Raw genomic sequence first — 115,343 nt, forward strand, 5'->3', positions numbered from 1 at the left:
GAACTCTTTTAAGCGCTTCTTCATCGTACTTAGGATTATCACGGATACCTTGCTCAAACATTGAATCAGTCAGTAATGCATTACTTTTTTCGACGTTCATTACTAACTTATTGTAAGGATAAGGCTCATCCAAATCTTTGTCAAAATCGAATATTTCAGGTTCGGAATTATTGGTTTTTATTACTTTACCGTTTTTATTTAATACCTCATTTTTTACACGGAATGAGTTCTCATAATGGCTAACTCTATTAGTTTTAATGCCTTCATTATCAAAGAACTCATCTATTGAGTAAATATCCTCTTGATGCACGATAGTTTCAATAGAAGACTGTTTTGTTTCTATATTTTTTCTGATCGCTTTTACCATCTTTCCTTTTTCATCAAAGAATACCTCAGAATTATAAATAACTTTTTTATTGTTATCATACATTTCTAATTTAAGATATTTTAAGCTGTTATTAGACCAATAATCATATTTATAATGGGTAATAGAAGTTAAAGATCTTTTTTGAATACTCACCACAATACCGTGTTTTTTTTCAATCCGTAAGTAACTCGGTAATAAGTAAACATCATTGAATGAGTTTTTCTTTTGTAATTGTTTATGTTCATCTAAGGTATAAAAATAGACGCCATCGTCTAATGACTGAAATGAATCAGTGGGATAGATAACTTCAATAATATTTCGATCTAGTTGTATTATCTGGCTATATTGGAAGTTTTTATTTAACTGTACTTGTGCAATGCTCTGAGTCGCCATTATGTACATATTTGGATTGGTTTCTAATTCATTTACTGATAAATATAAACTTTTTTCAGGGAAACTGTCTTGATTATCCAAAGCGGGTAAATAATCAAATTGGTAATAAGTTGTATTAGGCAAAATTCCTTGTTTTTTTAATTGCTTGACGATTTGTACTTGTTGCTCATTCATTTTTACCTTTGCAATCACATATTGAGTTGAGACAATCCCAAATAAAAAAGGAATTAAGCAGATTTTAACTAAAGTCTTCATTTACTCTCCAGTTTTTCTGTCAATGATACTAATTGAGTAATACTCTTTTCGAGGTTCACTACTAGCTTATTGTAAGGGTAAGGCTCATCCAAATCTTTTTCAAAATCAAATAATAGTGGATTTATATTATTTATTTTTATTACTTTACCGCTCTTATTTAATATCTCATTTTTTACACGGAACGAGTTCTCATAGTGAATTACACGGTTGGTTTTGGTATTTTTATTATTAAAATACTCTTCAATAGAATAAACATCCCCATGATGCTGGATGGATTCAATAGCCAGATTCCCCGTTATAGTATTTTTCCTAATATTTTTCTCTATTCTTCCATAATCATTAAAAAATGTTTCAGAGATATAGATAATCTTGTCATTATTATCAGTCATTTCTATTTTAAGATATTTTAGACTGTTATTCGGCCAATAATCGTACTTATAATGAGAAATGGCCGCTAAAGGCCTTTTTTGAATACTTACCACAATGCCGTGTTTCTTTTCGACTCTTAAATAACAGGGTAATTTGTAAACCTCATTAAATGAATCTTTTTTTTGCAACTGTTTATTTTTATCTAAGGTATAAAAATAAACGCCATCGTTTAATGATTGAAATGAATCAGTAGGGTAGATAACTTCAATAATATTTCGATTGCGTTGTAATACTTCATTATATTGATAATTTTTATTTAATTTTACTTCTGCAATGCTTTGAATGGCTAATTCATACATGTCTGGGTGAGTTTCTAAACCTGATAATGATGAAAATAAATGTTCCATTGGAACGCTATCTTCATTTTCAAAAGCTGTCATAAAATCATATTGATAATAAATTTTATTAGGTAAAATTGATTGTTTTTTTAACTGTTCTATGATTTTTATTTGATGTTCGTTCATTTTTACCTCTGCATAAACATAATCAACCGTTATTATCCATAGCATAAAAGGCAGTAAGTATATCTTTATTAAGCTTTTCATATTGTCTCCTAACAAGCTTTCTTAATGTAATTATATAATTACTAATAATTTTGTTTTGCTTTTTTGGATAGTATTGCTAGATTCTCACCAATACATTCAGGATCAACTAAACTACATTAACTAATATAATGAATAAAAGGACATGACAATTTGTTTCTTTATAACTGTCATTACCCCAACTCCAATAATTGAAGTTTTCACTAAATTTAAATGAATAAAGTGTAAACTGCATTTGAATCGGGTCTGTAAAAGGGAATGATTGTGCGCCATAGGTTATTTTGCTCGGAACGTATAGTTCAATATTATCCTTCGCGCTGATTTTGGTGAGTTGCTGAGCGATATGAGGTGTTTGAAAAATAAGATTATCAGATCGGTGAAAAATAGCATCAACAGCGATTTGTTTATCGGTGTAGGTAAAGTTGATTTCATAACGCCATGGTTGGTTTAAATCTTCCCGCCCAGAGAGTGATAGAACGGATAAAGTGGTGATAGTAGGTTGGCCGTCAATCGTTAAATGATAATGATTAAAGGGATGACTAGCTACCAATGTATTAACTGCATTTTCCATTTGCTTCATTATAGTCGTCAGTATTTCTTACTATATTATAATTTTTCCATTAGTTTTGGTTAATTAGTAACAATAACCAATTTGCTGTAAAATAAGCTATTTTTTTCAACAATTCAATTATCTTTACAAATAATAGACATGCGTTTTTAAGCAAGATAACGTAAATAAAAGTGATATGCATATAAATCGTTTCTTAATAGAAAATTAACATATAGTTTATGAATTTAATCAGTCAAAATGATCAAATGTTATTGAATTGTTTACAGTCTAACTTAAATAAATCTAAATCTATGACACGGGTAAATAGAATTTAAAATGTGTATTTATTTATCAAAATGGAGATTAATAACGCTATGTTGTTTAGAAAACCAATTAACCCGATAAAAAGAAATAATACATCACAAAAATCAAAATAATCTCACCATTAAATTGATTAACCAATTAGAGTAATCACTACATTGTTACGGACATACGCTTACTCCTATTATTTGATACTGCAATTTAAATCATCCAACAATTGGATTAATTCAATCTAGCATCAAATATTTAGGCAATAAAATAATCAATAAGCATATTTATATAATCATAAATTATATAACGTAGGATTAATAACCAACTTTGCGAAAAAAATTACTTACCTAATCTTTTATAAAGCCTTTCAGGGCGACCTATTTTGCCATGGTTAAGCTCAACCGTTAATAATTTAGTTTGCACACAATATTCTAAATATCGTCTAGCGGTGGTTTTACTAATATTAGCTTTTTCGACAATTTGATCTACTGTTTGCGGTTCATTGGTTTGCATAAATAGATCTTTAACTTTTTGTAAGGTAATTTCTTCAATACCTTTGGAGTGGCGATTAATATCAACAAAGTCTTTAGTTTGTAGATTAAAAAGTTCATCAATACGTCTTTGATTCACATGTTTTTGCAAACTTTGACGATATAAAAACAGTTCAAAACGTTCAAGTGAATGTTTTAAGCGCTGATAAGATACCGGCTTGATTAAATAATCAAAAGCGCCAAAACGTATCGCTTTACTACAGGTATCCATATCACTCGCAGCAGTGATAAAAATAACATAACAATCTAAATTATTATTAATAATATATTCAAATAATTCAATTCCTTTTCCATCAGGGAGGTAATTATCTAATAAAATTAATGTTGGTTTTAATTTTTCAACCATCACTTTCGCTTCTTCCAAAGTTGCAGCGATACCAATAACTTCTACTTTGGTGTCTCGTTGAATAAATTCAGCATTTAATTCAGCTAAAATGGGTTCATCTTCAACAATAAGAACTTTAATTGTATCTTCTTTTATTTCATACATACTTTATTCACCTCTGTTAACTACTTAGGTATAAAAACAGAAAAAATCGTTCCATAAGGTTCATTATCTTCAAATGTGATGTAGCCGTTAGCTTTTTTCACATATGTTGAAACTAAATGTAAACCTATACCATGTTCGTTCGAATTTTGTGAGGTTACCCCCGGTTGGAAAATTGAATTGCGGATTTTATCATCTATACCACAACCCTGATCACTGACTTCTAAAACAATTTCATCGGTTCTATCACTTAAATATAAATAGATAGATTTATCACCTTGATTATTTTTTAAACAGGCATTAAAGGCATTATCCAGCAGATTACCTAATATCGACATAAACTCGGCTTCAGTTATCTTGGAAGGCAATGCCTCCAAATGGCAGGCAGGATCAAAGAACAATTTTAAGCCAATTTCATGTGACTTAGAATATTTACCGATTAATAAACCGCAAATAGCTGGAACCTGAAAATGACTGGTAATGAAATCTAGATTTTGTTGATTATCAGCAGAATGTAACGCAATAAATGATTCCGCTTCTTCATATCGTTTCATATAAATTAAACCGGATAACGTTGCCATCCAATTAAGATGTTCATGTCTTAGCGCACGCAAATTATCCACATATTGCGTAACTTGGGTTAATTGCATACTTAATAAATTAATATCATCATAATTTCGGAAGGTTATCACCCATCCATGAATTTCATCATCAACAATCACGCGAATACGATTAGCAATAACAATAATATTATTGAAATAGCAAATATGGTCATGCACATCTTTGGTCTGATTGGTACTACCATAAAGAAAATCAGTTGATTTAATAAAGTTAGATAAATCATGATTAAGTAAACTATTATCATCAATATCAATATTTAGCATGCGCCTTGCTGATTGGTTGATATTAATAATTTTGTAATCAAGATCAATCGCAATAATACCTTCAAAGATTGATTCCATTATTGATTTCTGGCTTTTTACCAATAGTGCAATTGCTTGAGGTTCTAAATTAAACATCTGTTTTTTGATAGCTCTAGCAAAGCATAAAGAAAATATAAACAGAGCAAAGAATAAAAATGAACAAAAAATAATGAATGGAATAAATTGTTTTATATGTGACGCATAAATATCATCTACCATATAACCAACCGAAACAATACCAATTACTTTGCCATTGCTAATAATCGGCGCTTTACCTCTTAGGGCTAAACCTAAAGATCCTTGACTTATTGTGGTGCTACTAATACCACTTAACACCTCCTGATTGTCATCACCAACCATGGGTAAATATATTGAATTATTAGCCGTATGAAATAACCGATAAGCTTTAGCATCACCTATAACAATATAACTCGCATCGCTTTGTTCAAAAATATCTGAAACAAGTTTTGCGATTTGTTCAGTATCTTTATCTTCTACATATTTGATTAAGCTAGGAATCACAGCTAACTCTTTCGCCTGAATTTGAGCTTTTTCGCCTAAACTACGATATAAGGCATTTTCTGTCACATTCCATATGTAGCTTTGCAGCAATGCTAAAACCACCAATGAAAAGATTAAAAGAGATAAAAATAATTTTGTCGTAAATGACAGATGTATTCGTTTTCGCATTTTTATACTTAATAAATAATTGCTGTATCTGCTGAGGAGTGTAACACAGCATAAAAAAACTTAGAGCCTTTAAAACCATAAAAACCACACTTAATTTATGATTTATATCACAAAATTGATATTAATATTTTGTCACCATATGCGCCATTAAAACAAAGCAAATTTATTTTGGAGATAAAAAAAATATGGTGGATTTCAATTCAGTTGAAAAAACGCACAATACCGTCGAAAAACATGAGATAAAACACGAAGATCAGACTAAAAAGTTTTGGCCATACGGATGGTGGAAACTTATGGATGATTATAAAATCGGTGTAATTCCTTTACCATTATTTATTATCGCAGGTATTCTTATCTTTGCTGAAGTATTAGTAACAGGTAAATTACCAAGCGAAATAGTTGTTATGGTAGTAACATGTGCTTTCTTTGGTTTCCTGTGTGGTGAAATAGGTAAACGTTTACCGATTGTTGGAAAAATGGGGGCAGCAGCAATTTGTGCAACCTTTATTCCATCAGCTCTAGTCTATTATGGCATTCTGCCTACTCCTGTGGTACAAGCAACAACCAAATTCTATAAAGATACTCACATTTTATATCTTTATATCTGCTGTATCATCGTTGGTAGTATTATGAATATGGATAAGAAAACGCTTATTCAAGGTTTCTTAAAAATCTTCGGACCAATGGTATGTGGTGAAATTGTTGGTATGCTAGTTGGTGTTGGTGTGGGTTATTTATTAGGCTTATCACCATTTGAAACATTCTTCTTCTTAGTATTACCGATCATGGCTGGCGGTGTTGGTGAAGGCGCAATTCCATTATCAATCGGCTATGCCTCTATTTTAGGTATGGAACAAGGTGAAGCACTAGGTCGAGTATTACCAATTGTTATGTTAGGTGGTTTAACCGGTATTATTTGTGGTGGTATCCTTAACCGTATTGGTAAAGCTTATCCTCATTTAACTGGTAACGGTCGCTTGTTACCAGCATCAGAAGATGACCAAATTATCAATAAAACGGCTAAAACAGAATCGGTTATTGATGTGACTACTTTTGCATCTGGTGTATTGTTAGCCGCTATCCTTTATATGGTCGGTATGATTGGTCACAAAGTAACAGGTATTCCAGCGCCAGTAGGGATGCTATTTGCTGCAGTATTTGTTAAACTAGTATCAGGTGTTTCACCAAAAGTACTAAGTGGTTCGCAAGTAGTTTACAAGTTCTTCCAAACATCTGTAACCTATCCTATTTTATTCGCAGTGGGCGTAGCTATCACACCTTGGGATAAAATCGTTGCAGCTTTCACCGTAATCAACCTAATAGTTATTGTTTGTACAGTAGTAAGTTTAGTCACAACTGGTTTCTTTGTTGCTAAAAAACTAGGTATGTACCCAGTTGATGCGGCGGTTATTTCTTGCTGTCAAAGTGGGCAAGGTGGAACAGGTGATGTTGCAATCCTAACTGCAGCAGAACGTATGGAGTTAATGCCGTTTGCCCAAATTGCTACTCGTATTGGTGGTGCAATTAACGTATCCGTATCCTTACTCATTCTAGGTAATTTCTTAGTATAGTTTTTTTCAAGAGCAACCTTAGTTATTACTAGGGTTGTTCTATTTTATTTTGTAGTTTCAATAAACAGCTTTTAAGGAGTATTCATGAAGCTTGTCAGTTACCTTGTTTCTGGTCGACCAAGTTTTGGTTTATATACTGATCATGGCATCGTAGATTTGGGCCAAAAACTAGGCGATAAATATCAAGATCTAAAATCCCTTCTTTCTGATAAAGATGGATTAGCTAACGCAAAAAATTTTTTAGACTCACCTAGTGATATCGATGAACAAGCAATAACTTATTTACCGGTAATTCCAAATCCAAACAAAATTTTGTGTGTAGGAATGAATTATGCGGAAAAACGAGCAGAATTTAATGAAACTAGTTCTGCCCCAACTTTATTTGTTCGTTTTCCTGATTCTCAAACAGGACATAAAACAAATATCATTAAACCAACTATCAGCGATGAACTGGATTATGAAGGCGAATTAGCAATTGTTATTGGTAAAGAGGCCTTCCGCATAAAATCAGAAGAAGCCTTATCTTATGTCGCCGGCTATAGCTGTTATATGGATGGTTCGATTCGTGACTGGCAATATACTTGGTACACAGCTGGTAAAAATTGGCCAAATACTGGGGCTTTTGGACCATGTTTAACAACTACAGATGAAATACCCGATCCTAAAGCGCTATCAATAGCAACTTATCTGAATGGAAAAGAGATGCAACATGATAGCATCAAGAATTTAGTACATACTGTACCAGATTTAATCTCGTATATTAGTACATTTACTAAATTATCACCGGGTGACGTTATTCTTACTGGCTCACCAGGCGGGGTTGGAAAAAAACGAAATCCACCAATATTTATGCATGATGGTGATACCATTGAAGTTGAAATTACCAATATTGGTCGTCTAACTAACTTTATCGTTGAAGAAAAAAGGTAGTTATATGTACGATTTAGTTGATTACAGTGTTGTTGATATATCTAAATCTGAACAAGATTATCAAGCAATTAAGCAATTACTATTGCAATCTGACCTCGATTTAGATCCACAAGTCACAACTTTCATTGTTGCAAAACTGAATAATAATTGTATCGCTTGTGCCGGTCTTGATCACAATATTATCAAGTGTGTAGCCATTGCTCCTGATTATCGCGGTAACCAACTAAATCTAACTTTAATCGACTATACGATGAAATATGCCAATGACAACGGCTATTTTCATCTATTTTTATATACCAAACCTGAAAATATCGCTTTTTTCAAAGCATGCGGTTTTTATCCTATTGTTGAAATTTCTGATTTAGTCGTATTGATGGAAAACACACCGGTTGGGATTAAACAATATTGTAAACAATTATCGCAATACCAAAAGGCTGGTAACAAAATTGGCAGTATAGTGATGAATGCCAATCCTTTTACTAAAGGTCATCAATATCTTATTGAATTTGCAGCCAATCAATGTGATTGGGTACATGTATTTGTGGTTAATGAAGATGTATCTATGTTCCCGTTTCAGGTACGTTTACAGTTAGTAAAAGATGGCACAAAAGATATTAAAAATGTTACGGTTCATGCCAGTTCGTCATACATTATTTCTAAAGCGACCTTCCCTACTTATTTTTTAAAAGATAAAAGCAAAATTGACTATGCTTATATGGGAATCGATCTGTTAATCTTCCGTAACTATATTGCTCCAGCATTAAATATAACTCACCGTTTTGTTGGTACTGAGCCACATAGTGAAGTAACTAATGCTTATAACCAAGCGATGAAATATTGGTTAGAAGATGACAAAGTTAGTTTGGCATCCAAGATTACTGTCATTGAGGTTGCTCGAAAACTCGAAGAATCAAACATAATATCAGCATCATTAGTGCGAAACTCACTGGCATTAAAAAATTATGAACAGATTAAGAAATTAGTTCCTTCAACAACTTGGAATTATATTTCAGCTAATTTGGATAAATTAAATATTTAATTCTTTTCAAAAGGTAAAAACATGAAAATACAAAAAGAAGCCATGGCAGGAACTCTCGAATCCAGCGATTTGTTAGTTAAAGTCATGCCAAATACTGGCATCGAAATTGTTATTAATAGTGATGTAAATAAACAATTTGGCGATCAAATTCGCGCAGTGGTTAATAACACGTTAAATGAACTTAACTTAACTGATGGTTTAATCATTATTGACGATAAAGGAGCTTTAGATTGTGCAATAAAAGCACGGGTACAATGTGCTGTGTTACGTGGTGCAGAAGAAACTGAATTAGATTGGAGTAAATTACTATGAAAAAATTACGTCGAAGTATGCTGTTTCTTCCAGGTGCAAATGCAGCAATGTTATCTACATCTTTTGTATATAAACCAGACTCAATTATGTTTGATCTTGAAGATGCTGTATCTATCAAAGAAAAAGATTCAGCTCGTCTACTAGTCGCGCAAACATTAAAATTACCTGTTTATAAAGAACATGGTATTGAAACTGTAGTTCGAATTAATGCATTAAATACACCATTTGGTCTTAAAGACTTAGAAGCCGTTGTGCGAGCTGGTGTTGATGTTGTTCGCTTACCAATGACCAATAGTGCTGAAGATATTCATGAACTTGAAGCGCATGTTGAACGAATTGAAAAAGAGTGTGGCCGAGAAGTGGGTAGCACTAAATTAATGGCTGCTATTGAATCAGCTCAAGCAGTAGTTAATGCCGTATCCATTGCCAAATCATCGCCTCGTTTAATTGGTATCGCTCTTGCGGCATTTGATTATCTAGTCGATATGCAAACAGAACGCGGGGATGGTACTGAACTATTTTATGCACGCTGTGCTGTTTTACATGCTGCTCGCGTAGCCGGTATTGATGCATTTGATGTTGTTTATTCGAATGTTAATGATGATGAAGGCTTTTTAAAAGAAGTCAGCCTAATTAAAAAATTAGGATACAACGGTAAATCATTGATTAATCCACGACAAATTGAGCTATTACATAATGCTTATGCACCTACTGCTAGTGAAGTAGAAAATGCTAAAAAAGTCGTTGAAGCCGCTGAAGAAGGTGAAAGAAAAGGGCTTGGAGTTGTTTCTTTGAATGGCAAAATGATTGATGCACCAATTATTGCTCGTGCGCAAAAAATCATTGAACTAGCTAAATACTCCGGTGTACGTAAAGAAATTTGATAGGATTGAAACATGACAACTTCTATAAACCAAAAAATTGCTGATTTATTAAAACAGCATCCTGATCTTAAAAATATCACACCATTTATTGATGCTAATGCAACCACACCTTATCTAAAAGATGAGTCTAAGTATACCCGTAAATTGTGTGAGTCAATAGAGCAAGCAATAGAGAAGTGTGAACTTCGTGATGGAATGACTATCTCTTTTCACCACGCATTTCGTGAAGGCGATAAAGTTATCAACAAAGTTGTTGAAACCATTAGTAAATTAGGTATTAAGAACCTTACATTAGCTTCAAGCTCATTATTAAGCTGTAACGCAGCATTGATTCCTCACATTGAGTCTGGTGTAATTACTAAAATCTATACCTCAGGATTACGAGGAAAATTAGCTGATGCGATTTCACACGGCCTGATGGAAAATCCGGTACATATCCATTCTCACGGTGGTCGAGTCAAATTAATCCAAAGCGGAGAAATCAATATTGATATCGCATTCTTAGCTGTATCAACTGCTGACGAACAAGGTAATGCTAATGGCGTATCAGGTAAATCACAATGTGGCGCCCTTGGTTATGCTATGGTTGATGCTCAATTTGCTAAGAAAGTGGTTTTACTTACTGAAGATATTGTTGGTTATCCTAACCATCCAGCAAGTATCCGCCAAGATCAAGTTGACTATATTGTTAAAGTTGACGAAGTTGGTGACCCAACTAAAATTAGCGTTGGTGCAGCACGTATCACCAGTAACCCTAGAGAATTAATGATTGCCCGCTATGCCGCTGATGTTATCGAAAATTCAGGTTATTTTAAAGATGGATTCTCAATTCAGACTGGTTCTGGCGCATCATCAACTGCAGCGACACGCTTTCTAGAAAATCGAATGCGAGCGAAAAATATCACAGCATCATTTGCTCTAGGTGGTATTACAGCAAGTATCGTCGATCTTCATGAGAAAGGCTTAGTAAAACGTTTACTTGATACACAAAGTTTTGATGGAGCTGCGGGACAATCTTTAGGTAAGAATAAAGATCATATTGAAGTTTCAACCAACGTTTACGCTAATCCAGCCTCAAAAGGTGCGAGTGTTGATGAATTAGATATTGTCATTCTCAGTGCACTCGAAGTAGATTTAGATTTCAACGTTAATGTACTAACAGGATCTGATGGTGTTATGCGTGGTGCATCCGGTGGTCACTGTGATACAGCCGCTGGAGCAAATCTAACTATTATCGTTGCGCCACTAATTCGTAGCCGAATTCCAACGGTAATTAGAAAAGTAACCACTATTGTTACACCAGGTGAAAGTGTAGATGTGTTAGTCACTGACCATGGTATAGCGGTAAATCCTGCTCGTCCTGAAATCGCCGAACGATTAAAAGCGGCTAATTTACCAGTAATGACTATTGAAGAACTTTATCAACGTGCTATTGCATTAACAGGTGAACCAAAACCAATTGAATTTAACGATAAAATTGTTGGGATTGTTCACTTCCGTGACGGCTCAATTATTGATGTTGTTCGTCAAGTCAAAGACTAATTAACTTTGTAATAGTAATAGCATAACCAAATTCTTAGTTATGCTATTACTCAACATCATTATGAATAATCCAACATTAAGATTCGACGATGGTATTAACATAACGCTTGAGCAAATGTTAATAGCCAAAGAAAACCGTGTAAACAATCAGCAACAAGTTTTTGAGCAATACCCTTATCCACTAATATCATTAAGTTTAGTAATACCTGGACCAATCAAGAAAAGTAGTGGCACTGTATTTTTATTTAATGAAGCTGTACAAGCTATCCATCAGATGTTAAACCAACATAATATTTCTATTATCCATGAAAAACTTTATGAAAGCATAACTGGTGATGAAGCATTATTATCAATTGATTATAACGTTGATATGCTTAAACAACTGTGTATAAAAATTGAGGAGAGGCATTTTTTAGGACGATTATGGGATATTGATGTCATTGACCCTATTACACAAAAAAGTATTTCTCGGTCTAAATTCGAGCGTCATTTTCGACAATGTTTAGTTTGCCATGATAATGCTAAAATTTGTGGTCGAAGTAAACGGCATTCAATTAACGAGATCCTCAGCGCCATTGCCAATAAAGTCAATGATTATCGAAATAATGAAACGAGCTTAAATATATAGCTATCTATATTAATAGAGTCGAAAAATAAGCTATTTTCCAACTCTATTGATAAATTGATAACGGTTAAATAGTTGCTAACGCTTGCTCTAAATCACCAATCAGATCATCGATATCCTCGAGACCCACAGAAATACGTAATAATTGATCGGATATACCCGCCGTTTTACGTGCTTCAGCACTAATTCCTGAATGGGTCATTGTAGCAGGATGACATATCAAACTTTCTACGCCACCAAGTGATTGCGCTAAGGTAAAAATATTCAACGCATGTAAGAATTTAGGCATATCAGCGGCAGCACAAGCTAATTCAAAACTCAATAGTGAACCGAAGCCTTTTTGTTGTTTTTTGGCAATGTCATGACCTAAATTTGTTGGTAACGAAGGATGAAAAACTTTAGCAATTTTAGGATGATTAACTAAAAATTCGACGACTTTTTTTGCATTTTCTTGTTGTAATCTAACTCTTGCAGTAAGGGTTCTTAAACCGCGCAATAATAAATAACTATCAAATGATGAAGTTGATGTTCCGATATTATTTGCCCACCACAATACATCTGTAGCTAATTGTTGATCTTTAAATACTAATATTCCGGCTAATAGATCTGAGTGGCCATTTAAAAATTTAGTACAAGAGTGACTAACAATATCAGCCCCTAATTCCAGTGGTTTTTGTAAAATTGGTGTCATAAAGGTATTATCAACCAGAACTAACGCTCCAACTTCATGCGCCTGACGTGCAATATCAGTAATATCAACAACTCTTAATAATGGATTACTTGGCGATTCAATCAATACTAATTTAGGTTTTAAATTCAGCGCTTCTTTTAAAGCAACAGGATCGGATTGGTCTACAAATTTGGTTTTAAAATACCCTTTTTGGCTCAAACTATTAAATAATCGATAACTACCACCATAACAATCATGAGGTGCAACCACGACATCATTTGGGCCAAGTAAGGCTACACTGACTAGATGTATTGCTGACATACCGCAATTGGTTAAAATGGCATCTGCACCGCCTTCTAATTCTGCTACCGTTTCCTCAACTAATCGTCTACTTGGATTAGATTTGCGACCATAATCAAACTTTCTTGGGGTGGCAAATTCTTCATATCGATAACATGTTGATGGCGTAATAACAGGAACTACGCTACCAAATTGGTCATCTGTATTTAATCCACCACGAACAGCAATAGTATCTTGGCTAAGATTTTTAGATTTACGAGCCATAATAACCTTCCTACAAACCACTTTATTTATTTTTAGATTTAGTTGTATAAGAATAACACAATAACAAAAGACGTCAACATGTCTAGACGTCTAACTATCTTGGTGTATAGATTGCAGCTAAGCAAAAAAAACGCTAAAATTATCCACATTATTTGTGATGTAATTGATTTGGTGAATAAATGATGGAATGGAACGGCGATTATATTAGCCCTTATGCTGAGCATGGTAAAAAAAGCGAACAAGTAAAAAAAATTACAGTCTCAATTCCGTTAAAAGTATTAAAAATATTAACTGATGAGCGAACTAGACGACAAGTCAATAATTTACGTCATGCAACGAATAGTGAACTTTTATGTGAAGCTTTTCTACACGCTTATACTGGTCAGCCATTGCCTTGTGATGAAGATTTACAGAAAGATCATGATGATGGCATTCCATTACAAGCACAGAAAATGATGCGAGCTTTAGGTATAGATCCTGATTTAATTGATGAATGATTAAATCATGGATACAAAAAAGGCGCTTAAAGCGCCTTTTTTACAACGTAAAAATTAGTAAAACTATTTTTTACCACCAACCATTGCAAAACGTTGTTTAAATTTATCAACACGTCCGCCAGTTGCTACATCACGTTGTTTACCTGTATAGAACGGGTGACATTCACCACATACGTCAAGATGAATGTCATGACCAATAGTTGAATGAGTTTCAATTTTGTTACCACAAGAACAAGTTGCTGTAATTGCAGTGTATTCTGGATGGATACCTTCTTTCATAATAAACCTCTAAAGTTTGTTCGTATCGCTATATAAATGGCTTAACCGCAAAATCTATACACCATACGAGTGTTAAATAACATGATAAGGGTGCGAATTATACGTCCTATATCAAAGATAATCAAGCAATAAAAGGACAATCTAAACCGGCAATTGACCAATAGTAATTTGCAGTTGAATCTTTTCTCCATTGCGTAAGACAATTATGGGGACGATTGTTCCCGGTTTCAACTCTGCAATTTGGTCCATTGTTTCAACAATCGATCTTACTGGTTTATTATCAACCATTATTAAAATATCATTAGCTTGTACACCTGCCTGCAAAGAAGGACCTTCAGCATTAGTGACTAAAATACCTAACACTTTTGGGAGATCACTAGTATTTTGTGTTGGGGCAAATTCTAAACCATCAATGCCAATATAGCCTCGTATAACTTTGCCATCTTGAATTAATTTATTCATTATTTTAACGGCTAATGCTGTTGGAATAGCAAAACCAATACCTTCAGGAACATCATTACCTAGATTTTTGGCAAATGTCAGAGTATTAATACCCATTAATTCACCTTTAGTGTTAACTAAAGCACCACCAGAATTACCATGATTAATTGAAGCATCAGTTTGGATAAAATTTTGTCGACGATATGGACTGAGTCCATCACGGCCAGTAGCACTAATAATACCTTGGGTGATAGTTTGCCCAATATTATATGGATTGCCAATGGCTAAAACGACATCACCAATTTTCGGATCGCGGGAAGGATTAATCGGTATTATCGGAAGATTAGATGCTTCAATTTTAAGTACAGCAATATCAACTAATTTATCTGAACCGACAGGTAATGCGGCGAAAATTCTGCCATCTTGCAAAGCAACGATAATTTGTTCTGCACCATCAACAACGTGATAATTGGTAACGATATAACCAAGCTCACTCATAATGACACCAGAGCCTAATGGTGTTATTGGACTATCTTGTGATTGTTCAGGTACTGAATTAATTGAGCGGCTATAAATATTAACCACTGCAGGTGCAGCTATCTTTACTGCACTAGAATAACTCATAGGTTCATCATTAAAAATGGATCTTGAAAAATCAGATTGAGATCCATTTCTCAAAGAAGGAAAAATAATAAGTAACACTATCGCTAAAACAGCACCGATTAATATCGGCCATAGAATTTTTTTAAGCATAATTGTCACAAGCAGGATAAGAATGATTAATAAGATTCTATCATATATAACTGAGGGTTAAAAAGGCGTTTTCGTCGATGCGAAGCACCGACGATATCTGGCTAAATAATTAACGTAAAATTAGATAAAGACGACTATCGCCTCTAACAATGTTTAAGGCAATAGCAGAAGGATTGCTATCAATAATTTTACGTAGATCGGAAATACTTTCGACTCTGGTCTTATTAACTCCTGTAATAAGATCGCCTTCTTGTAAGCTTAAACGAGAAGCAGGTGAATTTTTAGCAATACTTTCAATCAATACACCTTTTTGACCTTTTACATCACCATTAGTCAATGTTGCTCCATCAAGCGCTGGATGAAGAGATTTAGCCTCGGTACTTAATTGGTCACTGTTCTTCAATTTAACTTCAACAGAAATCTCTTTACCATCACGAATTAAACCTAATTTAACGGTACGACCAGCTCCTGTTGTGGCAATTTTAGCTCGTAATTCAGCAAAGCTATCAACAGGTTTACCATCCATAGAAACAATGACATCGCCGGATTTTATGCCCGCCTCTTGGGCTGCTGAATCAGCAATAACTTCACTAACAAAGGCACCTTTCTGTACTTCAAGATCAAAGGCTTTAGCGATATCTGAAGTTAATTCATTACCTTTTATACCTAAAACACCTCGTTTAACTTCACCATATTCAATAAGCTGAGAAGTTAAACTTTTAACCATATTGCTTGGTATAGCAAAACCAATACCGACATTACCACCACTTGGTGCAATAATAGCGGTGTTAATGCCAACTAGTTCACCATTTAAATTAACTAACGCACCACCAGAATTACCTTGGTTAATAGATGCGTCAGTTTGAATAAAGTTTTCAAATCCATTCATATTTAGCCCACTACGAGCTAAGGCGGAAATAATACCTGATGTTACCGTTTGACCAATCCCGAATGGATTACCAATCGCAACAACATAATCACCAACTCTTGTTTTATCTGAATCAGCAATTTTAATAGCAGTTAATTTACTAGCATCATCAACTTTTAACAAAGCAATATCACTTTGTGGATCTTTACCAATTAATTTCGCTTGATATTCATGACCATCATTTAACGAAACAGTAATTTTATCTGCATTATCAATAACATGATTATTAGTAACAATATATCCTTTTTCAGCATCAATAATTACACCAGAACCTAATCCAGAAAATGATCTAGACTGACTATCAGGATAACCAAAAAATCGTCTAAACTCTTCTGGCATATTACTTTGCATTTTTGCTGTACCTTCAACGTTAATACTTACAACTGAAGGGAGTACTTTTTCTAACATTGGTGCCAATGAAGGTTGTTGCTGTTGTAAATTATTATCCGTTGGAATAAACGGAAAAGCAGCATAAGCATTTGGTAATGTAGCTAAACTTAAACCTAAACTTAAGGCAATTATGCTTAATAAATTTTTTGGTTTACGTAAAGAATGACTCATTATAAAACTCTCTTGTTTGAATGATTTAATATTGACAATATAAATCTGATTAATATTATCTTATCAAAAAATATTTAAAAATTGATTATGGTTTAATATCTTCACTTTTGAATAATCCAGATGGGTTATCTGAATAATCTTTAGGCTGTTTTTCAAGCGTTAACTCTTGTTTAATACTGATGTCATTATTTGACTCTAGATCAACAATAGGCATATTTTCATTATTTACAAATTGTCCTGAACTTTCAGCGATGTGTTGGTATAAACGACGGAATTCTTTGGCCATATTATCTAAAATTTCAGCACTATGTGAAAAATGCTTAACCATCATTTGTTTTTGTGAGGCTAACTCTTCTTGAGTTTGTTCTAATTCACGTTGTGCTTTGATATATTTGCGCCCTTTTGGCGAAATAAAATTCATGAAAATCATGCCTAAAATAAATCCAATTACTAGGCCAATGACGATATAAGTCATCATATTATTATCCATATTTCACTCCTTATAGCTCTTAATTATATAACTTGAACATATTGTTTAGTTTATTTTGCATGGTTCGCAAGTTTAATCAATTGTTTTTTTAATTTATCTGGTGCTTGCTCTGCAATTGCATTTAAATATATTGCTGTTTGCTTACTAATAACATTACTAATTTTAACATTCTTATCAGACAAAATAACTGATTGCGAATAATTAGTTGCTATAGTTGGATTAATTTTATATTGAATGGAAGATAAAGATGGTAAAATTTTTTGGCGTATCCCTGATAATAAGTTACCTTGTTCATATTTTAATCTTGTTAACCAGCTGGCCGAACTGACCTCAAGAATAAGCACACCTTGACGATAATTAGCAACTCGATATTGCTGAATTAATGGTGGTGGAAGTAATTCATCAATAATTTTGGTCAATTGACTTAAAGCAATGGTTCTATCTTTTATTTTTGATAATAAGGCCCCTTGTGACAACAAAGAGGTCAACACTTTTGGCTCATTACCACGCATAATTCAGGCTTATCCTTTCTTCCTGCTAAAATTAATAGCAACTAACTCAACCATAAAATTTTTATGCCGAATAATTTACCTTATCTAATTAAAAATGTCCTGTAAAAAAATAATATTTACAGTTTATTTGTATTATCCACAATTAATTGGAAAATAACGTCAAATTAACTGCATATTTGCAAAATAATTGCTATAGGTAAAGTTTGTTAATAAAAACACGTTAAGTGAAATCAAATCAATTTGATATAGATCTCTCAATCCAATTAATATTGAATTGAGAGAATAAAGAATTATTTGATAGATTTTAAAGAAACTTTATTTATTGAATGACCATTAATGAATAATGAACGTAATTCACCTTTTGGTAATGAAATATTAATTTCATCCCAAGCAGGTTGATATTCACCTCTTGCTTGTATATGAAGATCAATACGTTGATTATCCGAGGTTAAATCCCAATCAATCCATAAGCCTTTCCCTTTTTGATAATCGTAACTTTCGCCATCATCTTCAAAGAAACTGCCTTTTGTTGAATAAACACCTTTAGCAGGAAAAACTTTAAATTCTCGGTAATCATCTAATTGATGATTAACGTAAGCCATGCGCTTAGACATAGGAATTATAGCACCAGCCCTAACTAATAAAGGGAATGATTCAAGTGGGGCTGGTAAAGTTATTGATTGTTTACCACTAAACCATTGATGTGCATGGTAACAATACCAACCGGTATTATTTTCTGGTAAATAAACTTCACGCTCTCTTTGACCTTGCTCAACAATGCTAGCAACTAACAAATCTTTACCAATCATAAAATCGTCAGTTTCGGTAAACGTATTTGCATCATGTTCATGATCCAAAAAAGTAGGCCTCAACATCGGTTCATCATCGTAATGAGCTTGCCATAATAAATTATAGAAATAAGGTAGTAATTGATAACGAAAACAGATAGTATCTCGAATTATCGGCGTAACTTCCGGGTACATCCAAGGTTCATTAACAGTATGATCATCATTCCAAGAGTGAATGGTAAAACGAGGATGCATAATACCATTTTGCACCCAACGTACAAAAAGTTCGGGTTCAGGTTTATCACCAGAAAAACCACCTACATCATGACCAACATTGTACAGTCCTGATAGACTCATTCCTAATCCCATACGGATATTATATCGCAGCGTTTGCCAACTTGTTCGATTGTCTCCTGACCATGTTTGCACATAACGTTGAATACCTGCACAACCAGAACGAGATATTAAATAAGGGCGAATATCTGGTTTATAACTTTGTTGCGCTTCCATTGATGCTCTACACATTAGCAATGGCATTACTGGTCTGATATGTTTAATGGCTATTTCCTTACCAAAACCATTACAACGAGCTTCTGCATCCCAAACTTCGAATTCATTATTATCATTCCAAGTAGAATCAATGCCCATTTCAAGAAGTTGCTTGGTTACATTGTTTTTCCACCAATTAAATGTTGCTGGATTAGTAAGATCTAAATTAGAACCTTCATCATCCCAAAACATTGAACGTTCAGGATTATCACTTTCTGAATCTTTGATAAAAAGTCCCTTCTCCGCTGCTTCCTTATATTTAGGATGATCTTGTAACAAACATGGTTTTATATTAGCAGCGATTCTTAAACCTGCCTCATGATAAGATTTTGTGAAAGCTTTCGGATCAGGGAATTTATCATAATTCCAATTAAAGACATATCGTTTACCATTAATCGAGGTATAGCCTGATGACAATTGAAATGAATCACATGGAATACCGTGCTCTTGACACAGATCAATAAAATTTTGCATCTGCTCTTGAGCATTAGGCGCATCGGTATAAAACATTGTTGAACCGCTGTAACCTAAACTCCACTTAGGGCCAAAAAACGTTTTACCGGTTAACTTAATGAAAGATTTAGTAACATCAATAATTTTCGGCCCTAAGAAGAAATAGAAATCAATATCCCCGGCTTCAGCTTGGTAACGACGATATGAAAGGTGATAATTATCATGTTCCGTTCCCAAATCTATCCAACAACTGCTTAAATTATCATAAAATAGACCGAAACTAACCTCATTACGATGGGTAATGGTAAACGGTATATGCTTATATAGAGGATCAGTATCTTTCGCATTATAACCCATTGAATCAAGATTACGCATTTCAAAACGGCGACCAGCACGATTAAGGTCGCCTGCTTTCTCGCCCAAACCATAATAGTGTTCATCTTTATATCTTCGTTGATAATGAGCAATACCATCACCATGAGGATTAATTAAATAAGCACTAGTACTTCTATCCTCAACCAGCAATTGCCACTCACCAAATTCATTTTTAAATTCCCATTTTAGTGATAATGGTTGATCAATGGTTACTCTTAACTGTTTTGTGCTTATAATAAGTTTATTATCTTGTTGCAATAATTCATATTTTGGTAAAGAAAAACCTTCTGTGCTTAATCGATCTCGACCTTCTAATGGAGTATCTTGATTAGGAGCAATACTCCATGTTCTATCAAGTGATAAACTATTATTTCGTTTAATTAAAACACGAAACATCTTTTCTTCAAGAACATATAGGCAAAAGTTAAATCGATTATCTACCAATAGTTCAATGCAATTATTCTGGTCTTGCTTAAAAATCCATGTTTTTAATGTTTTCATATAACTATCCTAAAAAATTAATAACTATTTTCCAATACGAATCGTCTAATTCTAATATTTCTATTTTTTAGACAAAAATAAACTTAATTAATGAGAACCAAAATAACGATTTGCATTGTTAAAACAAATATTTCTAATCATATTGCCAACTAAATCAAAATCAGTAGGAATTTCGCCATTTGCCATCCAATGTCCCACCATATTGCAAAGGATTCGCCTAAAATACTCATGTCTGGTAAAGGATAAGAAACTGCGAGAATCAGTTAACATACCAACAAATTGACTTAATAATCCCATTTGAGAAAGTTGCATAATTTGGCGTTCCATGCCATCTTTCTGGTCATTGAACCACCAACCAGATCCAAATTGAATTTTTCCTGCAATGCCTGAACCTTGAAAGTTGCCAGCCATAGTAGCTAACACTTCATTATCACGAGGGTTTAAGCAATATAAAATAGTTTTCGGTAATTCGTCAGTTAAGTCTAAAATACCTAATAATGAAGAGAGTGGTTCGGCAATTGGTCTATCGCCAATTGAATCAAATCCAGCATCAGGGCCAAGTAATTTAAACATTCTTTGATTATTATTACGTAGCGCACCTAAGTGTAATTGCATTACCCAATTGCGTTTATGATATTGTTTACCTAACCAAACCAGTACCGCGGTACTAAATTGAGCAATTTCTAATTCAGAAAGGGATTGATTAGCAAGGCGTTTAGTTATTATTTGATCAAGCTGTTTTTCGCTAGGAATGTCGGCATAACGTAAAATTTCAATACCATGATCTGATGCTTCACAGCCATGCTGTTGAAAATGATCTAGGCGTTTAGTTAATGCACAAAGTAGTTTGTCAAAATTATCAATTTCGATATCCGTAACTTTGCCTAATTCAGCAATATAATCAGCAAAACCAGCTAATTCTATTTTGAAGACTTTATCTGGTCGCCAACTAGGCCTTACTTTAGTCAGAAATGAGGTATCTAATGCAATTTGCTTATGATATTCAAGTGAATCGATAGGATCATCGGTTGTACCAACGGCTTTAACATTCATTTGAGTTAAAATACCACGAGTAGAAAACTCAGCTGTTGCTAATTTAGCATTAGCTTCAGTCCATATTTGATCAGCCGTTTTTTCATTAAGAATAATATTTTTTATACCAAATGGTCTCTTTAACTCTAAATGAGTCCAATGATAAATAGGGTTTCCTAATGTTAAAGGAACAACTTTTGCCCATGTAAGATATTTTTCATAATCAGATGCGGTTCCGGTTATAAATTTTTCATCTACACCAGCAGTTCGCAATACTCGCCATTTATAATGGTCACCGGCTAACCAAATTTCAGTTAAATTACCAAAATTTTTATTCTCAGCGATATCTTTTGGTGGTAAATGGCAATGATAATCATATATAGGTTGATCTTTAGCATAATCAAAATAAAGCTTTTGCGCTACATCAGTTTGTAACAAAAAGTTATCATCCAAAAATTTTTTCATACTCTAAAGTCCAATTTAAAAAAATAAATCCTGAATAGTTTGTTTTGCACCTTTCTCCATTAAACAAAGATAATGTTGAGTTACTTTATCTTTAAATAATGAATTATTTGGTAAATCAGATCCAAAAACAGCGTCTAAAGTTAATAAAGCATTGACTCGCTCAATACCATCATCACTAGCGGTTACTATTTTTTTTAACTCATCTACCATTGGGTCACGAAGATCGATTATTTGTTTATGATCATCAATACCACCAACATAACGCATCCAGCCAGCCACTCCTAAAGCAAGTAAAGAAAAATCAGAATTATGTTTGATATGCCAACAAATTGAATCAAGCATGCGTTGTGGTAATTTTTGCGTTCCATCCATGGCTATTTGCCATGTTCGATGTTTTAGTGATGGATTACTAAATCTTTCAATGAGTTTTTCTGCATATTGTTGTAAATTAACCTGCGGCGAAACATTTAAAGTTGGAGCTTGTTGTTGTAGCATTAATGATAAAGTGGCCTGTTTATAACTCTCATCATTCATACAATCATTAATATGCTCATAACCAGCTAAATAGCCTAAATACGCTAAAAATGAATGGCTACCATTTAACATTCGAAGTTTCATCTCTTCATATGGGACAACATTATCAACAAATTCAGCACCAACTTCATTCCAATTAGGTCGAGCAGTAACAAAATTATCTTCAATAACCCATTGAATAAATGGTTCACAAGCTATACCACAAGGATCAAACATACCACCTAGTACATCTTGAATTTCTGTTAATGTTTCGGCTGTGGCAGCGGGTACAATACGATCGACCATGGTACAAGGGAAAGTGGTGTTAGTTTCAATCCATTTAGCTAACTCTGGATCACGTGCATTTGCTAAATCTAAAATCGCTTTTTTTAATACCAAACCATTTTCAGGCATATTATCACATGATAAAGCAGTAAATGATTTTAAACCTCGTAGCATCCTTCTATATAAGGCCTCAACAATCACGCCAGGAGCTGACATAGGTTTATTTGGCGAACTCAGATCGGATATAATTAATTGATTATTTAAATCCAAGCCAGCACCACCTGATAACATACAATAACCTTTTTCGGTTACTGTCAATGAAACTATCTCGACTACCGGATCAGCCATTTTTTCTAAAATAGTTTCAATACCATCTATTGGCGCTAATAATGATTCTTTCACACTGCCAATAATATAGGCTTGTTTAGATGTCGCACCTTTTTCTAAAACCGTATAGAGGTGATCTTGTTTTCGAATATCATTAATAAGCTCTTCACCTCCAACAATATTTACCTCACAAATGGCCCAATCACTATTACCTTTATTTAACAGACGATCAGTAAATAATGCTTGATGAGCTCGATGAAAAGCCCCAAAACCTATATGTATAATCCGCGCGACCATTTTTTCTCGGTCATATAAAGGTTTGTGTTCAATTGATTGGGGAGTATTCAATAAACTTAACATGTGACACACCATTATTAACTAGTTAACAGTATTTATTGGTTAGACATATTTTCATTTGTTGATAAAATTTTCACCTTTATTTTTTGATTTTTGTGATCCATGTCACACTTTTTGGTTTATACTATAAGGATTCTTGCAAAAAACACTATAATACCGAACAATATTGGTAAACCAATATAAAAACTGAAACAACTTTCTGTTATTATAGGCTTAGAGGAGTTGTAATAATTAGCGTATAATTATTTACATTAAACTTAAAAGTATTCTAAGGACTATAGATTATGCCAAGGGTCAATCGACTTTATCAAGAAATTGGTAATGAATTGAAATCATTATTAAAAAGTGGAACCTTCAAAATTGGTGATCGGCTTCCACCAGAAAGAGACATTGCTGAAACTTTTAATGTCAGTAGGACAGTAGTTCGTGAAGCATTGATTATGTTAGAGCTTGAAAATTTAGTTGCAGTAAAAAAAGGCTCCGGCGTTTATGTAATTGGTTTACCTGATGAAGTCTTATCTGAAAAAGATAGGAAAATTGAAGAAGAAGATTTAGGTCCATTTGAATTATTACAAGCTAGACAATTAATTGAAAGCAATATTGCCGCTTTTGCAGCCTCACAAATTGTCAAAGCAGATATTGTTGAATTAAGAACAATATTGGAACAAGAACGGCAAATATTAGAACAAGAAGTTCTTGATGATTATAGTGCTGATGAAATGTTTCACATAGCTATAGCACGAGCTACCAAAAATTCAGTACTTGAACGTTTATTGGCAGATCTATGGTCTAAACGATCTACAAGTAAAATGTGGGACCAGCTACAAAGTAGAATCACCGATCATAGTTACCGTAAAAAGTGGCTATATGATCACGAAAGAATTCTACAAGCATTGCAGTTAAAAGATGCTATGGCTGCACGCCATGCTATGTGGCAACACTTAGAAAATGTTAAACAAACATTAATGACTGTTTCTGACAGTGAAGATCCAAATTTTGATGGTTATTTATTTGACTCTATACCGGTCACTATTGTTAACCAATAGCTGAAAATATGCATTGTTAATGGATCTTCCTTTAGGAATGACTTATTAAATAAAGAATCATTGAGGAGATTTTAGATGGAACAAACAATGCGTTGGTTTGGCCCTAGTGACCCAGTATCATTGGATGATATCAGACAATCCGGAGCAACCGGAATTGTTACAGCATTGCACCATATACCTAATGGTGAAATATGGACTATTGATGAAATTCAAAAACGAAAAAAAATAATCGAAGATAAAGGCCTCACTTGGTCTGTTGTCGAAAGTATTCCTGTTCATGAAGAGATAAAAACCCATTCAGGTAACGTTGAACAATATATTGCTAATTATCAACAATCTATTCGTAATTTAGCCACTTGTGGTATTGATACTGTTTGTTACAATTTTATGCCGGTATTAGACTGGACTCGCACCGATCTTGGTTATCAATTACCGGATGGTTCAAGAGCACTACGTTTTGATCAAATTGCCTTTGCAGCATTTGATATCCATATTTTACAACGACCTAATGCCGAAAAAGATTATAGTCAAAAAGATATCCTTTCAGCAAAAACTTACTTCGAACAAATGACACAAGCCGATAAAGATAAACTGGTCGCAAACATTATTGCTGGTTTACCTGGTGCTGAAGAAGGTTACTCACTTGATCAGTTTCGAGCACATCTTGCAACTTATGATGGTATTGATAAAGCTAAATTACGCGAAAACTATGCTTATTTCTTAAAAGCTATTGTACCTGTTGCAGAAGAAGTTGGAGTTGTGTTAACTGTTCATCCAGATGATCCTCCTAGACCGATTTTAGGTTTACCTCGCATTGTTTCAACGATTGAAGATATGCAATGGATAAAAGAGACTGTTGATAGTATCCATAATGGTTTTTGCTTTTGTACTGGCTCTTATGGTGTTCGTAGCGATAATGATTTAGTTACTATGGCTGAAAAATTTGCCGATCGAGTTTATTTTATTCACCTACGCGCAACAGTACGTGAAGACAATCCATTATCTTTCCACGAAGGCGATCACCTAGCTGGAGACGTTGATATGTATGGCGTAATAAAAGTACTTATTGCCGAAGAAGAACGTCGCAAAAAGGCTGGCATAAACCGTTTAATACCCGTTCGTCCTGATCATGGTCACCAGATGCTTGATGATCTTAAAAAGAAAACTAATCCAGGTTATTCGGCAATAGGACGCTTAAGAGGTTTAGCTGAAATCCGAGGTGTTGAATACGCAATTAAACGTGCATTTTTCAAATAAAAAATAATTTATCTGTATTGAAAGCCCATGATCATGGGCTTTTTTATTTTCCATAATTTACATATAAAAGTAGCGTGATATACACGCTATTCTTCTTTTTATATTTATAGTTAGGATGTGTGTCTATAAATAATTTGCAAATTACTTGTTATTTTTTTGGCTACGTTGATATAACAAAGAACACATTATGATAGCGCCAATGATATCTAAAAAGCCCATGGTAATAAAGAATGGTTTAAAACCAATAGTTTCAACAAACTGTCCAACAACTATAGTAAATAAGAAACTCGCTATCCACGCAGAACTACCTCTTAATCCATTCACCGTTGAGACTTCTTTACCAGAAAAGTTTTCAATAACTTGAATAGTTAACATCGCCGATAACATTTGATGCCCCCATGCGCCAATTGCAATTAATGCAATAGCCGTATAAGGGCTTTCAGTTAAACTAGCAAAAGCCATTGATAACATGAAGAACGCTGCACCTAAATAAGTTGTACATGCAGCATTTATTCGAGAAAGACCAAAATGTTTATTTAACATTCTAGAAAAATATCCAGATGATAATCCACCAAAATCGGCAGCAAGAAATGGAATCCAGACAAACATTGCCATCTCTTTCAATTGCATGCCTCGTTCGGTTAATAAATAATATGGTACCCAGAAGTTAACTGCTGCCCACGCAGGTTCAGCTAAAAATGCAGGAATAGCAATACCATAAAATTTCTTTTTACTAACCACTTGTTTAAGAGCAACCCAAATGTTTTTATTTTGCTGGCTTTCGCTATCATCCTGTTCAGAAAGAATATATTTCTTTTCAGCTTCAGAAATAAAACGACTTTTGGACGGTTCGCTAAAGAAGAAAAGCCAAATTCCAGCCCATATTATTCCTAAAGAACCAGGAATTAAAAATGCTAGTTGCCATCCGCCAAATTGATGAATTGTATAAATCAAAGGAGGAGCAATCATTGCACCTAAAGAAAAACCGACCATACTCCAGCCATTAGCTATAGCTCGCTCTTTTTTCGGAAACCATAAACTAATTACTTTTGCATTAGCAGGAGCAACGACTGATTCAGCACCACCCATAACAAAACGTAAAATAGCCAAATGGATCCATGCGCCAGCACCAGCATGTAGTACACACATAACAGACCATATTACAACCATAATTGCAAATCCAATACGTAGGCCTATTACATCAACAAACCATCCAACGATAGGTTGAAATATGGTATAAGCTAATTGGAAAGCCCCTGTAATATAAGAGTATTCTTTAGGTGTAATATTTAGATCTCGAATAATTTCCTGAGCCATAATGCCTAAAGCATTTCTATCAACATAATTGAGGATAACACCCGTCGCAAATAAAATAATCATAAGCCAACGGACATATCCTCCTGACTTCAATATGGCACTCATAATAACCTCTAGTTTTAATGTAAATTTCTAAAATATAATTAGTGTTACCAAAATTGGTAAACCAAATATTACCGTTATTTTTCATTGTAGTATTCCAAAATTAGTTAAAATCGTGATTTGGATCACATAATGACAAAATTGGTACAACATCTTGATGTGTTTTAATGACATGAATCAAGACTAAAGACTATTAATTTATGCACGCCCATTGAGTAAAAAAACAATTAATCGAAAATGGTAGATAAGATAGTTATGGTTACAATGAAGCAGAAAATACTAATATTACAAAAAATGCTATTAAATGATTGTGGTTTTGACATAATTTATACTTAACCGCTATACTTAAGGGGATATTTTCTACATCTATATCGTTAAGCAGTTTTTTAATAAGCAGTTTAAACATAAGGGGTGTAATATGGGTATCTTAAATAATATTTTTTCAAAAATATTTCCAAACGCACAAGCCGCTGTAGGTCATGCTAAAGATGCAGTGAAAGAGCAAGTTGATAAAATCACTGACACAGTAAAAGACAAAACTTCAGATAATACTTCAAGTAATAACACAAATAATAGTAATTCCGATCAAAATCAACAAAACACATCGGACAACAAAGCGCCGATATCTGAGATCGATGTCATGTCAATTTTGGATAATTTAGCTAAAAAATTCCCAGAAAAACTTAATTGGAAAACATCTATTGTTGATTTATTGAAATTATTAGGTATCGATAGTAGTTTAGATGCACGTAAAAAACTCGCCACCGAACTTAATTATACCGGCAGTACTGACGATACCGCATCGATGAATACATGGTTAATAAAAGAAGTAATGAAGAAAATAGCTGAAAAAGGTGGTAATGTTTCTCATTTATTTTCTTAATCAGAATTAATACGTGATTTGTTATCCACCTGTTTATCAGGTGGATTTTTTTATAGTCAATTAATTAAAACACGCTATTGTTGACAACTTTAAGCTTTGAATGCATGCAGACGATTCATCGCACTTTCTATTCCATTTGTTAATAAAATATTAGTACAATAAACTGATTCATCGATAGCTTTATCAATTAATTCTTGTTCTGGTTTAGAGGGTTTATTTAAGACATAACCAACTACTTTATTTTTATCTCCTGGATGGCCAATTCCAATTCTCAACCGATAAAAATTCAGATTATTACCAAGTTTACTGGCAATATCTTTTAAGCCGTTGTGACCACCATGGCTACCGCCAAATTTTAATTTGGCAATCCCCGGATTAAGATCTAACTCATCATGAGCAACTAATATCTCATCGGGCTTAATTTGATAAAAAGAAGCCATTGCTTGCACTGCTTTACCACTTAAATTCATAAAGGTAGTTGGTACTAGCAAACGAACATCATGCCCATTGATATTAATTCGAGAACTATATCCAAAAAATTTAGGATCATTTTTTAATGGTTGATTATAACGTTCAGCAAGGAGATCAACATACCAAGCTCCCGCATTATGGCGAGTTGCGGCATATTCATTACCCGGATTGGCTAACCCTACAATTAGTTTGATTGTTGACATAATAGTTTAATCGTTAATTATCCTGTTATTACAAAAAAGCCCCTAATAGGGGCATTTATCTAATTCAGAAGAAAAGATTATTGATGGAACATTGCTGAAATCGATTCTTCGTTACTAATACGTCGAATTGCTTCAGCAAGCATACCTGATAATGTAAGTTGACGCACATTTTTCAATGCTTTAACTTCCGCAGTTAATGGAATTGTGTCACAAACTACAATTTCATCAATAGCAGAATCTTTAATGTTACTTACAGCTTTTCCTGAGAAAATTGGGTGGGTCGCATAAGCAAAGACACGTTTTGCGCCACGAGCTTTTAATGCATCAGCCGCTTTACAAAGTGTTCCTGCCGTATCGATCATGTCATCAACTAAAATACAATCTCTATCAGCAACATCACCGATAATATTCATCACTTCTGCTTCGTTAGCACGTTGACGACGTTTATCAATAATCGCCATATCAGTGTCATTTAAAAGTTTAGCAATAGCACGAGCACGAACCACACCACCAATATCTGGAGATACCACGATTGGGCGTTCAAAATCACGTTGCAACATATCTTCTAAAATAACAGGGCTACCAAATACATTATCAACTGGTACATCAAAGAAGCCTTGAATCTGTTCAGCATGAAGATCAACAGTTAAAACCCTATCAACACCAACAGTTGATAAAAAGTCTGCAACAACTTTGGCAGTAATAGGAACACGAGCTGAACGCACTCGGCGATCTTGCCTTGCATATCCAAAATAAGGAATAACAGCAGTAATACGACCGGCAGATGCTCGACGCATTGCATCAATCATTACTAATAATTCCATTAAATTGTCATTTGTAGGCGCACAAGTTGATTGGATAATAAAAACATCTTCACCACGGACATTTTCATTAATTTGGACATTGACTTCACCGTCACTAAAACGGCTAACAATAATATCACCAAGGGAAGTATAAAGACGATTAGCTATACGTTTTGCTAGTTCGGGTGTGGCATTACCAGCAAAAAGCTTCATATCAGGCACGAGAAATCCTCAAGCATGTAATCATGATTACATAAAACGTAATCGGTTAAATCGGGAACACAATTATATAATCATTTACAGATTATGCTCAACCACATTATAAAAATTTATTAAAAATATTTTACATTCATCACATTAATCTATAAAAAACTAAGTTAATAAGATGTTTTTTTGAAGTGAATAAAAAATCAGGTAAACTACTATATAGCTAAGATGATCTATTACCTTAATAATCTATTTAACCTTACAGCAGATACGCAATGAGTGAACAATTAAACATAAATAACCAAGTAACAGAATCTAAACGAACAATACGAAGTTTTGTACTAAGACAAGGCCGTTTAACTAAAGGACAACAACAAGCTTTAACGCATTTATGGCCTATCTATGGTATTGAGTACAATGCTACCTTGCCAATTGTTTTTGAAGAAAACAAACCGGTGGTGTTTGAAATCGGTTTTGGTATGGGCGCTTCATTAATTGAAATGGCAAAAAATGCCCCCACCAAGAATTTTTTAGGTATTGAAGTCCATAAACCCGGCGTTGGTGCTTGTTTAATGGCAATTGAGGAAAATCAATTATCTAATTTAAAAGTTATATGCCATGATGCCGTTGAAGTGTTAGAAAACATGATACCTGATAACTCATTAGATAAGGTGCAAATTTTCTTCCCCGATCCATGGCATAAAGCAAGACACAATAAACGTCGAATCATTCAACCTAATTTTGTTGCTTTAATTCATAGAAAATTGAAGACTGATGGTATTTTACATTTAGCTACTGACTGGCAACACTATGCTGAGCATATGCTTGAAGTATTAAGTCAAGCAGAAGGATTCAAAAATTTATCTGCAACTAACGACTATATTCCAAGACCCGAAGATCGACCTATTACCAAATTCGAAAAACGCGGTCAAAATCTAGGGCATGGTGTTTGGGATTTACAATTTATAAAAAAATAGTGATATCAAGGAGCCGTTATGCAAAATGAGACAATTGATTTAATTTGCCAACGTCGTTCAATTCGGTCTTATAAATTAACGCCATTAACGACTGAACAGATTGATGCAATTATTCAAGCAGCACAATCGGCTCCTAGTTCTAATTTTCTACAATCCGCAACCATTATTAGAATCACTGATTGTGAGAAAAGGTCAGAATTAGCTCATTATGCAGGCGATCAGAGTTATATCGTTCAAGCACCAGAGTTTTGGGTGTTTTGTGCCGACTTTAACCGTCATTTTCAAATTGATTCTACCATTCCACTTGAGAAAGCCGAGCAACTTCTAGTTGGTTGTATTGATACAACGCTTATGGCACAAAACGCGGTTATTGCAGCACAGTCATTAGGTTTAGGCTCGGTATACATTGGCGGTTTACGCAATAATATTGCTAAAGTGACCGAATTACTTGCGCTACCTAAATATGTTCTTCCTTTATTTGGACTTTGTATCGGTTATCCTGACCAAAATCCAGATCTAAAACCAAGATTACCGAAAGAATTAGTTTTTTTTGAAAATCACTATCAACCAATCAATCACCAATTATTAGCTCAATATGATACTCAGATGCGTCAATACTATGAGCATCGACTGACTAATCAAAAAACCAATGGTTGGAGTGATAAAATTGCAGAAACAATTAGCAAAGGGCAACGAGATTTCGTTTTAAATTATTTGCATAAACAAGGATGGATAACTAAATGAAAAAAGATCAATACCAATTAGATAAAGTTGTAATACTAAGTCGTCATGGAATACGCACTCCATTAGCAAACACCATAGAGTTTTTGGAAAAAGCCAGCCCATTAAAATGGCCAAGCTGGGATCATGCTTATGGTTATTTAACTACCCGCGGTGGCGTTTTAGAATCTTATTTTGGACATTATCTATCACAATGGCTTGAACAACAAAATATTAAGCTTTCACCAGAAAATCCTGATATATATGTTTATGCTAATAGTCTTCAAAGAACAGTTGCCACCGCGCAATTCTTAGTTACAGGGGCTTTTGCGGGTTATGATATCCCGGTTAACCACAAATATACCATTGAAAAAATGGACCCTATATTTGATCCAAGTGTACAAGATGATTCACCAGAATCTAAACAAGCATTATTAAAAGATATTGATGATGCAGATAAAGCTGAATCAATTTTCAAAAATTTAGCGCCAGCTTATGCGATGCTATCGGATATTTTGGACTATAAAAATTCACAATTATATGCTGAATATCAATGTGATTTTGCTGATATTCCTTATGATCTTCATTTTGTAAAAGATGAAGAGCCAGAATTATTAGGGCCTCTAGCAATTGGTATTTGTGCTGTTGATGCTTTCTTATTACAGTACTATTCAGCTTTTCCTAAAGAACAAATTGCATGGGGAAAAATAACCAGCCACGAACAATGGCAACAACTTATACAAATTCGTAACCACTATATTAATTTAGTTTTTCATTCCAGATCTATAGCTCGAAAAAATAGTGCGTTATTAATTAATATGATAGATGATCTGTTACACCAAAAGAACAACAAGGTAAATTTACTCGTCGGCCATGATAGTACCATTGCTGCGCTACTTGGTGCTTTGGATTTTGCCGAATATCAACTTCCTAACCAATGTGAAAATACACCAATTGGTGGCATGGTTATATTACAACGCTATCGTAATAAAGCATCGGAAGAATACTTGTTTAAAGCTGAATACGTTTATCAAAGTTTTGAACAACTTTACACCGCGCAACCACTTGATATCAATCATCCACCACAACATTACCAACTTCAGCTAAAAAATGCCGTAGCAAATAGTGATGGTTTTTATCAGTGGCAAGATTTTGAAACTCGCTTAAAAGAATTTAAAAAATAAATAAATTAGATTGTCTATAAATGTTTAAAGTTTAAATGATTAGACAATCTAAATATCTCCATTACGTTCAACCAGTATTAAAAAATTCATGGTCGTGATGAAATACTAGCAGAAACACAACAAGATCTAAACTCAGAACAAACTGCCGAAATATTGCGCAACATTAGTGATGTATACGACAAAGATAAAACTAATAAATAACGAGTATTTTATAGTTAAAATTAGTTATAAATTGGATATAAAACAACTAACACTTCTGTTCACCTCAATATTTTTATAATTATAAAAAATATTGAGGAAAAGGGTTTTTAAGGATAAAAATCGAAGATTTTACATAGTTAACCTAACAATCTAGGTTAAAATTAGGTATGATATTCCCCTATTCACTAATGGATAATAAGATAGATGAAAAGCAAAGCGCTCACAGCGATTTTTCCGGGAACATTTGATCCAATTACTAATGGTCATATCGACCTAATTACCCGTGCATCGCAATTGTTTCCCCGTTTAATTGTAGCTATAGCGCAAAATCCAAATAAAAAAACGCTGTTTACTTTAGAAGAACGAGTAAACTTAGCCTCAACATCCGTTGAACACTTATTGAATGTGGAAGTGATTGGCTTTGATAATCTTATGGCTGACTTCGCCCAAAAGCATGCGGCGACAGTGATAGTCAGAGGAGTGAGAACAACTCACGATTTTGAATACGAAAGACAATTAGCTGAAATGAACCGAGCATTAAAACCTGATTTAGATACTATCTTCTTAATGCCGTCTATTGCGATGGGATTTATTTCATCAACTATTGTTAAAGATGTTGCTTTCCATGGTGGAGACATCTCTAATTTAGTACCTTTACATGTTAAAACAGAGTTACTAAAACGGCTAACATAATTTCAATTTATTAATATGGTTAATTTTTACACCCCTACAAAAAAGAAGCTTACTACACAAAAATTGACAGTTACTGTCACTAATTTAGATGCGTTTGGTCAAGGTGTGGCAAATCATAAAGGTAAAACAATTTTTGTAAAATCAGCTTTACCTGATGAAACAGTTGATATCCAATTAACTGATGATAAAAAAAATTATGCTAAAGCAAAAGTTATAAAATATCACAATCACAGCCAACAGCGAGTTACACCAAAATGTAAATACTATACAAAATGTGGAGGCTGTGAATTACAACATATTTCATCAAATTTACAGCAACAAGCTAAATATGAAGCCTTGGTCAAACTTTTACAGAAAGAAGCTGGAGCGGAGTTGGACTATAAAGACAATTCACCTAATATCATTGCCGACCAACCATATCATTATCGTAGGAGAGCTAGATTATCAATTAATTTAGTTAAAGGTGAATTATTAATCGGCTTTAGGCAGGCAGAATCAAACCAAATTATAAATATAGAACACTGTCCGGTATTAGTTGAACAATTAGATAAATTATTAATGCCATTACAATCTTGTTTAAGACAAATTAAACAAAAAAAATCGCTTGGACATATTGAATTAATTGCCGTCGATAGTGGCATTATCCTTGTGTTAAGACACACCATGCCACTAACAGAGCAAGATAGCATTTTATTAAAACAATTCGCTAAAATTCACAATATTTCACTCTATTTTCATGGTCATGACCTGATTCATATTAGTGGCGCCACTGAACATTATTATCTGATTAATCATCTTAAATTAACTTTCAGTCCACTCGACTTTATACAAGTTAATAGTCAAATTAATCAAAAGATGATTGATAAAGCCTTAGAATGGTTAGATATAACTTCGGATGATAAAATACTCGACCTATTTTGTGGTATGGGTAATTTCTCATTACCTATGGCAATAAAAAGCCAATCAGTCACAGGTATTGAAGGTGTTGATGCGCTGGTTGAAAAAGCCAAGATCAATGCTAAACTTAATAAAGCTAAAATTGGTGCTAAAACTCAGTTTTTCACCTGTAATTTAGAAGATAAACAGCAATTTTCAATATGGAATCAGTCAAAATTTGATAAAGTATTATTAGATCCTGCTAGAGCCGGTGCTTATAATGCTACAGCAGAAATTGTTAAGATATCACCTACAAAAATAGTTTATATTTCATGCAATCCTGCTACATTAGCTAGGGACTGCAAGCTATTTATTGAGGAAGGATACAACATTGCAAAAGTTGCTATTTTGGATATGTTTCCACAAACTAAGCACATTGAATCAATGTTGATGTTAACTAAATCAGGATAATAATTATGGTATCAATTAGAGGCGCCCATCAACAAAATGACGAGCATTATACTCTCGCACAGTTTGATGTTGAACAATGGGCAAAACAAGAACTGTTATTAACCAATATTGAATCTTATCAAAAGTTTAAAGATATTTGGGATTTTTGTTTTGAGCATAGCGCTGGTGCACCAGAGCAAGTCAATTGCTTCCAAAATGCAATTGAAATGGTTGAAATTTTATCAACCTTAAATATGGATATTAATAGTTTAGCAACCGCCCTTTTACTACCTTTCTTTGATACTAAAATTATCTGCCGTGAAGATCTACCTGAAAATTTTGACCGTGAAATTATTCATATTCTCTCTAGTGTTGTCAAAATGAAGGACATTAGGCAACTCCGTGCTATCCGTAATGGTTATGCAACAAACGAACAAATTGATAGTATTCGTCGTATGTTACTTGCGATGGTTAATGACTTCCGTAGTGTAGTCATTAAACTAGCGGAGCGTATCACTTATTTACGTAATTTGATGCATGCACCTAAAGAAGATCAAGTGCTAGCTGCTAAAGAGTGTTTTAATATCTATGCCCCCTTAGCGAATCGACTCGGTATTGGTCAATTAAAATGGGAGCTTGAAGATTTCTGTTTCCGTTATTTACATCCTGACCAATATCGTTTTATTGCCCATAAATTACATGAGAAACGTCTAGATCGCGAATCATATATCAATCAATTTGTTAACAATTTACAGGATATGATGAATAAAGATCATATTCGAGCCGAAGTTTACGGTCGCCCTAAACATATCTATAGCATATGGCGAAAAATGGAACGTAAACATCTACAATTTGAAGATTTATATGATATTCGAGCGGTACGCATCATCTGTGAGCGAATCGAAGACTGTTACAATGCTTTAGGTATCGTACATAGCCATTATAAACATATTGCAAAAGAATTTGATGACTATGTTGCCAATCCAAAACCCAATGGATATCAATCAATTCATACCGTGGTTTATGGTCCAAATGATAAAACTATTGAAATTCAAATACGTACCGAACAAATGCACAATGATGCTGAATTAGGTGTAGCAGCGCATTGGAAATACAAAGAAGGTAGTACAGATAAAATGACTGCCTACGATCAGCGCATTTCTTGGCTACGTAAATTATTAACTTGGCAACAAGAGATGTCAGAAAGTGGTGAAATTCAGGAAACTGTGCGTAGTCAAATTTTTGATGATCGCGTTTATGTATTTACACCAAAAGGTGATGTTGTTGACTTGCCTGCCGGTTCAACACCGTTAGATTTTGCTTATCACATTCATAGTGATGTTGGTCACCGTTGTATCGGCGCTAAAGTTGCGGGTCGCATAGTACCGTTTACCTATATATTAAAAACGGGCGATCAAGTTGAAATTATCACCCAAAAACAACCTAATCCAAGCCGCGATTGGCTAAATCCAAATACTGGATTTGTAAATAGCAGCCGTGCACGAGCAAAAATACAAGCTTGGTTTAAAAAACAAGATCGAGATAAAAATATAGCTGCTGGTCAACAAATTTTAGAAAATGAATTAGAACCGTTAAATATTAGCCTAAAAAGTGTCGAAAAGATTCTGATTAGTAAATATAACGCCCATTCGTTTGACGAAGTATTAGCTGGGATAGGTAGTGGAGATGTTAGAATTAACCAACTGGTTAATTTTATTAATGCCCAATTTAATAAGCCAACAGCTGAAGAGGAAGATGAAGCTGTTCTTAAACAGATCACCCAAAAATCAACCTCTCAAGCCAAAAATACCAATAAAACATCATCGATAAAAGGTGGTGAAATTATTATTGAAGGAGTAGATAATTTACTCTATACCATTGCTAATTGTTGTCGCCCTATCCCCGGTGATCCAATTGTCGGTTTTGTTACCCAAGGACGAGGTATTTCAATCCATCGTTCAGACTGTGAACAGTTGCAAGAGCTAAAAAATCATGCTCCAGAACGAATCACCAGTGCGGTATGGGGTGGTAATCATAACGCAAGTTATACGATGGTCATTCGCATCATAGCTAGTGATAGAAGTGGTTTATTGCGAGACATAACAACAATTTTAGCTAATGAAAAAGTAAATGTCTTAGGTGTTTCGAGTCGCATAGATATGAAACAACAAATTGCAACGATTGATATGGATATGCAAATTTTTGATCAGGACTCTCTTGAAAGAGTTATGAATAAAATTAAACAACTTTCTGACGTGCTGGAAGCAAAACGCTTACAAGCATAATAATTCGGTTGCCGCTAGTATGTGAGTGGCAACCTTATCTATTGATTAACTTCGCTGTAAAATCTCAAATTGGTAATCATAACAATTTTTATCATCCGCTTTATGATTTTCTGAATAAATTTGTTGCCATGATGTTTGTGAATAATCAGGAAAATAAGTATCGCCCGTCAATTTGGCATCAATATGAGTTAAATAAAGTCGATTAACTAAAGGTAATACCTGTTGGTAAATATTACCACCGCCTATAATAAAGGCTTCTTCTACTTGTTGTTGATTAATAATTGATATTGCCTCATAAATCGATTTAACCCAACTAACATTAGGATTAATTGACGTATTACTCTCAGCCTGTCGACTGATGACAATATTGTGGCGATTAGGCAATGGTCGACCAATAGATTCAAACGTTTTACGCCCCATAATCACCGGTTTATTTAATGTATTTTTTTTAAACCACGCTAAATCTGCAGGCATGTGCCATGGCATTTGATTGTTCATACCAATCACACGATTATCAGCCATTGCAACAATTATACTTAATATCATTGTAGTTCCTTTATACATAACCTAAAGATTTAATGCGTTCACTAACATTACTCGGAAATTTAGTCTGCGACCACAGTCTTTGGCTTAAAGAAAGTAATGTCTCTTTTTGACCTGAAACAATCCAATTCGCTAATTCAGTCGCTACATCAGGATAAATAATAGCTTTAGGTGACGGTAGACCAAGCCAGTATTTCAACTTCATATTATTTAAATGTTCCATAACGGTTGCCATGTCTAAAGACTGCAAACATTGGGCATTGTAAACTTGTTCAAATTGACCTGCTACTGGTTTAGTTAAAATCTTTTTACCCAAAGATAATGCTTCTGAAATTAGAGCAAATCCAGTATTTGAAATAATACCAGAACAACTTAATAGAGCTTGAGTAAAATTATCTCGACTTAACGGTTGCAATAAAATATTACCATGCGCAGAAGATTGTTTTATCTCAGGGTGAAAACAACTAAATTGATATTGCGAAAATTGACTTAATAATCCGGTAATTTCAGTTAAATCTTCAAAAGGCAAATAAACGATAATTTTACCATCTTCAGTTGGTGGTGTAGCAAATGAATCAATCATTGGTGGAATCAATTTATGACCAAAATGGAACCAATGTAAACCAATAGGTTGTGTAACTGGAGCATAGTATTTCATAATCACATTTGCTATCGTGCCATATTCTTTAGGCTTGAGATATTGGCAAACAGACTGATTACTGATACCTAAACATTCTCGATTTTGATGATGTGCAGCCCAGGCACTAACCGGTTCAAAATCACTAATAATACAGTCATATGCAGATAAATCTAAATCACGAACATCTTTAATTAATCTAAAAGCCCGAATTCTTTGGATGGTTTTACGAAAATTGATTTTGCCATTAAGCGTAGCAAATGAAAGACCAGCAAATGTTCGGTAGTTGCCAAAAGCTTGCATATCAAAATAATCTTTAGGATCACGACCACTTAGAATATAGTCAACATCCGCTCCAGCCTTTTTTAAAGCTTTGGCTAATGTTCGACAACGACTGATATGGCCATTTCCTGTTCCTTGTACTCCAAAAAGAATTTTCATATCGTTATTATTCATAATGTTTTTTATGCGAATATGATACCAGAACCAATTATATTTGGCTTATATATTTTTATGATTATCTTGTACTAAATAACCATTAATATACCAATTATTGTTGATGTTACAGATTAAAAGATTAGCGATTATTATCAATTGAAGTTGAATAAAACTTCCACTTGTCAAAATAGTATAAATTTAGTGTTTTCTCTAGTAAAATAACTTCAAGGTTTGTTAGATTAATTGCGCGATAAACAATGTCATTAGCCATAAACAAAAAGCGAGTAAATATTTTAATTATATCGACAATCTTTTTGTTTTTTTTATTCTATTTGGCATGTTCCACTCATTATTTCCAAACCTTGTATAATTCATCATTCACCTAGCTTACAATCTTTAAGGGTGAACGCAAATCATCACTCTCCAGTAATTGATTTGCCGACTTCTAAATCGACAAAACCTTTTACTAGTGAATCAGTTAATCATTGTTTTGCTTGTGGCATGGCTATTGCTAATTATAGCGTTAATATTGATTATCCGATTTACCGTGAACAATATCTACCAACAAATTTTATTCCTGAATATAAAGAATTTATTCCTGAGTTAAAACCACCAAAAATTAGCTAATTTACGCTCTGTTAAATATTAGTAATAAATACTGGAAATCAATAACACGTTAGCTTGCTGAACGACTAGACGAGTTGGGAGAGCTAACTACTAGTTATTATTTAACTAAATAAATGATTATAGGAATACTATGAAACGCCGAAATTTTATAATGAATATTACCGCTGCCGTTGGTGGTTTAATTGCGACTAAAGCCATTGCCAAATTGGATCATTCATCAATGTCTGACATGGTTTGTGATGTTAAATCTGATAATTGTGATAAGGGGGACAACATGCACGATCATATGAATATGAATATGAATATGAACAACAAACAACCACAAAAACTATTATCTACTTCAGCACTACCAAAAGGTCATGATTTACCCAAATTCCAGCTGTTAAAAAATAGTAGTCATCAATCAGGTATATTTGAAGCTACTATTGAAGCCAAACCTGTAAAAATTGTATTAACGCCTGATATCACTACAGAATTTTGGGCTTACAATGATTCAATACCTGGGCCACTTATTGAAGTTTATGAAGGTGATAAAGTCAAATTGACAGTAAAAAATAGACTGTCACAATCAACAACGGTGCACTGGCATGGTTTACTTGTGCCATCAAATCAAGATGGTAATCCACAAGATGAAATACCTGCAGGCAGTGAACGTATTTACGAATTTACCATTCCCGAAGGCAGTGCAGGTACCTATTGGTATCATCCTCATGGTCATAACACCGTTGCTGAACAAGTCGCTAGAGGATTAGCGGGAGTATTTATAGTTCGTAGTAAAAAAGACCCTTTAGAATCTTTACCGGAACTAAATTGGTTTTTCTCAGATCTGAAACTGACAGACAAAGGAGAAATTGCCGATAACTCAATGACTGATTGGATGAATGGTCGAGAAGGACAATTTGTATTAATTAATGGTGGTTATCGTCCAAAAATGAAAGTTAATACTGCAACACGTGTTCGTGTTTGGAATGCCTGTTCTGGACGTTATCTTAACCTTTCAATTCCAGGTTGTGATGTCTTTTTAGTGGGTAGTGATGGTGGATTAATGCCTGAACCAATTTCCCTTGAAAAGCCACTATTATTATCACCTGCCGAACGCGCAGAATTGGTAATTTTACCCAAACAAACCGGTACGGTTTACTTACAATCAATTGGTTATGATCGCGGTAAGATGGGAAATGTACCACCAGAACAAGATATAATACTTGCTGAATTAGAGTTACAACAAGCAAATTCGATTGTTTTACCTTCGCCATTACGAACTCTACCTAAAATTGGTGAAGCAAAAGCGCATAAAACGCTTGAATATATAGAGGTCATGGACAAGAACGAACCAAGAGGTGGCATGCTGTTTTTAATTAATGGCAAACGCCATGATATGAAACGAATTGATCTAGAAAGTAAAATCCATGATGTTGAGGAGTGGACCATATTCAATAATTCACATATGGATCATAATTTCCATATTCATGGTACACAATTCACGGTTGTATCGCATGAATTTGATGGTAAAAAATATCCACCAGAATATGTTGCATTAAAAGATACCATCAATTTACGTCCTCACGAAAAAATCACCATAAAAATTCAACAAAATATGCCAGGATTACGCATGTATCATTGTCATATTGTTGAACATGAAACACTCGGTATGATGGGACAATTAATGGTTAAGGATTAGTTAATCTATATACCCACTATAAAACATGGTGGGTATTTTTAATTACTATTACCATAAAAATTCGAATATTCAGACAGTTTATTAATCAATAATAGTTTTTCATTTTGGCAAAAAATGCTAAGATACTGCGGTTATGACTATGATTAATTACTGGCAACATATAAGTAAACGCCTTATTATTAAAACCGCATTATCGCACTTATTATTAGGTGTAATTGCTACTGGGTTCGGTTTTTACCAACAAAATGCGTTACCAGTTCAATCATTTACAACTCAAGTTGGTATTATTGCGATTACTGAAATAGTTCAAGATCAGCAAACTCCAACTAAAAAAACCTCGCAAATCTTATCTTTGTCACCAAAGCAGCATTACGATAAGCAAATTATCGCGCGAAATTATGACGAAGTTAGTCCAAATACTGTTATTCGATTATCTCCCTATAATGGAATAAGAGCCGGTCCAAACGCTACCGCTTAATAGATTTTACATAATCAAATTAATTAATTTATTCAATAAGGTTTAATCCTTATATCTCCCATTATAAAAAAACAATAAGAGAAAAGTTATGTTATTAAAATTATTAACTAAAGTATTCGGTAGCCGTAATGAACGCGTATTAAAATCTATGCGTAAGCGTGTTGAAACGATCAATGCCCTTGAGCCAGCAATGGAAGCATTAAGCGATGAAGAACTTAAGGCAAAAACTAACGAATTTAAACAAAAAATTGCCGACGGTACAAAATTAGACGATATATTAGAAGAAGCTTTTGCCGTAGTCCGTGAAGCAAGTAAGCGTGTATTTGGTATGCGTCATTTTGATGTGCAATTAATAGGTGGTATGGTTCTAAATGAACGTTGCATAGCTGAAATGCGTACTGGTGAAGGTAAAACATTAACCGCAACGTTGCCTGCTTATTTAAATGCGTTAACCGGTAAAGGGGTACATGTTGTCACCGTTAATGATTATTTAGCGCAACGTGATGCTGAAAATAATCGTCCTTTATTTGAATTTTTAGGCTTAACAGTGGGCATTAACTTACCTAATATGCCACCGCATTTAAAACGTGATGCTTACAATGCTGATATCACTTATGGTACTAACAACGAATATGGGTTTGACTATTTGCGTGACAATATGGTCTTTAGTAAAGAGGCCCGAGTACAACGCCCACTTCATTATGCTTTAGTGGATGAGGTCGATTCAATTTTAATTGATGAAGCAAGAACACCACTAATTATTTCTGGTCAAGCTGAAGACAGCTCAGATAGATATGTTAGTATCGATAAAATCATTCCACACTTAACCCGTCAGGAAAAAGAAGATTCGGATCAGTTCCAAGGCGATGGTGACTTTTCGATTGATGAAAAATCACGTCAAGTTAACTTAACCGAACGAGGTTTAATTAAGGTTGAAGAACTACTAATAAAACAAGGCATTATGAAAGGTGATGAATCCCTTTATGCACCTAGTAATATTGTACTAATGCACCATGTTAATGCTGCACTTCGTGCTCATCACTTATTCCATCGTGACGTTGATTATATTGTTAGAGACAATGAAATCGTTATTGTTGATGAACATACAGGCCGTACGATGGATGGTCGTCGTTGGTCTGACGGTTTACACCAAGCGGTGGAAGCTAAAGAACATGTTAAAATTCAAAATGAGAATCAAACATTAGCCTCTATTACTTTCCAAAACTATTTCCGTCTCTATGAAAAATTAGCCGGTATGACAGGTACTGCTGATACCGAAGCTTTCGAATTTAACCAAATTTATGGTTTGGATACCATTGTTATTCCAACCAACCGACCGATGGTAAGAAAAGATCAGCCTGATCTTGTCTATATGACTGAAAAAGAAAAAATTGATGCTATCGTGGCTGATGTACAAGCTTGTGTTAAACGAGGACAACCGGTATTAGTCGGTACTGCATCTATCGAGAAATCAGAGCTTGTCTCACATGCCTTTAAAAAAGCAGGTATCAAACATAATGTTCTTAACGCCAAATTCCATGCGCAAGAAGCCGAAATTATCGCTGATGCGGGTAGTAAAGGAGCCGTGACAATCGCAACTAATATGGCTGGTCGTGGTACAGATATTATGCTTGGTGGTAACTGGCAAAGTGAAGTTGCAAAATTAGAAAATCCAACTGAAGCAGATATCGAAAAAGCGAAACAAGCATGGCAAGCTAAACATGAAGAAGTGATTGCACTTGGTGGATTATATATTCTTGGTACTGAACGTCATGAATCACGTCGAATTGATAATCAATTACGTGGTCGTGCTGGTCGTCAGGGGGATCCTGGTGCTTCTCGCTTTTATCTATCATTAGAAGATCCATTAATGCGTATTTTCGCATCAGATCGTGTCGGTAATATGATGCGTAAATTTGGTATGAAAGAAGGTGAAGCAATTGAACATCCATGGATTACTAAAGCTATCGCTAATGCTCAGAAAAAAGTTGAAAGTCGCAATTTTGATATTCGTAAACAATTACTCGAATATGATGATGTCGCCAATGATCAACGTAAAGCTATTTATAGCCAACGTAATGATTTATTAGATAACGTAGATATCAAAGAGACAATTGATTCAATACGTGGGGATGTATTTACAACGGTTATTGATCAATATATTCCACCACAATCGATTGAAGAAATGTGGGATGTTGCTGGATTAGAAGCCGCCTTAAAAAATGATTTTGATTTAGATTTACCTATCGCTAAATGGCTTGATGAAGAGCAAAATCTTCATGAAGAAAATTTACGTGAACGTATCTTACAACTTGCACAAGATAAATATCTTGAAAAAGAAAATGCAGCTGGTGCTGATGCCTTTAGACAATTCGAAAAAAGCGTTATGTTACAAACACTTGATACATTATGGAAAGAGCATTTAGCCGCTATGGATTATTTACGTCAAGGCATTCATTTACGCGGCTATGCACAAAAAGATCCTAAACAAGAATACAAACGTGAATCATTCAATATGTTTGCCAATATGTTAGAATCGTTGAAATATGATGTAATTGGTATATTAAGCCGCGTACAAATTCGTTCGCAAGAAGAAGTTGATGAAGCTGAACGTCAACGCCAAGCTGAAATCGAAAGATTAATGGCGAAACAACAGGCTAACCATGAATCAATGGTGGGTATTGATGGTGACAATGATGGACAAGCATCAAATTCATCACAACCGATTGTCCGCACGCAAGCAAAAGTAGGACGTAATGATCCTTGTCCATGTGGATCAGGCAAAAAGTATAAACATTGTCATGGAGCTGTTAATTAAGCCAAAAATTTAGTATGATTAAACAATATTGATGTTTAAATCAACGAATTTTGTTAGTTAAAAATCAAAAGGGAAGGCATAAGCTTTCCCTAACTTTAATCATAAACAGACAGGATCATGAAAAAACATACTGAAATTGCTGTAGGTATAATTCGTTCACAAGATTGTCAAATTTTTATCACCCAACGCGGTGAAGATTCTCATCTTGCTGGTTTTTGGGAGTTTCCTGGCGGAAAAATCGAAACTGGTGAAACACCTTATCAAACATTAGAACGCGAAATAGCCGAAGAAGTTGATATTCACATTCATCAAGCTCAATTTTTAAAAACCTTTGAACATAGTTATGAAGATCGCGATATTACAATTCATGCCTACTTAGTAGAAGAATGGGATGGCGTACCTTTTGCGAAAGAGGGACAACCCAGCCGTTGGATTGATCAAGAAGATCTAAATGCGGATGAATTTCCTGATGCTAATAGACTAATTATTGAAATGCTTAAAAATTTAGATAAGCAAATTTAATTTATCGCTAATATTAGTTAAGAATTTGGCTTGTGAGCTATTTTTAGCTAAGGCCTCACTAAAAATTTCATTGTTATTTTATTTGCTATACTTCGACCAAAATTGATTAAAATTCAATCATTCATTTCACTGCCACTGGATTAATATCCCAAATATGCGTATTATTAACGCGATTTTCTCTTAATTTTGACAATTATTAGAGATTATCTTGTTTATTTTAAGAAGGTATGAAAACAATGAAAGAATATAAAGTAGTAATTTATCAAGAAGGCGCTTTGTCTTCAATGCTCTTGGGAGCAGCTAATGCAAATCCTGAAAAATTTGGTGCTTTTTTAAATGATAATGCACAGCAAGGTTGGCGCGTTATAACAATGCAAAAAGATTTGCGCCGTTTATTTTTATTCTGGCGACGAGAAGCTTATCTAGTTGTGATGGAGCGAGATCGTGGCTAATTAAAATAGAATAAAACCTTTTCTATTTTACTATTGGGGATCAATGTAAATTAACTATATTGGTTCCTATTAAAAAGGTGATTATCTCAATTCTGTTTATTTTACTGATTTACGATGTAACCTCTGCTCAGCCAAAGCAAGAAAAACAATCCCAACAATAATAGACAATGCCCCTAGTAGGCGCGTAAATGTAATTTGTTCATTAAATGCAACAACCGACACTAACATCACAGTAACAAGTTGCGAATGCGATGCAGCAAAAGCTGGGCCAACTGGCGCTTTTTTTAATAATACCATCCAGGTGATAAATGCTCCTGCATACCCAATCATAACTAAATATGCCCACCCATGACTAAAAATCCTTAACAACCAACTCATATTTGCTTCAAATGGCAAAGCTGAGATAGCCGTAAGTTTAAAAAAAGTTTGCCCAAAAGTATCAAAAAAGAGCAACAAGACAAAACCGATGATATAAAATTTTTTCATTAAGTTAATCCTACTAATATCACACCGGTAGTTATAAAAAATATCCCTAGCAACCGAAAGGGGGTTAGATGTTCTTTAAATAAGATACGTCCAGCAAGCATCACGGTGATCATATTAAAAGAGCCTAATAAGATCCCTTGTGATAGTGGCACTTCGCTTAAAAAAGCCAACCAAAACACAAAACCAATGAAATAAGAACCAAATCCTAACCACAGCCATATATTACCGAATAATTTCTGCCAATAACGGCCGTCTTTATCATTAGAGGTCACTGCGGCATATTTGAAAGCAATTTGCCCTACTGTGTCACAAACAATATTAACTAACCATAATAAAATAATTAAGGTTGACATGAATGACAAATTCCATGAATTTCAAGCACACTATGTTTTATTAAAAATTCACTTTGCGTCGCTAATAACTTAAGTTGACTTTCAATATTTTCAGAGTGCTTCTCAATAATCTGATGACAATTATCACAAATAAATAAAATGGATATATGTTGCGGGTCATGAAAATGCGGACAAATAATATAACAGTTAGTTGACTCCACCTTATGAATAAAACCTTGCTCAAGTAAAAATTCTAGTGCGCGATAAATTGTTGGCGGCTTAGCTTGTGGTTCACTGACTTTTAAAAGATCTAAAAGATCATATGCGCTCATTGCTCTATTGGCTTTAAGCATAATATTTAAAACGGTTTTACGCTGAGTGGTCAGCTTAATACCGCGTTTTTTGCATAAAGTTTCAACTTTTTCAATCAGCAAGTTATGCATTCAGTTCCCTTCATTCTATTTATTTCTTTTTCAATGCCGCTTTCTTTCGTCGAATCTCTTTCGGATCATTGATTAACGCTCGATATATTTCAATACGATCACCATCTTTTACTTGTTCAGTAAGCTCACAACGTTTGCCATAAATACCGACAAAATAACCATCTAATTGAATATTGCATAATGATAAGATATTGGATTTTGCAATTGCTTGCAAGACATTCGTTTGTTCATCAACTGCACAATCAATAATAGTCGGCTGATTAGGTAGCGCATATACAACTTGGATATTTATCATCTTAATATATCTGCCTTGCTCTTTGCGAAAATGCTTTAACCATATTGGTCATCACTTCTTTAAAAATAGGAGAAAAAACAGCACTCATTAATTTATTATTAAATTCAAAATCTAAACTAAAGCTAATTTTACTATTTTGGTTATCTAGTTGAGTAAATTGCCATCGTCCTTTTAAATGTTTAAATGGACCATCTAACAATGCCATATCAATTGAATTAGGTTCATTAATCTTATTTATGGTAGTAAATGATTTTTTAAAGCCTAATTTTTCAACTTCAATAAAAGCAGTTAGAATGTTATCTTGTTTGCTAATAATCCCAGTTGCGATACAATCAGGGACAAATTCGGGGTATTTAGCTATATCGTTAACCAATGCAAACATTTGTTCGGTTGAATAAGGCTCGATCACCTCATGAAAAACATATGCCATAATAATAAAATTAAAAGTTAAAATTAGTGACATATAGTATCATGTAACTCTATAATAACGCACATTATGACTAAGAAAAAATCACATAAGCCGGGTTCGGCAACTATTGCATTAAATAAACGTGCACGCCATGAGTACTTTATTGAAGAGGAAATTGAAGCAGGTTTATCCCTACAAGGTTGGGAAGTAAAGTCCCTGCGAGCAGGTAAAGCGAATATTAGTGACAGTTATGTGTTACTAAAAAATGGGGAAGCATGGTTATTTGGTGCAACAATAACACCATTAAATGTTGCGTCTACACATGTCGTATGTGAACCTATGCGTACTCGAAAATTATTACTTAATGAACGAGAATTAAACTCGCTATTTGGCCAAATTAACCGCCAAGGTTATACCGTTGTGGCATTATCCTTGTATTGGAAAAATGCCTGGGCAAAGGTAAAAATTGGTTTAGCAAAAGGTAAAAAAGAGTACGACAAACGCACCGATATAAAAGAAAGACAGTGGCAAGTTGACAAAGCTCGCATCATGAAAAATGCCAATCGCTAATCTTACTTACAACAGTAGCAAATCTTAAATTAACGATGGCGTATAATTTTTGGCTGAATAAAAAATGCCTGATGTTTTAATTCTTTAAAATTTAATAAATCATCAATGACATTCACACAAGTCAGCGCCATCTTCTCAAAATCCTGCTCGATTGCATCTATTGGATAGTAACAATAATCAAGATAACTATTGTAATCATAAGAACATAAATAGATCTGCTTTGGATCAATTTTAGCTTCGACCAAATAACTCAGTACCTCTTGCAGTAAGTTACCTGATGGCGTAAAAATAGCTTTTGGTACCCTACCCAATTTTTGATGAACACTTTTCAACAATTGGTAACCTTTATTTGGACAATAATTATCACTCACCAGCCAATCTCTATCAACTTTTAATCCAACACTTTCTAAACCTTGCTTAAATCCCTTAAGTCTAGCTTGAATTGACGTTAACTGAATATCACAGCCAATAAAATAAAATTCATCTAACTTTTCGGCATAAGGTTTGATTAAATCAGCTACAGATTGCAATGCTTCACTAGTGATAAAAGGTAATGTCGTATCTTTTAGATAACGGTCAAAAAGTAATACTGGTGTATTTTGATTAATATCGACATAAAATTGGTCACTATCTAATGAAGTTACCACTATCATTGCATCAACTTTACGTTCAACCAAATTTTGCGCAACTTTAAGCTCAACTTCTTTATTATAATGACTACAAGTGATCAATAATTGAATATTCTTTTGCCGAAAACAAGCTTCTAAATGATGCAAAAACATTGAAAAAAATGAATTTGACATATCAGGAACAATAACACCAATAGTATTGGTACTGTTAGCTTTAACTAAATATTGATGAATATGTGATTGATCGCGGTATTTTTCCGCAATAGATAAAACTCTTTGCCTAGTTTGCGGAGAAATACGATATTTTTTATCTCGTTTATTAAATATATGACTGACGGTCGTTGCCGACACGCCAGCCAAACGAGCAATATCATTAATTTTCAGTTTATTACTCGCCATATACGAATCACCTTAATATTAACGTGGGGTGCGTTGTTGTTTATTTGGGAATACCGGATTGTTATTCACCGATGGACTTTGATACCAATAAGCAACACTGGCAATATCATCACAACGTTCATACAATCTGATATCATCATTACCGATTTGTTGAAACGCCAGTTTGATATTTTTGTGGAATGCAATTGGATCTGGAAGATGCCAACGATATAAACCATGCATTGGTAAACCATCGTCACCAAAGCCATGTACAGGATTGGAATCACCTGTTTGGAAAAAGTCACGCGTCGCATCACGGTTTGTTTGATAAGGGTAACCCATAAACATCGTTTGGAAACATTTTGCTTTTGGACGTCCTTGGCTATCTCGATTATGAAATGCCCATGCACCACCAAAGTAATCTTCTGAACCAGTTGAATGTTGGGTTGGATATTCACTATCATCATCAAGATAGAATTTAAATTCACCTTCACCCCACCAATAACGCTCTAATGCCGTAAGGGCTAAGTAGGTACCGACATAATAACCGTAACCTTGAACATTATCTAATATAACATAATCTTGTGCATAATTAGTTACACGTTGACGACGCCATTGTGCATGGAAATAAAGTGGATTTTCAAACGGTTTTGGCATTAACGCATAATTAATGGTAAAAAAGAAATGCTGTAAATCAGCTTCATGTTCATTATGAATCTCAATTCGCGCTTTTTTATTAAATGGCATTCTAAAATAACTATTAAAACCACCGGTTGGATTAACCACAATTGGCATTGAATTTATATCACATCTAGCACCAAAACCATTACAGAAAAAGTCACCAATTGGACTTTCTACTGAAGGAACTGTTTCATCATCCCAATAGATACGAATAACCACATCACGCAATACAAAACTACCTCGATGCGTTCTATCAGTTAAAGTAAACCACATATGACGGATCTCAGCAGGACCAGTAATTTCAGCGATAGTCACTCTTTCACCCGCTGCAATTGAAATACAGCCTTGTCCTTTTCGACTTGGTCCTAAAGCACTCGCTTTCATGCACGATTTACCTTTTTCGCCAGTCATATTTTCTGGAGAAATTGTTCTGGTTTGTTCAAAGTTAAACTGTGTTACTGAATTAAATATATTCATTTTGTATCCTCAATATTTTTTATCAAATACTATTTATTAAATTACTAAAATCTGTTTTATGATTTAATGTTGTCTTCAAGCTTAGGACTATCTGATTTTTTATCACGGCTTAAGAAGAACACTGCAAAAATCATAAAGGCTAAAACCACTAAACCTAAGTTATTAAAGGTGGTTGCTGAACCATGAATATCATAGAAATTACCAACGAAGGTAGAGAACAAGATCACACCGACAGAACCAGCAACTTGATAACCTATTAAAAATACGGTAGCAGAGAGACGAGCGTTAAAATTGTTATCAATATATTTAAACACTGACACTAAAATGGTTGAGATTTCTAAGCAGTGCATCAATTTTATTACTGAAATAATAGCAATGCTTTCGACATGCCCAGTTAAGAAGATTCGCGTAGCGGAAATGAAAGCAGCAAAGATTAACGCATTTTTTGCCCCTACTTTGTTAACCACAAATGGCACACAAAACATAACTGCAGCTTCTAAAAAGACCTGAAATGAATTTAAAATACCGTATAAGCGATAACCATCATTCACATCTTCAAATTGCTGAGTAAAATAAACCGGGAATAATTGTTGGTCATAAATGTTGTACAAGCTATAAGTTCCGAGAACATAAACAACAAATATCCAGAACTTTTTCAATGCAAATACTGAAACAATTTCGTTAAAACTTAACTTTTCTTTCTTTTGAAATACTACCGAAGATGATTTGCTTAAATCAGGCTTGAAATTAAGATTGAGTATCATAAAACAGATACCTACAACTGAAGCTGCCCAAAAATTTAGATGAGGATTAATGCTTATTAAATTACCGGCAACAAACGTACCAGCAGCATAGGCAATACACCCCCATGTACGACATTGTCCAAATTCAAAGTTAAACGCTCGACTTATTTTTTCACAGTATGAGTCGATTAACCCCATACCAGCAATCCAACCAAAGCCAAGAAAGAAACTACCAAAAATAACACCAGCATAAAAATTATGTCGCAACAGTGGTTCATAAACATAAATTAACGCCGGTGCAGCACAAGTTATAATGATACTTTGAAACCAAATAAGATGTTTCTTAAGCACAAGTTTGTCTTGATAAACACCATAAATGATCATGATGATCAATGAAATTAAATAGTTAAATGAATAGATGATACCGGTTTGCTTTGCAGTTAAACCAATCTCTTTACTAAGCCATATTGCATAAAAAGAAAAAACAAAACTACCAGCTGCGTAATACATAATGCTATAAAATGAAGCAAACCAATAAGTTGGTTTTTTATAAAATGCACTTGTCATAATTTATCCTATAAAGAGTTAAGCACTAATTTGAGTATGAATAGCTAAAAATTTAGCTTTAACGGCTTTATTAGATAAATGTGATCAACTTCAAAGTAATTTTATTTTTAGTAAACGGGTTAATTGGCAATAAGTATAAATAACATTAATAAACAGTATGTTATTCAAATTATTGAGAGGTGAATAAAAATTACAATTTAATTAAAAGAGTCAAATATCTCGATTTAAGACTTGAAAAAATAGTTAAAAATGCAATTAGCCAATAAATAAAAAAATAACCGCTAATAATAAACTAGCGGTTATTTCAAATATCATGGTTAAGCCTTTAAGCTAATTAATTTACCATCTTGCTTAACAAAAGATTGATTAACATAAACATCTTGACTATTTTTAACACATAGTGGCTCACTGGCTACATTATCAATAATGACGTTATTAAACAAAACACTTTGCGCATTCTCAATAAAGAATCCTTTGCCCGCTTCTGGTTTTACATCTTTAAACATATCGACCTCACCAGCTTGTGCATTTAATTGCATTGAAACCCGGATATTATCAAAAGAGATATTCGAAATTGGCGATTCAGGGATGCCATATAAAAAACCGGCATAAGCACGTACATTTTTAGCAATAATGTTTGAAAAACTGATGTTATGGCAAGCTGGAGTTGCTTCATTTATTGGCATCGGCTCTTTATTCCAAACAATAGGATCATTCCCTTTCGGACCACAATAGTAGTAATAGTTCATCACAAACGCAGAGAGAACTTCGTCCATAACAATATTACTAAATGTGATGTCAGAAATTGTTCCACCTCGACCTCGTCGAGTTTTAAATCTTACTCCGCGATCTGTTTTTTGGAATACACAATTGGTAATCGTAACATTACGAATACAGCCACTCATTTCACTGCCAAGAACCACCGCACCATGACCATGAATCATATTACAATTAGTAATCAAAATGTTTTCACATGGACTTTTTTCTGCTGTTTCTTCAGTGCCAGCCTTTATCGCAATACAATCATCGCCAACATCAATATAACAATTAGAAATTCTCACATTACGACAAGATTCAGGGTTAATACCATCGGTATTTGGCGAATCAGCCGGATTAAGAATCGAAATATTATCGACAACAACATTATTCGATTCCATTGGATGGACTGTCCAACTCGGTGATTGAGTTAGAAAGACTTTTTCAATAGTCACTCGTTCACAGAAATCAAAACCAATTAAATAAGGTCGTGGGTATTTAAGATTGCTTCGTTCATGACGGAATGTATGCCACCATTTTTGTCCATTACCATCGATCTTACCATTTCCGGTGATAACCACATTTTTGATATTATGTCCGTAAATACAAGGCATATACACATCTTGCTTAACCCCTTCCCAACGAGAATTAACCACTGGATAATCCTTAGCATCATCAGAGAAGAGTAAAGTTGCTCCTTGTTCAATAACCAATGTTAGGTTACTACACAGCTTAATTGCTCCAGTAAAATAGATACCAACTGGAATAACTAATGTTCCACCACCTAATTGGTCAAGATGTTGAATTGCTTTTTCAAACGCTAAGGTATTTATTGATTTTCCATCACCAATAGCACCAAATTCTGTTATAGAGAGAATCGTCATAAGTTTATCCTATATATTTTGGCAAATATAACCCTTTTAATGTGGCTTAAATATTTGCTTTGTTACTTTAAACTTTAGGATCAGCACTGCTGATCCTGATTAAGAATTTATTTCGTTTTAGTCGGTTTTTGTTTGAAGCCAATATTATTATTACCAAAACATTTTTCATAATTGATGCCAGATAATTCCTCAACCACTTTGCGAGTTTCAGGGCTAACATCTTCCATTTTGCCTCCTTGTCGGATACGGGCAACTTCATTAATAATGATAGAATGAGTAGCATGATCAAGTTTCATTCGCCATGCAAAGAATGCACCAATTAAAGCCATACCAATAACACCATATAAAATAATGCCATTGATTGCATCAATCGCACTTTGTGGCTGAATATGGGATTTCGATTCAAACCCATAAGCACTTAATATCACACCAAGTACAAAAACAATTGAAGCTCGAACTAATTTACCGGCCATCGTCATTGCACCTGCATATACTCCTTCACGACGACGATTGGTTACCACTTCATCTACATCCGCAAGGAACACATATACACTCCAAGGAATATAGTAAACACCACCAGTTCCTAAACCAAACCAAATGGTAATACCCACTACAAGCCAAGTAATATGCGGTAGATTAAAGTAATAGATACCGACATAACCTATCATTGATGAGACAACAATTAATAGAGCGATAATAAAAGGTTTTTTAAAGCCTTTTTTGGCACAATACATCATAAAAAAGGCAGTGGAAACCAACTGACAAATACTACTTAATGAATTCATTGACGCCACAAATGAGCGAGGTTCACCGAGACTAAAAACAATGAAATAGGTAAATACCGCTGTAAATAACCATTCAGCACCAAAACCAAATAAATACATGCCTAAATGTGTTCTAAATGTTTTAATACGGAAGGTGGATAGAATATCAATAAACAGCTTTTTGATAGCCTCAAAAAAGCTATGAACTGACTCGTCTTTTACCTCATCTTTAGGTTTTTCCCAGCTATTACAATACAGCAAAATTAACGCTAACATCATAATAGTTGCATAGGTGATTCCGGTTAATAAAAATGGTGTTGCGGATTCTTTACTGTAAAAATAGAAAAATACACCGGGAATTGCCGCCCCTAAGAAGTTCGCTACTTTACCAAACATCGCTTTTGAACCAGTCAAATAAGTACGTTCAGAGAAGTTAGCGGTCATTTCTACCGGTAGGGTATTAAATGGGATCATAATACTGGTATAAATAATCTCAAATAAAATATAGGTAACTAAGTAGTACCAAAATCCCATACCATCAATCCATAGCATTGGGTAAATAACCATCAACGGTATACCAATCAAAATAAAAAATCGCCGCCGACCAAAACGTTGCCCGATTTTAGTTTGATAAAAATTATCAGTAATAAAGCCCATCAATGGATTGAGAATGACATCAAGATAAGTGGCAATTGAAAAAATTAGTGCAGCTTGTACCACACTTAAACCACAAAAAGTGGTATAAAAATAGAGTAACCAAGCCCCACTAATCGCTAATGCGCCACTACCAATTAAATTACCACTACCATATGAGAATCTTACTAACCATGTAATTTTATTCTCTTTTTTTTCGTTCATAAAAGATACCTATATTATTTAAAAAAAAGGGTCCCCGCATTAAGTCCCACAGGACTTAATGTCATAGGTATTAACTATTGAATTTATGCCTAGAGAGTTACGCCGCTTTTTAAGATGGCTAAATTCCTGAAATTATTGATTTCATTTCGAGTTTTTTCGCCACTAGCGATCAGAGCAATATGCTCAATAAACTCTAGCAACAAAGATTGCATCGACACACCTTGTATAAGCTTACCGGCATTAAAATCGATCCAATTGGCTTTCTTGTCGGCCAATTGGGTATTAGTTGCAATTTTCACTGTTGGCACAATTCCACCATAAGGCGTACCTCTTCCCGTAGTGAAAAGAACCATGTGACATCCAGCAGCCGATAAAGCCCCAGTAGCTACAGCGTCATTACCTGGTGCACTTAGTAAATTCAGGCCATGTTTAGTTAACATTTCACCGTATTTAAGAACATCAATAACTTCACTGCCGCCGGCTTTTTGGGTACAACCGAGAGATTTTTCCTCTAACGTTGTAATGCCACCAGCCTTATTACCTGGAGAAGGGTTTTCATAGATGGGTTGATTATTTGCAATAAAATATTGTTTAAAATCATTAATCATATGTACTGTTTTGTCAAAAGTAGACTCATCAATACAATGTGACATCAAAATATTTTCAGCACCAAACATTTCTGGCACTTCGGTAAGTACACTAGTACCACCATGAGCAACAACATAGTCAGAAAAAAGACCGAGCATTGGATTGGCTGTAATACCAGAAAAACCATCTGAACCACCACACTCTAAGCCAAATTTCAATTCACTTAAACGCCCTACTTCACGTTTATCTTGTTGCATAATGGCATAAAGTTCTCTTAAATGAACCAGCGCTGATTCGACTTCATCGCTCTCTTGTTGAGCGATTAAAAATCTAACTCGAGACTCGTCGTACTCTCCTAAATCAGCCTTAAATTCTGAAACCTGGTTATTTTCACAACCAAGTCCTATCACCAAAACCGCACCAGCATTAGGATGTTTAACTAAATTTTGTAAAATAGTTTTGGTATTTTGATGATCTTGTCCTAATTGAGAACATCCATAAGGATGTTCAAGTACCGTAATACCGTCGATATCTAATTGATTATTTAACTCATCACAAAATTGTTTAACAATTTGTTCGGCGATACCATTAATACAAGTGACAGTTGGAATAATCCAAAGTTCATTACGGATACCTACTTCACCATTGTTACGTCGATAGATCTGTACTTCTTTATCAGCTATCTCATGCAACAATTCATTTTTTGATAAAGTAGGTTGATATTGATAATCATTAATGTCACTTAAATTAGTTTTCAAATTATGTGAATGAATATGCTCACCAGCCTTAATAAAGCGAGTAGCGTGACCGATTGGTAAGCCATATTTAATAATATTTTCATTTTGCTTAATATCGTTAAGGGCAAATTTATGCCCTTGTTTAACTGGTTCTTTTAGGTCAATGACCAAACCATCTACGACAATATTTTCTTCATGTGCTTCTAAATCAGATAATGCTACCCCAACATTATCTTTATTATTAATTTTTATAAATTTAATCATTGAATCACTCATACTATTTGCTGCCAGCAATACATTTTTCGATTGCTTGACGCATACCACCTTCAATTATGATCGTTAAATATTGAGTTAATGTTTGCGCTAATTGCGGGATACTTAGTAGATCGTGCTGCCAATGAGCTGTATCACCTAATACAACTTGAACTAAATCTTCTAATGAACTTTTACCCTCAGCAATCGCTGTCCAACTACTATTAAAGCGTTGTAACCAAATTGCATCATCTTGTAATGGGTAACTTTGCTCATTACGTACTCCACGATAAAAAGCAATTAATGCCGCAAAAGAGAAGACTAAATGTTTAGGTAATACTCCTTTCGCTTTTTGATAATTGATTAATTGAGGAAGAATACGGGTTTTAAACTTCGTCATACTGTTTAAGGCAATCGACATCAATTGATGTTCAATAAATGGATTTTTAAAACGACTAATCACTGAGTCAGCAAAATCAACCAATTCTTGATGAGGTAAATCTAAAACAGGAATAATTTCCTCAAAAATAGTCTCTTTAATATAAGATAAGATCTGTGCATCATTCATTGATTCACCAACAGTATCAATACCCGATAAATAAGCAACAGGTACTAAAGCGGTATGGGCACCATTTAAAATAGCCACTTTACGCTCTTTATATGGTTTAATATCATCAACAATTTTGATATTCATATCGCATTTATCAAGGCATAGTTTTTCAGCTAACCATTGTGGTCCTTGAATAACAAATAGATAAAAATATTCAGCTGAATCAATAAAGTTATCTTTATAACCCAATTCTGTTTCAAGTTCGGTAATTTGCGCTTTCGGATAACCTGGTACGATTCTATCAACTAAAGTGGAACAGAATAAATTATCATTTTCAAGCCAGTGCATGAATTTGTCTGACAAGTTCCATTGGTTGGCATATTTTAGTACTAATTTTTTAAGTGCATCGCCGTTATAATCAATTAATTCACAAGGGATAATAATCAAACCACTTTCTTTACTACCCGCAAAGTGAACAAATCTTTCATATAAAAATGCGGTTAATTTAGCTGGATAGCTAGTTGCAGGTTTATCGGTTAATTGGTCACTTTCAACATAACTAATGCCCGCTTCGGTAGTATTTGAAAATATAAACTGAATATTCGGATCTTTAGCTAACTCAAGATACTCATCATATTGAGTATACACATTGATTTCATTATTCACTGAACGAATCAATCTAAACTCCTTCACGGCTTGATTCTGTTCATTTAAACCACGAACTAATGTGGTATATAAACCATCTTGGATACTCAATGATGGCGGAAAATCGGTATTTAATGGACGCACCACAACCACACCAGCATCAAGTTCGGTTTTCTCGTTAAGAATATCTAATTGCCAATCTAAAAATGCCCTTAAAAAATTACCTTCGCCAAACTGAACAACACGCGTCGTATATTTTGCTCCCGGAAAATCATTTCTATTTAATGTTTTCATTACTCTAACTCTTATTTAATTACTCTAATTACAACGACTTAATACTCTTAACTCAATTCAATACCAAAATAGTTTTTAGCATTATCAAAACTAATATTTTTAACCATTTGTCCTAATAATTGGATATCACGTGGTGCTTCACCATCTTCAACCCAACGTCCAATCATGCGACATAAAATACGTCTAAAATATTCATGGCGAGTATAAGATAAGAAGCTACGGCTATCAGTTAACATACCAACAAAACGACTTAATAAGCCAAGTTGGGCAAGCTGTGTCATTTGACGAATCATGCCGTCTTTTTGATCGTTAAACCACCAACCAGAACCAAATTGCATTTTTCCTTGAATACCTGCACCTTGGAAGTTACCAATCATTGTGCCTAGAATTTCATTATCAGAAGGATTTAAACAGTATAAAATTGTTTTAGGTAGCGCATCTTGTTTAGCTTGGGCATCTAATAATCGAGAAAGAGGCTGGGCAATCGGTGAATCATTAATAGAATCGAATCCAACATCTGGCCCCATTAAATTAAACATTCTGGAATTATTATTACGCAATGCGCCAATATGATATTGTTGAATCCATTGACGTTTGTGGTATTCAACACCTAAAAAGATAAGTACTGCCGTTTTAAATTGAGCAACTTTTTTAGCAGTTAAAACCTCACCAGATAAACGTTTAGTTAAAATGGTATCCAACTCTTTTTCAGAGGCTTCTTCATAAACAACGGTATCTAATGCATGGTCGGAAATCTTACAGCCATGAGCAGCAAAATGGTCCATACGTTTGGATAATGCCTGGCAAAGCGCTTGAAAGTTAGAAATTTCCACGTCAGCTACCGCAGAAAGTTTTTCCATATATTGGGCAAAAAATTCAGAATCAATATTAAATGCTTTATCTGGACGCCAGCTTGGTAAAACTTTAACCTCAAATGAACTGTCTTGAGCAATAGTTTTATGATGAGCTAAATCATCAATAGGATCATCGGTGGTACCAGCCATTTTAACATTCATTTTTTTCATAATGCTACGAGCTGAAAACTCTGGAGTGGCAAGCATTTCATTACAACTATTCCAAATTTGCTCTGCTGTAGTTGGTGATAATAAAACATTATCAATTCCAAAAGGACGACGAAGTTCTAAATGAGTCCAATGATATAAAGGATTACCAATGGTATGAGGAACAGTTTCCGCCCAAGCCTTGAATTTGTCTAAATCACTCACATCAGTACCAGTACAAAATTTTTCAGCAACACCATTGGTACGCATTGCGCGCCATTTATAATGATCACCTTTTAGCCATATGTCATACAAATTTTTAAATTGATAATTGTTGGCAATTTGTTCTGGTGGTAAATGGCAGTGATAATCAAAAATTGGCTGTTCAGCCGCATAGTCATGATAAAGTTGACGAGAAAATTCAGTATCAAGCAAAAAGTTTTCAGTTAAAAAACTCATTTTATTCTCCAAAAAGCAGTGATTAACTAGTAAGTTTAGATGTCAATATTTTGTCTTATATTAACATATAAGACAACTTAAAAAGTTGACATACATCACATAATTAACCCATACCCATAATATATAAAGGGATAATTTTTTATTGAAAGTTAGCTGACAAGTATGTTTATTTGAAAAAATTACAGTAATATTATTTAACTTAGCGCAATTAGATGTTATTTTAAAAGTCTGAGAAAACTTAAAGGAATTATGCCAACTTCACCATGACCCAAGAACAGAACGAATATCAACGACTTTATCAAGTAATCGCAACTGAACTTAAGAATCGAATTATTAATGGTATTTATCCAGTTGGCAGTAAATTACCTTCCGAAAGATTAATTTGTGAAGAGTTAAAAGTTAGCCGAGCAGTAGTCAGAGAAGCCATTATCATGCTTGAAGTTGAAGGTTATGTTGATGCACGTAAAGGGTCTGGCATCCATGTAATTGCTAATAGTTTGCAAAATAATATTATTACCGCCTCACAAGGTTTAAATTTTTCGACTACAGGCCCCTTTGAGTTACTACAAGCTCGGCAACTTATTGAAAGTAATATCGCTGAATTTGCCGCCACTCAAATTACTAAAGATGATATTGTTAAACTTTTAGAAATTCAGCATAACGCCAAAAAAGAAGATCATTATCGAGATTCTGATTGGGATTTAAAATTTCATACTCAAATTGCAATGATTACCCGCAATACTGCTTTGATCACAATTGTTCAAGAAGCATGGCAGCAACGGACATTAAATCCTTTATGGAAAAAACTTCATGAACATGTACAACAACAAGATATTGAAAGTTGGTGGGATGAACATGATAAAATTTTAGAAGCGCTAATTAATCGAGATCCCAAAGCGGCTAAATTAGCCATGTGGCAACATTTAGAAAATACAAAAAAAATGTTATTTGATGCAGCTAGCGAAGATTTCGAAACCAAACGCGACCACTATCTCTTTTCTGATAATCCAGTTATTAGTATTAATGAAACGTAGCATTGAGAGAGTTAGTAAATAGCCAATTTAGCAGCACAGCTTAAAAACAACTAATAAGCAAATTAAAACACTTTGCATTAGTAGGCAAAATGTTTTAATTTCGTGAATCAGAAAAAATTAGATATTACTAAAATTATTAGCGTTGATCGTCAATTGTTACCCCAGCAGGTGGTGTAAACTTGAACTTATCCATCGTAACTTTGCCTAAAGTTTGGCGAGATAAATCATAAAAGCTGCGCTGACCATCTTCTTCAATAATCGTGAAATTAGAAATCATGCCGGTTGGTAAAACTGAAATAACAAAATCTTGATTAGAGCCATCAGTCGGTTTTAAGGTAAAAGAATCTTGTTTACGTGTAACATGATAGGCATTCCAAATTGGATTATGACTATCAGTAATTAGCAACATTAAACGATTATCTACTGCTTTTTTCAAACTCATTACACTCACTTGTTCAACGGCTGGAGTGTAGACCCACATATTAGTTCCATCAGAAATAATCGAAGTTTCATCAGGTTCAGTCATTGTCCAATTAAAATAATAGGGTCTTGTCACCCATAAATCACCTTTTCCTTGTTGAACTGGTTGCTTATCAGCAGTTTTCACATCTTGTGAAAAACGGGCATAAAATCCATCAATTTTAGCTAATCGTTCTTGTAACACCTCTTTATCGCCTGCCCATGCAGAAAGACTTGTAAGTAACCCAATTAACATTAAAAACTTCTTCATTACCAATCCTTATGTATTTTGTGTAATAAAATATATTCAACAATCATCTATTTTAATAACTAATTTAGTTCAAAATATTACCGTTTTTCTGTTAGCTGTGGAAGATATTTTCTTTTCTTTTTCACTATTATTAGTGAAGCGGTATATAATAACCATATTTTGTAATTACGGGTATATAGTACACCATGCCTAGTCTCTCTTTTGAATTTGGTACAGATGAATTTAAACCTTTAGCTGCAAGGATGCGCCCACGCAATTTATCAGAATACATTGGTCAGAGCCAGCTACTGGGTAAAGATAAACCTCTACCTAAAGCCATTGAGGCGGGTCATCTGCATTCAATGATCCTGTGGGGACCGCCTGGTACAGGTAAAACCACCTTAGCAGAAATTATTGCCCATCATGCCAACGCTAAAGTTGAACGTATTTCAGCAGTTACTTCTGGTATAAAAGATATTCGAGAGGCAATAGAAAGGGCAAAAATAAACCAGCAATCTGGTGTTAGAACCATCTTGTTTGTTGATGAAGTCCATCGTTTTAATAAAAGTCAACAAGATGCATTTCTACCTTATGTCGAAAATGGTACGGTAACCTTTATCGGAGCAACAACTGAAAACCCATCATTCGAATTAAATTCAGCACTTTTGTCTCGCGCGAGAGTATATTTACTAAAATCACTGACCAATAATGATATTGAGCAAATTTTACAACAAGCTATGGATGATATTGATCGGGGTTATGGTAACTTAAATATCACATTACCTGAACAAACTAAACAACAGATTGCCGAGTTTGTTGGTGGTGATGCCAGGAGGGCATTAAATACACTTGAATTATTGGTTGATATGTCCGATGGTCAAGCCCTTACACCAGAATTACTAAAAGAAGTCATTGGCGAGCGTAGTGCAAGATTTGATAATCAAGGCGATCGTTTTTATGATCTGATCTCAGCTGTGCATAAATCAATTAGAGGCTCTGCACCTGATGCCGCACTTTATTGGTATGCCAGAATCATTTCGGCTGGTGGTGATCCACTTTATGTTGCCCGTCGATTATTAGCAATAGCTTCAGAAGATGTTGGAAATGCCGATCCAAGAGCAATGCAAGTAGCACTAGCTGCTTGGGACTGTTTTACCCGAGTGGGGCCAGCTGAAGGCGAACGAGCTATCGCCCAAGCAATCGTTTATCTTGCTTGTGCACCGAAAAGTAATGCTGTTTATCTTGCATTTAATCAAGCAATGAAAGATGCTACATCTCAACCAGATTATGATGTACCAGAACATCTACGCAATGCACCTACCCAATTAATGAAGAATTTAGGTTATGGAGCTCAATATCGTTATGCCCATGATGAACCTAATGCCTTTGCTGCTGGTGAAAACTATTTTCCTCCAGAAATGGCGGCAACTAAATACTATTATCCCAACCAACGAGGAGCTGAAAAAAATTACGCAGAAAAATTAGCTTGGCTAGAAGATCAAAATAAAGCGAGTAGTATTCAACGCTATAAATCGAAATAAAATTAGTAATGTAATTTTAATATTTTTTATCAATTGAAATTACATTTCATTTATTACTCGGCAAACTATAAGTTATCGATAATCCCAGCGTTCTTATCCACATAAAAAATAAACTAATCTTAAAAAGAATTGATATAAATCAAAAACAAAAAACCATATTTTACAAAAATTTAATTATAAAAATTAATATCAATTTAATAAAGTTACCTAACGAGCAGTAGATATTTAGCACTATGGTTTTATTTAGTATTATTATTCCAATCAATCCAGTCAACTGAAGCCAGCCTCTCACAAATAACGGTTAACTCAATAACAGGATCACCACCTCATTTATCACTACCATTAGAGATGAATATCGACGATTTAAACTTATTTGGTTTAAAAGTTTATAATCAAAATTATTATGGAGAGGAGATTGATCATTTACCACTCACCAGTAACTATCCATTTAAAGATAAAGTCGCAATTGCACCAATGAAATATCCAAACGAAAATGAATACGTTGATATTGATGGTGATGAGTTAGTTGGGTTTGAACATAATGGCAACATTCAAATGGAATGGTTTTATACCAATTCAAAAAATAAATTAGTTTCGTTTGTTCCAACAGCTGATGATACATTTTGTTCTTTAGCTAAAAAAAATATAACTGCATCATTTAAAGTAAAATTGACTACTGATGCTTTATTACTAGTATCAAAATATGGTGAACCTGACTATTATCTCTATCCTAATGAGGAAATAACAACATCACCTTCAAAAACTTATACCATCATGGATGATGTTGGAATTTGTTATGCCAAACCAGAACTAAAACCAAAAGAATCCAGAGCTAAAACAGAATCACAATGGGATCGTAATAATGGCTTTTTACCACAATCGACAAATGATCCTAGCAAAAACTTTCCTTCTACTGGTTTTTATGGTGCGCAATTTCAATTAATTTTGACTAATGAACAAATTACCAAAGATTATGAATGGTCAATTAAACAAGGTGGTGAGTTAGTACAAGTTAACAAAGACGATAACACTCAATCTGTTACGGTATCATTTGATATGCCTGATGCAAAAGATCCAGCAAAAGCTTGGCAATATATAATGGGATCTGGTGATGGATATACGGTTATTGTTGAAGGAAAAAACCCTCAAAGAAATACCACTATTCAATATTCATTTACCCTCGTTAAATGATTTACCGGTTGGGATGAAAATAAAATTGGTGAACCCGGAGCTTCTATTACAACGGGGCCCAAAGTGGATGAAAGCTGTAACGCCCTAGCCGGCGGTGGAAAGTATCGTATAAGTTATACTAACGAAGTGGTTAATTCCAGCTTACAGGCAACTAAAGCTAAATATACTCGAGAGATAGGCACGCTTTTCAGTGAATGGGGAGACCCTAGTCAAAAAGCATACCCAAATTCTTGGGCTGCTAATGATAAACAAGATGCTAGATATAAAAGAATTTGGCTATATGATCCGGATAAACAAAAATATTGTGATTTGCATACTTATCAAGCCGTTTATCACTGTGTCGCTGAAAATGGTTTAAAAAATGGCTTATGCACAGCAGTAGCTGAAAATAACTAGTAATTTTTACGGACAGTGAAACATTAAAGGATATCTAATTCAGATAGCTAATTTAACTTTCCTGTCCTTACATCAACAAATATAAATCACTGATCGCTTTGACTATCATAAATATCAATAGCGTTTCCAAAGTGAATCGCAATATAAAAATGGTTTATGTATATCACATTACATTGATTGAATGATAAAGGTATTGAATAATGATATTTATCAAATAGCTTAAAAAAATATTAATATATTATTACAAATAAATTAATGATTAATCATCTTTAAGATCGACTAAAGCGATTGTTTGCTTTATAATCGGCGCCACAAAAAAACAAAAATAAATAAAAATATAATTTTATCAAATAGTTATAAATTACTAAATTAAAATGATAAAGGATGAATAAAAAGGAATTTAACAGTGAATCAAATCATCAATAAGTCTGTAAAGAAAATATCTTCAATACTACCTTTATTACTTGTATCCCCTTCTAGCTATTGTTCACTCGATTCAAAAACTGTTCAAGCAATTAATGGTAATAAACCATTATTATCAGCACAATTAGAAAATAATATGAAAGACTTTGATCTTTTTGGTCTAAATACCGATGGTAAAAACTATTATGGTGATGAAGTTAAAAATATGCCATATTCAACAAGTTATCCATTTAAAGAACGCATAAAAGTTGCGCCTATAAAACTTCCTGATAATAGCCAATTTGTTGATGATGATGGCGATCAACTGTCTGCAATCGATACCAGTAGTGCAATTACCATGAAATGGTATTATACCAATGCTAAACATCAACTTATTGAATTTGAACCAGAAGATAGCGATACATTTTGCTCATTATCAGAAAAAGGGTGGTATGCGCCTTATAAAATTAAATTAGAAGCAAATGGCATATTATTATATACCCAATATGGATTACCTAATTCAAATCAATACCCTAACGAAGACATTATTGATAGTCCAGCGAAAATGTATACCTTATTGGAAGATAATGGATTTTGTTATGCACGCCCTTCGCTACAACCAAGTAAAGCCCAAAGCGGTCAAAAAAACCAATGGAATAAAAATTATGGTTTCTTAATTCAATCAAATACAGAATTAAGCAATTTTCCAACTACTGCTTTTTATGGTGCACAATTTGACCTAACTCTTGCTCAAAAAGGCATGGCCGACCAATATAATTGGCAATTGATAAAAGGTAAAGAACTTGTTAGTAAACCAATAATCAGTGCAAACAACGACTTTGTAACGCTAAGATTTGGTACTGATAATGCAAAAAATACCTTGATAGCTTGGAATTATGTCATGGGTAACAATACCGGTTATGAAGTCATTTTAGAAGGCACCAATATAACTAATGGATACAAAATTCGTTATGGATTTACTATAACAAAATGGTATTCTGGATGGAATCTAGCTACTATAGGAACAGGCATTAGCTCAATAGGAAAGGCATTACAAATTGCCGAAGCATGTGAGCAGTTACCAGGTAATTATCGTATTGCTTATGCAGATGAACTGAGTAACGCAAATTTTAATGCAGGAAAAGATGCAATATTTACTCGTGAAATAGGTTCATTAATGAGTGAATGGGGTAATCCAACACAAGAATCATACCCAGACTCATGGGCTCCGGCATTAAAAGAAAATAATAAACAAAAAAGAATTTGGGTCTATGATACGACAATGAACAAATATTGTGACTTACATCCATATGATGGAAAATATCACTGCAAAAGCGAGAGCCAAGATAAAAATGGCTTATGTATAGCGGTCGATACTAATTAAATTTGTCATTTTATATTTAGAGCTCTATCGATTCATAGGTAGAGCTTATCATTGGCAATTTTTGTTTTTCTTTTATACTACCTATCATTATCGTTTTTACTATCAAAAACAAATTCAAAAAATATTATCCGTAGTTATTGATTTTCGTTAATAAATTCCCGATCAATGTTTATTATACATACTACATATAGTAATAAAATGATTAATAGGCACTATATATTGTATATTTTGACAAATATCAATTATCATACGTTTCATTAAAACATAAAAATGGATGATAAATGAATAATGAACAAATCAATGCTAGTAACTAAACGTGATGGGAAAAAAGAACCTATCGATCTTGATAAAATCCACAAAGTAATCACTTGGGCAGCAGAAGGATTAGATAATGTATCTGTCTCTCAGGTTGAATTACGTTCACATATTCAATTTTATGATGGTATCCGTACTTCGGACATTCATGAAACTATTATCCGTGCAGCAGCTGATCTTATCTCTCAAGATGCGCCTGATTATCAATATTTAGCTGCCCGTTTAGCTATTTTTCATTTACGCAAAAAAGCCTACAATCAATTTACACCACCATCACTTTATGAACATGTAAAAAAACTTGTTGCTAGCAAACGCTATGACAAACACCTTCTTGAAGATTATACTCAAGAAGAATTTGAGCAAATGGATAAAATAATCGACCACTGGCGTGATATGAATTTTTCCTATGCAGCAGTCAAACAACTTGAAGGCAAATATTTAGTTCAAAATCGCGTAACTGGCGAAATTTATGAAAGTGCTCAATTCTTATATATCTTAGTTGCAGCATGTTTATTTGCTAACTATCCAAAAGAGAGCCGTTTAAATTATATTAAACGTTTCTATGATGCTGTTTCGACCTTTAAAATTTCATTGCCGACACCAATTATGGCTGGTGTCCGTACTCCTACTCGCCAATTTAGTTCGTGTGTATTAATTGAATGTGATGACAGTTTAGATTCTATCAATGCCACAGCTGGTGCGATTGTAAAATATGTCTCACAACGAGCTGGAATTGGCGTGAATGCGGGTCGTATAAGAGCATTAGGTAGCTCAATTCGTGGTGGTGAAGCCTTCCATACCGGTTGTATCCCATTTTATAAATATTTCCAAACTGCAGTTAAATCATGTTCACAAGGGGGGGTTCGTGGTGGGGCAGCTACAGTATTTTATCCACTCTGGCATTTAGAAGTTGAAAGTTTATTAGTCCTACGTAATAACCGTGGTGTTGAAGAAAACCGAGTACGACATTTAGATTATGGCGTACAAATCAATAAATTAATGTATCAACGTCTAATTAAAAATGAAAACATCTCTTTATTCAGTCCATCTGATGTACCGGGTCTTTACGATGCTTTCTTTGCCGACCAAGACAAATTTGAAGCTCTTTATCATCAATATGAACAAGATGTTAATATTCGCAAACGCGTAGTTAAAGCAGTTGAATTGTTTTCATTATTAATGCAAGAACGAGCATCAACTGGCCGAATTTATATTCAAAATGTTGATCATTGTAATACTCATAGTCCATTTAATGCTCAACTAGCGCCAGTACATCAATCCAATTTATGTATGGAAATTGCCCTACCAACTAAACCACTTAATAATGTTAATGATGATAAAGGTGAAATTGCACTTTGTACGTTATCTGCTTTTAATTTAGGTAAAATTGAATCTCTTGACGATTTTGAAGAGCTAGCTGATTTAACCGTTCGTGCCCTAGACGCATTGCTTGATTATCAAGATTATCCGATTCCGGCAGCTAAAACGTCATCAATAAACCGCCGCACATTAGGTATTGGTGTAATTAATTATGCCTATTATTTAGCTAAACATGGAGTTAAATATTCTGATGGTAGTGCCAATAACTTAACCCATCGCACATTTGAAGCAATGCAATATTATTTATTAAAAGCATCAAATAATTTAGCTAAAGAAAAAGGTGCCTGCCCACTATTTAGTGAAACAACCTATGCTCAAGGTATCTTACCTATTGATACTTATAAACAAGATATCGATACACTTACTAAAGAACCATTACATTATGATTGGGAATCTTTACGCCAATCAATCAAAACTTATGGTTTACGTAATTCTACTTTGTCGGCATTAATGCCATCTGAAACTTCCTCACAAATATCAAATGCCACTAATGGTATTGAGCCACCACGAGGATATGTCAGCATAAAGGCGTCAAAAGATGGTATTTTAAAACAAGTGGTACCTGAATATAAAAAATTAAAAGATTTATATGAGTTACTTTGGCAAATCCCAAATAATACAGGTTATTTGCATTTAGTCGGTATTATGCAGAAGTTTATTGATCAATCAATTTCAGCCAATACTAATTATGATCCAACTAAATTCCCTAATGATAAAGTACCAATGAAGCAGCTATTAGCTGATTTATTAACAGCTTATAAATATGGTGTAAAAACCCTTTATTATCATAATACACGAGATGGTGCTGAAGATATTCAAGGTGATATTGAAGTCTCATCAAGTGATGATGGTTGTGAAGGCGGAGCATGCAAAATTTAATTGTTCTGCTTAGCCCTAAAAATAAAAGTAGCGGATAACAATTGAGTTATCCCTACTATTCCGACTTTTTACTTATCTGCACAGTAAAAAGCTTAGCAAATTTCTGTTAGGAGTTCGATTATGAGCATGAATTACAGCACCTTCTCACACGTCCATAATGATCAACTTAAAGAGCCAATGTTTCTTGGTCAACCAGTAAATGTTGCTCGTTACGATCAACAAAAATATGAAATGTTTGAAAAATTAATTGAAAAACAACTTTCTTTCTTTTGGCGTCCTGAAGAGGTCGATGTATCACAAGATCGTATTGACTATGCAGCGCTCCCCAAGCATGAAAAACATATATTTATTAGTAACTTAAAATATCAAACTCTGCTCGATTCTATTCAAGGTCGAAGTCCAAATGTGGCGTTATTACCATTAATTTCTATTCCCGAACTCGAAACATGGGTAGAAACTTGGTCATTTTCAGAAACGATTCATTCACGTTCATACACCCACATTATTCGTAATATCGTTAATGATCCTTCAGTTGTATTTGACGATATTGTGACTAATAAAGAAATTCAAAAACGGGCTGGTGATATTGCAGGCTACTACGATGAATTAATTAGTTATGCTAGTTATTATAATTTGTTAGGTGAAGGTAAACACACTGTCAATAATCGAACTATCACTATTGATCTACGAGAGTTAAAAAGACGACTTTACTTATGCCTAATGAGCGTTAATGCACTTGAAGCAATTCGTTTTTACGTTAGTTTTGCTTGCTCATTTGCCTTTGCTGAACGTGAATTAATGGAAGGTAATGCCAAAATAATCAAACTGATTGCTCGTGATGAAGCATTACATCTAACCGGCACACAGTTCATGATTAATACTCTAAGAAGCGGTGAAGATGATCCAGAAATGGCCGAAATCGCTAAAGAGTGTGAACAAGATTGTTATGACCTCTTCTTACAAGCCGCTAATCAAGAAAAAGAATGGGCTGAATATCTATTTGAAGGTGGTTCAATGATTGGTTTAAACAAAGATATTCTATGCCAATACGTTGAGTATATTACCAATATTCGTATGCAAGCGGTTGGTCTCAAATTACCATTTGAAGTAAAATCGAATCCAATTCCATGGATCAATAACTGGCTCGTTTCTGATAACGTACAGGTTGCGCCACAAGAAGCAGAAATGAGCTCATATTTAGTTGGGCAAATCGATTCAGAAATTAGTGAAGATGATTTAAGCGATTTTACCTTGTAATTATTAATCGCAAAAACCCCTTTCCTCAAATTTTTTTATTAAAGGAACCTTATCGGTTCCTTTAAGTTTAAAATTCGCTAAAGTCAGAAAATTATCAATTCATTTATAAGGATACAAATTAGATTTTTCTTGATATATTTAAACTCTAATTTACTATTCATAAGAATTCAAAATTGAAAGGAAATAAAATGAAAAAGATAATTGTGACTACTATTCCTTTTATCTTGTTTGGTTGTGTTAGTGATATCAAATATAACTACACAGCCGAGGTGGTTGAAAAAAGCTATCCTGAACTCAATGTTGTAACAACAACCTATATTGGTGATGATTTAGTTCGTCAGGATAAAGTTAAAATAATGGATGCAATTTCTTTTGCCAATACCACAGAAGTAACAAGACTTAACCATTCTTACATTATTGATGCCGGTGATTATCCTAAATTAGGGGAAGATAAAACTCACTTATTCTTCGCAGCGAAAAGTGCCAATGGTAATGCAATTGTTAAAACATATACTACACCGGCTGCACCTATTGGTATTCGAGTAAGAAAAGATAATGCTAATAATGAGGTATGTATTTCTTTTATAACTGGAACTGATTTTTGTAATAACAATAAAAATTATAGTTTTAAAAAAGTTAGTTTAACTAGTCAAGACACTTTCCAACAAATATTAATTTATAATGGCAAAGTTGGAAACAAAATTAATATTAGTTATCGAGAATTTAATAATGATATGGCTAGGCCTGCATTCTCAAATAATGCTGAATATGATTTATCTAGTTCAAAAACAATTAGATATAAGGGGGCAGTCATTCAAGTCATTGAGGCTACAAATCAATATATAAAATATAAAGTTCTTCGTAATTTTAATACACCGAATCAAGAATAATAGAAAATATTCACACTACCCTCATCAATTATTTATCAAAAGGAACCTGAATGGGTTCCTTTGGGTTTGAAATTTAATTAGCAATAAAGCTAATCTCTATTTTGAAAATTTATAAAAGTTGAGACGACTATTTCTTGTATTAAACAGTGATTTCACACATTAAGATCAAAATAGATTTTCCCTAAAAACCCTATCTCCTCACAATTATTTATAACAATTCACATTAATTTTCATATTAAATTTGCTATCTAGATCACAGACACTTTCGTTCGAAAGTCATTATTATGTAACAAAGATAAGCGAGCAGTATATGATTTTTAATTTACAAACGATATTCCATTCATGATGGACCAGGAATTCGAACAGTTGTATTCTTGAAAGGTTGTTCTTTAGGCTGTTTTTGGTGTGAAAACCTAGAAAGTCAATCGGCTAAGCAAGAAATTCTGTTTGATGAAAGGCTTTGCATTAGTTATTGTGATCTTTGTTCTGCATTTTCCCCAAATTTAATCAAAAAATAACTCATAAAACCTCCTAAAAAAAAGACCTACTAATGTAGGTCTTTTTTGTAATGATTTTATTAGTTCTACTAAGTAATAAGTTAAAATCATTTTTTCGCAACCGGTTGGATCCACATTTGCTTATTTTTAAAATCAATTTTAACTCTGTTTTTACTTAAAAAGTCAGCACCTAATAATCCGTCAGATTGAAATTCATTAGGAAATGAATCAATTATTATTGGCAGAACGCTATCATTCGCGACATTATTCACATCAAGTGATATAGATTTAAAATCATCTTCAGGATCGCTTATTGTAATGGATTGTGGTGACAGCAATTGTTGTTTGATGAGTGATACCGTCGCTCCTGTATCTAAAACCATTTTATAATTCTTTATACCATCGGACAGATTAACGACCAAACCTTCACCATTTAAATCAAAGGGGATAGCAACCCAATTTGGATTTAAGTCGGTTGAAGTATCATCTGATATCGTTATATTACTTTCCGGATAATTGATAGTTAATACGTAACCATCAAACAACCCAAGCCCAATAACAGGTTTATCTTCATCTGTATCCTCACTATCATCAATAGTCGGATCGCTTGAAATAACTAATCCCCAATCCTTATATTCAACCACTTGCACCTTGTTAAAGGTAAAAGAATTTAATTCTAACTTGTTGACAATAAATGATTTAAGTTCTGTGACACCCCCAGAAAGATCAATCGATCTGATTTTTTCAGAGTTTTCCGTTTTATTAGGAATCTTATTAATTAAATCCATGGGTAGATGTAAAGCTTCTTTAGACCCCGTATCCAAGGTCATGGCAATTTGTTCACCTTGAAAATCCATCATGATTAAAGGTAAATTATATTTGTCATCAAAATTTAGATCCCAAGTGACTTCAGCACTTTGTGCAAAGTGACTGATAAACAACATGATTAGAAATAGTATTTTTTTATTCATTGAACTATCCTCATTGTATTACCATTCCTAATATCTCTTTTTGATTTGAAATTATTAAAAATGTTTATCATTTATCCTTTGTTTTTTTAGCCATTTTAATCGTTTATAATTGATATACAACAATATAATGTCTATATCGTGTTTTTTTCGTACTACTGATTATGGAATGTTCTTTACGGCCCTATCACACAATACTTGGATGTTATTATTGCCAGAACTGAAAATGTTATTTAAACGCCAAATAATCGACCTTTATCTACTAACTAAACCACTCAGTGAGTTAATTGAATAAAAAATCAAACTTAACCGATTTAATACTCTTATTTACCCTCAATAAATCATATTTGATGGTATACACTCCTCAATTATTTTTACAAAAAATATTCACTCATCAATTTTAAAATTACTAATGGATTGAATAAAACGTTATTGCTTAATGTTATTGTATGAAAACTGTTGGCATTCCAACTTGACACTGCTTTAAAATCGGTGGACGATATAACAATTCGATTTTGCTAATTTGATATGATGACTATGACTGATGCACATTTGTTTTATTCTATCTCTCCGCTGGATTTTAGTGATGACCAAATAACTGTCCCCTATCTAAAACAGCAACTAAATGCGTTTCAACAATGGTCAGTGACTCAGTTTAAAAATAACGCCGATATTGATGACTTAGTTCATCTGCGCAGTCAGTTTATTGATCAGCTACTTCAACGATTATGGCATTATTATCAAATTCCCGAACAAGTTTCATCACTGTTTAAACAAAATCGCATTGCACTGATTGCAGTTGGTGGTTATGGTCGAACCGAACTCCATCCCTTATCCGATATTGATATTTTGATACTAAGTGATAACTCACTAACCAAAGAACTGGAAAAACAAATTGGTGATTTAGTCCGTCTACTTTGGGATCTGCATTTTGATATTGGCCACAGCGTTAGAACGTTAAAAACCTGCTTGCAAGAAGCTAAAAATGATATCACTATCATGACAAACTTAATTGAATCAAGATTAATTGCCGGAAGTGAGTCATTACTTAATAAGCTCCGCAGTGAAATTTTTAGCGATAAAATCTGGCCTTCTCCTGCTTTTTATCAGGCCAAAATGCAGGAGCAACAAGAAAGACACCAACAATATCACAGCACTACCTATAATTTAGAGCCAGATCTAAAAAATAGTCCGGGTGGTTTACGTGATATGCAAATCATTCAATGGGTTGCAATTCGACATTTTGGCGGAGAGTTTTTAAAAAAAATTGCCCAGTTTGACTATTTAACGCCAGAAGAAGTGGCCGAATTTAAGACTTGCCGCAAATTTTTATGGCGCATGCGCTTTGCGCTTCACTGCGTTATCAACCGCTATGACAATCGTTTGTTATTCGATCGTCAACTAAGTATCGCTAAAATGTTAGGCTATAGTGGTGAAGGCAATACACCGGTTGAAAATATGATGCATGATTATTATCGTGTTGCACATAATATTACCGAACTCAACCAAATGCTTTTACAACTATTTGATGAGTCATTATTAAAACGTTATTCATCACAAAAGACCTATGATATTGATCAACATTTTCAAATCAGAGGCAACCTAATTGATGTTAAACATAGCAGCGTGTTTACTGATAACCCGCTTATGATCCTCAATCTGTTTTATACAATTTTGCTTAACCCGCAAGTTACAGGATTATATTCAAATACGATTAGGCAACTTCGTTCTGCAAGGCGAAAGCTCACTTATTTACTTAGTGAAACGCCAGAAGCAAGAACATTGTTTATGAAAATCATCAAACATCCGGATGCAATTAAAAAAGCTATTTTACCAATGCATCAATATGGTATTTTGGCGGTGTATATCCCTGGTTGGCAACAAATCTCAGGTATGATGCAATTTGATCTGTTTCATGCTTATACGGTCGACGAACATACTATCCGCTTATTGCTAGAACTTGATCGTTTAAAAACCGAAGTGGGTAAAGAAAAACATCCTAATAGTTCAATAGTATTTGCCAAACTATCTAAACCTGAATTACTAGTGATAACGGGATTATTTCATGATATCGGCAAAGGTCGACATGGTGATCATTCGGAAATAGGCGCTAAATTAGTCGAATCTTTTTGTCAATTACATGAACTCGATGCGAAAGATACCGATTTGATTGTTTGGTTAGTTCGTTATCATTTATTGATGTCGGTAACTGCGCAAAGTCGAGATCTCCAAGATCCCGATGTTATTCGCGAATTTATTCAATTAGTAAAAAGCAAACGCCGTTTACAATATTTACTCTGTTTAACGGTTGCCGATGTTTGTGCCACCAATGAAACCTTATGGAATAGTTGGAAGCAGAGCTTAATGCGTGAGCTCTACTTAACCGCTAAACGATCATTTGATTCTGGCATTCATCAAATACCAGAACAACGAAGTATTGCTCGTCAACATAAACAGCAAGCACTAACTGAACTGCTGGCACAGAATTACGATGAGCAAACGATAAAAAACCTTTGGCAAGATTATCGCGTCGATTACTTTTTGCGCTATAGCGCTGAACAGATCGTTTGGCACGCTCAACTATTATTAAATCATGATTTGAGTCAAACATTAGTTTCGATTAATCCCAATCCATATCATGGTGGCAGCGAAATCATCATTTACTCATCTGATAGACCTTTTTTATTTGCCGCAGCATGTAATGCGTTAAGTATGTTAAATTTGAGTATTCATGATGCATTGATTATTACCAATAAAAATGGATTTGCATTAGATACCTTTATTGTGCTTGAACCTAATGGACAAATTGTGCCAGAAAATCGACACCAAGATATTATCCAAGCGCTGCATAAAGTACTACATCAATCGGTCTACAAATGTGTGACAATAAAACCCGCTAAACAGCGACTACGTTCATTTTCTGTACCAACACAAGTCAACTTTATTTCGTCATTTAACGAAAATCAAACTTATATGGAACTCATTGCGCTTGATAAACCAGGTTTACTTGCTTGCGTTGGTGAAGTGTTTGCAAAATTAGACTTATCGCTAAGCAGTGCTAAAATAGCCACAATTGGCGAACATATTGAAGATCTGTTTATTCTAACCGATAAACACAATAAAGCCCTTGATGATAACACCTGTCAAAAACTAACCGAATCGATAGTTGAAACTATTGATTCAATAAATTAATTAACCAAAAAGTTTAAAGTTAAAATTATGCAATTTTTCCTTATTTTGTTTCCTATTTTTTGTATTTTTATTGTTGGATTTATTGGCCAAAAGATTCTTAATTTTGATGTTGCTAATCTTTCAAAAATGTCGCTATATGTGTTATCGCCCTTTTTGGCATTTAAAACATTTTATACACATACCTTAACCAGCGATTATTTAATCTATATTGCTTATCTCATTGGTCTCTGTTTTTCCTTAGTACTAATTGTCAGCATCTGGTCAATGATAATGAAGTATTCGGTCAAACAACGCTGTGCAATGATTTTAAGTTCGTGTTTTATGAACAATGGTAATTATGGTACACCTGTATTACTGGTTTTTTTTGGCACGATCGGTTTTGATCTAGGTGTCATAATGATGGTGTTACAACAATTTGTTATGAGCACTGTTGGCATATATTATGCAGCCAAAGGCAGTACACATAGTGATATTGTCAGTCAAAAAGATGTTATTAACAAAGTAATTAGAATGCCGGTTGCCTATGGTGCCTTTGCTGGTATTCTTTTCCAACTGTGTCAAATACCATTATCAAAATCGATTATGACTTCAATTAGTATGATCGGTGATTCTTCCATTGTGATAATTATGATTATTTTGGGCATGCAATTGGCCAAAATCAAAATTAAACAACTTGATTATCCAAAACTTTCTTTTGCTTTAATAACTAGGATGGTGATATCACCGCTAGTCGCTTTTGCGATGGTCTATTTTATGCCTATTACCCCAATGGCAAAACAAATCCTTATTGTTCTAGCGGCAATGCCAAGTGCTGCCAATACCACATTAATGTCAGTTCAATTTGATACTAACCCAGCACTGGTATCAAGTGCTACTTTAGTCAGTACTTTATTGAGTTTAATTACATTACCAATCGTACTCTCTTTAGTTGGTGCACCAATTCCCTTTTAAATAGAAGCGATGCCTTAAAGAGTTTGAAAATCAGCTAGCTAAATCCTGATTAATCGTCAGGATTTAGTTTTGATAAAATTTAATCGTTACTCTGCCACTCTTGCTCAAATTGATTAACAAATTCAACTAAAATTTTATGCCGTCGCTCGGCGATCTGTTTAGCTATGTCAGTATTCATCATATCTTTGAGTAAAAATAACTTTTCATAAAAGTGATTGATTACTGTATTGGGCTGTTTGTAATTGTCTTCATTAAGTTTTGTTCTCGGTGGAATATTTGGATCGTGCATAATATTATGCTTATTACCACCATAATAAAAAGTACGACCAATACCTATTGCGCCAATAGCATCAAGACGGTCAGCATCTTGAACTATTTGTCCTTCCAACGATAACTCGTTTTTTTGTGAAAGATTTTTCCGATAAGACATATTTTCGATAATAGCAAAAATAGTATTAATCTCGTTAGTGGTTACCTTTAATAATTGCAGATAATCACGCAATTCAATTATTGCTTTATCAACATTCTCAACCACTTTCTCATCAATGACATCATGTAAGTAAGCGCTCATCAATACAATAAATGCATCTGCTTGTGGCTGATCATTAAGGATTTTTTCGGCTAATTTTACAACTCGTTCAATATGCGCCATATCATGGCCGGAAAAATCATGCGAAAGCTTTTGTTGAACAAATAGTTTAATCGAATTAAGAATTAGTTGTTGTTGGGCAGTTATTCGGTTGGTCATTTTATTAGGCTTAATTAAAAATAGTAATGATAGATTATATTTGATCGAGATATTATGTATATTACCGCAGTTAAAATCTAATCGCTATTGATGGTTTTAGTTAATACTTTATCAATCAGACAGTTATTCTTGCATAAAACCACCAAAATCAATTTAAAACGAGTTAAAAATCATATTTAATATCATTATTGATGATTATTTAGACTTATTTATCAAAAAATTCCTTGCATTTAATGTTTTTTTTATATTTTTTTTAATTTCTTTCGATTGTTTTCACTAATTGCGAAAGGTAGAATGCTCTAATTACAATTTATTATCCATGCAAATAACTGGAGTTGATTAAGTGAAAATATCAGCACGCAAAGTTTTGCCTTGGCAACTTATAGAATGTTTCACTCGATATCGTCAATTTATCGCTCTACTATTTGGCCTCACTATTTTTTGTATCGCACTGGTTGTGTGTTGGCATTTATTACAATCAATTAATCTTAGCGATTTACAATCAGCTCTGCATAAACTGCCTTACCATGCAATTTTACTAGCATGTTTATCGGCGATAGCGAGTTATATTATGTTGATGGGTTATGAATGGTCGGCTGCACGTTATGCAGGCGTTGATTTAAAACCATCGACAATAGCTACTGGTGCAATTTGTGCCTCCGCCATTGGTAATGCAGTCGGGTTATCCGCCCTATCCGGCGGTGCAATTCGTTGTCGGCTCTATTTTAAATATGGATTAACCACCATAGATGTTGCTCGCATGTCGATTTTTGTTAGCCTTTCGTTAGGCCTTACATTACCCTTAATCGCCACAATTGCTGCATTAATACATATACAAAATACCATGCTAGCGCTACATATCTCGGCAATCACTATCGAATTAATCGCTAGTCTAGTATTGATCATTTATGCGGGTGTATTGTTATTTTTACATGCGCACCGATTAGCAGAAAAACCCAATAAAGATACTTGGCTATATCAAATTTTCCATTGGCAGATCCGTTTACCTAACTGGCAATTAGCCAGTGGACAATTTTTAATTACCTTAATCGATGCCATTTTAGCCGGTGCTATTCTCTATTTTTTACTCCTGAATCAACCAAACTTTATTACCTTTATTATGATTTATATCTTGGCATTGGTTGCTGGGGTACTTAGTCATGTTCCTGGTGGAGTTGGCATATTTGAAGCTGTTATATTAGCGGCATTTTCATCACAAATTGATACTGCATCATTAACGGTTGCTTTGGTCATTTACCGTCTAATTTATATCATATTACCATTGATTCCTGCCGGAATTTTACTGCTAATTAACGAAGGAAAAAACTTTTTAACCGCACCACAAGTTAAAGAAACCGATACTGGTATTGCGGCAACGATTATGGCCGCCGCGGTATTTTTTGCCGGAGTAGTCATGATGTTTTCGAGTGTTACTCCTGGTTTTAATCATGATTTTGTCAGCACTTTTTTTCCGAAAAAAATTGTCAATTTTGCTCATTTAACCGCGAGTTTAATCGGGGTTTTATGTCTACTAATGGCAGTAGGATTACGCCGCAGACTTTACTCTGCATGGGGAATATCGGTTATATTATTGATAGTAGGTAGTATCTGCTCATTGTTAAGAGGTTTACACTGGATCGAAGCAACTACATTATTAGTAATAGCCATACTATTAATCAATTTTAGGCATGCTTTTTATCGTAAAAGCCGATTAAGTATTTTGCCTTTTTCACTAAAATCCTTTGTTATCAGTTTTGGTTTAATTGCCTTATTTGTTTGGCTAATCTTATTTATTTATCAAGATATTCCTTATAGCCATGATTTATGGTGGCAATTTGAATTAGATAGCCGAGTTCCCCGAGCATTACGGGCAGCATTAGGTAGTTTTATCTTATTGAGTGGCGTAATGTTATTTTGGTCATTTAAACCGGCATTACCTATCTTAACGATTCCGACTGAAGAGGAGTTAAGTGAAGCCTATCAAATCATGCTCAACTCAAAACAACCTGAAGGCGGATTAGCGATGAGTGGTGATAAGTCACTGCTCTTCAATCAATCACATAGTGCTTTCATTATGTATGCAAGACGAGGAAGAAGCATGGTTGCGCTATATGATCCTATTGGCAATGATAACGCTGCTCGGGCTGATTTAATCTGGGCATTTAGAGATCTTTGTGATCAACACCATTTACGTCCGGTTTTTTATCAAGTTAAAGCAAACAATTTACCATTCTATATGGATATCGGTCTTCGAATTGTCAAACTTGGTGAAGAAGCCTTAGTTAATTTAAAAGAGTTTGATTTAAATTCTAAGGGATATAAAGATCTTCGATATACTTGGAACCGTGGGCAACGAGATGGGCTTAGTTTAAGATTTTATCCACCGGGTACTGCACCAATTGATGAATTGAAAGCAGTTTCTGATGCATGGTTAAAAAACAAACATACCAAAGAGAAAAAATTCTCATTAGGGGCTTTTTCTAAATCCTATTTAGATAATTTCACGATTGCCGCGGTTGAGTACCAAGGTCGCATTATTGCTTTTGTGAATTTATTAGAAACCAAGCAAAACTATAGTGCTAGTATTGATCTAATGCGAGTTTTACAAGATATTCCAAAATCGACTATGGAGTTTTTAATGGTTGGTTTAATTTTACATTATCAAGAAAAAGGTTATCAGTATTTTAGTTTGGGAATGGTACCCCTTGCCGGCATGCAAAGAAGACGTGGTGCACCAATGATCCAACGCTTAGGTGCATTAGTCTTTCGCCGAGGTGGCCGATTTTATAACTTCCAAGGCCTACGCCGTTTTAAAGAAAAATTTGCAACGCATTGGCAACCTCGTTATATGGCGGTTCCTGCCGGGCTTGACCCCTTGGTTGCTTTAATTGATACCACCATGTTAATTTCAAGTGGCAAAACAACATTAACTAACCAGAAGAACTAATCAAATGAAAAAAATCATACTTTATGTTTTATTATTCATTATTTTAGTATTCATTACATTTTGTATTGTTATAGGTTGGTACAGTTATAAAAACCAACGAACTGCTTCAGTTAATACTGTTACAATTAATCAAAACTTTACTATCTTATCTGCTAGCCCCAAACAGTCAGCAGAAGCTTCAGCAATAATTGTTGCGACACAAGATAATCGCTTTACCGCTAATCAATTATTAACCTTATCTGAATCAATGGGTGCTAAATTGGTGCAATTTGAATTACAACCACAAGGAAGTTGTGCCGAACAACAAACACGCTTTGAACAAGCTAAGAAGATCTTAAATGAGGATAAATTTACTGTTGCCGGCATGCAAGAAGGTGCAGCTTTCGCTTATCGTTGGTTAAGCAAACAACAAGATGATGATGCTAAAGCTTTATCCATTGAGTTTACTTTAGATCATAAAGATTGTGACGCACCTTTACCGGCACAAGCCAGCCATGGCACATGGCAGGTTATTTGGAACAATCCACCTGATGAACAAGTTGCTATTTTCCCTCGCCAACAAAAACAGATTAAAGTAACCACGTCAATTGGTGAGTATCAAGCGTCACCAACTGAATTATTAAGTTTACATTTATCCTCGATTTTATTTGGTGAGCATGAACCATTACCTGTCATTGAATTGCCAGCTAAAGCTAATCCACAACATCCGAATAGTGTTACCTTTTATTATTCAGGTGATGGTGGTTGGCGAGATTTAGATAAAGTTTCAGCAGAATATATGGCTTCACATGGTTATTCGGTGGTTGGGATCGATGCGTTAAAACTTTTTTGGCAACATCGCTCGGTTGAACGTAGTGCTAAAGATCTGACTTATTTAATGCAAGAATACCGTGATAAATGGGGTGTGAATAAATTTGTACTAGCGGGTTATTCTTTTGGTGGTGACATTTTACCAGCACTATATAATCGCTTATCCAAAGTAGATCAACAAAGTGTGCAAGCATTGATCATGATTGCTTTTTCTAAAGATGCTAATTTTGAAATAGAAGTCAGTGGTTGGCTGGGACAATCTGGCGATGAAATGAAAACAGCAGCAGAGGTTGCGCAGATTCCAGAAAAGAAATTATTTTGTATCTATGGTGCAGAAGAGAAAGACGATAGCGGTTGCCTACAACCGGAGATGAAAGGCGAAGCATTTCAACTACCGGGTGGCCATCATTTTGATGAAAATTATCAGCACTTAGGGCAAATTATTATGCAAGCTATCGACAAACGTATGCAATAAATGTGGCACTTTAGGTATTATTTTTTAAATAAAAGCATTAATAAAAAATTATAAAAATATTAATGCTTTTTAAGCTTGATTTTCCCTTCTGATAAGAATACGCCACCAAGCGTAAATAAGGTACCTATTGCCGCAATCCAGGTAAAAGGTTCATCTAAAATTAATACTGCATTAATAATTGTCAAAATTGGTACTAAATAGATATAGATGCTAATTTTGACCGCACCCACTAATTTTACCGCATAGTTCCAAGAGGCAAAGCAGATAGCTGATGCACCGACACCTAAGAATAAAATATTGATTAAATTGACGGGTTGATTAAATCTTGACAAATTCCATTCAAAATCAAACAAATACAGTGCAGGTAACATAAACATTAGACCGTAAAAAAAGAATCTTCGCGTCAACAAAATAATATTGTAACCATAGTTACTACTTTTTTTAGTTAAAATTGAATAACACGCCCAAAATAGGCAAGCAAACACCGCCAGTAAATCACCAAGCGGATTAACCGATAATACAAACTGACCATTAAAACTAATTAAGGCTATACCTATCATGCCGAATAGACAGCCAATATAAAACACTTTTGCTGGTTTTTCAGCCTTAAGGAAGAAGATGGCCAATATAGCAGTAAAGACTGGAGCTAGTGTGGTGATCACACCAACATTTGATGCGGTAGTATAGGTTAAAGCAATATTTTCACAAAGAAAATAACAAGTGACACCACAAAATCCAGCGCCAAGAAACATCAACTCTTGTTTAATCCCTTGCCAAGCAAAAAAGCGAGGCGCTAACAACCAAAGCGTGGCATAGCCTAAGGTAAATCGAAAAAAGAGAATTTCAATCGGTTTAAAATCTGTCAGTAAAACTTTGGTGGCAATATAAGTGATTCCCCAAATAAACACTGTCATCAGTGCGATTAGGTGGCCTTTTGTCCTTGATGAAAATAACATAAAAATTCTCTCTGCTCACTTATTAGTATTTAAGCACCATCCATTACATTATTATTTAGTTACCAGACTAAATATGCCAAATAAATTGAGAATAGATAAAAGGCTTGATAATAATAAAAATAACACTATTTATTAGAATAATGAAAATCGCTAGATATTAACTTGCTGTTAATAATTGTTCAATATATTTTCATATATCGATTATTTATGTAGATTATATAATTCTATAGCAGGACTAGTTAGCACTAATAAAAATTGTAGGCAAAAAAAATCCACTCAAAAATGAGTGGAGGGCAAAAAAATGAATTAACGTAATCTGAATATATAGACAGGCTAAATCACAAAAAGTTCCAACTAATTTCAAAAAAATTTAATATTTTTCTAAAAAATATTCTATTGAATTGATTTATATTAATAATTATTTTTAAAAATATTTAAAAAAATATAAATATTTCTCATTCTTCAGTACATAAAAACTAATTTGCTTTAAACTTAATTTCATTGCAAATTTAAATAAGCTAACGCTATACTGCGATAAAAATAGTCTATATAGCGATATAGGAGTATTTATGAAAAAGAATGTTGTTTTATTTAGTAAAATTCCAGCTGATCAACAAGAAAGACTAGCACAAGCTTTCAATCTAACACTATTTCAAGGTGATCCTAAAACCGATATTAGTGGATTTATCCAAACATTAGCTAATGCAGACGGTATGATTGGATCTAATATTCCAACTCGAATTGATGATAATTTTCTGCAACAAACCCCTAAATTAAAAGCTGCGGCGACAATTTCAGTCGGTTTTGATAATTATAATTTGCCTGCACTGAAAAAACATGGCGTCCGATTAATGAATACTCCGAAAGTTCTTACTGAAAGTACCGCTGATCTCATTTTTACCTTACTCATGGCTACCGCTCGTCGAACCGTTGAATTATCTAATCTTATTCATAATGGTGGTTGGAATAAAAGCATCACACCTGAGTATTTTGGTACAGATATTTATGGTAAAACCATTGGTATTTTAGGCATGGGGCGTATTGGTCAAGCCATAGCTAAACGAGCACATTGTGGTTTTGATATGAACATCATATATTATAATCGTTCAGCCAATGCCCATGTTGAACAAGCCTATCATGCTAAACGTCTTGAACTAGATGATGTCCTTAAACAAGCTGACTTTGTTGTTATCATTTTACCGCTAACCGATCAAACGAGACAGCTTATTACTAGACAAAAATTAGCGTTAATGAAATCATCAGCTATCCTAATCAATGGCGCTCGAGGTCCGATAATTGATGAACAAGCACTCTATGAAGCATTAAAAAATAAAACCATTAAGGCTGCTGGCTTAGACGTTTTTGAAGTTGAACCATTAGCCAAAGATTCGCCATTATTAAAACTTGATAATGTTTTATTATCACCACATGTAGGTTCAGCCACCACTGAAACTCGATATGCCATGGCCAAATGCGCTGTTGATAATATTATTGCCGCATTAAAACCGGAAAAACCAACTGAAAATTGGGTTAATCCAGAAGTCGGGTAACTTGTATTACTACTTGAATTCACCTATAATGCCCCAATATTTTCTTTAAATACCAACCACAATTGGGGCTGATTCTGGATTCGACGGGATTTGCGAAACCCAAGGTGCATGCCGAGGTGCGGTAGGCCTCGTAAATAAACCGCAAAAAAATAGTCGCAAACGACGAAAACTACGCACTAGCAGCTTAATAACCTGTATAGAGCCTTCTCTCCCTAGCCTCCGCTCGTAGGACGGGGATCAAGAGGAGTCAAACCTAAACGAGATCGTGTGGAAGCCTTGCTTGGGGCGGAAGCATTAAATTTAATCAAGCTAGTTTATCAGTGGCGTGTTTGTCCGCAGCGGGTAAGCGAAATTCAAAGACAAACTACGCATGTAGTACCAAGGATGTAGAGATTTCGGACGCGGGTTCAACTCCCGCCAGCTCCACCAATTCAATAAACAGCAACATTCTTTTAAATCCTTTAAAACACATCAAAATCAATAAAAACAAGGCTTAAAGCCTATTTTGTTATTCATTAAGTGCCAGTAAGATACATTTACAACCAGTAATTAATTGAAAAATAAAAATTTCTGAAGGTAGTCGTTTTATTAATGTTTAAAAAAATGGTTTGAATTTAAGAAAAGAGCATTACCGACGATTAAGCAAAGGATACCTTTCGCTCGTTCGAAAAGGATGTCCTGCCCTGCCTTGAGAAAATGGCGATCACCGTGATTAAAGCACGCAACTTAATACAAATATTAGAGCCCATCGAAACCCAGGGCGTGCTAGAAACCGTGCGGCGGTTAAGCCAACGTATCAATGAAATTATGAGCTATGCCATCAATACCGATTTGTTAGAAGCGAACCCTGCTTCTAACATTAATCAAACATTTGAAAAGCCAAAAAAGCAAAACTCGCCCACGGTAAGACCAGAAATATTTCCGAAAGTGATGCGCAATATCAGTATGTCTAACTTACAAGTCATCACACTCGTTTTACTGCTTTGGGAGCTGCTTACCTTAGTTAGACCGTCGGAATCAGCAGGAGCAAAACGGGTTGAAATTAATCTTGAAAACAAACTATGGCACATCCCTGCCGAGCGAATTAAAACCCAAAAAGCCCATACCATACCGATATCTAATGGAGCTTTGGGCTTATAAGCAAAATTAAAATCGCTAATACTGCATTAAAACGTATCGGCGATGGCCATCAATTGGTAGCACTTGGCTTACGCTCTATCGCCAGTACCGCCATGAATGAAGCCGAATTTAATCCCGATATCATTGAAGCAACCCTCGCCCATAACGACAAAAACGAAGTCAGGCGTGCCTATAATCGTTCTACTTATCTTGAACAGCGCAAGGAATTAATGGCTTGGTGGGGAAACGGGTTTATGAAAAATGAAATTAAGACATTTTGTAAATATAAGGTGAGTTGAATTATTGTATTGTATTTCAATGACTAAATTAGTTTGGTCATTCTCAATATAAATATTCTTTCAAATCATCAGGTACCAATTTAAATAGTTCTTTAATGAATCTAACTTGCTGTTCATAATTTATTGAAATTTTAGTACTACAATTTTCAACATAATATTTTGCCTGATAATTTAAAAAATGGATATTGTGCATCTCAAATTCTGGATTTAGTATTGTTAAAACAATATTATGAACAAACTAGGCTTCATAATAACAAGATTTATCTATCACTTTTCGGAAAACACCATGAGTTTGTACATTGCGAATATGTGGTAAACAACGACTAACATTTCGATATAGATTTCGTTTTTTGCATTGTGTTAGGCTTTATTCGTAAGTTCATTAATTAAATGATAAGACGCATAATTTTGTCTAATCCATTTCGTTGTTGCTTTTATCGACTTTAAATCAAATTTATCCGCTTGCCACTCAAACCGGCAACCTGAATACGTTTCAATCACATTAACATGACTCCAGCATAACTGAGATAATAAGTTTTCAAACTCCTCTAACCAATTGTCAAGCATAACATACATTTCATCATATTCAGCAGCGAAATGAATAATATGCGAATATTTACAAAGCGCTCTATTGCCATACGGTAACATGGCAAACATATCTCGACAAATATAGGTACCATAAGGTGGAAGTTGTTGCAAAATAGCCTGATTAAAATTATCTAATGCTTTATCATCACTTGCTGATGAGCTGATATATCCGTATATAATTGCCATATTATTTAATCTTTTTAATTACAGTTTCAGGATTAGGTGATAATAACCGAGATATATACCACATCTAATCGGCTCCCTCAACTTTAGCCATAAACGATAGTGGGAGCTTTAATATTCGCACCCTAGTAGGCTTGTAGAGCGCTAAATGGTTTGCTGTCAGAAAAAGTTGCGAGATAACTCGCAAATTTAAGATTATTTCTTCAATATATTCAAGTTATTAAATTCTATAAAACTTTTGTTTAATCATCTTTCGATTTATATAGTGGTGGATAATATATTTGGTCTATTGAATAATGATCAGTTAAGGAATATTTTAAGATAACTAAATTCATGGCTAATAAATAATAAAGAAAAGCTGACCCTAGATTTTCCCCCATAGCAATGGTTATCCACTTAAAAATAGTCTGTCCGGAGGAAGAGCAATAAATGCTTATAAAGCATTCAGTGGAGCTCAAGACACCCAAACTAAATAATAATTTCTTATTTTTTTTATTTTCGGCTTTTTTATTTTCATTATTTACTCTGTGTTTTTCATAAAGCCTAATTAATAAAGGATCTTTTTCTTTAAGAGCATAATCATAAAATTTATGCGAATAAACATATCCTGAGGCTTTTCCATAATTTTCAATATTAAATATATTTGTTAATCCAGGAATATAAACTATTATTAATTTTATGAAAAAAAGCATTGAAGGGAAAATATAGGCCATCATAATGCCAAAAAATACGATGAATGAAATTAACATACCTAGTTGATTAAAGTTTCTTATTGAATCATATGTTAATCCTATTATTCCGCTATCAGTCTGCCAGTATAAAATGATGTCTGTAAATAAAAATACTTGAAAAAGCTTAACTACCCAAGTATGTTCGTACATCTTATCAATAAGAGAATTAACATCAGAATATGCTTTTTTGATTAGTTCATTCTTTTCTAGTTCCATTTATTTTCCTTACATATTTAGTTTTATTTATACCACAAAAATTTTGAATAACTATCTGAATATATAAAAATCTATTATAATCGAGTTCGTCGTCATTTAGCTAATGGCTGAATATTGCCAGAGCAATACAAAAACAGTATTACCAAAACAACAAAATCATAGAGGTGAGTACTGCCTAATATTTTGGCGATGATCAGTGGTCAAATAGATCATTGTTCTATTTTAAGTTATCTATAATATAAAAAAGGATATTTATGAGACGCAAAGATAGAGAAATAACTAATCTTGATCAAGTGATCGATATTTTAGAGCATACTGATGTTATTCGTTTAGCGATGAATAATGGCGATTTTCCGTATATTGTTCCTGTCAATTTTGGTTATGAATTAACTGCTAATAATCAGCTTATTTTTTATATTCATGGGGCTAAAGTGGGGACTAAAGTTGAACTACTTAGACAAAATCCATTAGTTAGCTTTGAGCTAGATACAGGGCACCAATTAATTACTAATGAAAAAGCCTGCAAATATTCCTTCGATTATGCCAGTGTTATCGGCAATGGGTATGCAACCTTTATTGAAGAATCCATCGCAAAAATAGCGGCGTTACAAGTAATGATGAATAAATTTGCTCCTAATAAAACATTCTCTTTTACCGAAAGCGATGTTAGACCAATTAGCGTCATAAAAATTGAAGTACAAGCTTATACAGCTAAAAAACATTAAATTATGATGACTATATTATTATGGTAGAAATAATAAAGAAAACTTAAAATAATGATATTGATACACGAGTTTTTAAACATTTAGTTATTAACTATCAGTAATAAGAAAATAACACAAAATAGGTTAAAAGCTCGTGGTTTATTTAGGGTATATGTTGAATATACAATAGTAGATAGCTAGTTATAAATACTCAATTCTATAGGTCACTTTTCATTTAGATATATAAACAATTTTAATAAAATAGAAATCCAGTATTTACAAGTTTTTAAATACTTTTGTTAAGATTTCGCTGGCTGAATACAGATCCAGCCACTCTCACGAATTAAATAATTCTCGGATAAAGCTTAACTCTGGATTTACCTCTACCACTTTATCAACCATCTTGTTATACCACATTGGTTTTTGCCATGTTGCAAAATTAGGGAAATGGTCAATTGCCATTGGTGTCTTTAACAGAGGGTGATCGATTTCTGGGGTAGAAAGGCCATGACGAGCTCGGAAATTTTTGACTGCCTGATATTCAAATGGCCAAAGAAATAACATGATATCATCAATTTCATAACCAGTTGCTGGCTGCTTTCCATCATTATCAAGAAACAGTGATATCCATTGTAAATGATTATCACAAAGCTTGATTAACCAATCAGTCAACTCATTTTCATCGGTGCTGTACAGCGCTTCCTGACAAAAACGATGATAAAATGGATCGACAGGGATATTTGCCCTATCCCAATCAATGGATTGTTTACGCTCACTTGCCATCATTTCAATCGCTAATACCCCTAAGCGCTGTGGTCTCGGTGGTACAATATTACCCCTACCATTGCCACCCCAAGATAAACTTCGGTTCATATTACCATTGAGAATACTTTCAACAATTTTGGGGTAGCAAGGCTCAATTAACTCAAATCGATTACAAGCAAACATCATTAGTAAGATTTGTCCTTGACTTGATAGATTTTTGAGAAAACGATTTTGAATTGCATAGATATTATAGTAATCAAGTAACAAACTTAATGCAGATGTAACAATATAACCATATAAATAAGGGATCTTTTCTTTTTTGTTATTAAAATAAAATATAGTGTAATAATACATCGTTTGAAGAAATTCAATTGATATATCAGCTAAAATATCATCTTTATTTCTTAAATAAATATCCTCTAATTTAGTTTCAATACTATCTATTGTATTTTTTTCAGCAATACTAAGATCTTTTTTCAGTATAATGTATTTATTATAATACTTATTAATCTCATTAATAGAGGCCATATTCGCTGTTCTCCATGATTTACTAAATAAAATCCAATTTTTCCATTATGTTTGGCATTTCATGTATGTCAAAACTAGTGCCGTTTTAAATATAACTATGTAGCTAATAATCTTATAAGCAATAAATTATTTTTGAATTTATAACTATCAATAATGATTATATGATTTCTTATAACTATTAAAGTTAACATTGAATTGATAGCACTAGCTAATTAAATTATATATTAGGTGTATATTAATCATTATTACAAAGAGTTATTAAACATTATGTCATTAAATCTCAGGAAGACAATATTTAATCTACTTAAACAGCAACCGCAAAAACAGTTTACCGCTAGACAATTGGCTCAGTTGATATTTATGCCTGTGCTGAAAAAAACAGGCTAGTGAGCGTTTAATGACTGATGATGATGTTATTGCCCAAATTGCAGCTGAAATTAGTGCCCAGCGACCACTTTTACAAAAAAAACATCCAGAAATAAAAACCACAGAGGGTCGTTCTAAAAAGTATTACTTTTCGCAAAAATCGGATGAAGTAGAAGTACTAGACGCTGAGTATTTATTTACAAAGAAACAGCCCACTCAAGCCCAAACAGAAAATAATGGTCATGGTGAACACTCTCTCTATCCATTATTAAGTAAATATCTTTATGATGAACTTAATGTGTACTCTAAACGTATTGATGAAAAAACCTCATCAAATAGAATGGGTAAAAATGGCAATATATGGCTACATCCTGATATTGTTGGCTTAGAAGATCTCAGTTCTGATTGGAATAACTTAGTCAAAGATTGCGTTAAACTCTATGCCGATCAGTAAAGTAAACTATGGTCATTTGAAGTTAAAATATTACTTAATATGTCAAATGTTAGAGAATCATTTTTTCAAGCTGTATCTAATTCTTCATGGGCTAATTTTGGTTATTTGGTGGCTTCACAAATTACTGGTAGTGATACATTAAAAGAACTCAGAGTATTGTGCGCAGCACACGGTATTGGCGTTATTAAATTAGATGTAGATAATCCATCAGAAAGTCAAATTCTAATTCCTGCTCAAGAAAAAACTATTATTGATTGGGACTCTTGCAGTCGTCTTGCTAGAGAAAATAAAGATTTTAATAACTATATTAAGTTAGTTAAGCAGTTTTATCAAACTGGTGAAATAAAAGTTTTTGATTGGGATTATACTAATACTTAAATAAAAAAATCACTAAAAAGAGACACTAAAAAGTTATCCTCCTTGTGATTAGCTATCGTTAATTGATATTTTTTTAATCAATATAACAATAGAAATTGGCTTTATAATAAATATTAATAAAGCCAATTAAAACTCATTTATTAATCAACAATAACTCTTCCATTTAAAGGTTGAACTGGGCGGTTGTTGTTGTGATGCATGATTGAGTGGAATTTTTCAATTTGTTGTTCTGAGACTGTTACAGGTTGTTCTAACACAATCCATCTTACACCTTCAGTACACGGTGGTGTTGTTAATGATCCACTAAAGCGATAATAATCGAGTGTTTTAGGAAATAATGTACTGATATCAACAGTTTTGTGTAAAGTTACTTTGTTATCCACTTCCGTAGGCATTTGCTGCCAAGCCTTCGCAATTTCAGAATTCGCTTCGCCACTATTAAACATTAAGGCGACAACGGTAAGCTCACCAGTTTTATTTTTGTAAACAAAGTGGGCTTCCATTGGATAACTTTTACCTTTAATGGTATTTTCACTTGGGCTGTGAAAATGGAATTGTTGTAACGTAAAGGTTTGCTCATCTAATATTAACTGATTATCACCAGTAACGTTAACCTGAATAGTATGTCCGTTATTAATAATTTCTTGTTTACTTGGTTTGAATGAGAACTTTAAGTTTTCATGCTCTGTCTTTAATGCATGATCGATATTGATCGGTGACTGATTTTTACCATTCTCACAGGTAGAATACTCTGCTGATAATTTACCCCAGTTTTCTGGTTTTTCTTGACCTTCATATCCCCAATGAGATGAATGTCCTATAGCGGCACAAGATAAGCTAGTTGCCATTAATACTGCAATTACTACGTTATGTTTCATGTTGATTTCACACTTTGGTATTAATTGGAGGGAGGCTGAATTATACTCTGCAAGAATAAGGCTTTCCAGCTAAAACACGCCTTATAAAAAATAATTATATATCGCTGTTCAAACATGGCTAAACGGCGAATTAATAATGTTTATGCAGATAAAAGTGATCTTGAAGTATCTATTGAAAAGTAGATATAAAAAAACCTGCTATATAAGCAGGTTATTAAAAACTGAAATTGGCTCCTCCAACAGGACTTGAACCTGTGACATACGGATTAACAGTCCGCCGTTCTACCGACTGAACTATGGAGGAACACTTAACGGACAAGATATTAACCATCTATGACGATTCTGTCAATCTCTAAAACACTAATTAGGTTTAACTGCTCAGCTTGTAAGCAAATCGAGGGAAAACTATGCTAAAATAGCGAGAAAATAGCATAACCAGTAGAGTAAAATTAATGAAAAAAAATATTTGTGTGTTTTGTGGTGCGAGTGAAGGTAATCGTCCAGAATATCGTATGGCAGCAGAGCAATTAGGTATGACCATTGCCAAACAAAATAGACGATTAATCTATGGTGGTGGCAATAAAGGACTAATGGGTGTTATTGCTAATGCCGTTCTCGCTTATGGCGGTGAAGTTATTGGCATTATTCCTGAGAGGTTAGTTAAAGCTGAAACTGCACACCATGGTATTACGCGTTTGGAAGTTGTTGAAAATATGCATCAACGGAAAGCAAGATTAACTGAGCTCGCTGATGGATTTATTGCTATGCCTGGAGGTACGGGAACATTAGAAGAGCTGTTTGAGGTATGGACAGGTATGCAAATTGGTTATCATGAAAAACCAGTTGCCTTATTAAATAGTCAATTTTGGCAACCTATGCTCAATTTTTTAGAACACGCAGTACAAGAAGGCTTTATCCGCGACAGTTTTTATCGAACATTGATCGTAGCAGATGTTGCTAATGAAATGTTAGAGAAGATGGATAATTTTATCCCAAAAGATTTACAACGTTGGGTAAAAAAATAGATTAAGACAAGAATAAAAAAACGCCATCATCTGATGGCGTTTTTAGTTGCATAATGTATTATGCGCTAACTAATTCAGAAGTCTGTGCTTCAGGTTTTTTAATCAATGCGTAAGCGACACCCGCAATCACCGAACCAACAGCAATGGATAGTAAATAACCACCAACTGGTTCAACCACACCAGGGATTGCTAGTACAAATAAACCACCATGTGGAGTCTGTAATATAGAACCAAATGCCATTGCCATACCACCAGTGATTGCCCCACCAATAATACAACAAGGGATAACTCGTAATGGATCACGTGCAGCGAAAGGGATTGCCCCTTCAGAGATAAAGCATAAACCTAATGCTAATGAAGCTTTACCGCTCTCTTGTTCTGCTTTAGCAAATTTTTTGCGCGCAATTAAGGTTGCTAACCCCATTGCTAACGGTGGAACCATACCACCAGCCATAACAGCAGCCATTGGTGCATAAATATGTTCAGAAATTAAAGTAGTACCAAATGCATAAGCAACTTTATTAATTGGTCCCCCCATATCCGTACACATCATACCACCTAATAAAGTACCTAAAATAATCGCATTCCCAGTACCCATAGATTTCAACCATCCAGTTAATGCAGTCATTAACCATGCGATAGGTGTACCAACGACGAATTGCATAACTAAACCAGTCGCTAATGTAGCAAGTAAAGGCACAATAAGAATTGGTTTTAATGCTTCTAGTGTTTTTGGTAATGGTAAATATTTAGTGATTAACATTACTAAATAACCGGCAAAGTAACCTATAATAATACCACCTAAGAAACCTGCACCAATTGAAGTGGCAAGTAAACCACCAACAAGCCCTGGAGCTAAACCTGGTCTATCGGCAATTGAGTAAGAAATATAACCAGCAAGTAAAGGTACCATGAGTGAGAATGCTAAATCACCAATTTGTTTTAAATGAGGTTCACCAACAAGCTCATTAACCAGCGTTTGTTTAACTACCTCAACACCATTTTCCACTATAGTTACTGATTTAAGAACTTCTTGAAACTCACCAAAAGCAAATGCAAGCGCAATGATTAAACCACCAGCCACCACCATCGGTAGCATGTAAGATACACCGGTTAATAGATGTTGGTAAAGGCCTTTCTTTTTATTGCTTGATATTGCCGCTGAAGTAGATGGTTGATAGAAAGTTGCTTCTACAAACGCTTTATCTAATTCTTGTGCAGTTTTTTTAAGAGCTGGACCGGTTTTAGTTCGGTACATCTTTTTACCTGCAAACTTACTTAAATCAACATCAATATCACATGCTACAATCACTAGATCAGCTGATGCTACCTCTTCTGGAGTTAATTCATTACCAACACCAACCGAACCGCGAGTTTCAACTTTACACCACCAGCCACGTTTTTTCGCTTCTTCTTCAATCGCCTCAGCAGCCATAAATGTATGCGCAACACCAGTTGGACAAGCTGTTACCGCAACAATACGTTTTTGTCCGTTGTTTGAAGTCGCAACAGCAGCAGAATTAGCAGATTGTTGATAAACAGTTGCTTTACTTTGTGCTTCATTTACGATTTTTTTAGGATCAGCAAAAATTTCATTGAGATCATTTACCACATAAACTTTTTTGCCAATCACTGATTTATCGCTGATATTACCATCACCAACCGAAATAATCGTATCAGCTGATGCCGCATTATCAACAACTTTGAAATTTAATGAATTAGCGGCTAACACTAATTCCGCTTTAGCTAAACGGCCATTAACTGGGCCTGAATTGCTACCTTCTACAATATATATATTCATGAATACTCCTATCCCGCAATTATTTCAATTTTTTCCGACATGTTGGTAACCGCTTGACGGTCTGATACCCCAACACCGGCTTGTTCAACTGATAAAGCGGCAACACTTGATGCAAATACTAAGGTGTCTTTAATTGATTGGTTAGTTAGTAAACCATACATTAAACCACCGACCATTGAATCACCAGCACCAACCGTGCTAACCACCTTACATTTAGGCGGTTTGGCTAACCATGCTTCATGTTTAGTAACCCATAAAGCACCTTTACTTCCTAGTGAAATTACTACGTTTTCTACGCCACCATCGATAAGCTCCATAGCAGCAGTTTTGATTTCTGATAATGTAGTTAGTTTTCTACCAACCCACATTTCGAGTTCTTTATCATTTGGTTTAATTAACCACGGATTAGCTTTCAACCCAGCAACTAAAGCATCACGGCTACTGTCAAACACAACTTTAGGACAAATTGCTTTTACTTGTTTCATCCACTCAGTGAACTTTTCAAGAGATACACCTGCAGGTAAACTGCCACTAATGGCAACCATATCAATCTCTTTCAACCATTCCAATGAATTAGTCACAAATGTTTGCCAATCTTGCTCGCTAATAGTAAAACCAGAAAAATTAAGATCTGTAACTTCACTGTTTTCTTCGGTTAATTTAACATTAATACGAGTACGACCTTCGACTGTTTGGAATTTATCAGTAACATTTAATGATTCAAACAGTAAATTAAAACCATCACGATTCTCTTTCCCTAAAAAACCACCAACGGTTAATTTAATACCTAAGTCAGATAAAACTTTAGCAACATTGATACCTTTACCTGCTGGCAGTAAAGCATTAGTTTGCACTAAATTAACATCACCTAACTCAACTTTAGGGCAAAAACCTAATAGATCATAAGCGGGATTTAAAGTGATAGTTGCAACACGATAAGTCATGATTAAGCACCCTCACCTAAGCCGCTTTCAATAGCTTTACCGATTGCATCTAATACTTTTTCGGCATCATCACCAACTGCTGTGAATTGTAAACGACTGCCTTTTTTTGCACCTAATGCAACAATCTTCATTAAACTGGTTGCACTAACTGGTTCATTTTTACCATCGAGATTAGCAACAGTCACTTTACTATTGAACTCTTTTACTAATTTAACTAGCACCGATGCAGGGCGAGTATGCAATCCATTTTCATTTGGAATAACAAATACGCGACTTAACTCTTCACCATTACTAGTAGATGTTGCGCTTGCAGCTGTATTTACAGTGGCAGTTGCTGATTTTTCAGATGATACTGACTGAGTTTCTGATAAAAGTAGATTATTAAAATCATCACTATTTGCTGAAATTAATTGTACTAATTTTTGGTTATAAGCTAACGCAGCAATATTATTGGCGATAGTTGCCACACTATCATCAATAGCCGAAATGGTAATAAGGAGCTTAACCGGTTTACCATCTTGATTAAAATCATTTACCGTACGGCTGATAGCAATCGCATTTTTTAAGTTACCTTCGCGACTATCATTTAACCATACGCCATTACCCAAATAATTCGGTGTATTATCAAGGACGTTAGTAATAAAGCTAGCATTAACAGCATTTTGTTGTTTTAATCGTGAGGCATTTAAAGCTTGTAAAGTAGCTAAACTGTCAGCTTGAATATTTAATAATAATGAAGATTCATTAATAACAAATTGACTATCTTCTAAACTCTCTTTGCCAGTTAAAATAGCGAGAGCTTCATCGGCTGATTGAATATTCTTAATTCTTTCTTCAACACCATCAGCACCAAGTACGTGAGTTAATTGACGAAGTAATTCTAAGTGTTCATCTGAACTTGCCGCAATACCGATGGCAAGATAGGCTTTTTCACCATCATCACCCCATTCTACACCTTCTGGAAAACAGAAAACTTGCACACCGGTTTTTTTAACTAGATGACGAGTTTTAGGCGTACCATGAGGTATAGCAATACCAATACCTAAATAAGTTGCTGCTTGACCTTCACGTTCAAGCATACCATCAACATATCCTTCTCCGACAAAACCAGCACTAGTTAATGCAGCTGCAATTTTCTTAATTGCTTCAGTTTTATTGGTTGCTTGTTCATTTAAATGAATATCTTCTTTAACTAAATGAAACATAAAATAAATACCTCTGGGTTATAATGTTGGGTCAACTAAAAACAACTCAGCAATCCCACAATCGTTCGTTATTGAATAATATTGAATCGTTTCAGCAATAATGAATATAAACTTGTTAATAATCAAGTAAATTATATCTATTAATTCCTAAAGTGTGATCTAGATCGTTTTTTTAAGAAAATAGCTGTCGTTATGACGGCTTAAATTGATTTTTTAGCAATACTTTTTCGACTCAGGCTACCTCGATAAATTAAGCGTCGAGGAATAACTGTGGTTCCTGGCTGATAGCTTTTATTATGTAAACTATCAAATAATAGTTTAATGGTTATTTCTGATATCGCTTTATGATCTTGTGATAACGCAATTATTTTACAAGGTAAGAAATTAAGTAACTCATTATCACCAAAAGTGGCAATAGTTAGATTTTCTGGCAGATGATCAAACTTTTTCAAAATTGCATCAATTGTGCCTTGTAATAAAGAAAAAGAAGTAGAAAAGATACCATCTGGTAAATCATTATATTCTAACCATTGACTAAAGGTAGCCTCAGCATCACGACGACTATAATTATTTGCACATAAAAAATCAACTTTATTGTTACTATTTGATGCAATTTCCTTAAAGCCTTCCATACGCTGCTGGCTAACGGATAGATTGGGTAAGGCACCAATATAAACTACTGTGCCATTAACTAACTGATCAAATGCTTTGGCTAGCATTTCTGAATCTTCTTTATCAGCACCAACAACATTCCTAAACTCTGATACAGATAATATTCTATCTAATGCGAACAGAGGGATATCACTATTTTGCCAACCATCATAAAAGGCATAATCTGGTTCGGCAACAAATGACGAAGATATCACCAACGCATCAACTCGTCGCTGTTTTAAATGCAGAACACACTCTTTTTCAATTTTCGGATCATCTTCAGAACAAGAGAGTAATAATTGATAACCTTCTTTTTTTACTAATTGCTCTAAATAGCTAGCAATTCGATTATAACTGATATTTTCGAAATCAGGAATAATGATACCAATAGTGCGAGTTTTACCTGCTCTTAAACCTGCAGCTACTGCGTTGGGTTGATAATTGTACTCATTTACCACCGCCATCACTTTTGCAATGGTTTTATCACTAACCCGATATTGTTTGGCTTTACCGTTAACCACATAACTCGCTGTGGTTCTTGATACGCCAGCTAACAATGCAATCTGCTCTAATTTCATGACTTAATCTCAAAAAAAAACTACTTGTTATTTAACCTGAACATAAATTAAATGTAAACAAAAGTTATATTATTTATAAATAAATTAAATAATTAAACGTTAGAAATAAAAAAGGATTTAGCTATTTTCTAAATCCTTGTTGTTAAAAAATTTAGATACTAATAATAAATAGCAATATTTTGATTATGAATATTTTCTATTTTGACTGGTGTATCAAAAATTTCCTCTAATATCTTTGAATCCATAATTTGTTTAGGACTGCCTTGATAAACCAGTTGGCCATCTTTCATCGCTAAAATATAATCGGAATAGACTGAAGCAAAGTTAATATCATGAATAACAATCACAATGGTTTTACCCAGTTCATTGGCAGCTCGTCTTAGCTGTTTCATCATAGCAACCGCATGTTTCATATCAAGATTGTTTAATGGTTCATCTAGCAATACATATTCAGTATCCTGACAAAGTACCATTGCCACATAAGCTCGCTGCCGTTGCCCACCTGAGAGTTCATCTAAAAATCTATCTTTATATTCAGTTAGATTTAAAAATTCTAGCGCACGATTAATATAGACTAAATCATCTTTATTTAATCGCCCTTTAGAATAAGGATAACGGCCAAATCCAACCAACTCAAACACGGTCAATCGACTGGTAAAACGATTTTCTTGTCTTAACACAGATAAATAGGTCGCAAGTTTATCACTCGGGGTATTAACCACATCCATATTATGAATTTTTACTTGTCCTTCATCGGCAAGTAATAGACGGCTAATAATTGATAATAAGGTTGATTTGCCTGCACCATTTGGACCAATGATTGCCGTAATACCACCTTGAGGTATGGTTGCTTTCACATTTTTTAATACAGGTATGGTTTGATACTTTTTACTAATATTATCAATTTCTATCACATCGGAACCTTTTTCAATAATAAGAAGATAAACAATGAACCACCAATAAACTCAATTACTATCGATAATGCGCCCACCATATTTAGGACCCGCTCTAAAAACATCTGTCCACCAACAAGAAAAATCACGCCTAATAAAAACGCAGTTGGTAATAAAAAACGATGCTGGCTAGAGCCACTAATACTATAAGCTAAATTAGCAATAAGTAGACCTAGGAATGTGAATGGCCCAACTAACGCGGTTGATATTGAGACTAATACCGAAACGAGTAATAGAATGATAGTGACACTTTTCTGATAATCGACCCCAAGATTAATAGCATTATCACGTCCTAATGCTAATACATCAAATCGAAAGCGCATTCGCCATAAAAACAGACCAATAATTGAGGTAATGATTAATGAAAACACGATTAAGACAGGCTCGGCTCGGGTAAATGTGGCAAAAATACGGCTTTGCAAAACAGCGAATTCCGTTGGCGTCATTAATCGTTGTAATAAATTGGAGAAACTACGAAATAGTGTCCCTAAAATAATACCAATTAATAAAACCAAATGAAGATTTTGTTTAAGTTTGGTAAATAATCCTCGATACAAAAATAGAGAAAATAAAATTAATAATAATGATTCGAAAATAAATTTACCCACAATACCAATATAAGGAATACCTTGTGCATCAATAAAAAATATTACAACAGTTTGAATCAATACAAACAAAGATTCAAATCCCATTATTGAAGGTGTTAAAATTCGATTATTAGTAACAGTCTGAAAAAGCAAAGTCGACGTTGCAGCTGAAAAAGCTACTAAAATCATCGTTAAAACAATCCAAGTACGATGAGTCAATATATAACTAATATTGCCTTTTAAATTGAATGTCATGAAAAAAATGACACAAAATAGCGCAATACCCAGTAATATCAGTACAGTATTTCGACTTGAAATAAAGCGTTTTTGATTAACCAGCATGACGTTTTTTACTCAACAATACTAAAAATATCACAGCACCAACTACACCAAGGATTACACTAACTGGAATTTCGAAGGGATAGCGAATAACTCGTCCAATAATATCACAGAGTAAAACCAGACCACTACCTAGCAGACAAATCCACGGAATAGTTTTACGAACATTATCGCCAAACAATAAACTCACAATATTAGGGACGATTAAGCCCAAAAATGGCAGTACCCCTACCACCACCACAACAATTCCACCAATAAGTGCAATGACAATCAGGCCTGTTAACATTACTCGATTATAATTAAGTCCAACATTGACAGAAAAGTCCCGCCCTAATCCAGCGACAGTAAAACGATCGGCGCTCCAACAGGCAAGTAAGGTAATAGCACCAACTAACCATAATAGTTCATAGCGACCTTGCAAAATGCCAGAAAAATCACCTGATTCCCAACCACCTAGTGATTGCAATAAATCAAAATACATGGCAAAAAAAGTACAAATTGCACTGATTACTGCACCAAGCATAATCCCAATAAGAGGAACCATTAAGGCAGATTTAAAGATGATTTTACGTGAGATAAACATAAACAACATCGTGCCAGCCATTGCAAATAAACTTGCCACCACCATTTTCGTCATTACAGTTGCACCAGGAGCAAATACCATCATGACTAATAGCCCAAGACTTGCAGACTGGGTTGTCCCCACTAATGAAGGTTCAACAAACCGATTTTGCGTAAGTAATTGCATAATTAAGCCTGCAACACTCATAGCACTACCAGCTAATAGTAATGCTACCGTTCTAGGAACACGACTAACAAAAAAGATTTGTCGCATATTACTGTCAGACCAAAGATCGGCCAACGTCACATGCCCAGCACCAATAAACAGACTTAATGCAGCCATTGCTATTAAAAGAGCAATGCCTGCAATAAAATAAACCGTTTTTGTCATAACTTATGATTAGTTGGCTGATGTTTTTTGTAAAACATCACTTATTTGGTCGATTAATTGACTATAAGTTTGAATACCGCCAGAGATATACATTGAAGTTGAATCTAAATAAACAATATGATTTTGTTGCCATGCATCAGTTTTTTGGATTAATTCGTTATTTAGAACTTGTTGTGCTGATTGAGCTTCTTTATTACCAATCGCATTGTCTCTATCTAACACAAATAACCATTGTGGATTAACACTTAACACAAATTCAGAAGTTACAGCATTACCATGACGACCAGCTTCTTGGAAGGTTGTTGCAGGTTTGAAACCTAATACATCAAAGATAAAGCCAAAACGTGATTTAGGGCCATAAGCAGACATTTTACCACCATTAACCATAATCACTAAGGCAGTTCCTGCTGTATCTGTTTTAGGTTTTAGTGTTTCAATTTTTTGGTTAAAATCAGCAATTAATTTTTTAGTTTCTGCTTGTTTACCAAAAATATCGCCTAACTGTTCAGTACGCTCGGTTAAGCTAGCAAGGAAATTATTAGGATCAATATCAAGCGAAATAGTTGGTGCAATATCACTTAATTTTTTATAAACATCATTGGCACGACCACCTGCGATGATCACATCAGGTTGTAATGAACTTAACACTTCATAATTTGGTTCAAATAAAGTACCAACATTGGTATAAGCTTTATCAGCATACTTTGATAAGAATTCTGGGAAATGTACATCCGATTGTGGAACACCGGTTACAGGAATATTTAATGCATCAATAATATCCAGTGTCGCTGTGTTATAAACTACCACTTTTTTCGGGTTTTCAGGAACATCTGTTTTACCTTGAGCATGTTCAACAGCTATAGTTTTATTAGCTACTGGTGCTTCTTGTTTTTTATCGTCACAGCCAGCTAATACAAATAAAGCGGCTAGTAATACTAAAAATTTAACTTTGATAGATGAATACATTGTAACTCCTAGTTATTAGCTTAGTCCAAAAGCGAATGGATGATAAATAGAATAATTATCATTTGCATTCGATTGTAACTAAAAATAAATAAGTGTTCAATGAACTTTAAGCAAACAGTAAAATAATAATAAATAAATTGGTAAAAACATTAGATAATAACATTATGACTTATTGCCGAAAAAATCGGCATGCTATCATAATCAATTATCATCTGATAATTCTTTGAGTTTTCTTGTTAAAGTATTTCTCCCCCAGCCAAGCAGATTCGCTGCATCTTGCTTATGTCCACGAGTAAAATTAAGTGCACACTTTAATAAAATTTTTTCAACATCACTCACTGTTTGCGTCAAAATTCCGGTTTGACCAGCTAATAATGCTTGTTTAGCCCACTGTTCTAACAGTTTTTTCCAATCGGTTTCTGGTAATATCTGATTGGTTACATTGGTAAGAACCTCATAATTAGCTGAGCCATCAGAAGCCGATAATTGTAATAGTTCTGGAGGTAAATCTTGCACATAAACTTCATTATTGGATGACATTACTGTTACCCAACGACAAACATTTTCTAATTGCCTTACATTACCCGGCCAATTGAACAGACATAAAAGATTAAGAGCATCAGGGCTTAGCACTTTACTTTCAACACCTAATTCTTTGGCGGTGGTACGTAAAAAATGTTCAGCTAATTTAGGTATATCTTGCGCTCTATCACGTAATGGTGGCAATAAAATACGAATCACATTTAGTCGATGGAACAAATCTTCTCTAAATTTACCTTCCCTTACTCTAGCTTGTAAATCTTGATGCGTAGCTGCAATTATACGTACATCAACTTTTACAGGTGAATAACCACCTATCCGATAAAATTGACCATCAGCAAGAACTCTTAATAACCGAGTTTGCACATCCAATGGCATATCACCAATTTCATCTAAAAAAAGCGTTCCACCGTTAGCTTGTTCGAATCGACCATGCCTTATTTGAGCGGCACCCGTAAATGCACCTTTTTCATGACCAAACAATTCAGATTCAATTAAATCCTTAGGAATAGCAGCCATATTTAATGCAATAAATGGTGACTGTGAGCGTGGGCTATGAGTATGCAAAGCTTTAGCCACTAACTCCTTACCCGTTCCTGATTCACCATTAATTAGTACGCTGATAGATGATTTAGAGAGTCGTCCAATAATACGAAACACCTCCTGCATGGCGGGTGCTTCACCAATAATACCAGTAGAAGCTTTGCTAGTAGAGGAACTATTAGGTTTATTACTTTGACTTTGTAAAATAGCCCGCTCAACCAATTGAATGACTTCATCGACATCAAAAGGTTTAGGAATATAATCATAAGCTCCCTTTTGATAAGCATTCACTGCAGCATCAAGATCTGAATGAGCAGTCATAATAATCACCGGTAAATTAGGTATTTGCTCTTTGATATAATTAAGCAAAGATAACCCATCAATACCCGGCATTTTAATATCGGATAATAATACTGCTGGCTTCTGTGGATGATTAACTAAAGCATCAATCACTTCTTGACCACTTGAAAAACTAATGCAGTTAAAATGAGCGTTAGTAAGCGCTTTTTCTAAAACCCATCTAATTGAACTATCATCATCAACAATCCAAACATTCATTGTCATTAACCTCATTGTTTGATTGGTAAATAGATAGAAAACTCAGTATGACCTGGCCAACTATTAAATTCAATCTTACCATTATGCTGGTCAATAATATTATGGGCAATAGACAAACCAATGCCGGTACCGCCTTCATAACCACTAACCATTGGATAAAATAATGTATCTTGAATATGCACTGGAACTCCAGGGCCATTATCTTCAATATCGATACGCGCACAAAGTCGGTAACGTTGACCATGCAAGGTGACTTGAAATGCAGTTCTAGTTCTAATCTTAATACAACCAGATTTTGAATCAATTGCTTGTAAGGCATTACGCACAATATTTAAAACCACTTGTTCAATCTGTTCTGAATCATGAGTGAATTCAGGCAAACTAGGATCATAATCGCGGATAATTTCAACATTTAGCGGTTTTTCTAAACATAAAAGCGCATAGATCCGTTCGATCGCTTGATGTATATTCTGTTGTTTCTGTTGTAACCGCTGTTGAGGGCCTAATAACCTATCAACTAAATTTCTTAACCTATCTGCCTGTTCAATGATAATTTTTGTATAATCTTGCAACTCATTGTTAGGTAGTTCTCGTGACAATAATTGCGCCGCTCCTCTTAGCCCACCAAGTGGATTTTTAATTTCATGAGCAAGTCCACGCACTAATTCACGGGCAGCATTTTGTTGAGCTTGCTGTAATTGTTCTTGACTCAACTTTTTATGACTATTTAATGGTGCCATTTCGATTAGCACATGGCCGTTAGCCAGCAATTGTGCAGTTAACGATAAAATATGTAATTCATTGTTTATGACTAAATTAACTTCGCTATCGGTAAAACCTTGATTCTGCTCTAATGCATTTTGCATCAATTCAATATCGAGGGAAAAATAACCTAATAGGTCGGGAAAATAACTATCTAATATTTTTTTCGAACTTTGAGCAAGTAACTGTTGTGCAGCGGTATTGGCATAAAGAATATTGAGTTTTTTATCAAGTAATAAAATATTGGTAATCATTGAGTCGAGAACAAGATTTGCATCAGATTCATTATCAAATGTCATCGTTGGCTCTCCGTTCTCATTAGATACCACCGCCCTTCAGCGGTGGTTAAAGCTTTAAGTAATACAATAATGACTTATAGACTGTAGTAGAGTTCAAATTCAACCGGATGTGGTGTCATACGAACACGATCAACATCTTGACGTTTTAAGTCAATATAAGCATCAATAGTGTCATTAGTAAATACATTACCACGAGTTAAGAATTCACGATCGGCATCTAAAGCATTTAGCGCTTCTTCAAGTGAACCTGCAACTTGTGGGATTAATTTAGATTCTTCTGGTGGTAAGTCATATAAGTTTTTATCCATCGCATCACCCGGATGAATCTTATTGATAATACCATCTAAACCTGCCATTAATTGCGCTGCAAATGATAAGTATGGGTTACCTGCTGGATCTGGGAAGCGAACTTCAATACGACGCGCTTTAGGGCTAGTAACCACTGGAATACGAATTGATGCAGAACGGTTACGTGCAGAATATGCAAGCATAACTGGTGCTTCATAACCTGGTACTAAACGTTTATAAGAGTTAGTCGCTGGGTTCGCAAAAGCATTAATCGCTTTAGCATGTTTGATAATACCACCGATATAGAATAACGCCATTTCAGAAAGGCCAGCATATTTATCACCAGCAAAAAGGTTTACGCCATCTTTAGCAAGCGATTGGTGACAGTGCATACCAGAGCCGTTATCACCAAACATTGGTTTAGGCATAAATGTCGCAGTTTTACCATAAGCATGAGCAACATTTTGGACAACATATTTATAGATTTGAACTTCGTCAGCTTTTTTAGTTAATGTATTGAAACGACAAGCAATCTCATTTTGGCCTGCAGTTGCAACTTCATGGTGATGAGCTTCAACCACTAAACCAAGTTGTTCCATGATTAAACACATTTCAGAACGAATATCTTGTGACGAGTCAACCGGAGGAAGTGGGAAATAACCACCTTTAACACCTGGACGATGCCCCTTATTACCTTCTTCGTATTTAGTACCTGAGTTCCAAGCAGCTTCGATATCATCAATATGTACAAAACTACCAGACATTGGTGAGCCAAAACGCACATCATCAAATAAGAAGAATTCCGGTTCTGGTCCAAAAATAACCGTATCAGCAATACCTGATGATTTTAAAAACTCTTCAGCGCGTTTAGCAATTGAGCGAGGGTCACGGTCATAACCTTGTAATGTCGCTGGCTCTAAAACGTCACAACGAATATTTAATGTTACATCTTCAAAAAATGGATCAATCACTGCGCTTGATGCATCTGGCATTAACACCATATCTGATTCGTTAATGCCTTTCCAACCAGCAATGGAAGAGCCATCAAACATTTTACCATCTTCAAAAAAATCAGCGTCGATTTGACTTACAGGAATTGTAACGTGTTGTTCTTTACCTTTAGTATCAGTAAAACGTAAATCAACAAACTTAACATCGTTTTCTTTTATTAGCGTTAAAACTTTTTGTGTAGACATGTAGCTTCTCCATTGAGGACATATAATAATTGTTCAGTTAAAGGCATTTTGCCTATTTATTAAATTATATGCAAATATGATGCCAGTTTTTCATTAACCATTTTAGACGGTTTTTAGTGATTAAATAATAGCAGAAAAAGCATTAATGCACCATGATAATGCATAAAGCACCAAAATAATGCACCAAAATGTCACATAAACCATTTATGCCACAATTTTGCTCCATGACAAAGTAATTAATTGGCGATGCTTCTTAACTAAGTTATATATCAAATCTTCGAAAACCGATTATGATTAAATAAAAAATCATTTCATCCCCATCACGTTTAAATGTTTCATTAAAAAAAAACGACGCTTCATATAATAAAATATATTTTGAATTAACGATCATTACTGGATTTTATTGATGCCAATAACAGCATAAATATTTCAGTTCCCCCATCCCCATAGTTTTTATCAAGTATTAATGGGTTCACTTAGGATATTTATCGTCGATTTTATAAATTACAGTTATTGAACATGTTTGACCTTCATCTTGCATTTGACAATCATAATATTGAAAATAATCGGGTGCATTGGCATCAATTTCTAGAAAAATTCTCGACAGGTTAAATTTAGGTCAAACAATAATGGTTCACCTGTTATTTGCATGTTTTGATCTAAGTTTACAGTTTTATTTGTAGCATAATTATTTGGTTCGGCTAAAACAGACAAGATTACAGTAACTAAAAGCAATGCCAGTAAGATAAATCGTCTGAATAACATTAATTCTCTTCTTAGGATCTTTAGTTCTTATTAGCTTAAAATAAGATTTCTCCCTTTAGATCTGTATTTCAGTAGACAATATCGTTATAATCTTATCTTATTTTTAATAAATTAGGTAATCATAAAAGTATGGACTTTGTTACGCTCGAAATTATACCTTTTGTCAAAAATCATCATTTACTTTCATTAGGTTGGATTGTGTTATTTGTTGCAATCATTGTATTAACCGTAAAAATTAAATTGTCAAAAGTGAAAATAATTAATAACGCGCAAGCAATTAATATGATCAATAAACAAAATGCGGTTATTGTTGATATTCGTTCAGCAGATAGCTTCAAAAAAGGGCATATTACTGAATCACACAACATTCTACCCGTTGATATTAAAAATGCTAGTGCGAAAACTATTGAAAAATTTAAAGAAAACATCATTATTGTGATTGATGAAAATGGCTTAACATCAGCAGGTATTGGTGAAGTATTAGTCAAACAAGGTTTTTTACATGTATTTACATTAAAAGATGGTATTGCTGGTTGGAACGGCGAAAACTTACCATTGGTTAGAAAATAATATAATTTTAAAATAAGGTTTTATCATGACAGAACAAAACAATACACAACAACCTGAAACACAATTTGCAATTCAACGTATTTACACTAAAGATGTTTCTTTTGAAACCAATAATGTCCCTGAAATTTTTACTAAGCAGTGGCAACCAGAAATGAATTTAGAGCTAAATTCAGCATCACAAGCATTAAGTGATGAAGTGCATGAAGTTTCTTTACGTGTTACCGTAACGGTAAAACAGCAAGAAGAAGTTGTGTATATTTGTGAAGTTACTCAATCAGGAATTTTCTCGCTTATTGGTTTTGATGATGCACAAATTCAACATTGTGTTGGTGCTTATTGTCCAAATATTTTATTCCCTTATGCGCGTGAAGTTATTTCAAGCCTAGTGAATAAAGGAACATTCCCACAGCTTAATTTAGAACCAGTAAATTTTGAAGCATTGTTCATTAACTATTTACAACAACAAGAACAACAAGCGCAAAATAGTGCAACTGAAACCTTACAATAATTGTAATTGTTTGGTTGATTAATCGAGTCTATTGGATTATATATGAGTAAAGATGCTGCAGTGACTGTAATTGGCGCCGGTTCTTATGGAACCTCGCTAGCTATATTACTAGCACGTAATGGCCATGAAACCTTATTATGGGGACATAACCCAGATAAGATGGCTATTTTGCAGCATGATAGACAAAATAGACAGTTTTTGCCTGATATCCCTTTCCCAGAGCAACTGCAAATTGAAGCTGATTTAGCCACTGCTGTTGCTGCTGCACCTATTTTACTTATTGTTGTACCTAGCCATGCGTTTGGTAGTATTCTTAAACAAATAAAACCATTGTTAAGAAAGGATAGTAAAATTGTTTGGGCAACGAAAGGGCTTGAAGTTGATACTGGACGATTATTACAAGATGTTGCACGCGAAGTTTTAGGTGACAAAATTCCATTAGCGGTTATTTCTGGTCCTACATTTGCTAAAGAAGTGGCATCTGGTTTACCCACTGCAGTTACTGTTGCCTCAACTGATAAACAATTTTTAACAGAACTACAAAATTTATTCCACTGTAGTAAATCGTTTCGAGTCTATAGCAGTAAAGATTTTATCGGTGTTCAACTTGGCGGAGCAGTCAAAAATGTGATCGCCATTGGTGCTGGATTGTCGGATGGGCTTGGTTTTGGTGCTAATGCCAGAACAGCATTAATCACTCGAGGATTGGCTGAAATGATGCGATTAGGCGAAGCACTTGGTGCCGATCCCGCCACTTTTATGGGGATGGCAGGATTAGGCGATTTGGTGCTGACATGTACCGATAATCAATCTCGTAATCGTCGTTTTGGTATTTTACTTGGTCAAAACAAATCAATTCAAGAAGCACAAGAGATCATTGCTCAAGTGGTTGAAGGCTGTAGAAATACCAAAGAAGTCTGGTCATTAGCACAAAAATATCATGTCGATATGCCTATTACTGAACAAATCTATAAAGTACTTTACGAACATAAAGATCCAAAACAGGCAGCCATGTCATTACTGGGGCGCTCACAAAAAGAAGAGCTGAAAAGCTAAGTTTCGATCTTAGAACCGCCCTTACCTCGCATTATTTTATTGTTTATGGCTAATCTATTGTTGATGTTAATAAGTAATACCATTAACGACAATTTTAAGCGCTAAAAAAACCTTTCCTATAATTTTTGATTTTATAGAACTAACTTCTTATTAATATTCATAAGAAGCACTATTAATGCCAATTTTAGACATTAAAAAACCCCTTTCCTCAAATTTTTGGTTAAGGGATGATTTGGAGTTAAAAACAATTATTAGATAGTAGTTCCAATACCCTTTTGTTTAGCTTTCTGATAAATATCATAACCGACATAGACATCTAAAACTGCCGTTCCCACTGTTTTAAATAACGTGATTTGCTGATCGTTTTGACGACATTTTTGCGGGTCGATAACTAAATCTCCCAATTCATAAAAATCTTGTTTTGTGACTAAATTTTGATTAATTGGGTCGATAATATCACCCGCTTCAGCAAATACACCATCTTTAGTATCAAGTACACGAATATCTGCTTTTGCCACTATATTACTTGGGATTTCGTGCATTTCAGGTGTGTAAGCACCTACACCATTGATATGAATTCCGGGTTTAACTAGCTCACCATTGAAAGTCACTTCTTTTGATGTAGTCACTGAAGTAATAATATCAGCATGGCGAATATCTTCATCCAAATCTTGTGAAAAATAGAGGTTAGCCGAAAAATGGCCAAATCGTTGTTTCATCTCTTCAGTAAACTGCTTGCCTTTTTTGGCATCAAGTCCATAAATAGCTACATCGGTTAACTGCCGTACCGTTAACATAGCTTCTAGTTGTGCCGCTGCTTGCCCACCAGTACCAATTAATACTGCTCGTTTAGCATCTTTTTTAGCTAATAAATCCGTGGCAGCGCCTTGTACCGCACCGGTTCGCAATTGCGTAACAAATGTGCCATCTAATATCGCACAAACTTCGCCCGTTTGAGGATCGATCATAAACACTTGTGCCGGAACTGATGGTTTGCCCAATTTAGGATTATCAGGAAAAACCGAGACAATCTTTAAACCAACAACATCGTTTTCTTTAATATGGGCAGGCATAACTAGGCATTGTCCTTTTTGCATATCAAAATTAATACGTAAAGGCACTTCACTATTACCTTTAGTATAAATTTTTAATGCTTGCTTATCTGCTTCTACAGCATCTTTCATGGTATAAAATTGTTGGATATCTTGAGCTGTTAAAACTAACATTTTCATTCCTTACAGTTATTTAACTTTTATTTTACTTTTTTACTATTTATTGTCTATTAATTAATATTTCAAACTAGAAGAATTCGCATAACAAATTGTTTAATTTCAATTAAATCCAATTGAAATTTAGCTTCTTGTATATTGCAATTATTTTCACTATTATGACAGAGTGCAATTTTGCACGGAAATTGAGAAATCAGATGTTATTTAAAATATTAAAATTTTTTTTAATGATTTTATTCCATGTCAAGATTCAAGGTAATCTTGATAACCTAAAACAAGACAGACTTCTTATCACCCCTAATCATGTTTCCTTTCTAGATGGCGTTTTAATCGGCGTATTTTTACCAGTAAAACCAGTATTTGCTATCTACGCAGGATATATTAATCACTGGCTAGTTCGTTTAGCCAAACGCTATGTCGATTTTGTGCCAATGGATCCATTAAGTCCTATGGCAATAAAAAAATTGGTCCGTGAAATTGAAAAAGGCCGACCAATTGTTATTTTTCCGGAAGGTCGAATTACCATAACCGGATCATTAATGAAGATTTATGACGGTGCGGCATTTGTTGCGGCACGTTCTCAGGCGACCATTGTACCTGTTTGGATAGAAGGAGCCGAATTTACCTTAACCAGTCGCTTAAAAGGCCTATTTAAACGTCGTCTATTTCCAAAAATTACAATTCATGTATTGGAACCAAAATCAATCCCAATGCCTGACGCAGCAAAAGCAAGTGATCGAAGATATATAGCTGGCGAAAAATTACATCAAATTATGATGAATGCCAGAATGGCAAGTCGCCCTAAATTAACCCTTTTTGAAGCTTTGCTCGAAGCTCAAGTTCGTTATGGCGTAAAATCACGAATGGTTCAAGACCCTACCACTCATGAAGCCTCCTATCGAAACTTACTTAAGCAAATCATCGGTGTAAGTTGTATTATTTCTAAAATTACCAAACCGAAAGAACGAGTTGGCCTATTACTACCTAATGCAACAATTACTGTTGCCACTATTTTTGGTTTATCAGTTAAAAATCGTATTCCAGCAATGCTCAACTACACGGCTGGTACTAAAGGATTAACCTGTGCAATTACTGCAGCTGAAATAAAAACCATTATTACTTCACGTAAATTTATTAAAAAAGGGAAGCTTGATCACCTATTAGAAGAAATTAACGATGTAAATTGGTATTTCCTTGAAGATTTGCGTAGTAGTTTGAACTTTTTTGATAAACTATACGTTGCTGTACATCAATACATTCCTCGATTAGTTAAACGACGACAATCAAGTCAAGACGAGGCATTAGTCCTATTTACTTCCGGCTCAGAAGGCAATCCGAAAGGAGTTGTGCATAGCCATGGCAGTTTATTGGCTAATGTCGAACAAATTCGTACTGTTATCGATCCAACGCCTGCAGACCGTTTTATGTCGGCGTTACCTCTTTTCCACGCTTTTGGCATCACTGCAGGCTTATTTTTACCGTTGTTCTCTGGCAGTCGTACGTTTCTATATCCAAACCCATTACATTATCGTATGGTACCGGAAATCATTTATGACCAAAACTGTACGGTGTTATTTGGCACACCAACATTTTTAGCCAACTACGCCCGTTATGCACATCCATACGATTTTATGCGTTTACGCTACGTAGTCGCTGGTGCTGAAAAACTTTCTGATGCGGTGCGTGAACAATGGAAAGATAAATACGGTATTCGAATCTTAGAAGGTTATGGTGTAACCGAATGTGCACCCGTTGTTGCTCTTAATGTACCGATGGCATTTAAAGCTGGTACTGTTGGTCGTTTATTACCGGGCATGGAGTCAAGATTAATACCCGTTCCAGGTATTAGCAATGGCGGAGAGCTACAACTTAAAGGCCCTAACGTAATGAAGGGGTACTTACGGGTTGAAAAACCAGGGGTACTTGAAGAGCCTGTTGCTATTGATGAAAATGGTAATGTGGACAAGGGTTGGTATGATACCGGAGATATCGTTGCAATTGATAAAGATGAATTTTTAACTATCAAAGGACGATTAAAACGTTTTGCAAAAATTGCTGGCGAAATGGTCTCACTTGAAAGTGTTGAAGCTTTAGCTAAAAAGGTCGATGTTGATGCCATGCATGGCGCAACAGTAAAAGCCGATGCAGCCAAAGGAGAGGCTATTGTGCTATTTACAACCTCGACTAAATTAACTAGGGAACAGCTGAATCAAGCAGCGCAGGATTTAGGTATCCCGGCATTAGCGATCCCTCGAGATATTCGTGTTGTTAAAGAGTTACCATTATTGGGTACAGGTAAAATCGATTTTATTACCTTACGCAAAATGGCCGATGAGAATCAATAACAGCAAGGATTCGATATGTCTAAACAACCATTGTTATCAGTTGGCATGGCTGCGACCATGCTAGCGCAGTTTTTTTCAGCCTTTGCTGACAATGCAATTTTTTTTGCTATCCTTGCTTTTATTAAGCAGCTCCATTATCCAGAATGGAGCCAATCAGCATTGCAAATCGGTTTTGTAATTCCTTTTATCCTTCTTTCACCTTTTGTTGGTCAATTTGCTGACAGTATGTCGAAAGGCAAAGCGATGATGATTGCAAATGGGGTTAAATTATTAGGTGCAGCGCTTATCTGCTTAAATATCAATCCATTTTTAGGTTATTTTTTGGTCGGTGTTGGCGCTGCCGGTTACTCGCCAGCAAAATATGGTATTTTAGGAGAACTTACTTCTGGCGATAATTTAGTTAAAGCGAATGGCTTAATAGAAGCGTCAACCATTGCAGCTATTTTACTTGGTTCACTTGCCGGTGGCCATATTGCTGATTTAAATATTACATTAGCGTTGCTTACTTGTGTTGTTATGTATGGGCTGGCGATGATAGCAAATATTTTTATTCCCAAACTATCTGCTGCTCGACAAGATATTGAGTGGAAGTTTATGAGTATGATAAAAGATTTTGCTAAAACCTTTAAAATCATCTTCAACAATAAACAAACACTTTATACTTTACTCGGCACTAGCCTATTTTGGGGAGCCGGCATTACTCTGCGTTTCTTATTAATCAGCTGGGTACCAATTGTTTTAGGTATTACCGACAATTCAACGCCAACTAATCTAAATGCGGTTGTGGCAATAGGTATTGTTGTTGGCGCAGGGCTTGCTAGTGCGACGGTTTCAATATCCAATACCTTTCGCTGTATTCCAGCAGGAATATTAATGGGATTGGCGGTTATCGCATTCACGCTACAAAGTAATATGATTAGTTCTTATATATTATTAGTTGTGATTGGTGCATTAGGCGGTTATTTTTTAGTTCCACTAAATGCGTCAATTCAAAAAATAGGTAAAGAGCTTATCGGTGCAGGTAGTGTTATTTCGATACAGAACTTAAGTGAGTATAGTGCAATGATGATTATGCTTAGTGCTTATACTTTAGCTGTCGCTGGTGGATTATCAGTCATTACAATTGGCGTCGGTTTTGGTATGCTATTTGCCATTCTTATTGCTTTTGTATGGTTAGGATTAAAATCACATGCCAAACATTAATCTATCGGCTATGGTCACCGAAAATCGTAATAGTGTTAGTGAAAATATTGACTGCACATCGACACTTGAAATTCTGCAAATTATTAATAATGAAGATAAACAAGTAGCAATCGCAGTCGAAAAACAGCTACCCAATATAGCTATTGCAGTTGATGCAATCAGCCATGCTTTCCTAAATCATGGTCGCTTAATTTACCTTGGTGCCGGCACCTCGGGGAGGTTAGGAATTTTAGATGCCAGTGAGTGTCCGCCTACTTACGGAACATCACCTGAGCAAGTGGTTGGATTAATTGCTGGCGGGCACCCTGCCATATTTAAAGCGGTAGAAAACGCAGAAGATTCACCTGAATTGGCGATTAATGATCTAAAACATATTAATTTTAGTGGTAAAGATATCTTAGTTGGTATCGCGGCTAGTGGGCGCACACCTTATGTTATTGGTGGCATGCAATATGCAAAATCACTTGGCGCTACAGTGTTAAGTTTATGTTGCAATCCTAATGCACCAATGATTAGTTTGGCTAATATTGCCATTACCCCTATTGTCGGAGCCGAAGTCATTACCGGTTCATCAAGAATGAAAGCCGGCACTGCACAAAAGATGATTCTCAATATGTTAACAACAGCCAGTATGATTAAAATCGGCAAAGTTTATGGTAATTTAATGGTTGATGTTGAAGCCACTAATGCTAAGCTTGTTGAAAGGCAAATATCAATTGTTATGCAAGCCACTGATTGCAACCGAGATACAGCTATAACAACGTTAAATCAATGTAATCAACATTGTAAAACAGCTATTTTAATGATTCTTGCCGGACTAACCGCTCAGCAAGCAAAAACAAAACTAGAACAAAATAATGGCTTCATTCGTAAAGCATTAGTATAAAATAATACCTAATTTATTCTCTTATTGAACAGTAGTCTTAGAAAGCATGACATAATTTTTATATGTTAGTTAAATGAAGATTATTTAATCAGTTGACAATTATTGTTATTAATCTTTGATACAGATCAAGGTAATAGCTTATTTTGTTAACTAAAATAAAATTACTTTGCTTTATTTTATTAACTTTATATTAGCAATAATATAGAAACCTAGGAGGTACGTTATGGTTGGAATTATCCTAGCAACTCATGGTGAGTTTGCTGAAGGTATTTTACAATCAGGGACGATGATATTTGGCGAGCAAGAAAACGTTAAAGCCGTTACCTTGCACCCAAGTGATAGTCCAGATAGTTTAAAAGAACGGATGCTAGCAGCAATAGCTACTTTCGATAACCAAAACGAAGTACTGTTTTTAGTTGATTTATGGGGTGGAACGCCATTTAATCAAGCCAATACACTCTGTGGCGAACACCCAAATTGGGCTATCGTTGCTGGCTTGAACCTTCCCATGCTGATCGAAGCCTATTCATCACGTTTATCCATGGATAGTGCCAAACAAGTGGCTGCAGCAATTATAGAGTCAGCTCAGGAAGGAATTCGAACAACTGTTGAAATTGCGGCTAAACCACAAGTAAACAACCAACAATCAAATACTATCCCAGAAGGTACTGTGTTAGGTGATGGTAAGTTGAAAATAGTATTAGCTCGTGTTGATTCGCGCTTATTACATGGTCAGGTGGCGACGTCTTGGACTAAAGCAACTAATCCTAACCGGATTATCGTGGTTTCTGATTCAGTAGCCAAAGATGAATTACGGAAAAAACTGATTGAAGAGGCGGCTCCTCCTGGTGTTAAAGCTAATGTCGTGCCAATTAAAAAGATTATTCAAGTTGCCCATGATCCGCGTTTTGGCAATACCAAAGCCTTATTACTGTTCGAAAACCCTGAAGATGTACTGCGAGCTTTAGACGGTGGTGTCGATATTGAAACATTAAATGTGGGTTCAATGGCACATTCAGTTGGCAAAGTAATGGTCAACAAAGTGTTATCAATGAGCGCTCAAGATGTTGACGCATTCGAAAAATTGAAAGCGAAAAATGTGAAATTTGATGTTCGCAAAGTACCTAATGATTCAAACGATAATATGGATGAATTATTAAAAAAAGCGAAACAAGAATTAGCTGAACAAAACTAGTTTAATTAAGGGGTTATTATTATGACTTTATCAATTGTTGCTATCATTCTAGTGATAGTTATTGCTTTTTTAGCCGGGATGGAAGGTATTTTGGATCAATTCCAATTCCACCAACCATTAGTTGCTTGTTCATTAATTGGTCTGGTAACAGGTAATCTAGAAGCAGGCGTCGTACTTGGTGGATCATTACAGATGATTGCATTAGGTTGGGCGAATATTGGTGCAGCAGTAGCACCCGATGCAGCTCTTGCTGCTGTAGCTTCATCGATTATCTTAGTGCTTGGTGGTCAAGGTGTTGCAGGTGTAT

Annotated in this window: 98 protein-coding genes, 1 tRNA gene, 1 other RNA gene and 6 pseudogenes (1 of these 106 running past the window's edge); 52 read left to right on the top strand and 54 right to left on the bottom strand. The window is 34.4% G+C overall.

What is annotated here, in order from left to right; all coding sequences use genetic code 11:
• The 5 genes from H3U96_RS06655 to H3U96_RS06675 form a co-directional block, all read right to left on the bottom strand.
• Positions 1–1,015: hypothetical protein (locus H3U96_RS06655; protein WP_198196017.1), on the bottom strand; the 1,015-nt coding region annotated here is incomplete at its 3' end.
• On the bottom strand, positions 1,012–1,989 hold the full coding sequence (locus tag H3U96_RS06660; protein ID WP_065577560.1) for a hypothetical protein: 978 nt from the start codon (positions 1,987–1,989) through the stop codon (positions 1,012–1,014). The genes H3U96_RS06660 and H3U96_RS06655, both read right to left, overlap by 4 nt.
• Before the next feature lie 106 nt (positions 1,990–2,095).
• The gene (locus H3U96_RS06665; protein ID WP_086356725.1) at positions 2,096–2,557 is read right to left on the bottom strand and encodes a hypothetical protein; all 462 of its coding nucleotides are present in this window, start codon (positions 2,555–2,557) and stop codon (positions 2,096–2,098) included.
• Positions 2,558–3,187: 630 nt separating this feature from the next.
• Positions 3,188–3,889 (bottom strand): response regulator, encoded by a 702-nt coding sequence (locus tag H3U96_RS06670; protein WP_173795327.1) that lies wholly within the window; start codon positions 3,887–3,889, stop codon positions 3,188–3,190.
• Between the two features lie 20 nt (positions 3,890–3,909).
• Positions 3,910–5,499, bottom strand: coding sequence for a sensor histidine kinase (locus H3U96_RS06675; RefSeq protein ID WP_086320334.1), 1,590 nt, complete (start codon positions 5,497–5,499; stop codon positions 3,910–3,912).
• A 281-nt stretch (positions 5,500–5,780) separates the two neighbouring features.
• On the opposite strand from H3U96_RS06675, the pseudogene H3U96_RS06680 reads away from it, so the two are divergent.
• The 7 genes and pseudogenes from H3U96_RS06680 to citX form a co-directional block, all read left to right on the top strand.
• Positions 5,781–7,070: pseudogene (locus H3U96_RS06680) on the top strand (2-hydroxycarboxylate transporter family protein); the annotation flags it as partial.
• Between the two features lie 84 nt (positions 7,071–7,154).
• Positions 7,155–8,000: a fumarylacetoacetate hydrolase family protein gene (locus H3U96_RS06685; protein ID WP_065577563.1), complete on the top strand. Its 846-nt coding sequence runs from the start codon at positions 7,155–7,157 to the stop codon at positions 7,998–8,000.
• A gap of 4 nt (positions 8,001–8,004) precedes the next feature.
• Positions 8,005–9,039: a [citrate (pro-3S)-lyase] ligase gene (gene citC / locus H3U96_RS06690; RefSeq protein WP_086356727.1), complete on the top strand. Its 1,035-nt coding sequence runs from the start codon at positions 8,005–8,007 to the stop codon at positions 9,037–9,039.
• Between the two features lie 21 nt (positions 9,040–9,060).
• Positions 9,061–9,351, top strand: coding sequence for a citrate lyase acyl carrier protein (gene citD / locus H3U96_RS06695; protein ID WP_034902004.1), 291 nt, complete (start codon positions 9,061–9,063; stop codon positions 9,349–9,351).
• The gene (gene citE, locus H3U96_RS06700; protein WP_065577565.1) at positions 9,348–10,235 is read left to right on the top strand and encodes a citrate (pro-3S)-lyase subunit beta; all 888 of its coding nucleotides are present in this window, start codon (positions 9,348–9,350) and stop codon (positions 10,233–10,235) included. The genes citD and citE overlap by 4 nt, the downstream gene beginning before the upstream one ends.
• A gap of 12 nt (positions 10,236–10,247) precedes the next feature.
• Positions 10,248–11,777: a citrate lyase subunit alpha gene (citF, locus tag H3U96_RS06705; protein WP_081298768.1), complete on the top strand. Its 1,530-nt coding sequence runs from the start codon at positions 10,248–10,250 to the stop codon at positions 11,775–11,777.
• 40 nt (positions 11,778–11,817) lie between these two features.
• Entirely contained in the window at positions 11,818–12,405 is a 588-nt protein-coding gene (gene citX / locus H3U96_RS06710) for a citrate lyase holo-[acyl-carrier protein] synthase (RefSeq protein ID WP_086360263.1), read from the top strand.
• A gap of 64 nt (positions 12,406–12,469) precedes the next feature.
• Here citX and metB read toward each other — a convergent pair whose 3' ends face one another.
• Positions 12,470–13,636 (bottom strand): cystathionine gamma-synthase, encoded by a 1,167-nt coding sequence (metB, locus tag H3U96_RS06715; RefSeq protein WP_086360262.1) that lies wholly within the window; start codon positions 13,634–13,636, stop codon positions 12,470–12,472.
• 179 nt (positions 13,637–13,815) lie between these two features.
• Here metB and metJ point away from each other — a divergent pair, with 179 nt between their 5' ends.
• On the top strand, positions 13,816–14,133 hold the full coding sequence (gene metJ / locus H3U96_RS06720) for a met regulon transcriptional regulator MetJ (protein WP_034904598.1): 318 nt from the start codon (positions 13,816–13,818) through the stop codon (positions 14,131–14,133).
• Between the two features lie 63 nt (positions 14,134–14,196).
• Here metJ and rpmE read toward each other — a convergent pair whose 3' ends face one another.
• The 8 genes from rpmE to H3U96_RS06760 form a co-directional block, all read right to left on the bottom strand.
• On the bottom strand, positions 14,197–14,412 hold the full coding sequence (rpmE, locus tag H3U96_RS06725; RefSeq protein WP_034904595.1) for a 50S ribosomal protein L31: 216 nt from the start codon (positions 14,410–14,412) through the stop codon (positions 14,197–14,199).
• A gap of 141 nt (positions 14,413–14,553) precedes the next feature.
• Positions 14,554–15,606, bottom strand: coding sequence for an outer membrane-stress sensor serine endopeptidase DegS (degS, locus tag H3U96_RS06730; protein WP_065613939.1), 1,053 nt, complete (start codon positions 15,604–15,606; stop codon positions 14,554–14,556).
• A gap of 109 nt (positions 15,607–15,715) precedes the next feature.
• Positions 15,716–17,095, bottom strand: coding sequence for a Do family serine endopeptidase (locus tag H3U96_RS06735; protein WP_065651474.1), 1,380 nt, complete (start codon positions 17,093–17,095; stop codon positions 15,716–15,718).
• An 85-nt stretch (positions 17,096–17,180) separates the two neighbouring features.
• Positions 17,181–17,585, bottom strand: coding sequence for a YhcB family protein (locus H3U96_RS06740; protein ID WP_082205134.1), 405 nt, complete (start codon positions 17,583–17,585; stop codon positions 17,181–17,183).
• Between the two features lie 50 nt (positions 17,586–17,635).
• Positions 17,636–18,097 carry a DUF721 domain-containing protein gene (locus H3U96_RS06745; RefSeq protein ID WP_065577568.1) on the bottom strand — a complete coding sequence of 154 codons (462 nt, stop codon included), beginning with the start codon at positions 18,095–18,097 and terminating at the stop codon, positions 17,636–17,638.
• A gap of 290 nt (positions 18,098–18,387) precedes the next feature.
• Positions 18,388–20,763, bottom strand: a complete 2,376-nt coding sequence (locus H3U96_RS06750) for a TIM-barrel domain-containing protein (RefSeq protein ID WP_086360261.1) — start codon at positions 20,761–20,763, stop codon at positions 18,388–18,390.
• 87 nt (positions 20,764–20,850) lie between these two features.
• Positions 20,851–22,260: a glucuronate isomerase gene (gene uxaC, locus H3U96_RS06755; RefSeq protein WP_086360260.1), complete on the bottom strand. Its 1,410-nt coding sequence runs from the start codon at positions 22,258–22,260 to the stop codon at positions 20,851–20,853.
• A gap of 15 nt (positions 22,261–22,275) precedes the next feature.
• On the bottom strand, positions 22,276–23,745 hold the full coding sequence (locus H3U96_RS06760; RefSeq protein WP_198196019.1) for a mannitol dehydrogenase family protein: 1,470 nt from the start codon (positions 23,743–23,745) through the stop codon (positions 22,276–22,278).
• A 281-nt stretch (positions 23,746–24,026) separates the two neighbouring features.
• Between H3U96_RS06760 and H3U96_RS06765 the strand changes: the two genes are divergently transcribed.
• Together H3U96_RS06765 and uxuA are read left to right on the top strand one after the other, a co-directional pair.
• A complete protein-coding gene (locus H3U96_RS06765) occupies positions 24,027–24,788 on the top strand; it encodes a GntR family transcriptional regulator (protein ID WP_198196021.1) in 762 nt (253 codons plus the stop codon).
• Between the two features lie 75 nt (positions 24,789–24,863).
• Positions 24,864–26,045 (top strand): mannonate dehydratase, encoded by a 1,182-nt coding sequence (uxuA, locus tag H3U96_RS06770; RefSeq protein WP_198196023.1) that lies wholly within the window; start codon positions 24,864–24,866, stop codon positions 26,043–26,045.
• A gap of 141 nt (positions 26,046–26,186) precedes the next feature.
• On the opposite strand, the gene H3U96_RS06775 is transcribed toward uxuA, so the two are convergent.
• On the bottom strand, positions 26,187–27,467 hold the full coding sequence (locus tag H3U96_RS06775; RefSeq protein ID WP_086356735.1) for an MFS transporter: 1,281 nt from the start codon (positions 27,465–27,467) through the stop codon (positions 26,187–26,189).
• A 415-nt stretch (positions 27,468–27,882) separates the two neighbouring features.
• On the opposite strand from H3U96_RS06775, the gene H3U96_RS06780 reads away from it, so the two are divergent.
• Positions 27,883–28,347, top strand: coding sequence for a DUF3597 domain-containing protein (locus H3U96_RS06780; protein WP_086319752.1), 465 nt, complete (start codon positions 27,883–27,885; stop codon positions 28,345–28,347).
• 89 nt (positions 28,348–28,436) lie between these two features.
• Here H3U96_RS06780 and pth read toward each other — a convergent pair whose 3' ends face one another.
• Complete coding sequence (gene pth, locus H3U96_RS06785) at positions 28,437–29,021, bottom strand: aminoacyl-tRNA hydrolase (protein ID WP_065613924.1); 585 nt, start codon at positions 29,019–29,021, stop codon at positions 28,437–28,439.
• A gap of 77 nt (positions 29,022–29,098) precedes the next feature.
• Complete coding sequence (locus tag H3U96_RS06790) at positions 29,099–30,046, bottom strand: ribose-phosphate pyrophosphokinase (RefSeq protein ID WP_086319756.1); 948 nt, start codon at positions 30,044–30,046, stop codon at positions 29,099–29,101.
• 260 nt (positions 30,047–30,306) lie between these two features.
• Between H3U96_RS06790 and trmB the strand changes: the two genes are divergently transcribed.
• The 6 genes from trmB to relA all read left to right on the top strand — a co-directional run bounded on the left by trmB (position 30,307) and on the right by relA (position 37,417).
• Positions 30,307–31,008, top strand: coding sequence for a tRNA (guanosine(46)-N7)-methyltransferase TrmB (gene trmB / locus H3U96_RS06795; RefSeq protein WP_198196025.1), 702 nt, complete (start codon positions 30,307–30,309; stop codon positions 31,006–31,008).
• A gap of 18 nt (positions 31,009–31,026) precedes the next feature.
• The gene (nfsA, locus tag H3U96_RS06800; protein ID WP_198196028.1) at positions 31,027–31,752 is read left to right on the top strand and encodes an oxygen-insensitive NADPH nitroreductase; all 726 of its coding nucleotides are present in this window, start codon (positions 31,027–31,029) and stop codon (positions 31,750–31,752) included.
• Positions 31,749–32,912: a bifunctional glucose-1-phosphatase/inositol phosphatase gene (gene agp / locus H3U96_RS06805; protein WP_198196029.1), complete on the top strand. Its 1,164-nt coding sequence runs from the start codon at positions 31,749–31,751 to the stop codon at positions 32,910–32,912. Before nfsA ends, agp begins: the two co-directional genes overlap by 4 nt.
• A gap of 405 nt (positions 32,913–33,317) precedes the next feature.
• Entirely contained in the window at positions 33,318–33,806 is a 489-nt protein-coding gene (gene coaD / locus H3U96_RS06810; protein ID WP_065577578.1) for a pantetheine-phosphate adenylyltransferase, read from the top strand.
• A 15-nt stretch (positions 33,807–33,821) separates the two neighbouring features.
• A complete protein-coding gene (gene rlmD / locus H3U96_RS06815) occupies positions 33,822–35,153 on the top strand; it encodes a 23S rRNA (uracil(1939)-C(5))-methyltransferase RlmD (RefSeq protein ID WP_198196038.1) in 1,332 nt (443 codons plus the stop codon).
• A gap of 5 nt (positions 35,154–35,158) precedes the next feature.
• Entirely contained in the window at positions 35,159–37,417 is a 2,259-nt protein-coding gene (relA, locus tag H3U96_RS06820; protein WP_198196040.1) for a GTP diphosphokinase, read from the top strand.
• A gap of 45 nt (positions 37,418–37,462) precedes the next feature.
• On the opposite strand, the gene folA is transcribed toward relA, so the two are convergent.
• Both folA and H3U96_RS06830 read right to left on the bottom strand, forming a co-directional pair.
• The gene (folA, locus tag H3U96_RS06825) at positions 37,463–37,963 is read right to left on the bottom strand and encodes a type 3 dihydrofolate reductase (protein WP_232347759.1); all 501 of its coding nucleotides are present in this window, start codon (positions 37,961–37,963) and stop codon (positions 37,463–37,465) included.
• Positions 37,964–37,973: 10 nt separating this feature from the next.
• Positions 37,974–39,038, bottom strand: coding sequence for an MJ1255/VC2487 family glycosyltransferase (locus H3U96_RS06830; protein WP_065651551.1), 1,065 nt, complete (start codon positions 39,036–39,038; stop codon positions 37,974–37,976).
• A 399-nt stretch (positions 39,039–39,437) separates the two neighbouring features.
• Between H3U96_RS06830 and H3U96_RS06835 the strand changes: the two genes are divergently transcribed.
• The 6 genes from H3U96_RS06835 (at position 39,438) to H3U96_RS06860 (ending at position 45,613) form a co-directional block, all read left to right on the top strand.
• Positions 39,438–39,662, top strand: coding sequence for a hypothetical protein (locus tag H3U96_RS06835; RefSeq protein ID WP_198196042.1), 225 nt, complete (start codon positions 39,438–39,440; stop codon positions 39,660–39,662).
• 130 nt (positions 39,663–39,792) lie between these two features.
• Positions 39,793–41,343: a multicopper oxidase family protein gene (locus H3U96_RS06840; protein ID WP_198196044.1), complete on the top strand. Its 1,551-nt coding sequence runs from the start codon at positions 39,793–39,795 to the stop codon at positions 41,341–41,343.
• Between the two features lie 139 nt (positions 41,344–41,482).
• On the top strand, positions 41,483–41,821 hold the full coding sequence (locus H3U96_RS06845) for a hypothetical protein (protein WP_198196046.1): 339 nt from the start codon (positions 41,483–41,485) through the stop codon (positions 41,819–41,821).
• A gap of 88 nt (positions 41,822–41,909) precedes the next feature.
• Positions 41,910–44,639: a preprotein translocase subunit SecA gene (gene secA, locus H3U96_RS06850; protein ID WP_198196048.1), complete on the top strand. Its 2,730-nt coding sequence runs from the start codon at positions 41,910–41,912 to the stop codon at positions 44,637–44,639.
• Positions 44,640–44,756: 117 nt separating this feature from the next.
• A complete protein-coding gene (gene mutT, locus H3U96_RS06855) occupies positions 44,757–45,161 on the top strand; it encodes an 8-oxo-dGTP diphosphatase MutT (protein WP_065613906.1) in 405 nt (134 codons plus the stop codon).
• A 236-nt stretch (positions 45,162–45,397) separates the two neighbouring features.
• Positions 45,398–45,613 carry a DUF4177 domain-containing protein gene (locus tag H3U96_RS06860; RefSeq protein WP_065577584.1) on the top strand — a complete coding sequence of 72 codons (216 nt, stop codon included), beginning with the start codon at positions 45,398–45,400 and terminating at the stop codon, positions 45,611–45,613.
• Positions 45,614–45,709: 96 nt separating this feature from the next.
• Here the strand turns inward: H3U96_RS06860 and H3U96_RS06865 are convergent, their stop codons facing one another.
• Genes H3U96_RS06865 through H3U96_RS06885 form a run of 5 tightly spaced genes read right to left on the bottom strand, consistent with a single transcriptional unit; the run spans position 45,710 to position 47,632 of the window.
• Positions 45,710–46,099, bottom strand: a complete 390-nt coding sequence (locus tag H3U96_RS06865; RefSeq protein ID WP_198196050.1) for a multidrug efflux SMR transporter — start codon at positions 46,097–46,099, stop codon at positions 45,710–45,712.
• The gene (locus H3U96_RS06870; RefSeq protein WP_065577586.1) at positions 46,099–46,452 is read right to left on the bottom strand and encodes an EamA family transporter; all 354 of its coding nucleotides are present in this window, start codon (positions 46,450–46,452) and stop codon (positions 46,099–46,101) included. The genes H3U96_RS06865 and H3U96_RS06870 overlap by 1 nt, the downstream gene beginning before the upstream one ends.
• Positions 46,440–46,874 carry a zinc uptake transcriptional repressor Zur gene (zur, locus tag H3U96_RS06875; RefSeq protein ID WP_065577587.1) on the bottom strand — a complete coding sequence of 145 codons (435 nt, stop codon included), beginning with the start codon at positions 46,872–46,874 and terminating at the stop codon, positions 46,440–46,442. The genes H3U96_RS06870 and zur overlap by 13 nt, the downstream gene beginning before the upstream one ends.
• 19 nt (positions 46,875–46,893) lie before the next feature.
• The gene (locus H3U96_RS06880) at positions 46,894–47,169 is read right to left on the bottom strand and encodes an RnfH family protein (protein ID WP_198196052.1); all 276 of its coding nucleotides are present in this window, start codon (positions 47,167–47,169) and stop codon (positions 46,894–46,896) included.
• Position 47,170: 1 nt separating this feature from the next.
• Complete coding sequence (locus H3U96_RS06885; RefSeq protein ID WP_198196054.1) at positions 47,171–47,632, bottom strand: type II toxin-antitoxin system RatA family toxin; 462 nt, start codon at positions 47,630–47,632, stop codon at positions 47,171–47,173.
• Positions 47,633–47,665: 33 nt separating this feature from the next.
• On the opposite strand from H3U96_RS06885, the gene smpB reads away from it, so the two are divergent.
• Positions 47,666–48,148, top strand: coding sequence for an SsrA-binding protein SmpB (gene smpB / locus H3U96_RS06890; RefSeq protein WP_086320788.1), 483 nt, complete (start codon positions 47,666–47,668; stop codon positions 48,146–48,148).
• 29 nt (positions 48,149–48,177) lie between these two features.
• Here smpB and H3U96_RS06895 read toward each other — a convergent pair whose 3' ends face one another.
• The 8 genes from H3U96_RS06895 to uxaC (H3U96_RS06930) all read right to left on the bottom strand — a co-directional run bounded on the left by H3U96_RS06895 (position 48,178) and on the right by uxaC (H3U96_RS06930) (position 59,411).
• A complete protein-coding gene (locus tag H3U96_RS06895; protein WP_086361646.1) occupies positions 48,178–49,176 on the bottom strand; it encodes a substrate-binding domain-containing protein in 999 nt (332 codons plus the stop codon).
• A gap of 18 nt (positions 49,177–49,194) precedes the next feature.
• The gene (locus H3U96_RS06900; protein WP_086360248.1) at positions 49,195–50,313 is read right to left on the bottom strand and encodes a glycoside hydrolase family 172 protein; all 1,119 of its coding nucleotides are present in this window, start codon (positions 50,311–50,313) and stop codon (positions 49,195–49,197) included.
• Positions 50,314–50,369: 56 nt separating this feature from the next.
• Positions 50,370–51,623, bottom strand: coding sequence for an oligosaccharide MFS transporter (locus tag H3U96_RS06905; RefSeq protein WP_198196060.1), 1,254 nt, complete (start codon positions 51,621–51,623; stop codon positions 50,370–50,372).
• A 317-nt stretch (positions 51,624–51,940) separates the two neighbouring features.
• Positions 51,941–53,263, bottom strand: coding sequence for a glycoside hydrolase family 28 protein (locus H3U96_RS06910; protein WP_198196062.1), 1,323 nt, complete (start codon positions 53,261–53,263; stop codon positions 51,941–51,943).
• A 107-nt stretch (positions 53,264–53,370) separates the two neighbouring features.
• Positions 53,371–54,885 (bottom strand): MFS transporter, encoded by a 1,515-nt coding sequence (locus tag H3U96_RS06915; RefSeq protein WP_198196064.1) that lies wholly within the window; start codon positions 54,883–54,885, stop codon positions 53,371–53,373.
• Between the two features lie 89 nt (positions 54,886–54,974).
• Positions 54,975–56,474: a UxaA family hydrolase gene (locus H3U96_RS06920; protein ID WP_232347760.1), complete on the bottom strand. Its 1,500-nt coding sequence runs from the start codon at positions 56,472–56,474 to the stop codon at positions 54,975–54,977.
• A gap of 13 nt (positions 56,475–56,487) precedes the next feature.
• A complete protein-coding gene (locus H3U96_RS06925; protein WP_198196066.1) occupies positions 56,488–57,951 on the bottom strand; it encodes a tagaturonate reductase in 1,464 nt (487 codons plus the stop codon).
• 47 nt (positions 57,952–57,998) lie between these two features.
• Positions 57,999–59,411 (bottom strand): glucuronate isomerase, encoded by a 1,413-nt coding sequence (gene uxaC / locus H3U96_RS06930; RefSeq protein ID WP_198196074.1) that lies wholly within the window; start codon positions 59,409–59,411, stop codon positions 57,999–58,001.
• A 263-nt stretch (positions 59,412–59,674) separates the two neighbouring features.
• On the opposite strand from uxaC (H3U96_RS06930), the gene exuR reads away from it, so the two are divergent.
• A complete protein-coding gene (exuR, locus tag H3U96_RS06935) occupies positions 59,675–60,445 on the top strand; it encodes a transcriptional regulator ExuR (protein WP_198196076.1) in 771 nt (256 codons plus the stop codon).
• A gap of 136 nt (positions 60,446–60,581) precedes the next feature.
• Here the strand turns inward: exuR and lolA are convergent, their stop codons facing one another.
• A complete protein-coding gene (gene lolA, locus H3U96_RS06940; RefSeq protein ID WP_198196078.1) occupies positions 60,582–61,175 on the bottom strand; it encodes an outer membrane lipoprotein chaperone LolA in 594 nt (197 codons plus the stop codon).
• 185 nt (positions 61,176–61,360) lie between these two features.
• On the opposite strand from lolA, the gene H3U96_RS06945 reads away from it, so the two are divergent.
• The 8 genes and pseudogenes from H3U96_RS06945 to H3U96_RS11420 all read left to right on the top strand — a co-directional run.
• On the top strand, positions 61,361–62,695 hold the full coding sequence (locus H3U96_RS06945; RefSeq protein ID WP_198196080.1) for a replication-associated recombination protein A: 1,335 nt from the start codon (positions 61,361–61,363) through the stop codon (positions 62,693–62,695).
• 348 nt (positions 62,696–63,043) lie between these two features.
• On the top strand, positions 63,044–63,886 hold the full coding sequence (locus H3U96_RS06950; protein WP_198196082.1) for a hypothetical protein: 843 nt from the start codon (positions 63,044–63,046) through the stop codon (positions 63,884–63,886).
• Positions 63,887–63,949: 63 nt separating this feature from the next.
• Positions 63,950–64,282: a hypothetical protein gene (locus tag H3U96_RS06955; protein WP_198196084.1), complete on the top strand. Its 333-nt coding sequence runs from the start codon at positions 63,950–63,952 to the stop codon at positions 64,280–64,282.
• A 406-nt stretch (positions 64,283–64,688) separates the two neighbouring features.
• Positions 64,689–66,068 (top strand): hypothetical protein, encoded by a 1,380-nt coding sequence (locus H3U96_RS06960; protein WP_198196086.1) that lies wholly within the window; start codon positions 64,689–64,691, stop codon positions 66,066–66,068.
• 288 nt (positions 66,069–66,356) lie between these two features.
• Positions 66,357–68,642 carry a class 1a ribonucleoside-diphosphate reductase subunit alpha gene (nrdA, locus tag H3U96_RS06965; RefSeq protein ID WP_065613882.1) on the top strand — a complete coding sequence of 762 codons (2,286 nt, stop codon included), beginning with the start codon at positions 66,357–66,359 and terminating at the stop codon, positions 68,640–68,642.
• A gap of 126 nt (positions 68,643–68,768) precedes the next feature.
• Complete coding sequence (nrdB, locus tag H3U96_RS06970) at positions 68,769–69,899, top strand: class Ia ribonucleoside-diphosphate reductase subunit beta (RefSeq protein WP_198196088.1); 1,131 nt, start codon at positions 68,769–68,771, stop codon at positions 69,897–69,899.
• A gap of 188 nt (positions 69,900–70,087) precedes the next feature.
• Positions 70,088–70,789, top strand: a complete 702-nt coding sequence (locus H3U96_RS06975) for a hypothetical protein (RefSeq protein ID WP_065651504.1) — start codon at positions 70,088–70,090, stop codon at positions 70,787–70,789.
• Between the two features lie 310 nt (positions 70,790–71,099).
• Positions 71,100–71,304, top strand: a pseudogene (locus tag H3U96_RS11420) (4Fe-4S cluster-binding domain-containing protein); the annotation flags it as partial.
• Positions 71,305–71,393: 89 nt separating this feature from the next.
• Here H3U96_RS11420 and H3U96_RS06985 read toward each other — a convergent pair.
• A complete protein-coding gene (locus tag H3U96_RS06985; RefSeq protein ID WP_198196090.1) occupies positions 71,394–72,257 on the bottom strand; it encodes an aspartyl protease family protein in 864 nt (287 codons plus the stop codon).
• 534 nt (positions 72,258–72,791) lie between these two features.
• On the opposite strand from H3U96_RS06985, the gene glnD reads away from it, so the two are divergent.
• Together glnD and H3U96_RS06995 are read left to right on the top strand one after the other, a co-directional pair.
• On the top strand, positions 72,792–75,446 hold the full coding sequence (gene glnD, locus H3U96_RS06990; RefSeq protein ID WP_198196092.1) for a bifunctional uridylyltransferase/uridylyl-removing protein GlnD: 2,655 nt from the start codon (positions 72,792–72,794) through the stop codon (positions 75,444–75,446).
• Positions 75,447–75,473: 27 nt separating this feature from the next.
• Positions 75,474–76,397 (top strand): AEC family transporter, encoded by a 924-nt coding sequence (locus tag H3U96_RS06995; RefSeq protein WP_086361045.1) that lies wholly within the window; start codon positions 75,474–75,476, stop codon positions 76,395–76,397.
• Positions 76,398–76,476: 79 nt separating this feature from the next.
• Here H3U96_RS06995 and H3U96_RS07000 read toward each other — a convergent pair whose 3' ends face one another.
• On the bottom strand, positions 76,477–77,145 hold the full coding sequence (locus H3U96_RS07000) for an HD domain-containing protein (protein ID WP_198196094.1): 669 nt from the start codon (positions 77,143–77,145) through the stop codon (positions 76,477–76,479).
• A 343-nt stretch (positions 77,146–77,488) separates the two neighbouring features.
• Between H3U96_RS07000 and mprF the strand changes: the two genes are divergently transcribed.
• Positions 77,489–80,092, top strand: coding sequence for a bifunctional lysylphosphatidylglycerol flippase/synthetase MprF (gene mprF / locus H3U96_RS07005; RefSeq protein WP_198196096.1), 2,604 nt, complete (start codon positions 77,489–77,491; stop codon positions 80,090–80,092).
• A gap of 4 nt (positions 80,093–80,096) precedes the next feature.
• Complete coding sequence (locus H3U96_RS07010) at positions 80,097–81,377, top strand: virulence factor family protein (protein WP_198196097.1); 1,281 nt, start codon at positions 80,097–80,099, stop codon at positions 81,375–81,377.
• A gap of 59 nt (positions 81,378–81,436) precedes the next feature.
• Here the strand turns inward: H3U96_RS07010 and H3U96_RS07015 are convergent, their stop codons facing one another.
• Positions 81,437–82,333 carry a DMT family transporter gene (locus H3U96_RS07015; protein WP_255545810.1) on the bottom strand — a complete coding sequence of 299 codons (897 nt, stop codon included), beginning with the start codon at positions 82,331–82,333 and terminating at the stop codon, positions 81,437–81,439.
• A 569-nt stretch (positions 82,334–82,902) separates the two neighbouring features.
• Here H3U96_RS07015 and H3U96_RS07020 point away from each other — a divergent pair.
• The 3 genes and pseudogenes from H3U96_RS07020 to H3U96_RS11425 form a co-directional block, all read left to right on the top strand.
• A complete protein-coding gene (locus tag H3U96_RS07020; protein ID WP_198196102.1) occupies positions 82,903–83,883 on the top strand; it encodes a D-glycerate dehydrogenase in 981 nt (326 codons plus the stop codon).
• Positions 83,884–83,947: 64 nt separating this feature from the next.
• Positions 83,948–84,312: a transfer-messenger RNA gene (ssrA, locus tag H3U96_RS07025) on the top strand.
• Between the two features lie 128 nt (positions 84,313–84,440).
• A pseudogene (locus tag H3U96_RS11425) lies at positions 84,441–85,301 on the top strand (tyrosine-type recombinase/integrase); the annotation flags it as partial.
• Positions 85,302–85,661: 360 nt separating this feature from the next.
• Here the strand turns inward: H3U96_RS11425 and H3U96_RS07040 are convergent.
• Positions 85,662–86,075 carry a hypothetical protein gene (locus H3U96_RS07040; RefSeq protein WP_198196106.1) on the bottom strand — a complete coding sequence of 138 codons (414 nt, stop codon included), beginning with the start codon at positions 86,073–86,075 and terminating at the stop codon, positions 85,662–85,664.
• Between the two features lie 239 nt (positions 86,076–86,314).
• Entirely contained in the window at positions 86,315–87,019 is a 705-nt protein-coding gene (locus H3U96_RS07045) for a hypothetical protein (protein WP_086364739.1), read from the bottom strand.
• A 254-nt stretch (positions 87,020–87,273) separates the two neighbouring features.
• Between H3U96_RS07045 and H3U96_RS07050 the strand changes: the two genes are divergently transcribed.
• Positions 87,274–87,744 carry a pyridoxamine 5'-phosphate oxidase family protein gene (locus tag H3U96_RS07050; RefSeq protein WP_198196108.1) on the top strand — a complete coding sequence of 157 codons (471 nt, stop codon included), beginning with the start codon at positions 87,274–87,276 and terminating at the stop codon, positions 87,742–87,744.
• Between the two features lie 315 nt (positions 87,745–88,059).
• On the opposite strand, the gene H3U96_RS07055 is transcribed toward H3U96_RS07050, so the two are convergent.
• Complete coding sequence (locus tag H3U96_RS07055; protein ID WP_198196110.1) at positions 88,060–89,016, bottom strand: hypothetical protein; 957 nt, start codon at positions 89,014–89,016, stop codon at positions 88,060–88,062.
• Positions 89,017–89,283: 267 nt separating this feature from the next.
• Between H3U96_RS07055 and H3U96_RS11430 the strand changes: the two are divergent.
• Positions 89,284–90,214 (top strand): annotated as a pseudogene (locus H3U96_RS11430) (COG2958 family protein).
• A gap of 140 nt (positions 90,215–90,354) precedes the next feature.
• Here H3U96_RS11430 and H3U96_RS07070 read toward each other — a convergent pair.
• Positions 90,355–91,092 carry a carbonic anhydrase gene (locus H3U96_RS07070; protein WP_086360536.1) on the bottom strand — a complete coding sequence of 246 codons (738 nt, stop codon included), beginning with the start codon at positions 91,090–91,092 and terminating at the stop codon, positions 90,355–90,357.
• A 228-nt stretch (positions 91,093–91,320) separates the two neighbouring features.
• Positions 91,321–91,396 (bottom strand) — tRNA-Asn (locus tag H3U96_RS07075).
• 148 nt (positions 91,397–91,544) lie between these two features.
• Here H3U96_RS07075 and H3U96_RS07080 point away from each other — a divergent pair.
• On the top strand, positions 91,545–92,117 hold the full coding sequence (locus H3U96_RS07080) for a TIGR00730 family Rossman fold protein (protein ID WP_065613861.1): 573 nt from the start codon (positions 91,545–91,547) through the stop codon (positions 92,115–92,117).
• A 58-nt stretch (positions 92,118–92,175) separates the two neighbouring features.
• Here H3U96_RS07080 and fruA read toward each other — a convergent pair whose 3' ends face one another.
• From fruA to H3U96_RS07140, 12 genes are all read right to left on the bottom strand, one after another.
• Positions 92,176–93,918, bottom strand: a complete 1,743-nt coding sequence (gene fruA, locus H3U96_RS07085; RefSeq protein ID WP_086320449.1) for a PTS fructose transporter subunit IIBC — start codon at positions 93,916–93,918, stop codon at positions 92,176–92,178.
• Positions 93,919–93,926: 8 nt separating this feature from the next.
• Positions 93,927–94,862 (bottom strand): 1-phosphofructokinase, encoded by a 936-nt coding sequence (fruK, locus tag H3U96_RS07090; protein WP_065613857.1) that lies wholly within the window; start codon positions 94,860–94,862, stop codon positions 93,927–93,929.
• A gap of 2 nt (positions 94,863–94,864) precedes the next feature.
• Positions 94,865–96,067, bottom strand: coding sequence for a fused PTS fructose transporter subunit IIA/HPr protein (gene fruB, locus H3U96_RS07095; RefSeq protein WP_086364735.1), 1,203 nt, complete (start codon positions 96,065–96,067; stop codon positions 94,865–94,867).
• 200 nt (positions 96,068–96,267) lie between these two features.
• Complete coding sequence (cra, locus tag H3U96_RS07100; protein WP_034900747.1) at positions 96,268–97,296, bottom strand: catabolite repressor/activator; 1,029 nt, start codon at positions 97,294–97,296, stop codon at positions 96,268–96,270.
• A 158-nt stretch (positions 97,297–97,454) separates the two neighbouring features.
• A complete protein-coding gene (locus tag H3U96_RS07105) occupies positions 97,455–98,210 on the bottom strand; it encodes an ABC transporter ATP-binding protein (protein ID WP_065577630.1) in 756 nt (251 codons plus the stop codon).
• The gene (locus H3U96_RS07110; RefSeq protein ID WP_086320453.1) at positions 98,207–99,178 is read right to left on the bottom strand and encodes an iron chelate uptake ABC transporter family permease subunit; all 972 of its coding nucleotides are present in this window, start codon (positions 99,176–99,178) and stop codon (positions 98,207–98,209) included. Before H3U96_RS07110 ends, H3U96_RS07105 begins: the two co-directional genes overlap by 4 nt.
• Positions 99,168–100,127, bottom strand: a complete 960-nt coding sequence (locus H3U96_RS07115; RefSeq protein WP_034900753.1) for an ABC transporter permease — start codon at positions 100,125–100,127, stop codon at positions 99,168–99,170. Before H3U96_RS07115 ends, H3U96_RS07110 begins: the two co-directional genes overlap by 11 nt.
• 9 nt (positions 100,128–100,136) lie before the next feature.
• On the bottom strand, positions 100,137–101,093 hold the full coding sequence (locus H3U96_RS07120) for a siderophore ABC transporter substrate-binding protein (protein WP_198196116.1): 957 nt from the start codon (positions 101,091–101,093) through the stop codon (positions 100,137–100,139).
• A 201-nt stretch (positions 101,094–101,294) separates the two neighbouring features.
• Complete coding sequence (gene glnG / locus H3U96_RS07125) at positions 101,295–102,740, bottom strand: nitrogen regulation protein NR(I) (protein ID WP_198196118.1); 1,446 nt, start codon at positions 102,738–102,740, stop codon at positions 101,295–101,297.
• Positions 102,741–102,745: 5 nt separating this feature from the next.
• On the bottom strand, positions 102,746–103,795 hold the full coding sequence (gene glnL, locus H3U96_RS07130) for a nitrogen regulation protein NR(II) (RefSeq protein ID WP_034900758.1): 1,050 nt from the start codon (positions 103,793–103,795) through the stop codon (positions 102,746–102,748).
• 74 nt (positions 103,796–103,869) lie between these two features.
• A complete protein-coding gene (gene glnA, locus H3U96_RS07135; protein WP_034900760.1) occupies positions 103,870–105,279 on the bottom strand; it encodes a glutamate--ammonia ligase in 1,410 nt (469 codons plus the stop codon).
• 588 nt (positions 105,280–105,867) lie between these two features.
• Positions 105,868–106,044, bottom strand: a complete 177-nt coding sequence (locus H3U96_RS07140) for a hypothetical protein (RefSeq protein ID WP_165601679.1) — start codon at positions 106,042–106,044, stop codon at positions 105,868–105,870.
• Positions 106,045–106,173: 129 nt separating this feature from the next.
• On the opposite strand from H3U96_RS07140, the gene H3U96_RS07145 reads away from it, so the two are divergent.
• The 3 genes from H3U96_RS07145 to gpsA are packed head-to-tail and all read left to right on the top strand — an operon-like array spanning position 106,174 to position 108,178.
• A complete protein-coding gene (locus H3U96_RS07145; RefSeq protein ID WP_065651523.1) occupies positions 106,174–106,614 on the top strand; it encodes a rhodanese-like domain-containing protein in 441 nt (146 codons plus the stop codon).
• Positions 106,615–106,639: 25 nt separating this feature from the next.
• Entirely contained in the window at positions 106,640–107,122 is a 483-nt protein-coding gene (secB, locus tag H3U96_RS07150; RefSeq protein ID WP_086320457.1) for a protein-export chaperone SecB, read from the top strand.
• Positions 107,123–107,164: 42 nt separating this feature from the next.
• Positions 107,165–108,178, top strand: a complete 1,014-nt coding sequence (gpsA, locus tag H3U96_RS07155) for an NAD(P)H-dependent glycerol-3-phosphate dehydrogenase (protein ID WP_198196119.1) — start codon at positions 107,165–107,167, stop codon at positions 108,176–108,178.
• Positions 108,179–108,429: 251 nt separating this feature from the next.
• On the opposite strand, the gene H3U96_RS07160 is transcribed toward gpsA, so the two are convergent.
• Positions 108,430–109,404 (bottom strand): hypothetical protein, encoded by a 975-nt coding sequence (locus tag H3U96_RS07160; protein WP_198196121.1) that lies wholly within the window; start codon positions 109,402–109,404, stop codon positions 108,430–108,432.
• A 200-nt stretch (positions 109,405–109,604) separates the two neighbouring features.
• On the opposite strand from H3U96_RS07160, the gene aas reads away from it, so the two are divergent.
• The 6 genes and pseudogenes from aas to H3U96_RS07185 form a co-directional block, all read left to right on the top strand.
• Positions 109,605–111,752: a bifunctional acyl-ACP--phospholipid O-acyltransferase/long-chain-fatty-acid--ACP ligase gene (gene aas / locus H3U96_RS07165; protein WP_198196123.1), complete on the top strand. Its 2,148-nt coding sequence runs from the start codon at positions 109,605–109,607 to the stop codon at positions 111,750–111,752.
• A 15-nt stretch (positions 111,753–111,767) separates the two neighbouring features.
• Positions 111,768–112,955: a lysophospholipid transporter LplT gene (gene lplT, locus H3U96_RS07170; protein ID WP_198196125.1), complete on the top strand. Its 1,188-nt coding sequence runs from the start codon at positions 111,768–111,770 to the stop codon at positions 112,953–112,955.
• Entirely contained in the window at positions 112,942–113,841 is a 900-nt protein-coding gene (gene murQ, locus H3U96_RS07175; RefSeq protein WP_232347762.1) for an N-acetylmuramic acid 6-phosphate etherase, read from the top strand. The genes lplT and murQ overlap by 14 nt, the downstream gene beginning before the upstream one ends.
• 223 nt (positions 113,842–114,064) lie before the next feature.
• Positions 114,065–114,431, top strand: a pseudogene (locus H3U96_RS11435) (PTS sugar transporter subunit IIA); the annotation flags it as partial.
• Positions 114,432–114,496: 65 nt separating this feature from the next.
• Positions 114,497–115,036 (top strand): annotated as a pseudogene (locus H3U96_RS11440) (PTS system mannose/fructose/N-acetylgalactosamine-transporter subunit IIB); the annotation flags it as partial.
• Between the two features lie 21 nt (positions 115,037–115,057).
• Positions 115,058–115,343, top strand: partial view of a PTS mannose/fructose/sorbose transporter subunit IIC gene (locus H3U96_RS07185; RefSeq protein WP_065577640.1) — the 5' portion only. Its footprint extends 515 nt past the window's final position; the window shows 286 of its 801 coding nt (coding positions 1–286); its start codon is at positions 115,058–115,060; its stop codon lies beyond the right edge, outside the window.

Source organism: Gilliamella sp. M0364 (assembly GCF_016100565.1).
In the GTDB taxonomy this organism is placed as follows: Bacteria; Pseudomonadota; Gammaproteobacteria; order Enterobacterales; family Orbaceae; genus Gilliamella; species Gilliamella apis.

Coding starts and splice junctions, on each gene's coding strand:
- H3U96_RS06660 (WP_065577560.1), bottom strand. CDS start 1,989: ATGAAAAGCTTAATAAAGATATACTTACTGCCTTTTATGCTATGGATA.
- H3U96_RS06665 (WP_086356725.1), bottom strand. CDS start 2,557: ATGGAAAATGCAGTTAATACATTGGTAGCTAGTCATCCCTTTAATCAT.
- H3U96_RS06670 (WP_173795327.1), bottom strand. CDS start 3,889: ATGTATGAAATAAAAGAAGATACAATTAAAGTTCTTATTGTTGAAGAT.
- H3U96_RS06675 (WP_086320334.1), bottom strand. CDS start 5,499: ATGCGAAAACGAATACATCTGTCATTTACGACAAAATTATTTTTATCT.
- H3U96_RS06685 (WP_065577563.1), top strand. CDS start 7,155: ATGAAGCTTGTCAGTTACCTTGTTTCTGGTCGACCAAGTTTTGGTTTA.
- citC (WP_086356727.1), top strand. CDS start 8,005: ATGTACGATTTAGTTGATTACAGTGTTGTTGATATATCTAAATCTGAA.
- citD (WP_034902004.1), top strand. CDS start 9,061: ATGAAAATACAAAAAGAAGCCATGGCAGGAACTCTCGAATCCAGCGAT.
- citE (WP_065577565.1), top strand. CDS start 9,348: ATGAAAAAATTACGTCGAAGTATGCTGTTTCTTCCAGGTGCAAATGCA.
- citF (WP_081298768.1), top strand. CDS start 10,248: ATGACAACTTCTATAAACCAAAAAATTGCTGATTTATTAAAACAGCAT.
- citX (WP_086360263.1), top strand. CDS start 11,818: ATGCTATTACTCAACATCATTATGAATAATCCAACATTAAGATTCGAC.
- metB (WP_086360262.1), bottom strand. CDS start 13,636: ATGGCTCGTAAATCTAAAAATCTTAGCCAAGATACTATTGCTGTTCGT.
- metJ (WP_034904598.1), top strand. CDS start 13,816: ATGATGGAATGGAACGGCGATTATATTAGCCCTTATGCTGAGCATGGT.
- rpmE (WP_034904595.1), bottom strand. CDS start 14,412: ATGAAAGAAGGTATCCATCCAGAATACACTGCAATTACAGCAACTTGT.
- degS (WP_065613939.1), bottom strand. CDS start 15,606: ATGCTTAAAAAAATTCTATGGCCGATATTAATCGGTGCTGTTTTAGCG.
- H3U96_RS06735 (WP_065651474.1), bottom strand. CDS start 17,095: ATGAGTCATTCTTTACGTAAACCAAAAAATTTATTAAGCATAATTGCC.
- H3U96_RS06740 (WP_082205134.1), bottom strand. CDS start 17,585: ATGGATAATAATATGATGACTTATATCGTCATTGGCCTAGTAATTGGA.
- H3U96_RS06745 (WP_065577568.1), bottom strand. CDS start 18,097: ATGCGTGGTAATGAGCCAAAAGTGTTGACCTCTTTGTTGTCACAAGGG.
- H3U96_RS06750 (WP_086360261.1), bottom strand. CDS start 20,763: ATGAAAACATTAAAAACATGGATTTTTAAGCAAGACCAGAATAATTGC.
- uxaC (WP_086360260.1), bottom strand. CDS start 22,260: ATGAAAAAATTTTTGGATGATAACTTTTTGTTACAAACTGATGTAGCG.
- H3U96_RS06760 (WP_198196019.1), bottom strand. CDS start 23,745: ATGTTAAGTTTATTGAATACTCCCCAATCAATTGAACACAAACCTTTA.
- H3U96_RS06765 (WP_198196021.1), top strand. CDS start 24,027: ATGCCAAGGGTCAATCGACTTTATCAAGAAATTGGTAATGAATTGAAA.
- uxuA (WP_198196023.1), top strand. CDS start 24,864: ATGGAACAAACAATGCGTTGGTTTGGCCCTAGTGACCCAGTATCATTG.
- H3U96_RS06775 (WP_086356735.1), bottom strand. CDS start 27,467: ATGAGTGCCATATTGAAGTCAGGAGGATATGTCCGTTGGCTTATGATT.
- H3U96_RS06780 (WP_086319752.1), top strand. CDS start 27,883: ATGGGTATCTTAAATAATATTTTTTCAAAAATATTTCCAAACGCACAA.
- pth (WP_065613924.1), bottom strand. CDS start 29,021: ATGTCAACAATCAAACTAATTGTAGGGTTAGCCAATCCGGGTAATGAA.
- trmB (WP_198196025.1), top strand. CDS start 30,307: ATGAGTGAACAATTAAACATAAATAACCAAGTAACAGAATCTAAACGA.
- nfsA (WP_198196028.1), top strand. CDS start 31,027: ATGCAAAATGAGACAATTGATTTAATTTGCCAACGTCGTTCAATTCGG.
- agp (WP_198196029.1), top strand. CDS start 31,749: ATGAAAAAAGATCAATACCAATTAGATAAAGTTGTAATACTAAGTCGT.
- coaD (WP_065577578.1), top strand. CDS start 33,318: ATGAAAAGCAAAGCGCTCACAGCGATTTTTCCGGGAACATTTGATCCA.
- rlmD (WP_198196038.1), top strand. CDS start 33,822: ATGGTTAATTTTTACACCCCTACAAAAAAGAAGCTTACTACACAAAAA.
- relA (WP_198196040.1), top strand. CDS start 35,159: ATGGTATCAATTAGAGGCGCCCATCAACAAAATGACGAGCATTATACT.
- folA (WP_232347759.1), bottom strand. CDS start 37,963: ATGATATTAAGTATAATTGTTGCAATGGCTGATAATCGTGTGATTGGT.
- H3U96_RS06830 (WP_065651551.1), bottom strand. CDS start 39,038: ATGAAAATTCTTTTTGGAGTACAAGGAACAGGAAATGGCCATATCAGT.
- H3U96_RS06840 (WP_198196044.1), top strand. CDS start 39,793: ATGAAACGCCGAAATTTTATAATGAATATTACCGCTGCCGTTGGTGGT.
- H3U96_RS06845 (WP_198196046.1), top strand. CDS start 41,483: ATGATTAATTACTGGCAACATATAAGTAAACGCCTTATTATTAAAACC.
- secA (WP_198196048.1), top strand. CDS start 41,910: ATGTTATTAAAATTATTAACTAAAGTATTCGGTAGCCGTAATGAACGC.
- mutT (WP_065613906.1), top strand. CDS start 44,757: ATGAAAAAACATACTGAAATTGCTGTAGGTATAATTCGTTCACAAGAT.
- H3U96_RS06860 (WP_065577584.1), top strand. CDS start 45,398: ATGAAAGAATATAAAGTAGTAATTTATCAAGAAGGCGCTTTGTCTTCA.
- H3U96_RS06865 (WP_198196050.1), bottom strand. CDS start 46,099: ATGAAAAAATTTTATATCATCGGTTTTGTCTTGTTGCTCTTTTTTGAT.
- H3U96_RS06870 (WP_065577586.1), bottom strand. CDS start 46,452: ATGTCAACCTTAATTATTTTATTATGGTTAGTTAATATTGTTTGTGAC.
- zur (WP_065577587.1), bottom strand. CDS start 46,874: ATGCATAACTTGCTGATTGAAAAAGTTGAAACTTTATGCAAAAAACGC.
- H3U96_RS06880 (WP_198196052.1), bottom strand. CDS start 47,169: ATGATAAATATCCAAGTTGTATATGCGCTACCTAATCAGCCGACTATT.
- H3U96_RS06885 (WP_198196054.1), bottom strand. CDS start 47,632: ATGTCACTAATTTTAACTTTTAATTTTATTATTATGGCATATGTTTTT.
- smpB (WP_086320788.1), top strand. CDS start 47,666: ATGACTAAGAAAAAATCACATAAGCCGGGTTCGGCAACTATTGCATTA.
- H3U96_RS06895 (WP_086361646.1), bottom strand. CDS start 49,176: ATGGCGAGTAATAAACTGAAAATTAATGATATTGCTCGTTTGGCTGGC.
- H3U96_RS06900 (WP_086360248.1), bottom strand. CDS start 50,313: ATGAATATATTTAATTCAGTAACACAGTTTAACTTTGAACAAACCAGA.
- H3U96_RS06905 (WP_198196060.1), bottom strand. CDS start 51,623: ATGACAAGTGCATTTTATAAAAAACCAACTTATTGGTTTGCTTCATTT.
- H3U96_RS06910 (WP_198196062.1), bottom strand. CDS start 53,263: ATGACGATTCTCTCTATAACAGAATTTGGTGCTATTGGTGATGGAAAA.
- H3U96_RS06915 (WP_198196064.1), bottom strand. CDS start 54,885: ATGAACGAAAAAAAAGAGAATAAAATTACATGGTTAGTAAGATTCTCA.
- H3U96_RS06920 (WP_232347760.1), bottom strand. CDS start 56,474: ATGATTAAATTTATAAAAATTAATAATAAAGATAATGTTGGGGTAGCA.
- H3U96_RS06925 (WP_198196066.1), bottom strand. CDS start 57,951: ATGAAAACATTAAATAGAAATGATTTTCCGGGAGCAAAATATACGACG.
- uxaC (WP_198196074.1), bottom strand. CDS start 59,411: ATGAGTTTTTTAACTGAAAACTTTTTGCTTGATACTGAATTTTCTCGT.
- exuR (WP_198196076.1), top strand. CDS start 59,675: ATGACCCAAGAACAGAACGAATATCAACGACTTTATCAAGTAATCGCA.
- lolA (WP_198196078.1), bottom strand. CDS start 61,175: ATGAAGAAGTTTTTAATGTTAATTGGGTTACTTACAAGTCTTTCTGCA.
- H3U96_RS06945 (WP_198196080.1), top strand. CDS start 61,361: ATGCCTAGTCTCTCTTTTGAATTTGGTACAGATGAATTTAAACCTTTA.
- H3U96_RS06950 (WP_198196082.1), top strand. CDS start 63,044: ATGAATATCGACGATTTAAACTTATTTGGTTTAAAAGTTTATAATCAA.
- nrdA (WP_065613882.1), top strand. CDS start 66,357: ATGAACAAATCAATGCTAGTAACTAAACGTGATGGGAAAAAAGAACCT.
- nrdB (WP_198196088.1), top strand. CDS start 68,769: ATGAATTACAGCACCTTCTCACACGTCCATAATGATCAACTTAAAGAG.
- H3U96_RS06975 (WP_065651504.1), top strand. CDS start 70,088: ATGAAAAAGATAATTGTGACTACTATTCCTTTTATCTTGTTTGGTTGT.
- H3U96_RS06985 (WP_198196090.1), bottom strand. CDS start 72,257: ATGAATAAAAAAATACTATTTCTAATCATGTTGTTTATCAGTCACTTT.
- glnD (WP_198196092.1), top strand. CDS start 72,792: ATGACTGATGCACATTTGTTTTATTCTATCTCTCCGCTGGATTTTAGT.
- H3U96_RS06995 (WP_086361045.1), top strand. CDS start 75,474: ATGCAATTTTTCCTTATTTTGTTTCCTATTTTTTGTATTTTTATTGTT.
- H3U96_RS07000 (WP_198196094.1), bottom strand. CDS start 77,145: ATGACCAACCGAATAACTGCCCAACAACAACTAATTCTTAATTCGATT.
- H3U96_RS07010 (WP_198196097.1), top strand. CDS start 80,097: ATGAAAAAAATCATACTTTATGTTTTATTATTCATTATTTTAGTATTC.
- H3U96_RS07015 (WP_255545810.1), bottom strand. CDS start 82,333: ATGTTATTTTCATCAAGGACAAAAGGCCACCTAATCGCACTGATGACA.
- H3U96_RS07020 (WP_198196102.1), top strand. CDS start 82,903: ATGAAAAAGAATGTTGTTTTATTTAGTAAAATTCCAGCTGATCAACAA.
- H3U96_RS07040 (WP_198196106.1), bottom strand. CDS start 86,075: ATGGCAATTATATACGGATATATCAGCTCATCAGCAAGTGATGATAAA.
- H3U96_RS07045 (WP_086364739.1), bottom strand. CDS start 87,019: ATGGAACTAGAAAAGAATGAACTAATCAAAAAAGCATATTCTGATGTT.
- H3U96_RS07050 (WP_198196108.1), top strand. CDS start 87,274: ATGAGACGCAAAGATAGAGAAATAACTAATCTTGATCAAGTGATCGAT.
- H3U96_RS07055 (WP_198196110.1), bottom strand. CDS start 89,016: ATGGCCTCTATTAATGAGATTAATAAGTATTATAATAAATACATTATA.
- H3U96_RS07070 (WP_086360536.1), bottom strand. CDS start 91,092: ATGAAACATAACGTAGTAATTGCAGTATTAATGGCAACTAGCTTATCT.
- H3U96_RS07080 (WP_065613861.1), top strand. CDS start 91,545: ATGAAAAAAAATATTTGTGTGTTTTGTGGTGCGAGTGAAGGTAATCGT.
- fruA (WP_086320449.1), bottom strand. CDS start 93,918: ATGAATATATATATTGTAGAAGGTAGCAATTCAGGCCCAGTTAATGGC.
- fruK (WP_065613857.1), bottom strand. CDS start 94,862: ATGACTTATCGTGTTGCAACTATCACTTTAAATCCCGCTTATGATCTA.
- fruB (WP_086364735.1), bottom strand. CDS start 96,067: ATGTTTCATTTAGTTAAAGAAGATATTCATTTAAATGAACAAGCAACC.
- cra (WP_034900747.1), bottom strand. CDS start 97,296: ATGAAATTAGAGCAGATTGCATTGTTAGCTGGCGTATCAAGAACCACA.
- H3U96_RS07110 (WP_086320453.1), bottom strand. CDS start 99,178: ATGCTGGTTAATCAAAAACGCTTTATTTCAAGTCGAAATACTGTACTG.
- H3U96_RS07115 (WP_034900753.1), bottom strand. CDS start 100,127: ATGACAAAAACGGTTTATTTTATTGCAGGCATTGCTCTTTTAATAGCA.
- H3U96_RS07120 (WP_198196116.1), bottom strand. CDS start 101,093: ATGTATTCATCTATCAAAGTTAAATTTTTAGTATTACTAGCCGCTTTA.
- glnG (WP_198196118.1), bottom strand. CDS start 102,740: ATGACAATGAATGTTTGGATTGTTGATGATGATAGTTCAATTAGATGG.
- glnL (WP_034900758.1), bottom strand. CDS start 103,795: ATGACATTTGATAATGAATCTGATGCAAATCTTGTTCTCGACTCAATG.
- glnA (WP_034900760.1), bottom strand. CDS start 105,279: ATGTCTACACAAAAAGTTTTAACGCTAATAAAAGAAAACGATGTTAAG.
- H3U96_RS07140 (WP_165601679.1), bottom strand. CDS start 106,044: ATGTTATTCAGACGATTTATCTTACTGGCATTGCTTTTAGTTACTGTA.
- H3U96_RS07145 (WP_065651523.1), top strand. CDS start 106,174: ATGGACTTTGTTACGCTCGAAATTATACCTTTTGTCAAAAATCATCAT.
- secB (WP_086320457.1), top strand. CDS start 106,640: ATGACAGAACAAAACAATACACAACAACCTGAAACACAATTTGCAATT.
- gpsA (WP_198196119.1), top strand. CDS start 107,165: ATGAGTAAAGATGCTGCAGTGACTGTAATTGGCGCCGGTTCTTATGGA.
- H3U96_RS07160 (WP_198196121.1), bottom strand. CDS start 109,404: ATGTTAGTTTTAACAGCTCAAGATATCCAACAATTTTATACCATGAAA.
- aas (WP_198196123.1), top strand. CDS start 109,605: ATGTTATTTAAAATATTAAAATTTTTTTTAATGATTTTATTCCATGTC.
- lplT (WP_198196125.1), top strand. CDS start 111,768: ATGTCTAAACAACCATTGTTATCAGTTGGCATGGCTGCGACCATGCTA.
- murQ (WP_232347762.1), top strand. CDS start 112,942: ATGCCAAACATTAATCTATCGGCTATGGTCACCGAAAATCGTAATAGT.